This is a genomic window from Deltaproteobacteria bacterium, assembly GCA_016875395.1.
Classification (GTDB): domain Bacteria; phylum Myxococcota_A; class UBA9160; order UBA9160; family UBA6930; genus VGRF01.
In genome coordinates this window covers 1-114432 of the sequence record VGRF01000013.1, presented here as the reverse complement: position 1 = coordinate 114432, position 114432 = coordinate 1, and the positions used below count along the sequence as shown (strand labels likewise).

At 70.6% G+C, this 114432-nt stretch carries 103 protein-coding genes, 2 tRNA genes and 2 pseudogenes; 61 read left to right on the top strand and 46 right to left on the bottom strand.

Annotated features, from left to right (window positions below; all coding sequences use genetic code 11):
* Positions 1 to 53: 53 nt before the first annotated feature.
* The 5 genes and pseudogenes from FJ091_12070 to FJ091_12050 form a co-directional block, all read right to left on the bottom strand.
* Entirely contained in the window at positions 54 to 461 is a 408-nt protein-coding gene (locus FJ091_12070; GenBank protein MBM4384092.1) for a hypothetical protein, read from the bottom strand.
* Positions 395 to 2014, bottom strand: a complete 1620-nt coding sequence (pilB, locus tag FJ091_12065; GenBank protein MBM4384091.1) for a type IV-A pilus assembly ATPase PilB — start codon at positions 2012 to 2014, stop codon at positions 395 to 397. Before pilB ends, FJ091_12070 begins: the two co-directional genes overlap by 67 nt.
* Before the next feature lie 109 nt (positions 2015 to 2123).
* Positions 2124 to 2825, bottom strand: a pseudogene (locus tag FJ091_12060) (flippase-like domain-containing protein).
* Between the two features lie 9 nt (positions 2826 to 2834).
* The gene (locus FJ091_12055) at positions 2835 to 3134 is read right to left on the bottom strand and encodes a flippase-like domain-containing protein (GenBank protein ID MBM4384090.1); all 300 of its coding nucleotides are present in this window, start codon (positions 3132 to 3134) and stop codon (positions 2835 to 2837) included.
* Positions 3131 to 4072 (bottom strand): bifunctional riboflavin kinase/FAD synthetase, encoded by a 942-nt coding sequence (locus tag FJ091_12050; protein MBM4384089.1) that lies wholly within the window; start codon positions 4070 to 4072, stop codon positions 3131 to 3133. The genes FJ091_12055 and FJ091_12050 overlap by 4 nt, the downstream gene beginning before the upstream one ends.
* An 18-nt stretch (positions 4073 to 4090) precedes the next feature.
* Between FJ091_12050 and FJ091_12045 the strand changes: the two genes are divergently transcribed.
* Positions 4091 to 5164 carry an LptF/LptG family permease gene (locus tag FJ091_12045; protein ID MBM4384088.1) on the top strand — a complete coding sequence of 358 codons (1074 nt, stop codon included), beginning with the start codon at positions 4091 to 4093 and terminating at the stop codon, positions 5162 to 5164.
* Between the two features lie 21 nt (positions 5165 to 5185).
* On the opposite strand, the gene FJ091_12040 is transcribed toward FJ091_12045, so the two are convergent.
* From FJ091_12040 to rsmD, 6 genes are all read right to left on the bottom strand, one after another.
* Positions 5186 to 5947: a slipin family protein gene (locus tag FJ091_12040; GenBank protein MBM4384087.1), complete on the bottom strand. Its 762-nt coding sequence runs from the start codon at positions 5945 to 5947 to the stop codon at positions 5186 to 5188.
* 17 nt (positions 5948 to 5964) lie between these two features.
* Positions 5965 to 7368 (bottom strand): nodulation protein NfeD, encoded by a 1404-nt coding sequence (locus FJ091_12035; protein MBM4384086.1) that lies wholly within the window; start codon positions 7366 to 7368, stop codon positions 5965 to 5967.
* Positions 7365 to 8576 carry a bifunctional phosphopantothenoylcysteine decarboxylase/phosphopantothenate--cysteine ligase CoaBC gene (gene coaBC, locus FJ091_12030; GenBank protein MBM4384085.1) on the bottom strand — a complete coding sequence of 404 codons (1212 nt, stop codon included), beginning with the start codon at positions 8574 to 8576 and terminating at the stop codon, positions 7365 to 7367. The genes FJ091_12035 and coaBC overlap by 4 nt, the downstream gene beginning before the upstream one ends.
* A 40-nt stretch (positions 8577 to 8616) precedes the next feature.
* A complete protein-coding gene (locus FJ091_12025; GenBank protein MBM4384084.1) occupies positions 8617 to 9981 on the bottom strand; it encodes a phosphoglucomutase/phosphomannomutase family protein in 1365 nt (454 codons plus the stop codon).
* 64 nt (positions 9982 to 10045) lie between these two features.
* Positions 10046 to 10546, bottom strand: coding sequence for a pantetheine-phosphate adenylyltransferase (gene coaD, locus FJ091_12020; protein ID MBM4384083.1), 501 nt, complete (start codon positions 10544 to 10546; stop codon positions 10046 to 10048).
* The gene (rsmD, locus tag FJ091_12015; GenBank protein MBM4384082.1) at positions 10543 to 11127 is read right to left on the bottom strand and encodes a 16S rRNA (guanine(966)-N(2))-methyltransferase RsmD; all 585 of its coding nucleotides are present in this window, start codon (positions 11125 to 11127) and stop codon (positions 10543 to 10545) included. Before rsmD ends, coaD begins: the two co-directional genes overlap by 4 nt.
* A 377-nt stretch (positions 11128 to 11504) precedes the next feature.
* Here rsmD and FJ091_12010 point away from each other — a divergent pair, with 377 nt between their 5' ends.
* Entirely contained in the window at positions 11505 to 11708 is a 204-nt protein-coding gene (locus FJ091_12010) for a helix-turn-helix domain-containing protein (protein ID MBM4384081.1), read from the top strand.
* A gap of 128 nt (positions 11709 to 11836) precedes the next feature.
* Positions 11837 to 12205 carry a hypothetical protein gene (locus FJ091_12005; protein MBM4384080.1) on the top strand — a complete coding sequence of 123 codons (369 nt, stop codon included), beginning with the start codon at positions 11837 to 11839 and terminating at the stop codon, positions 12203 to 12205.
* Positions 12206 to 12231: 26 nt separating this feature from the next.
* Here FJ091_12005 and dacB read toward each other — a convergent pair whose 3' ends face one another.
* Positions 12232 to 13665: a D-alanyl-D-alanine carboxypeptidase/D-alanyl-D-alanine-endopeptidase gene (dacB, locus tag FJ091_12000; GenBank protein ID MBM4384079.1), complete on the bottom strand. Its 1434-nt coding sequence runs from the start codon at positions 13663 to 13665 to the stop codon at positions 12232 to 12234.
* Between the two features lie 162 nt (positions 13666 to 13827).
* On the opposite strand from dacB, the gene FJ091_11995 reads away from it, so the two are divergent.
* The 4 genes from FJ091_11995 to FJ091_11980 are packed head-to-tail and all read left to right on the top strand — an operon-like array spanning position 13828 to position 17841.
* The gene (locus tag FJ091_11995; GenBank protein ID MBM4384078.1) at positions 13828 to 15153 is read left to right on the top strand and encodes a spore maturation protein; all 1326 of its coding nucleotides are present in this window, start codon (positions 13828 to 13830) and stop codon (positions 15151 to 15153) included.
* Positions 15150 to 16172, top strand: a complete 1023-nt coding sequence (locus FJ091_11990) for a phosphotransferase (GenBank protein MBM4384077.1) — start codon at positions 15150 to 15152, stop codon at positions 16170 to 16172. Before FJ091_11995 ends, FJ091_11990 begins: the two co-directional genes overlap by 4 nt.
* Positions 16172 to 17104 (top strand): NTP transferase domain-containing protein, encoded by a 933-nt coding sequence (locus tag FJ091_11985; protein MBM4384076.1) that lies wholly within the window; start codon positions 16172 to 16174, stop codon positions 17102 to 17104. The genes FJ091_11990 and FJ091_11985 overlap by 1 nt, the downstream gene beginning before the upstream one ends.
* Positions 17101 to 17841 (top strand): MBL fold metallo-hydrolase, encoded by a 741-nt coding sequence (locus FJ091_11980; GenBank protein MBM4384075.1) that lies wholly within the window; start codon positions 17101 to 17103, stop codon positions 17839 to 17841. Before FJ091_11985 ends, FJ091_11980 begins: the two co-directional genes overlap by 4 nt.
* A gap of 94 nt (positions 17842 to 17935) precedes the next feature.
* Here FJ091_11980 and FJ091_11975 read toward each other — a convergent pair whose 3' ends face one another.
* Positions 17936 to 19111 (bottom strand): anhydro-N-acetylmuramic acid kinase, encoded by a 1176-nt coding sequence (locus FJ091_11975; GenBank protein ID MBM4384074.1) that lies wholly within the window; start codon positions 19109 to 19111, stop codon positions 17936 to 17938.
* Between the two features lie 154 nt (positions 19112 to 19265).
* Between FJ091_11975 and FJ091_11970 the strand changes: the two genes are divergently transcribed.
* The 4 genes from FJ091_11970 to FJ091_11955 all read left to right on the top strand — a co-directional run bounded on the left by FJ091_11970 (position 19266) and on the right by FJ091_11955 (position 22889).
* On the top strand, positions 19266 to 19499 hold the full coding sequence (locus FJ091_11970) for a hypothetical protein (GenBank protein ID MBM4384073.1): 234 nt from the start codon (positions 19266 to 19268) through the stop codon (positions 19497 to 19499).
* A gap of 94 nt (positions 19500 to 19593) precedes the next feature.
* Complete coding sequence (locus tag FJ091_11965) at positions 19594 to 20853, top strand: glycosyltransferase family 4 protein (protein ID MBM4384072.1); 1260 nt, start codon at positions 19594 to 19596, stop codon at positions 20851 to 20853.
* Entirely contained in the window at positions 20822 to 21526 is a 705-nt protein-coding gene (locus tag FJ091_11960; protein MBM4384071.1) for a methyltransferase domain-containing protein, read from the top strand. The genes FJ091_11965 and FJ091_11960 overlap by 32 nt, the downstream gene beginning before the upstream one ends.
* A 67-nt stretch (positions 21527 to 21593) precedes the next feature.
* Positions 21594 to 22889, top strand: coding sequence for a glycosyltransferase family 4 protein (locus FJ091_11955; protein ID MBM4384070.1), 1296 nt, complete (start codon positions 21594 to 21596; stop codon positions 22887 to 22889).
* A 91-nt stretch (positions 22890 to 22980) separates the two neighbouring features.
* Here FJ091_11955 and FJ091_11950 read toward each other — a convergent pair whose 3' ends face one another.
* Positions 22981 to 23760: an SDR family oxidoreductase gene (locus FJ091_11950; protein ID MBM4384069.1), complete on the bottom strand. Its 780-nt coding sequence runs from the start codon at positions 23758 to 23760 to the stop codon at positions 22981 to 22983.
* A 48-nt stretch (positions 23761 to 23808) separates the two neighbouring features.
* Entirely contained in the window at positions 23809 to 24558 is a 750-nt protein-coding gene (locus tag FJ091_11945) for a methyltransferase domain-containing protein (GenBank protein ID MBM4384068.1), read from the bottom strand.
* Positions 24559 to 25933: 1375 nt separating this feature from the next.
* Between FJ091_11945 and FJ091_11940 the strand changes: the two genes are divergently transcribed.
* A complete protein-coding gene (locus FJ091_11940) occupies positions 25934 to 26227 on the top strand; it encodes a sigma-70 family RNA polymerase sigma factor (GenBank protein ID MBM4384067.1) in 294 nt (97 codons plus the stop codon).
* A gap of 37 nt (positions 26228 to 26264) precedes the next feature.
* Here FJ091_11940 and FJ091_11935 read toward each other — a convergent pair whose 3' ends face one another.
* On the bottom strand, positions 26265 to 26993 hold the full coding sequence (locus FJ091_11935) for a Stp1/IreP family PP2C-type Ser/Thr phosphatase (protein MBM4384066.1): 729 nt from the start codon (positions 26991 to 26993) through the stop codon (positions 26265 to 26267).
* Positions 26994 to 27307: 314 nt separating this feature from the next.
* Here FJ091_11935 and FJ091_11930 point away from each other — a divergent pair.
* The 9 genes and pseudogenes from FJ091_11930 (at position 27308) to FJ091_11890 (ending at position 37882) form a co-directional block, all read left to right on the top strand.
* Positions 27308 to 27661: pseudogene (locus tag FJ091_11930) on the top strand (response regulator).
* A 1139-nt stretch (positions 27662 to 28800) separates the two neighbouring features.
* Complete coding sequence (gene nadC, locus FJ091_11925; protein MBM4384065.1) at positions 28801 to 29631, top strand: carboxylating nicotinate-nucleotide diphosphorylase; 831 nt, start codon at positions 28801 to 28803, stop codon at positions 29629 to 29631.
* Positions 29628 to 30503: a biotin--[acetyl-CoA-carboxylase] ligase gene (locus FJ091_11920; protein MBM4384064.1), complete on the top strand. Its 876-nt coding sequence runs from the start codon at positions 29628 to 29630 to the stop codon at positions 30501 to 30503. Before nadC ends, FJ091_11920 begins: the two co-directional genes overlap by 4 nt.
* On the top strand, positions 30500 to 31303 hold the full coding sequence (locus FJ091_11915; protein ID MBM4384063.1) for a type III pantothenate kinase: 804 nt from the start codon (positions 30500 to 30502) through the stop codon (positions 31301 to 31303). The genes FJ091_11920 and FJ091_11915 overlap by 4 nt, the downstream gene beginning before the upstream one ends.
* 18 nt (positions 31304 to 31321) lie before the next feature.
* Positions 31322 to 33391 carry an elongation factor G gene (locus tag FJ091_11910; GenBank protein ID MBM4384062.1) on the top strand — a complete coding sequence of 690 codons (2070 nt, stop codon included), beginning with the start codon at positions 31322 to 31324 and terminating at the stop codon, positions 33389 to 33391.
* A gap of 34 nt (positions 33392 to 33425) precedes the next feature.
* Positions 33426 to 34517, top strand: a complete 1092-nt coding sequence (locus FJ091_11905) for a hypothetical protein (protein MBM4384061.1) — start codon at positions 33426 to 33428, stop codon at positions 34515 to 34517.
* Positions 34517 to 35626 (top strand): hypothetical protein, encoded by a 1110-nt coding sequence (locus FJ091_11900; GenBank protein MBM4384060.1) that lies wholly within the window; start codon positions 34517 to 34519, stop codon positions 35624 to 35626. Before FJ091_11905 ends, FJ091_11900 begins: the two co-directional genes overlap by 1 nt.
* Positions 35627 to 35629: 3 nt before the next feature.
* Positions 35630 to 36436 (top strand): GAF domain-containing protein, encoded by an 807-nt coding sequence (locus FJ091_11895; protein MBM4384059.1) that lies wholly within the window; start codon positions 35630 to 35632, stop codon positions 36434 to 36436.
* Positions 36437 to 36484: 48 nt separating this feature from the next.
* Positions 36485 to 37882 carry a diguanylate cyclase gene (locus tag FJ091_11890; protein ID MBM4384058.1) on the top strand — a complete coding sequence of 466 codons (1398 nt, stop codon included), beginning with the start codon at positions 36485 to 36487 and terminating at the stop codon, positions 37880 to 37882.
* Here the strand turns inward: FJ091_11890 and FJ091_11885 are convergent.
* From FJ091_11885 to FJ091_11860, 6 genes are all read right to left on the bottom strand, one after another.
* Positions 37869 to 38276 (bottom strand): hypothetical protein, encoded by a 408-nt coding sequence (locus FJ091_11885; GenBank protein ID MBM4384057.1) that lies wholly within the window; start codon positions 38274 to 38276, stop codon positions 37869 to 37871. The two genes, FJ091_11890 and FJ091_11885, sit on opposite strands and share 14 nt — an antisense overlap.
* A 10-nt stretch (positions 38277 to 38286) precedes the next feature.
* Entirely contained in the window at positions 38287 to 39396 is a 1110-nt protein-coding gene (ald, locus tag FJ091_11880; protein ID MBM4384056.1) for an alanine dehydrogenase, read from the bottom strand.
* 29 nt (positions 39397 to 39425) lie between these two features.
* Positions 39426 to 40685, bottom strand: a complete 1260-nt coding sequence (locus FJ091_11875; protein ID MBM4384055.1) for a sulfate adenylyltransferase — start codon at positions 40683 to 40685, stop codon at positions 39426 to 39428.
* 49 nt (positions 40686 to 40734) lie between these two features.
* Complete coding sequence (locus FJ091_11870) at positions 40735 to 41784, bottom strand: PD40 domain-containing protein (GenBank protein ID MBM4384054.1); 1050 nt, start codon at positions 41782 to 41784, stop codon at positions 40735 to 40737.
* Positions 41781 to 42242 (bottom strand): M67 family metallopeptidase, encoded by a 462-nt coding sequence (locus tag FJ091_11865; protein ID MBM4384053.1) that lies wholly within the window; start codon positions 42240 to 42242, stop codon positions 41781 to 41783. Before FJ091_11865 ends, FJ091_11870 begins: the two co-directional genes overlap by 4 nt.
* A gap of 126 nt (positions 42243 to 42368) precedes the next feature.
* The gene (locus tag FJ091_11860; GenBank protein MBM4384052.1) at positions 42369 to 42821 is read right to left on the bottom strand and encodes an Rrf2 family transcriptional regulator; all 453 of its coding nucleotides are present in this window, start codon (positions 42819 to 42821) and stop codon (positions 42369 to 42371) included.
* 211 nt (positions 42822 to 43032) lie between these two features.
* Here FJ091_11860 and FJ091_11855 point away from each other — a divergent pair, with 211 nt between their 5' ends.
* Positions 43033 to 46068 carry a DEAD/DEAH box helicase gene (locus FJ091_11855; GenBank protein MBM4384051.1) on the top strand — a complete coding sequence of 1012 codons (3036 nt, stop codon included), beginning with the start codon at positions 43033 to 43035 and terminating at the stop codon, positions 46066 to 46068.
* Between the two features lie 77 nt (positions 46069 to 46145).
* Here the strand turns inward: FJ091_11855 and FJ091_11850 are convergent, their stop codons facing one another.
* A complete protein-coding gene (locus FJ091_11850) occupies positions 46146 to 46433 on the bottom strand; it encodes a hypothetical protein (protein ID MBM4384050.1) in 288 nt (95 codons plus the stop codon).
* An 88-nt stretch (positions 46434 to 46521) separates the two neighbouring features.
* Here FJ091_11850 and FJ091_11845 point away from each other — a divergent pair, with 88 nt between their 5' ends.
* Positions 46522 to 48456 (top strand): ATP-binding cassette domain-containing protein, encoded by a 1935-nt coding sequence (locus tag FJ091_11845; protein MBM4384049.1) that lies wholly within the window; start codon positions 46522 to 46524, stop codon positions 48454 to 48456.
* The gene (locus FJ091_11840; protein MBM4384048.1) at positions 48453 to 48755 is read left to right on the top strand and encodes an ASCH domain-containing protein; all 303 of its coding nucleotides are present in this window, start codon (positions 48453 to 48455) and stop codon (positions 48753 to 48755) included. The genes FJ091_11845 and FJ091_11840 overlap by 4 nt, the downstream gene beginning before the upstream one ends.
* Positions 48756 to 48840: 85 nt before the next feature.
* Here the strand turns inward: FJ091_11840 and FJ091_11835 are convergent, their stop codons facing one another.
* Together FJ091_11835 and FJ091_11830 are read right to left on the bottom strand one after the other, a co-directional pair.
* On the bottom strand, positions 48841 to 49857 hold the full coding sequence (locus tag FJ091_11835) for a glycoside hydrolase family 3 protein (protein ID MBM4384047.1): 1017 nt from the start codon (positions 49855 to 49857) through the stop codon (positions 48841 to 48843).
* 118 nt (positions 49858 to 49975) lie between these two features.
* Positions 49976 to 50062: transfer RNA gene (locus tag FJ091_11830), tRNA-Leu, on the bottom strand.
* A gap of 142 nt (positions 50063 to 50204) precedes the next feature.
* Here FJ091_11830 and lon (FJ091_11825) point away from each other — a divergent pair.
* A complete protein-coding gene (gene lon, locus FJ091_11825; GenBank protein MBM4384046.1) occupies positions 50205 to 52562 on the top strand; it encodes an endopeptidase La in 2358 nt (785 codons plus the stop codon).
* Here lon (FJ091_11825) and kdsA read toward each other — a convergent pair.
* The 5 genes from kdsA to FJ091_11800 form a co-directional block, all read right to left on the bottom strand.
* Positions 52559 to 53371, bottom strand: a complete 813-nt coding sequence (gene kdsA / locus FJ091_11820) for a 3-deoxy-8-phosphooctulonate synthase (GenBank protein MBM4384045.1) — start codon at positions 53369 to 53371, stop codon at positions 52559 to 52561. The two genes, lon (FJ091_11825) and kdsA, sit on opposite strands and share 4 nt — an antisense overlap.
* A 10-nt stretch (positions 53372 to 53381) precedes the next feature.
* Positions 53382 to 54605: a glycosyl transferase gene (locus FJ091_11815; protein MBM4384044.1), complete on the bottom strand. Its 1224-nt coding sequence runs from the start codon at positions 54603 to 54605 to the stop codon at positions 53382 to 53384.
* A 174-nt stretch (positions 54606 to 54779) separates the two neighbouring features.
* Positions 54780 to 55121, bottom strand: a complete 342-nt coding sequence (locus FJ091_11810) for a PilZ domain-containing protein (protein ID MBM4384043.1) — start codon at positions 55119 to 55121, stop codon at positions 54780 to 54782.
* Between the two features lie 35 nt (positions 55122 to 55156).
* Entirely contained in the window at positions 55157 to 56215 is a 1059-nt protein-coding gene (locus FJ091_11805) for a DNA polymerase IV (GenBank protein ID MBM4384042.1), read from the bottom strand.
* Positions 56215 to 58659, bottom strand: a complete 2445-nt coding sequence (locus FJ091_11800; protein MBM4384041.1) for a penicillin acylase family protein — start codon at positions 58657 to 58659, stop codon at positions 56215 to 56217. Before FJ091_11800 ends, FJ091_11805 begins: the two co-directional genes overlap by 1 nt.
* Positions 58660 to 58903: 244 nt before the next feature.
* On the opposite strand from FJ091_11800, the gene gap reads away from it, so the two are divergent.
* The 6 genes from gap to FJ091_11770 all read left to right on the top strand — a co-directional run bounded on the left by gap (position 58904) and on the right by FJ091_11770 (position 62872).
* Entirely contained in the window at positions 58904 to 59899 is a 996-nt protein-coding gene (gene gap / locus FJ091_11795; protein ID MBM4384040.1) for a type I glyceraldehyde-3-phosphate dehydrogenase, read from the top strand.
* Positions 59900 to 60013: 114 nt separating this feature from the next.
* Entirely contained in the window at positions 60014 to 61204 is a 1191-nt protein-coding gene (locus FJ091_11790; GenBank protein MBM4384039.1) for a phosphoglycerate kinase, read from the top strand.
* Entirely contained in the window at positions 61201 to 61962 is a 762-nt protein-coding gene (locus FJ091_11785; protein MBM4384038.1) for a triose-phosphate isomerase, read from the top strand. Before FJ091_11790 ends, FJ091_11785 begins: the two co-directional genes overlap by 4 nt.
* Positions 61959 to 62390, top strand: coding sequence for a preprotein translocase subunit SecG (gene secG / locus FJ091_11780; GenBank protein ID MBM4384037.1), 432 nt, complete (start codon positions 61959 to 61961; stop codon positions 62388 to 62390). Before FJ091_11785 ends, secG begins: the two co-directional genes overlap by 4 nt.
* Positions 62391 to 62435: 45 nt before the next feature.
* A tRNA-Leu gene (locus tag FJ091_11775) sits at positions 62436 to 62522 on the top strand.
* Positions 62523 to 62671: 149 nt separating this feature from the next.
* On the top strand, positions 62672 to 62872 hold the full coding sequence (locus FJ091_11770) for a hypothetical protein (GenBank protein MBM4384036.1): 201 nt from the start codon (positions 62672 to 62674) through the stop codon (positions 62870 to 62872).
* Positions 62873 to 63192: 320 nt separating this feature from the next.
* Here the strand turns inward: FJ091_11770 and FJ091_11765 are convergent, their stop codons facing one another.
* The 8 genes from FJ091_11765 to dnaK form a co-directional block, all read right to left on the bottom strand.
* Positions 63193 to 63969: a glucose 1-dehydrogenase gene (locus FJ091_11765; GenBank protein MBM4384035.1), complete on the bottom strand. Its 777-nt coding sequence runs from the start codon at positions 63967 to 63969 to the stop codon at positions 63193 to 63195.
* Entirely contained in the window at positions 63966 to 64592 is a 627-nt protein-coding gene (locus FJ091_11760) for a DsbA family protein (GenBank protein ID MBM4384034.1), read from the bottom strand. Before FJ091_11760 ends, FJ091_11765 begins: the two co-directional genes overlap by 4 nt.
* Before the next feature lie 4 nt (positions 64593 to 64596).
* Positions 64597 to 65076 (bottom strand): flavin reductase family protein, encoded by a 480-nt coding sequence (locus FJ091_11755; GenBank protein MBM4384033.1) that lies wholly within the window; start codon positions 65074 to 65076, stop codon positions 64597 to 64599.
* 25 nt (positions 65077 to 65101) lie between these two features.
* Positions 65102 to 66448 (bottom strand): AarF/ABC1/UbiB kinase family protein, encoded by a 1347-nt coding sequence (locus tag FJ091_11750; protein MBM4384032.1) that lies wholly within the window; start codon positions 66446 to 66448, stop codon positions 65102 to 65104.
* Between the two features lie 12 nt (positions 66449 to 66460).
* A complete protein-coding gene (locus FJ091_11745) occupies positions 66461 to 67774 on the bottom strand; it encodes a DUF4147 domain-containing protein (GenBank protein MBM4384031.1) in 1314 nt (437 codons plus the stop codon).
* On the bottom strand, positions 67771 to 68577 hold the full coding sequence (locus FJ091_11740) for an OmpA family protein (protein ID MBM4384030.1): 807 nt from the start codon (positions 68575 to 68577) through the stop codon (positions 67771 to 67773). Before FJ091_11740 ends, FJ091_11745 begins: the two co-directional genes overlap by 4 nt.
* Before the next feature lie 32 nt (positions 68578 to 68609).
* Complete coding sequence (gene lon / locus FJ091_11735) at positions 68610 to 70973, bottom strand: endopeptidase La (protein MBM4384029.1); 2364 nt, start codon at positions 70971 to 70973, stop codon at positions 68610 to 68612.
* Between the two features lie 70 nt (positions 70974 to 71043).
* Positions 71044 to 72954, bottom strand: coding sequence for a molecular chaperone DnaK (gene dnaK, locus FJ091_11730; GenBank protein ID MBM4384028.1), 1911 nt, complete (start codon positions 72952 to 72954; stop codon positions 71044 to 71046).
* Between the two features lie 414 nt (positions 72955 to 73368).
* Here dnaK and FJ091_11725 point away from each other — a divergent pair, with 414 nt between their 5' ends.
* From FJ091_11725 to FJ091_11640, 18 genes are all read left to right on the top strand, one after another.
* Positions 73369 to 74265 carry a PDZ domain-containing protein gene (locus FJ091_11725; GenBank protein ID MBM4384027.1) on the top strand — a complete coding sequence of 299 codons (897 nt, stop codon included), beginning with the start codon at positions 73369 to 73371 and terminating at the stop codon, positions 74263 to 74265.
* A gap of 38 nt (positions 74266 to 74303) precedes the next feature.
* Positions 74304 to 76775: a type II secretion system secretin GspD gene (gene gspD, locus FJ091_11720; protein ID MBM4384026.1), complete on the top strand. Its 2472-nt coding sequence runs from the start codon at positions 74304 to 74306 to the stop codon at positions 76773 to 76775.
* Positions 76772 to 78508 (top strand): type II secretion system ATPase GspE, encoded by a 1737-nt coding sequence (gene gspE / locus FJ091_11715; protein ID MBM4384025.1) that lies wholly within the window; start codon positions 76772 to 76774, stop codon positions 78506 to 78508. Before gspD ends, gspE begins: the two co-directional genes overlap by 4 nt.
* A 24-nt stretch (positions 78509 to 78532) precedes the next feature.
* On the top strand, positions 78533 to 79759 hold the full coding sequence (gene gspF / locus FJ091_11710) for a type II secretion system inner membrane protein GspF (GenBank protein MBM4384024.1): 1227 nt from the start codon (positions 78533 to 78535) through the stop codon (positions 79757 to 79759).
* A 19-nt stretch (positions 79760 to 79778) separates the two neighbouring features.
* Positions 79779 to 80243 carry a type II secretion system major pseudopilin GspG gene (gspG, locus tag FJ091_11705; GenBank protein MBM4384023.1) on the top strand — a complete coding sequence of 155 codons (465 nt, stop codon included), beginning with the start codon at positions 79779 to 79781 and terminating at the stop codon, positions 80241 to 80243.
* Positions 80244 to 80258: 15 nt separating this feature from the next.
* Positions 80259 to 80825: a type II secretion system protein gene (locus FJ091_11700; GenBank protein ID MBM4384022.1), complete on the top strand. Its 567-nt coding sequence runs from the start codon at positions 80259 to 80261 to the stop codon at positions 80823 to 80825.
* Positions 80815 to 81375 carry a prepilin-type N-terminal cleavage/methylation domain-containing protein gene (locus FJ091_11695; GenBank protein MBM4384021.1) on the top strand — a complete coding sequence of 187 codons (561 nt, stop codon included), beginning with the start codon at positions 80815 to 80817 and terminating at the stop codon, positions 81373 to 81375. Before FJ091_11700 ends, FJ091_11695 begins: the two co-directional genes overlap by 11 nt.
* Positions 81372 to 82268 (top strand): prepilin-type N-terminal cleavage/methylation domain-containing protein, encoded by an 897-nt coding sequence (locus tag FJ091_11690; GenBank protein MBM4384020.1) that lies wholly within the window; start codon positions 81372 to 81374, stop codon positions 82266 to 82268. The genes FJ091_11695 and FJ091_11690 overlap by 4 nt, the downstream gene beginning before the upstream one ends.
* Positions 82265 to 83287 (top strand): type II secretion system minor pseudopilin GspK, encoded by a 1023-nt coding sequence (gene gspK, locus FJ091_11685; protein MBM4384019.1) that lies wholly within the window; start codon positions 82265 to 82267, stop codon positions 83285 to 83287. The genes FJ091_11690 and gspK overlap by 4 nt, the downstream gene beginning before the upstream one ends.
* A 15-nt stretch (positions 83288 to 83302) precedes the next feature.
* Positions 83303 to 84850 (top strand): pilus assembly protein PilM, encoded by a 1548-nt coding sequence (gene pilM, locus FJ091_11680; protein ID MBM4384018.1) that lies wholly within the window; start codon positions 83303 to 83305, stop codon positions 84848 to 84850.
* On the top strand, positions 84847 to 85395 hold the full coding sequence (locus FJ091_11675; protein MBM4384017.1) for a type II secretion system protein M: 549 nt from the start codon (positions 84847 to 84849) through the stop codon (positions 85393 to 85395). Before pilM ends, FJ091_11675 begins: the two co-directional genes overlap by 4 nt.
* Positions 85395 to 86258 (top strand): hypothetical protein, encoded by an 864-nt coding sequence (locus FJ091_11670; protein MBM4384016.1) that lies wholly within the window; start codon positions 85395 to 85397, stop codon positions 86256 to 86258. The genes FJ091_11675 and FJ091_11670 overlap by 1 nt, the downstream gene beginning before the upstream one ends.
* Positions 86259 to 86411: 153 nt before the next feature.
* Positions 86412 to 87359 carry a metalloregulator ArsR/SmtB family transcription factor gene (locus FJ091_11665; GenBank protein ID MBM4384015.1) on the top strand — a complete coding sequence of 316 codons (948 nt, stop codon included), beginning with the start codon at positions 86412 to 86414 and terminating at the stop codon, positions 87357 to 87359.
* 29 nt (positions 87360 to 87388) lie between these two features.
* Entirely contained in the window at positions 87389 to 91045 is a 3657-nt protein-coding gene (gene metH, locus FJ091_11660; protein ID MBM4384014.1) for a methionine synthase, read from the top strand.
* Between the two features lie 86 nt (positions 91046 to 91131).
* On the top strand, positions 91132 to 91527 hold the full coding sequence (locus tag FJ091_11655; protein MBM4384013.1) for a hypothetical protein: 396 nt from the start codon (positions 91132 to 91134) through the stop codon (positions 91525 to 91527).
* A 31-nt stretch (positions 91528 to 91558) separates the two neighbouring features.
* Positions 91559 to 92257 carry an HAD-IA family hydrolase gene (locus FJ091_11650; protein ID MBM4384012.1) on the top strand — a complete coding sequence of 233 codons (699 nt, stop codon included), beginning with the start codon at positions 91559 to 91561 and terminating at the stop codon, positions 92255 to 92257.
* On the top strand, positions 92244 to 93689 hold the full coding sequence (tldD, locus tag FJ091_11645) for a metalloprotease TldD (GenBank protein ID MBM4384011.1): 1446 nt from the start codon (positions 92244 to 92246) through the stop codon (positions 93687 to 93689). Before FJ091_11650 ends, tldD begins: the two co-directional genes overlap by 14 nt.
* Positions 93686 to 95047, top strand: a complete 1362-nt coding sequence (locus FJ091_11640; protein ID MBM4384010.1) for a TldD/PmbA family protein — start codon at positions 93686 to 93688, stop codon at positions 95045 to 95047. The genes tldD and FJ091_11640 overlap by 4 nt, the downstream gene beginning before the upstream one ends.
* Positions 95048 to 95090: 43 nt before the next feature.
* Here the strand turns inward: FJ091_11640 and FJ091_11635 are convergent, their stop codons facing one another.
* Entirely contained in the window at positions 95091 to 97535 is a 2445-nt protein-coding gene (locus FJ091_11635; protein MBM4384009.1) for a VCBS repeat-containing protein, read from the bottom strand.
* 129 nt (positions 97536 to 97664) lie between these two features.
* Positions 97665 to 99260 carry a vanadium-dependent haloperoxidase gene (locus FJ091_11630; protein MBM4384008.1) on the bottom strand — a complete coding sequence of 532 codons (1596 nt, stop codon included), beginning with the start codon at positions 99258 to 99260 and terminating at the stop codon, positions 97665 to 97667.
* Between the two features lie 240 nt (positions 99261 to 99500).
* Here FJ091_11630 and FJ091_11625 point away from each other — a divergent pair, with 240 nt between their 5' ends.
* The 7 genes from FJ091_11625 to FJ091_11595 all read left to right on the top strand — a co-directional run bounded on the left by FJ091_11625 (position 99501) and on the right by FJ091_11595 (position 106178).
* Positions 99501 to 100403 carry an MBL fold metallo-hydrolase gene (locus tag FJ091_11625; protein ID MBM4384007.1) on the top strand — a complete coding sequence of 301 codons (903 nt, stop codon included), beginning with the start codon at positions 99501 to 99503 and terminating at the stop codon, positions 100401 to 100403.
* The gene (locus tag FJ091_11620) at positions 100400 to 101230 is read left to right on the top strand and encodes a HEAT repeat domain-containing protein (protein MBM4384006.1); all 831 of its coding nucleotides are present in this window, start codon (positions 100400 to 100402) and stop codon (positions 101228 to 101230) included. Before FJ091_11625 ends, FJ091_11620 begins: the two co-directional genes overlap by 4 nt.
* Positions 101231 to 101303: 73 nt before the next feature.
* Positions 101304 to 102533: a CoA transferase gene (locus tag FJ091_11615; GenBank protein ID MBM4384005.1), complete on the top strand. Its 1230-nt coding sequence runs from the start codon at positions 101304 to 101306 to the stop codon at positions 102531 to 102533.
* Between the two features lie 196 nt (positions 102534 to 102729).
* Complete coding sequence (locus FJ091_11610) at positions 102730 to 103155, top strand: rubrerythrin family protein (protein MBM4384004.1); 426 nt, start codon at positions 102730 to 102732, stop codon at positions 103153 to 103155.
* 173 nt (positions 103156 to 103328) lie between these two features.
* Positions 103329 to 104624, top strand: coding sequence for a hypothetical protein (locus tag FJ091_11605; GenBank protein ID MBM4384003.1), 1296 nt, complete (start codon positions 103329 to 103331; stop codon positions 104622 to 104624).
* Entirely contained in the window at positions 104621 to 105502 is an 882-nt protein-coding gene (locus FJ091_11600) for a DUF3501 family protein (GenBank protein MBM4384002.1), read from the top strand. Before FJ091_11605 ends, FJ091_11600 begins: the two co-directional genes overlap by 4 nt.
* Before the next feature lie 16 nt (positions 105503 to 105518).
* Positions 105519 to 106178 carry a glutathione S-transferase family protein gene (locus FJ091_11595; GenBank protein MBM4384001.1) on the top strand — a complete coding sequence of 220 codons (660 nt, stop codon included), beginning with the start codon at positions 105519 to 105521 and terminating at the stop codon, positions 106176 to 106178.
* Between the two features lie 7 nt (positions 106179 to 106185).
* Here FJ091_11595 and FJ091_11590 read toward each other — a convergent pair whose 3' ends face one another.
* From FJ091_11590 to FJ091_11565, 6 genes are all read right to left on the bottom strand, one after another.
* Positions 106186 to 106518: a DUF2203 family protein gene (locus FJ091_11590; GenBank protein MBM4384000.1), complete on the bottom strand. Its 333-nt coding sequence runs from the start codon at positions 106516 to 106518 to the stop codon at positions 106186 to 106188.
* Between the two features lie 420 nt (positions 106519 to 106938).
* Positions 106939 to 107925 (bottom strand): MCE family protein, encoded by a 987-nt coding sequence (locus FJ091_11585; GenBank protein MBM4383999.1) that lies wholly within the window; start codon positions 107923 to 107925, stop codon positions 106939 to 106941.
* Complete coding sequence (locus FJ091_11580; GenBank protein MBM4383998.1) at positions 107918 to 108709, bottom strand: ABC transporter ATP-binding protein; 792 nt, start codon at positions 108707 to 108709, stop codon at positions 107918 to 107920. Before FJ091_11580 ends, FJ091_11585 begins: the two co-directional genes overlap by 8 nt.
* The gene (locus FJ091_11575) at positions 108706 to 109533 is read right to left on the bottom strand and encodes an ABC transporter permease (GenBank protein MBM4383997.1); all 828 of its coding nucleotides are present in this window, start codon (positions 109531 to 109533) and stop codon (positions 108706 to 108708) included. The genes FJ091_11580 and FJ091_11575 overlap by 4 nt, the downstream gene beginning before the upstream one ends.
* On the bottom strand, positions 109530 to 110114 hold the full coding sequence (locus tag FJ091_11570; protein ID MBM4383996.1) for a hypothetical protein: 585 nt from the start codon (positions 110112 to 110114) through the stop codon (positions 109530 to 109532). The genes FJ091_11575 and FJ091_11570 overlap by 4 nt, the downstream gene beginning before the upstream one ends.
* A gap of 4 nt (positions 110115 to 110118) precedes the next feature.
* The gene (locus FJ091_11565; GenBank protein ID MBM4383995.1) at positions 110119 to 110784 is read right to left on the bottom strand and encodes an HAD family phosphatase; all 666 of its coding nucleotides are present in this window, start codon (positions 110782 to 110784) and stop codon (positions 110119 to 110121) included.
* 74 nt (positions 110785 to 110858) lie between these two features.
* Here FJ091_11565 and maf point away from each other — a divergent pair, with 74 nt between their 5' ends.
* The 5 genes from maf (at position 110859) to FJ091_11540 (ending at position 114213) form a co-directional block, all read left to right on the top strand.
* Entirely contained in the window at positions 110859 to 111458 is a 600-nt protein-coding gene (maf, locus tag FJ091_11560; protein ID MBM4383994.1) for a septum formation inhibitor Maf, read from the top strand.
* Entirely contained in the window at positions 111455 to 112162 is a 708-nt protein-coding gene (locus FJ091_11555) for a YggS family pyridoxal phosphate-dependent enzyme (protein MBM4383993.1), read from the top strand. Before maf ends, FJ091_11555 begins: the two co-directional genes overlap by 4 nt.
* Complete coding sequence (gene proC, locus FJ091_11550) at positions 112159 to 112989, top strand: pyrroline-5-carboxylate reductase (GenBank protein MBM4383992.1); 831 nt, start codon at positions 112159 to 112161, stop codon at positions 112987 to 112989. Before FJ091_11555 ends, proC begins: the two co-directional genes overlap by 4 nt.
* Positions 112990 to 113006: 17 nt before the next feature.
* Positions 113007 to 113708 (top strand): hypothetical protein, encoded by a 702-nt coding sequence (locus tag FJ091_11545; protein ID MBM4383991.1) that lies wholly within the window; start codon positions 113007 to 113009, stop codon positions 113706 to 113708.
* Between the two features lie 94 nt (positions 113709 to 113802).
* The gene (locus FJ091_11540) at positions 113803 to 114213 is read left to right on the top strand and encodes a DivIVA domain-containing protein (protein MBM4383990.1); all 411 of its coding nucleotides are present in this window, start codon (positions 113803 to 113805) and stop codon (positions 114211 to 114213) included.
* Positions 114214 to 114432 lie beyond the last annotated feature (219 nt).

Here is a 114432-nt window from a genome sequence, read left to right as displayed (position 1 = left end):
AGGCCCGGCATCGCAAGGCGATGCCGGGCCGCACGCTGCGAACCTCGCTGGTCTTAGGAGCCGACCTCGGGGTTCGACACGATCCGAGGCGTCACGAACACCAGCAGCTCTTGCCGGATGTCGCTGACCTCTTTGTTCTTGAAGGCGTTGCCGATCACCGGCAGCCGGTGGAAGTACGGCACGCGGCTCTCGCGGTCGGCGGTGCGCACCACGTAGATGCCGCCGATCACGAGCGTCTGGCCGTCCTTCACGAGCGTCTCGGTGGTCGCCTCGTTCTTCGCGATCGCGGGCGAACCGGTCGGCGTCGGGACGCTGTCGTCCGGCGCGTTTCGAGTCACCTCGACCTTCATGATGATCGAGCGATCCGCCGTGATGTGCGGCGTCACGTCGAGGCTCAGCACCGCGTCGATGAACTCGAGCTTGGCGTCGCCATCCTCGAAGGTCTGGAACGGGATCGACACGCCCTGCTCGGCTCCTCGCCGACGCGCATCACTTCGTAGAGCGCGACGCGGCCGCGGTAGCCGGTGTTCGAGCAGTTGTTGCAGCCGCGGCCCTTCATGGGCTTGGTCGCGCGCACCTCTTCTTCGGACAAGCCCGCCGCGGCCAGCGCTTCCTTCGTGGTGTCGGCGTCCTGCTCTTGGCACTCGCCGCAGATCCTGCGCGCGAGACGCTGGGCGAGAATCGCGTTCACCGACGACGCGACGAGGAACGGCTCGATGCCCATGTTGAGCAGGCGGTTGATCGTCGACGGCGCGTCGTTCGTGTGCAGCGTCGACAGCACCATGTGGCCGGTGAGCGCGGCCTTGACGGCGATCTCCGCCGTCTCGAAGTCGCGGATCTCGCCCACCATGATGATGTCGGGGTCTTGGCGCAGGAACGAGCGCAGCGCGGCCGCGAAGTTGAGGCCGATGTCGTCGTGCATCTGCACTTGGTTGATGCCCATCAAGTTGAACTCGACGGGGTCTTCCGCGGTGGAGATGTTCTCGCTCGTCTTGTTGAGCTCGGCGAGCGCCGAGTAGAGCGTCGTCGTCTTGCCCGAGCCGGTCGGGCCCGTCACGAGCACCATGCCGAAGGGCTGGTGGATCGCGTGCTTGAACACGTCGAGCTGCACCTGCTCGAAGCCGAGCTTGGTCATGTCGAGCTGGAGGTTCGACTTGTCGAGCAGACGCATCACCGTCTTCTCGCCGAACAGCGTCGGCAGCACCGAGACGCGGTAGTCCATCTCCTTGCCGCGGCCGAGCTTGAGCTTGATGCGGCCGTCCTGCGGCAGGCGGCGCTCGGCGATGTCGAGCTCCGACATGATCTTGATGCGCGAGGTGATCGCGTTCTTCAGCTTGAGCGGCGGCTTCATCACCTCGTACAGCACGCCGTCGATGCGGTAACGGACGCGGAACTCTTTCTCGTAGGGCTCGATGTGAATGTCCGACGCGCTTCGCTTCACGGCGTCGGTGAGGATCAAGTTCACGAGCTTGACGACGGGCGCGTCCTCGGACTCTTTCGCGAGCGCACCGATGTCGACGTCGTTGTCGTCGCTGATGACCTCCATGTCGGAGTCATCGAAGTCGCCCATGATGTCGTCGAGGGCGCTGGCCTTGTCGTAGTAGCGATCGATCGCGCGCTTGATCTGCTCTTCGGCGGCGACGACGACTTCGACGTTGTATCCGGTCAGGAACTTGATGTCGTCGATCGCGAAGATGTTCGACGGATCGGCGGTGGCGAGGATCAGCGTCGAGCCCGCGCGGTTCACCGGGATCACGCTGTGCTTTTGCGCGACCTCCTCGGGGATCAGCTGAATCACCGCGGGATCGATGTCGAACTCGTCGAGGTTGATGTCGGGCACGCCGTACTGACGCGCGACGAATTCGGAGAGCTGGTTCTCCTGCAGGAAGCCGAGCTTGGTGATCTGCGCGCCGAGGCGTTGCCCCTTGGACTTCGCCTCGTCCCTGGCCTTTCGCAGCTGCTCCGTGGTGAGCAGGTTCTGCTTGACCAGCAGCTCGCCAATCCGCTCGTTCACACGCGCTCCGCGCCGCTCGTTCGCGCGCGGAGCGCGTCGCCCCTCGGCGCGCCCTCCCCGCGAAAACTCTTCCAGCCCGCCCGGATATCGGCGCGGCGTGGAGCGCGCTTTACGGCGCCTTTTGCGTGGTGACGGATCGCACAGCTTCGCGGAGCGAGGCGCGGCTGCCGCGCAGCGCGAGCAGGCCGAGCCCGGTGATCGAGAGCCAGAACAACGCGTGCGAGAGCGTGCCCACGCCGAGCGCGGTCGTGGCCGGGACGCCGAGCGCGCTCAGCACCGAACGGCACGCGAAGTGATAGACGCCGAGGAAGCCCGGAGCCTGCGGCAACGCGACGGCAACTCCGACACCGACCATGGTCTTGAGTGCGGCGAGGTAGTCCTCGGTGAACGAGCCGAGCGAGACCGCGAAGGCGCGCTGCGCGAGATAGAACGGGAGGGTGGCCGCGGCGCCCCACAACAAGGCGGTGTGCCAGATCACGAGGGCGAGCCCGCGCGCGCTCCGGATCCCCGAGAGGCCCGCGACGATGTGCTCGACGAGCCCGAGCGCACGGCTCGCGAGGCCCGCCGGCAGCACCGCTTGCGCGACGCCGCGCGCGATGGCGACGAACGGCGCAGGCCACAGCCGCAGCGCGGCGACTCCCAGAATCGGGACGAAGCCGACGGCCCGAACCGCGAGCGGAAGATCGATGTGCTCGGCGACCAGAAAGACCGCGAGCGACATGATCGCCGCCATGTCGAACGCTCGTTCGAGCACGATCGTGCCGAACCACGCCGCCGCCGAGCCGCCCGCATCGCGCGCCGCGAACCACGCCCCCGCGAACTAACCGAGCCGGAACGGGAACAGGTTGTTGCCCATGAAGCGGATCGCGGTGGCCCGATAGGCGACGCCGAGCGGCAATTCGCCGACTGCGGCGGCGAGGTGCCGCCAGCGCAGCGCGCGAATCCAGAGCCCCGCGGCATAACAAGCGAGCGAGCCCGGCACGGCCACGCGCAGGTCGGCGCCCGCGAGCGCGGCGCCGAGCGCGCGGAAGTCGACGCCGCGCAGCGACCACCACACCGCGAGCACGGTGACCGCGAGGCCGAGGGCGAGCCGCGGATCGAGCCAGCGCGAGCGACTCATCCCGCAGCGAGCCGCGCGCGAGCGGCAGCGGAATCGCGCGCGATCTGCTCTTGCAGCGCAGCGAGGCTCGCGAAGCGCTGCTCGCCGCGCAGCCAGTGCTCGAATGCGACCTCGATGCGGCGTTCGTAGGCATCGCTCGCGAAGTCGAAGAGGTGCGCCTCGACGGCGACCGGATCGTCCTCCTTCACCGTCGGCCGGCGCCCCACGTTGGCTACGGCGCCGTACCACTTCGCTGTGTCGCCTTCGAGAAAGCGCACGCGGCACGCGTACACGCCGACGCCGGGCAGGATCTCGTTCTCCGCCGCGAGGTTCAGCGTGGGGAAGCCGATCGTGCGCCCGCGCTGGTCGCCTTTCTTCACCCTGCCGCGCACGCGATAGCTGCGCCCGAGCAGCTCGGCCGCCGCGCCCACGTCGCCCTCGGCGAGTAGCTCGCGCACGCGCGTCGAATTCACGTCGCGCTCGCCGAGCTTCACCTCGGGGATGATCGTCACCGCGAAGCCGAGATGCGGCCCGAGCTCCGTGAGCGTGCGCATCGATCCCTCGCGGTCGCGGCCGTAGTGGAAGTCGTATCCCACGTACACCTCGACCGGCCGCAGCCGCGCGTGAAGGACTTCGCGCACGAAGCGCTCGGCACCTTGCTTCGCGAACTCGAGATCGAACGGCTCGACCACCACGGCGTCCACGCCGAGCGACTCGAGCAGCTCGAGCTTCTGCTCGAGGGTCGTCAGCAGCTTCGGCGCGCGTTCCGGCGTGAGCACGCGGCGCGGGTGCGGGTCGAACGTGTATACGAGCGACGTTCCACCGAGCGCCTTCGCACGCGACGTGACCGTGGCCATGATGCGCTGGTGGCCGACGTGAACGCCGTCGAAGTTTCCGGCCGTGAGCACGCAGCGCGTCAGCGGCGCACCCAGCTCCGCGCTGCCTCGCACCACTCTCAACGGGGTAGCCTCCGCGCCGTGCTCACGATCTGGCGCCACTACTCCGCCCGCTTCCTGCGCGCGTTCTTGGCGTCGCTCGCGATTCTGGCGCTGATGCTGACCGCCGTCGACGCCATGCTGCACCTCGCGGCGCTGTTCGAAGAGGCAGATTCGCCGCGCGCGGCGCTGCGCTTCTTGTTCGAGCGCGCGGCCGGCGCGTACGCGGAGTTCTTGATCCCGATCTCTGCGTTCGCCGCGGCCTTCTGGTGCGCGGGAACCGCCGCGCTCTCGCGCGAGGTGCTCGCGCTGAAAGCCGGCGGGGTGTCGCCGCTTGCGGCGCTCGCGCCGGTCGTGGCGCTCGCGCTGCTGCTCGGCTCGGCGCACGCGGAGCTCGTCGAGCGCACCGGAGTTCCCGCGGCCGCAGCGCTCGCGGCGCGCAGGAATCCCAACGCCGGCGATGCCTTCGTACGCGCCGGCGGGGTGTGGTTCCACGCGGGCCGCGTCGTCTACTCGGCGGGGACCGTCGACGAGGCGAGCGGCGTGGTGCGCGACATCCGCGTGTACGAGCGCGATGCCGCGGGCCGCCTCGTGCGCACGATTCACGCGCGGCGCGGCGCACGCCTCGCGCCGCAGCGCTGGGAGTTCGAGGACGCGTGGGTGCGCGAGCTCGAGCCCGGCGCGCCCGCGCAGCCGCCGCGCGAGCGCCGCGAAGCGCGCGTCGTGCTCGAGCTCGCGAGCGATCGCAGCCCACAGCTGCGCAAGAGCGAGCTGCCGGGGCTCGCGCGCGACGAGCTGCGCGCGTACGCGGCGCAGCGCGGCGACGAGAGCTCCGGCGACGCGCGCGTGGCGCTCGCGAATCGCGAGAGCGGGCCGTGGGCGGTGCCGCTGTTCGCCGCCGTCGCGATTCCGCTCGCACTGCGCAGCGAGGAGCGCCGCAGCCTCGCGCGCGCCGCGGCGCAAGGCGCCGCGCTCGTCGTCGCGTACCTGATCGCACGCGACGTCGGCTCGAGCTTCGCCGCGAGCGACGCCGCGCTCGCGAGCGCGTTTCCGTGGCTCACGCTCGCTGCGGTCGCCGCGTTCGGACTCTTGAAGCTGGCGCGAATCTCGCGCTGAGCGGAGAGCGCGCTCCGCTCGCTAGGACTTCGACGCCTCGCTGCGCTCGAAGAACGGCTTCAGCAGCTCCATCGGCAGCGGGAACACGATCGTGCTCGAGCTCGCGGTCGACATCTCCGCAAGGGTCTGCAGGTAACGGAGCTGCAGCGCCGACGGCTCCTGCGAGAGCGTGCGCGAGGCTTCCGCGAGCCGCTGCGCAGCCTGTGCTTCGCCCTCGGCGCGAATGATCTTCGAGCGCTTCTCGCGCTCGGCCTCGGCCTGCTTCGCCATCGCGCGCTGCATGTCCGGCGGCAAGTCGATCTGCTTCACCTCGACGTTGCGCACCTTCACGCCCCACGGCTCGGTCTGCTGGTCGATGATCTCCTGCAGCTTCTGATTGATCTGCTCGCGATCGGCGAGCAGCTGATCGAGCTCGGCCTGCCCGCACACGCTGCGCAGCGTCGTCTGCGAAAGCTGCGAGGTGCCGTAGAGGAAGTTCTCGACTTGCAGCAGCGCCCGCTCGGGCTGCAGCACGCGGAAGTAGATCACCGCGTTCACCTTCACCGAAACGTTGTCGCGCGTGATCACTTCTTGCGGCGGAACGTCCATCACGATCTCGCGCAGCGACACGCGCGTGAGCGAGTCGACGAAGGGAATGATCCAGATGAAGCCGGGGCCCTTCACGCCGGAGAGCCGACCGAGCCGCAGCACGACGCCGCGCTCGTACTCGGGCAGGACCTTCGCGCCCATCAGCAAGAGCGCGACCACGACCACGAGCAGAATCAGGACTCCCGAGATCTCCATTTCCCCTCCCCGAGTTGTTATTGGCGCGGGCGCGCGCGCTTGACGCGCAGGCGCATGCCTTCGATCGCGATCACCTCGATCGCCTCACCCTTCTCGATGCGGCCGTCGGCGTCCGCCGTCCACAGCTCGCCGCGCAGCGCGACGGTGCCGCTCGGCGCGAGCGCGGTGCTCGCGACGCCGCGCATGCCGATCAGCTCGTCTTCGCCGCCGAGCTTGGCCGGGCGGCGATGCGCGCGCGCCACCATGAACATGGCGAACACGCCGAACACGCCGAAGGCGCCGACCGCGGGCACGACGACCTGCCAGAAGGGAAGGTCGAGATCGCTCACGTCGGGCCGCTCGAAGATCATCGAGCCGCCAAGCAGCATGCACACGATGCCCGCCGCGAGCAGCAGGCCGTAGCTGCTCACGAACAGCTCGGCCGCGACCAGCACGACGCCGCCGACGAAGAGCCCGAGGCCGAGCCACGAGAACGGCACGAGCTGGAACGAGACGGCTGCGACGATCAGGCACGCAGCGCCGAGCACGCCGGGCACGCCCACACCGGGGGTGTTCAGCTCGAGCCAGATCAGCGCCGCACCCGCGAACATGAACAGGAACGCGAAGGTCGGATCCGCGATCGCGTGCAGGAAGCGCGCGAGCAGGCCCATCTCGAGCTCGCGCGGCACCGCCCCCTTCACCGCGAGCCGCACGCTCGCGGCGCCGAGCTTCACGGCGCGGCCGTCGATCGCTTCGAGCAGCGCCTCGCGATCCGCCGCGACGAGGTCCACCACGTTCTGTGCGGCCGCTTCGTCGGCCGCGATCGCCACCGACTCGCGCACGGCCTTCGCCGCCCACTCGGCGTTGCGCCCACGCTCCTTCGCGATCGACTCGATGAACGAGGCGGTGAAGTTCTCCGCCTTCTCGAGCCCGATGTCGATCGGCGGCGCCGGCTCTTCGCTCCCGGGGTCCTGCGGCTTGCGGTCGTTGTTGCCGCCGACCTGAATCGGGTGCGCCGCCCCGATGCTCGAGCCGGGCGCCATCGCCGCGACGTGCGCCGCCAGCGTGATGAACGTGCCCGCCGAAGCCGCCCAGGCGCCGCGCGGCACGTACACCGCGATCGGCGCCTTCGCCTCGAGCATCGCGCGCACGATCTCCTGCGTGGATGCGAGATCGCCGCCGGGCGTATCGAGCTCGACCAGCAGCAGCGCGGCGTGCGTCTCTTCCGCCTCCCGAATCGCCGAGATCAGGAAGTCGGCGGACGCGGGGTTGATCGTGCCCACGAGGCGCGCGACGAGCAGCGGCCCCTCGCGCAGCGGAGCATCCGGCTCCGCGGGTGCCGTCGGCTGCGCTGCAGCGGGCGCCGGCTGCACCGGCGTCTCCTGCGCGCTCGCGACCAGGCTCGACGCCGCAAGCAGCGCGGCGAGCAGCGCGCGCTTCACGCTCGGCGTCCATCGCGCAGCTTCTCGATGCGATCGAAGATGCGCGCCGCCACTTCGCTCTTCGGAAGCAGCGGCAGCTCCTCCACCTCGCCGTCTGGCGTCAGCAGCATCACCGCATTGTGATCCGTCTCGAAGCCGGCGTCACTGCGCGAGATGTCGTTCGCGACGAGCAGATCGCAGCCCTTGCGCGCGAGCTTGCGGCGCGCAGCGGCGAGCACGTCGTGGCTCTCCGCCGCGAACCCGACGACGACGCGCGCGCCACGCGCACGGCTGATCTCGGCGAGGATGTCCGGGTTCGCGACGAGCTCGAGCGTGAGCCCCGCGCTCTCGCCAAGCTCCTCCTTCTTGATCTTGCGCTCGCTGGCGCGCGCCGGCCGGAAATCCGCCACTGCCGCTGCCATCACCACGATCCCGGCGCTCGCCTGCTCGCGCAGTACCGCCTCGCGCATGTCGAACGCAGACTCGACGTCGATGCGCGTCACTCCGGCGGGTGTCGGGAGCGAGGTCTGCCCGGCGATGAGCACGCTCTCGGCGCCGCGCAGCGCCGCTTCCGCCGCGAGCGCGAAGCCCATCTTGCCCGACGAGCGGTTCGTGATCGCGCGCACGGGATCGAGCGGCTCGCGCGTGCCGCCCGCGGTCACGACGACGCGTACGCCCGCGAGGCTCTTCGGCGCGAGGGCGAGGTCCACCTGCGCGGCGATCGCGGCGGGCTCGCTCATGCGGCCCATGCCCTCCCAGCCGCATGCGAGCTCGCCCGCTTCGGGGCCCACGAAGCGCACGCCGCGCGCCCGCAGCGTCGCGAGATTCGCCTGCGTCGCGGCGTGGCTCCACATGTTCACGTTCATTGCGGGCGCGGCGAGCACCGGGGCGCGCGTCGCGAGCAGCAGCGTGCTCGCGAGATCGTCCGCCAGGCCGTGGGCCATCTTCGCGAGCAGGTCGGCCGTGGCAGGCGCGACGAGCACGAGGTCCGCCCAGTCCGCCAGCTCGATGTGCCCGATGCGGCTCTCCTCGCCGAGGTCGAAGAGCGCGCTGCGCACCGGCTCGCCCGAGACCGCCTGCAGCGCGAGCGGCGCCACGAACTGCTTCGCGGCCTCGGTCATCACGCAGCGCACCGCGTGCCCATTCTTAGAGAGGGCCCGCACCAGCTCTGGCGTCTTGTAGCCCGCGATGCCGCCGCTCACGACCAACAGAACTCGCCGCTTGCTCATCGCCGCCTCGGAAAACCTGAGAAGTCGCGCGAAGGCCAAGCTAGCGGAGCCGCGCGAGCCCGGCTGAGAGACGGCGCGCGAGGGCCCCGCGACTCGGCGCCTCGGCGTACACGCGAATGACCGGCTCGGTGCCCGACGCACGCCAGTAGACGAAGCCGTCGTCGAGCACGAGCCGCACGCCGTCTGCGAGATCCGCCGCGAGCACGCGCGCTCGCCCGATCCGCTCGGGGGGCGCCGCGGCGATTCGGCTGAGCGTGCGGCGCGCGGCCGCAGTCGCGCCGATCGCCGCGCGCCCGCACGCGGCCGCGCCGACCTCGCGTGCGAGGCGAGCGGTCCGCGCGTGAAGCGGCTCGGCTGCGGCGGCCTCGAGCGCGAGCGCGGCGGCGAGCATTCCGTCCTTGTCGAGCCCGAGCGCGCGCCACGCGAAGCCGCCGCTCTCTTCGCCTGCGAGGTCCGCGTCCCCCGAGCGCAGCGCGCGGGCGAGCGGGGAGAATCCGAGGCCGGTGCGCACCACGCCCAGCCAGCGCGCGCGAGCTACCCGCTCGACGAGCGAGCCCGTGGCGTGAGAGATCGCGAGGCCGCGCCGAAGCCTGCGCGTCGCGGCGACGTGGTCGACCAGCAGCGCGAGAGATTCGCTCTCGCTCAGCACGCGCCCGCGCGCGTCGACGAGCGCGAAGCGGTCGGCATCGCCGTCGCTCGCGACCCCGAACGCGAAGCGACCCCGCTTCACGGCCGCGGCGAGGCCCCGAAGGCGGCGCGGTGTCGGGTCCGGAGCGCCGCCGCCGAAGCGCGGATCCGGCGCACCGCGCATCACCTCGACGCGGGCGCCGAGCTCGCGCAGCGCGCGGTCGAGCACGCCCGCCCCGGCTCCGTGCATCGCGTCGTAGAGCACGCGCGGCCGAGCCCGCGCGATTTCGCGCCGGTCGACGAGCGCGAGCAACGCTTCGACGTAGCGATCCGCTGCGTCGTGCACGGCTCGCGGCGCGCCGAGAGTGCGCCGCGGCTGGCGCTTCGCGTTCGCGCGCTGCGCAAGCGCGGTCAGCAGCGCGCGCGGTGCGCCTTCGCCGCCGCGCGCGAGCACCTTCAGCCCGAGATACTCGGGCGGGTTGTGGCTGGCGGTGATCACGACTCCCGCATCCGCGCGCAGCGCGCGCACGAGGCGCGCCGCGACGGGCGTCGGCGTCGGTGTGCTGCAAAGCCGCGCGTCGACGCCCGCGCCCGCGAGCACGGCAGCGACGCGCGCCGCGATCACGTCCGCCTGTGCGCGCGTGTCGAACGCGACCACGACCCGCGCACCCGCGCTCTCGCGCGCGAGCGCGTGCGCCACGCGCTCCGCTCCGTCCGCGTCGAAGTCGCGGCCGAGCACGCCGCGCCAACCGTTCGTGCCGAAGCGGATCTCGCTCACGGTGGGCCCATCGGCACAGCGAACGCGGCGCTTGCGCGCGCGGCAGTAGCCGCGCTGGGCTAGCTCAGCCCGCCTGCGCTCCGAACTTCTTCTTGAGATAGGCCTCGACGATCGGCGGCACCCACTCCGACACGGCGGTGCCGAAGCTCACCAGCTCCTTCAGCCGCGACGAGCTCACGTAGAAATATTCCTGGCTGGTCATGAGGAAGAGCGTCTCGATCTCCGGCTTCATGTGCCGGTTCATCAGCGCCATCTCGAACTCGTACTCGAAGTCCGCGTTGGCGCGCAGGCCGCGGACGATCGTGCGAGCGCCCACCTTCTCGGCGTAGTCGACGACCAGGCCCTGAAACTCGGTCACCTCGACGCCCTTCATGCCGCCCAGCGCGGTGCGCAGCATGTCGAGGCGCTCCTCGACGGTGAACGTGCCTTTCTTATTCACGTTGTGCGCGATCGCGACGATCAGGCGCGGGAAGACGCGGCTCGCGCGAAGCACCAAGTCGAGGTGGCCGTTCGTAAGCGGGTCAAAGCTCGCGGGGAACAGCGCCAGTCCGGGCTCGTGGCTCATGCGGGCGTCTCTCCATCCTCGTCGGTTGCGGAATTCTCGAAGCCGTACAACGAGATGAGGGTGTCGCCGTAACGCCGTTCCAGCGCAAGCGCGACGCCCTCGATCGCGCCGGGAGCATGCCGGCGATCGGTTTCGGCCACCAGCACGGCGCGTGCCGAAAGCGCACCGCTCGCGACCAGCGCGCGCAGCGTGGGCGAGGCCAGAGCGCTCGCGTAGGGCGGATCGACGAAGCACAGGTCGAAGCGTTCGTGCGCGAGCGACGTCCGCAGCGCTGACTGCGCGTCGCGCTGCAGGATTCGCGCGCGCGCGCCCACTCCGAGCGCGGCGACGTTGGCCGCGAGCACGCCCGCGACGCTGCGCGACTTCTCGACGAACACCGCACTCGCTGCGCCGCGCGAGAGCGCTTCGAGTCCGAGCGCGCCGCTGCCCGCGAATGCGTCCAGCACGCGCGCGCCTTCGAGCGCGCCGCGGTGCGCGAGCATCGAGAACAGCGCCTCGCGCACGCGCTCCGCCGTTGGACGCACCTCGCTGGGCGGCACGCGCAGCACGCGCCCCGCGAACTCTCCGCCGGTGATTCGCATCGCGCGATCATCTTCGCGCACGCCGAGACGATCGCGTCACGAATCGCGTTCCCGGCGGGGCTAAAAAAAATTCTTCGTGCGGGCGGGCTGATTTTTAGTTGATCGCGCAAACCTGCTTGCATAGAATGCGCTCGCCGTTCGTCACTTATTAGGGACGTGCGGCGATTTTTTTCGATGGCGACGAAATCACGGGTCGGTTGAACGAACGATTGCTCTCGGCGAGTCCCCCCTCTCCTCGCCCCACCGCGATCACTCGATCGCACGGCGTTGGCAGGCGGCCTCTCGCAGGCGCGGCGCGCGTCAGGCGATTCGAGCCGAACGATTGATCCAGGTGGGGAGGTGAGATGTCTGCGGCGCTGGAGCGACAACGAAGGCGCGTGGCGGAACGGCTGGTGCAGGTGCGCGGAGTGCGCTCGCAGCGCCAATTCGCGCGCGAGCTCGGCGTGTTCCAGCAGAACGTGAATCGCTACGAGAGCGGCACGACTCCGCACGCCGAGTTCCTGATCCAGCTCGCGATGAAGGAAGACATCTCGATCGATTGGCTGCTGCTCGGCCGCGGGCGCATGCGCCGCGAGCGCTGAGCAGCGCGCAGCTTCCTCGGTTGGGAACGCGACTACCCCAAGCTGCCGGTGCAGCTGCGCCTCTCGCGCACGCAGCCGCGGATCCCAAGCTCGCGCGGTGCCGCCCGGAATCGCCGGTTCGCGCGCTCGTGGCACGCGAGTTGCTCGCTGGACGCCGCATGGTGCAGGCATTCGCAGCACTGGCGTTCTTGTTTTCGCTCGCGGACCACTGGACGACGTACGTGTGCCTGCGGGCGCAAGTCGTGGGCTGGGAGGTCACCGAGGCAAATCCGCTCGCCGCGTGGCTGTTCGAGCGCTTTGGGCTCGCCGAGGGGCTCGTGATCGACACGGCGATCACCCTGGCGGTGCTCGCCTTCGTCGTGCGCACGCCGCGGATCGCGCGCCCGTGGAAGCTCGCCGCACTGGGCGTGCTGCTCGCAACGACCGGCTGGGCGGTCGCGAACAACCTCCTCGCCGTCCAGCAGCTCGGGCTCTCGATCACCGGCGCGGTGAGCTAGCGCGCCCCGCGAACGTCGGCGCGCGCTCAGTTCGCGTCGCGCACCAGCGCCGCGGCGAAATCGTCGGCCGCGGCGATCGCCTCGACGTCGCCGTGTCGATGCGCGTTCGAGATCAGCGCGAACACGAGCTCGCGCCCGCGCGCGGTGCGCGCCCAGCCGGCGAGCGCCGTCACGCCGTCGAGCGTGCCGGTCTTCGCGCGCACGAGGCCGCGCGCATTCTCGGCGCGTTTGCGCAGCGTGCCGTCCTCGGCCGCGATCGGGAGGCCCGCGAGCAGATCTGGGCCCACCGCGAAGGACTGATCCGCGTGGCGCAGCGCGGCCACGAGTAGGCGCGCGCTCACGCGGTTGTCGCGCGAGAGGCCGGAGCCGTCGACGATCTTGATGCCGTCCATCGGGAGGCCGAGCGCCGTGAGTCGTGCGTGGAGTGCAGTCGCGCCATTCGCCCAGCTGCCGGGCGCGCCCGTGTCGAGGCGACCGAGGTGCTTCAGCAACGCTTCGGCGATGTAGTTGTTGCTGTACTTGAGCAGCAGGTCCGCCACGGTGCGCAGCGGCAAGCCGTCGAACTCGTAGAGCACGCGAGCGTCCACGGGCGCGACGCCGGCGGCGATGCTCCCGCGCACGGCGATGCCGGCGGCCTCGAGTTGTTGGCGGAAAACCGCGCCGGCGTAGCCGATCGGGTCGATCACCGAGCGCCATACCTCTTGGCGGTCGGTCCCGAGCGCGATCGCGCCGCTCACCGTCACGCGCTCGCCGCCGCCCGGCTCGAGCGAGCGCTCCACTGCGAGCGGCGGACCGCCGCCGGGCTTCCTCGTGCGCGCCGCGTTCGTGAGCTTGAAGTACGGCACGGGCGGATCGATCTGCACGCGCGCCGGCGCGCCGAGGCTCTCGCCCGGCATCACGACCACGCGAAAGGCGCCGTAGTTCGCCGAGATGCCCGCAATCGGCGCGTGATACGCGCGCGCGGACACCGGCTGCCAGCTCGGGTGCCAGCGCTCGGCGTCGAGCTGCGAGCCGTCGAGCACCACGTCGCCCGCGATCTCGCGCACGCCCAGCGCGCGCAGGTCGAAGGCGAGGCGCCACCACTGCTCGCCCGTCAGCGAAGGATCCGCGCTGCGAATCGCGAGCGAGGTAACGACGCCGTCCGCGTTCGGCGGCGCGGGCACGAGCGCCTCGGTCACGAACTGATTGCCCGCGCCGAACGCTTCGAGCGCGGCCAGCGCGGTGAGAATCTTCTGCGTCGAAGCCGGCACGAGCCCGCGCTCGGCGTTCTTCGCGAACAGCTCGGCGCCGCTCGCGCGATCCACCACGAGAATCGATTGCGCGCCGCCCTGGAAGCCGCGCGCGTTCGCCGCCGCGCGCACGCGCGCGAGCCACGCGGCATCCGCATCGCTCGCGTACAGCGCGCCAGCCGCGAGCAGCGCAATCGCGCACACCGTGAGCCGCATCACCGCTCGCCGCATCGACCCCACCTCGCTGTCTGCATCGGACGATTCGCGCGAACGCTTCGTTCGAATCGCGTGGCGTGGGGGACGCCGTTGACCCTTCCCACCTTATCGGGGAGGTTGCGCGCGCGCCGCGCTCACGGGGATGCGCGCGCGCGCCGATGCAGCGCGAGCCGGGGGGTGAGCGTGCTCAATTGGATCTGGGCCGTGCTGATGCTCGCGTCGGTCGCGACCGCGGCCTGGACGGGCAGGCTGGCCGACGTGAGCGGTGCATCGATCGCGAGCGCGAAGAGCGTGATCGACCTCGTGGTCGGCCTGGTCGGCCCGATGATCCTCTTTCTCGGCGTGGTGAAGATCGCGAGCGAGGCGGGGCTCTTGAACGTCGTGGTCGGTGCGGTGCGCCCGCTGCTGCAGCGCGCCTTCCCCGAGGTGCCACGCGATCACCCGGCGCTCGGCGCGATGGTGATGAACCTCTCGGCGAACGTGCTCGGCCTCGGCAACGCCGCGACACCGCTCGGCCTCAAGGCGATGGTCGAGCTGAACAAGCTGAACCGCTTCCCCGGCGTCGCCACCGACGCGATGGCGCTGTTCCTCGCGATCAATGCCACGTCGGTCACGCTGATGATCCCGTCCGGCGTGATCGCGATCCGCGCTTCGTTCGCGGGCGAGGGCGGAGACGCGATGGCGGGCCAAGTCTGGATCGCAACGCTGATCGCGACGACGTGCTCCACGGCGACGGCCGTGATCGCCGCGCTGTTCTTTCGCCGCCTGCCCTTCTTCGCGCCGCGCGCGATAGACGACGCCGAAGTCCCGCCGCCGCCGAGCGATCTGCCGGATGCCTCGCTCCCGAGCGCCGCGGCGAGCGAAGCGGCGCCGCTTCCGCAGCAGTTGTTGCTGGGAGCCCTCTGCCTCGCGCTGTTCGGCGGGCTCGCGCACGAGATCTGGACGGGCTGGGACGATCCGCAGAGTCTCGGCGAGCGCGTGATGTCAGGCTGGCCGCTGCCCCTGCTGCTGTTCTCGCTCGTCGCCTACGGCGTCGCGAAGAATGCGCGCGTGTACGAGATCGCGGTCGAGGGTGGCAAGGAGGCGCTCGCCGTCGCTGCACGCATTGCGCCCTACATGGTGATGATGATCGTCGCGATCGAGATGTTCCGCGCGTCGGGCGCGCTCGATGCGCTGATCGGATTGCTCGACCCGCTGACGTCGCTCATCGGCGTGCCGGGCTCCGTGCTGCCGCTCATGCTGATGAAGCCGCTCTCGGGCTCCGGCGCGCTCGCGGTGCTGACCGACACGCTGAAGACCGAGGGCCCCTACAGCTACGCGGGCTTCCTCGCTTCCGCGGTGAACGGCTCGACCGAGACGACCTTCTACGTGCTCACGCTCTACCTCGGCGTGATCGGCGTGAAGAACTCCCGCTACATCCTGCCCGCGTGCTTGTTGGGCGACGTCGCCGGCTACACCGGCGCCGTGCTCGCGACGCAGTGGCTCTACACGGGCCCGGTGTGAGCGCTGCGGACGAGGCGCAGCGCGTGCGCGCGCTGGCGGAGGAGTCGCTCGGCGAAGCCGTCGCCGATGTCGCGCCGCTCTCGGCCGCGCTCGGCTTGCGCCGCTTCCACCGCGTGCGCACCGCGAGCGGCCGCAGCGCGATCGCGCGCGTCGAGACCGAGGAAGATCCCGCCGGCCGCCCGCCCGGGATCCCGCCGGAGCCCGCGCTGGGTCCGATCCGCGCGCTCTACGAACGCGCGGGGCTGCCGGTGCCGAAGCGTTACGGAAGCGCGCCCGGCATCGAGCTTCTCGAGGACTTCGGCGACGAGTCGCTCTACGCGCACTCGCAGAAATGCAGCGCCGCCGAGACCGAGGCGCTCGTGGCGCGCGCGCTCGACTTGCTGCCGCGTCTTCAGCGCATCGCCGACAACGGCAGCGGTGTCGAGGCGTTCGCGCGCAAGCTCGACGCGCCCTACTTCGCGTACAAGGCGGACTTGTTCGTGCGCCACAGCCTCGCCGCGGCGCTCGGGCGAGGGCCGACCGCGGCCGAGGAGGCCGCGCTGCGCGACGCGTTCGCCTGGATCGGCGCCGAGTGCGCGCGCGCACCGCTGCGCCTCGCGCACCGCGACTTCCAGAGCCAGAACTTGCTCTTGCGCGCGGATGGATCGCTCGGCTTGATCGACCTGCAGGGCGCCTTCCTCGCCCCGCCCGAGTACGACGCGGTGTGCTTGCTGCGGGACTCGTACCTCGAGCTGGCCGAGCGCTTCGTCGACGCGCAGCTCGCGCGGCTGCGCCCGCTGCTTCCGGGCGCTCCAGACGCCGCCTCGTTCCACGCGCGCTTCGACCTGCTGACTGTCACGCGCAAGGGCAAGGACCACGCGCGCTTCCTCTACGCCGCGAAGGAGCGCGGCGACACGCGCTTCCTCGCGTTCGCGCCGCGCACGCAGCGCATGCTCGCTCGCGCGGCGCGGCGTGCCGCGGGCCTCGATGCGCGCATCGCGCGCGCGGCGGAGCTGCTCTCGCGCTGGGACGAACGCTGATGCGCGGCATGATCGTTGCGGCGGGGCTCGGCACGCGTCTGCGGCCGCTCACCGAATGGCTCCCCAAGCCCGCGGTTCCGGTGCGGGGCGTCCCGCTGATCGCCTACGGCCTCGAGCTGCTCGCGGCGGCGGGCGTGACGGAGGCCGTGATCAACGCCCACCATCTGCCCGAACGCCTGCGGGAGGCAGCCGAACGCTTCTGCCCACCCCGACTGCGAACTCGCTTCTCGTTCGAGCGTGACTTGCTTCACACTGGCGGCGGCATTCGCCGCGTAGCTTCTTTCCTCCGCGAAAGCGAGCGCTGCGTGATCTTGGGCGGAGACATGATCGTCGACCTCGACCTGGCCGCGTTGATTCGCGCGCACGACGCCTCGGGCCGCGCCGTCACGGCGGCTCTCGCGGACGACCACCGCGTCGCGAGCTTCGGCTCGATCGGCCTCGACGCCGCGGGCCGCCTGCGCCGGATCGGGCGCCGCTTCGACCTCGGCGGGGAGACGCAGCGCGGCCTCTACACGTGGGTGAACGTGCTCTCCGCACGCGCCTTCGACTCGATGCCGGACCGCGACGTGTTCAATCACCTCGAAGATTGGTGGGGACCGCTCGCCGCGAGCGACGCCGGCGCGGTGGGCGGCGAAGTGCTCGGCCGCGGCGCGTGCGCCTGGGAGCCGGTGGGCACGCCCGCGGAGTACTTGGCGGCGAACTTCGAGCCCATCGCGCTGCGCTACTTCGACGCAGACCGCGCCGCGCGCGCGCGTGGCGCACGCCTCGAGCCGAACCTGATCGCGGGAGCCGGCGCACAGATCGGCGCGGACTGCGCGCTCGAGCGCGTCGTGGTGTGGCCCGACGAACGCGTACCGGCTGGCACGCGCGCGGCTCAGGGCGTGTTCGCCTGCGGTCGATTCATCTCGTGCGCGGAGGGCGGCGAGGCATGAGCGAGCTGCTCATGATCGGCACGAGCGACCACTTCTGCTCCGGGGGCCGGAGGCAGGCGGCGTACCTCTTGCGCGGTGCGTCGGGGCTCGCGCTGATCGACTGCGGGCAGACCACGCTCGCCGGGCTCGGAGCGACCGGCGTCTCGCGCAACGAGATCGACGCGATCGTCGTCTCGCACTTTCACGCCGACCACTTCGGCGGCGTGCCCTCGTTCCTGCTCGCGACGCTCGACTTCGAGGATCGTCGCCGCCGACCGCTCGTGATCGCGGGCCCGCGCGGCATCGAGGAGCGCGTGCGCGCCGCGGCGCGCGCCACCGGCCACGGGCTCGACCACTACCGCTTCGCGTATCCGCTGCGCTTCCTCGAGCTGCACCCAGGCGGCCCGCAGCAAGTAGGCCCCGTGCGCGTGGAGCTGTTCGAGGTGAACCACGCGCCGGAGTCGTGCCCGCACGGCATGCGCATCGACGACGGCGCGCGCCGTGTCGCCTACTCGGGCGACACGGGCTGGTTCGAGGGTCTGCCGCGCGCGGTCAGCGGCGCCGATCTCTTTCTGTGCGACTGCACCCACGTGCGCCCCGAGTACGCCTACCACCTGAGCCTCGAAGAGCTCTCCGCGAAGCGCGCGCAGCTCGACGTGGGCCAAATCGTGCTCACGCACCTCGGCCGAGACATGCGCGAGCACGGCCCCGCGGAAGGCTTCTCGATCGCGGACGACGGGCTCACGTACAAGCTGTAGGGACGCGCAGGCTCGAAGTGCCGGCGGATACGCCTTCGCTCGCGCGCCTCGTCAGCCGGCGAGTTTCGCGCGCCGGGCTCGGTCGAGATGGGCTCTAGCGGAGGCGCACCGCCGCTCGCGCCCGCGGCGAGCTGCCGAGCGCGATCTCGCCGAGCACGCGCGCGCCGCGCGAGCCGGTGCACTGCGGCAGGTGATTCGCGAGCCCGAGCAGCGCGTTGCGCGCGAGCAGCGAGAAGGCCATCGCCTCCGCTGCCGCGGACGAAACGCCCGCCGCCTCCATCGGCTCGACCCGCACCCCGGGGAGCTGGCGCGCGAGCGCGGCCATCACCGCGGGGTTCTTCGCTCCGCCGCCGCCGACGAGCAGGCGCTGCGGGGTGCCGGCGAGAAAGTCGCGCGCGGCACGCGCGACCGCTGCGGCGGTGAACTCGACGAGCGTCGCGACGAGATCGTCGGGCGCGTCGGTAAAGCGCTTCGCGAGCTGCTCGGCCTCCGCGATTCCGTAACGCTCGCGGCCCGTCGACTTCGGCGGACGCCGCGCGAGAAACGGGTCCGCGAGCAGCTCGTCGAGGAGCGCGGGGATCACGCGCCCGCCGCGCGCGCGCGCGCCGTCGCGATCGAAGCGCTCGGCCCCGCTCGTCAGGGTCGCGACCACGCCGTCGCACAGCGAGTTCGCGGGACCGACGTCGAACGCGATCACGTCCTCGCCGCGCCCGCCGCGCGGCAGCCAGGTCACGTTCGCGATGCCGCCGAGGTTCAGCACGAGGCGCGCCTCGTTCGCATCGCGCATCGAGGCCCAGTGAAAGAACGGCGCGAGGGGTGCGCCCTCGCCGCCCGCGGCGACATCGCGCGGCCGGAAGTCTGCGACGACGGTGCAGCCCGTGCGCTCCGCGATGACCGAGGGATCGCCGATCTGCAGCGTCGCGCGCAGCTCGGGGTGATGCGCGACGGTCTGCCCGTGCGAGCCGATCGCATCGACCTCGGCGAGCGAGAGGCTCGCGGCCTCCGCGCAGCGCGCCGCCGCAGCCGCAAAGTGCTCGCCGATCTCGACGTCGAGCGCGGCGAGCTCGCGCAGCGCCTCGGCGCCCGGCACGCGACCCGCAGCGAGGCGATGGATGCGCGCCTGGAACGCGGGCTGGTAGGGCGACTCGGTGTGCGCGACGAGGCGAAACGGCTGCGCGTCCTCGCCGTCCGGCCACTCGACGAGCGCCGCGTCGATGCCATCCGCCGAAGTGCCCGACATGAGTCCGATCACGCGCATGCTGCGCAGCATGACGGCTCGATCGGAGCGTTGCTTGAGCTTTCGCGGCGGGATCCGCGCAGCGCTGCGTTGACACTGCTTGGTGTCGTCCGGATACTGCGCCGCCCGCCGGACACCACCGACTTCGGTAGCGGACTCGCGGACTTAGCGAAGCAAGGAGAAGGCGATGGATGCCGGCCGCATGCAAGGCGTCTTGATCTGCGCGCTCGCCGCCGGGCTCGGCGTGCTGTTCCTCGCGGGCATGGTCTCGGGCGCATACTGGGCCGTCGCGATTCCGGTCGCCGTGCTGCTCGCGGTCGTGCTCGGGCTCACCTTCTGGGTCGGCTACACGATCGCGACGATCCGCGTCGAGCCCGAGCCGCCGCCGGACGCGCCGATCGAGAGCGCGCAGAAGCGCTAGCGAGCGGCAGCGACGCAACGAACTCGAAGCGAGCAACGGTGCAAGCGGCGCCTGGCCGCGCGCAGCGAGACGAAGCCGAGCGGAGTCCAACAGGATGCGGATCGCGCTGCTGACCTACCGCGGCAACATGTACTGCGGCGGCCAAGGCATCTACGCCTCGTACCTCGCGCGCGAGTGGCAGAAGGCGGGACACGACGTGCACGTGTTCGCGGGGCCGCCCTTCCCCACGCTCGAGCCGGGCATTCCGCTGCACAAGATCGAGAACGAGAACGTCTTCGGGACGCCGCTGCGCGAGTGGGCGCGCGGGCGCGATCCGCGCCGGCTACTGACGCCGCTGAACCTCTGGGAGCTCGGCTCGTCGCGCATCGGCGTGTTCCCGGAGATGCAGACCTTCGGCTTCCGCTTGTTGCGGCGGTGGCCCGAGCTGCAGCGGCGCTACGGCTTCGATGTCGTGTTCGACAACCAGTGCCTGGCGTGGGGGTTGTTAGGACTCCAGAAGCTCGGCACGCCCGTCGTGTCGGTGATCCACCACCCGCTGCACCTCGATCGCGAGGCGGACTTCGCAGTCGACCCGCGCTTCATCAAGAAGGTGCGCCGCACGCTCTACTTCCCGCTCTTCATGCAGCAGCAGGTCGCGCCGCGGCTCGCGAAGATCGTCACGGTCAGCGAGGCCTCGCGCGCCGAGATCGAGAAGTGCTTCCGCATCCCGGAGAAGGACATCGCGGTCGTCTACAACGGCACCGACGCCGAGCTGTTTCGTCCGCATCCCGAGGTCGCGAAGGAGACGGACCTCATCTTCATCGGGCGCACCGAGGATCGGAAGAAGGGCATCGGCACTCTGCTCGAGGCGCTCTCGCTGCTGCCCGAGCACGTCACGCTGAAGATCGTCGACGGCCGCATTCCGCCCGACGGGCTCGTGCCGCGGCTCGTCGAGAAGTTCGGCCTTCAGCGGCGCGTGCGCTTCCAGCCGAAGTTCCTCGAGATCGCCGACCTCGTGCGCGAGTACTCGACCGGCCGCATCGCGGTCGTGCCGTCGTTCTTCGAAGGCTTCGGCTTCCCCGCGAGCGAGGCGATGGCGTGCGGAGTTCCGGTGATCGCGAACGCGGCAGGCGCGCTTCCGGAGGTGGTCGGCACGGACGGCAACGCCGGCGTGATCGTGCCGCCGCGCAATCCGCCGGCGCTCGCCGCGGCGATCGCGGACGTGCTCGCGGACCCCGCGCGCGCCGAGCGCATGGGCCGCGCGGCGCGCGAGCGCGTGCTGCGCCTCTTCCGCTGGGAGCAAGCCGCGCGCGAGCTCGTGCAAGTGTTCGAGGACGTGACGCGTGCTGCTCACAGTCGATCTCGCGCGGCTTAGGGTCGGCCCCGGCGACTTGTTACTGGACGCCGGCTGCGGCGAGGGCCGCCACTGCTTCGGCGCGCTCGAGCGCGGCGCGCGCGTGGTCGGCCTCGACCTCGACCTCGGCTCGCTGAAGCGCGCCAACCATGCGCTCCGTGAGCGAGCGCGCGAGAAGCGCTCGTTCGGCGGCATGCTGCAAGGCGACGCGTTCAAGCTGCCGTTCGCCAGCGCCACCTTCGACCGCGTGATCTGCGCCGAAGTGATGGAGCACGTGCACGACTACCCCGCCGCCGCGCGCGAGCTCGCGCGCGTGACGAAGCCCGGCGGCCGCATCGCGGTGACGATTCCCACGACGACGAGCGAGCTGCTCTACCTGCGTCTCGGCGACGACTACTTCGAGAGCCCCGGCGGCCACATCCGCATCTTTACGCCGCGCGATCTCGCCAAGGCACTGGGCAGCGCCGGGCTGCGCACCGAGGGCTGCTCCTTCGCGCACGGGCTGCACACGCCCTACTGGGCGCTGCGCTCGATCGCGGGATTGCCGCGCGCCGACGAGAGCGCACTCGTGCGCGCGTACCGTTTGGGCTTGATTCGCGCGACGGCATCACGATTTGCCGCGCTGATCGAGAAGTACGCGTTGAACTACATCTGTCCGAAGAGCGTCGTGCTGTACGCCGAGAAACCAGCGTGAGCGGGGCATCCCGCGTTTCGTCGCCATCGGCTTCGAGGCGCTGTGTGGCACCGCTTCTCTTCAGCGCGTGCGAGTCGTGACGTCACTGCCGCAGCCGGGTCGACCTCTGCGCATCCTCTTCGTCTGTTATCGCGGCAACATGCAGTCGGGCGGGCAAGGGATCTATCTCTGGTTCCTCGCACGTGAGCTCACGCGACTTGGGCACTCCGTAGATGTCCTCGTGGGCCCGCCCTACCCCGATCCCATGCCATTCGCGCGCAGCGTCAGCGAGCTGCCGAACGAGCGGTTTTGGGGGAAGTGGTTCTTTCGCGACTGGAAGAATCTGCTCCCGAAGCCGAATCCGCTGCGCGTGTTCGAGCCGCTCAACTTCTGGGAATTCGGCGCGTCGGCGTTCGGCTTCCTGCCGGAGCCGTTCGCGTTCAGCGTGCGGGCCTTTCGCGAAGTGGCGACGCGGCTGCGCGCGGGCCGGCGCTACGACCTCGTGCACGACGTGCAATGCCTCGGCTACGGCTTGTTAGGGCTGCGCGCGCTGGGGCTGCCCGTGGTGACGACCGTGCACCACCCGCTGAGCGTCGACCGCCGCATGTCGTTCAAACGCGACAAGACACTTCGCGAGCGGCTCGGCACGTGGGAGTTCTACCCGGTCGAGATGCAGAGCTTCGTCGCGCGCCGGCTCGATCGCGTGTTCACGAGCAGCGTCGCGAGCGCGCAGCAGATCGCTGCCGACTTCGGCGTGCGGCGCGAGCGCCTCGCGATGGTCGCGAACGGCATCGACACCGAGCTGTTCTCGCCCGACGCGAGCGAGCCGCGCCGCGAGAACGAGCTGCTGTGCGTCGCGCGAGCGAGCGACCCGAACAAGGGCGTGCGCAAGCTGCTCGAAGCGCTCACGCTGCTGCCGCGCGAAGTGCGCGTGACGCTCGTGGACGACGCGAAGAGCGAGGCGCTCGCGTGGGCCGCGAAGCTCGGCGTCGCGGATCGCCTCGACGTGACGGGCCGACTCGAGACCCCCGATCTCGTGCGCCGCTATCGCCGCGCGACACTCGTGGTGGTGCCCTCGCGCTACGAGGGCTTCGGTCTTCCCGCGGCGGAGGCGATGGCGTGCGGCACGCCGGTGCTCGCGACGCGCGCCGGCTCGCTCCCGGAAGTCGTCAAGACCGGGGGCGGCGGCGTGCTCACACCCGTCGACGACGAGCCCGCGCTCGCCCGCGCGATCTCGGAGCTGCTCGCCGCACCGCGGCTACGCGAGGAGCTAGGCGCGAAGGGGCGCGCGGGCGTCGAGGCCGCATACGGCTGGCCGAGCATCGCGGCGCGGACGGCGCAGGAGTACGTGCGGGTGATGGAGGAGCGAAGGCCGCAAGCCTGATGCCTCGAGCAGCAGCGCGCCGCGCCATTCAGCGCTCGGTTCGCCGGCGTTCGCGAGCGACCAGAAGCAGCGCCGCCCGCATTGCGACTCGCTATGCGTTCCTGATCGTCAGCCCACCATCCACCGGCAGCACCGCGCCCGTCATGTACCGCGACGCCGGCAGGCAGAAGTTCAGCGTGCCGTGCGCGACTTCTTCCGGATCGCCGTAGCGGAGCAGCGCGGTGCGGCGCTTCGCGAAGATCTTCTTGTGCTCGTCCTGGATCGCCGCGGTCATGCCCGTGTTGATCGGACCGGGGCAGATGCAGTTCACCGTGATGCCTTCGGGTCCGAGCTCCACCGCGAGCGACCTCGTCAGGCCGATCACGCCCGTCTTCGCCGCGGTGTAGGGCGAGCCGTACTTCGTCGCGCCGAGCGCCTCGGTCGAGGCGATGTTGACGATGCGGCCGGCGTCGCTCTTGCGCAGGAACGGGAGCGCCGCGCGAATCACGCGCGTGTGCGCCGTGAGCAGCACGCTGATCGAGTCGTTCCAGTTCTTCACGAAGTCCGCGTGGTCGATCGGCGCGAAGCGCGAGATGCCCGCGTTGTTCACCACGATGTCGAGCCGCCCGAACGCCGCCGCGATCTCGGGCACGACCCGCGCGACCTCGGCGTCGTCGCCGACGTTCAGCACCCAGCCGCGCGCATTGCCGCCCGCGCGCGTGATCTCGTCGACGACGCGCTGCACGCCTTCCGCGCCCACGTCGGTGACCGCGACGAGCGCGCCCTCGTCCGCGAACAGGTGCGCGGTGGCGCGGCCCATGCCGCTCGCGGCGCCCGTAACGAGTGCGCCGCGGCCGACGATCGAGCGCGAGAGCTGAGAGAGGCGAGGCATCGAGGGCTCCTTCGTGAAGGAGCGCATCGTATCCCGCCTCCGAGCAGGTCAGCGCTTCGGCCTCCCCACCATCACGATCACGTCCGCGAGCCGCGGCGCGACGCGCGCACCGAGATCCGCAGCCCGCAGCGCAGCATTCGCGATGAACGCGGGCACCGCCTCCACGAAGCGCGTCCAGCTCGGGAGGCCCCACGCGAGCGAGAGGCCGACGACCCGCTCGATCGCGACGAAGCGCGCGCAGTGTTCCCGTAACAACGCCAGCTCGTAGCGCGTGAAGTGGTCGGCGGGCACGTCGTAGTGACGGCGGCCGCGCTTCGGCGCGCGCCCGAGCGTGCCCTCGCGGAAGCGATCCTGTGCGCGCGCAGCTCTGCACGCGAGCGAATCGAAGTTCGCGACGGCGAGCACGACGCGACCGTCCGGCCTCGTCACGCGCGCCATCTCGGAGATCGCGAGCTCGGGCCGATCGAAGTGGTCGAGCGCGCCCTTGCAGTAGGCTGCGTCGAACGTGGCGTCGGCGAACGGCAGCGCGTCGCTCCAGCCGCGCACCCAGTGCGGGACGGAGCCTTCGGCCTTCTCACTCATCAGGCGCGCCCACGCCGTCATGCGCGCGGACGGCTCGGCCCCGACCACTTCGGCGCCGCGCGCGCGCAGAGCGATCGCGTCCTGCCCGAAGCCGCTCGCGACGTCGAGAATGAGCTTGCCAGGCGCGGCGAGCGTCGCGTCCAGCGTGGCGCGGGTCATCCGCTCGAACAGGAAGTTCGAGTCGCGCGTGGTTCCGGTGGGAATCACGTCGGTCATGTCTCGGTCTAGGTCGACGACTCGCATGGTCGAGGTGCTCGAGTCTCTTGGGCTTCGGCGGGGCGGCTTCAGCCTTGTTTACTTCGCATCGGGCTCGAAGACTCGCCCGCTGCTGCGCGCTTCGCTTGCGGCCTCGGCCGACCTGCTTGGGAGGAGCGTTCGACTGCGAGGTCGTTCCTGCCTTCTGCCTGTGCGTTTCGCATCTCGCTGGGGCGGGCATCCGTTGCGGCGCGGGCGGTGTCTTTGGCGGGCGAGGCGCTTTGCTAATTGGGGGGTCGGGTGGGAGTCGGCGTGGCTGAGGTCGAAGAGAGGGGAGTCGGCACCGCGGGCGAGAGGCCGGCGTCGGCGCTGGAGCGGCTGGCGAGCTTTCGGTTTGCGTACGCGGCGATCGTCGTGTTCGTCGTGGCGTACGTGTTCACGCTGCGCGGGCTCGAGCGCGGGCTCACCATGCACTTCGCGGCCGAGGTGACCGAGGCCACGCGCGTCGACGCGAGCGCGGGGCCGGTCGCCGCGCAGGTCGAGAAGAGGCTGCGCGCGTTGCTGCGCGAGTCGGCGTGGGTTCGGCTCGGGCAGGTGCGCGTGCAGCCCGTCGTGATCGCGGCGGACGGGCGCACGCTGCTCTTTGCCGGCGCGGGCGCATTGCCTGCCCTGCCGGATGCTGCCGACCGCGGCGCAGCGCTGCTGCCCGCGAGCGCCGACGTGCAGGTCGCCATCCCGTACAACTCGGCGCTCGCCAACGGCGTGCTGATCACGTACGCGGGCCTGCTCGTGGTGACGCTCGCCCTCCACACGCGGCGGCTCGCGGGCAAGGAGCTCGCCGCGCTGCGCACGCTCACCGCGGCGCGCGATGCCAGCGCCGATCGCGCGAGTGGCATCGAGCGCGAGCTCTCCGCCGTGCGCGCGCGGCTCGCGAGCGTCGAGCCCGAGAGCGAGGCGCAAGCGCGCGAGATCGCTTCGCTCGCGGAAGAACGCGAGGCGCTGTGGTCGCGCCTCGGCGAGCTCGAGGCGCGCGAGGGCGAGCTGCGCCGCGGCTCCGCGCGCGCGGGCGAGCTGGAGGAAGAGCGCCGCACGCTCGAGCAGCTGCTCGACGAGGCGTCGCGCGATCTCGAGACCAAGGACGGCGAGCTCGCCGAGCTGCGCGCACAGGTGAAGCAGGCGGGCAAGATCGCTGCGCGCAATGCGAAGGACTTCGAGCTGTTAGGGCGCCGCTTCACCACGCTCTACAAGGAGCTCGAAGTCGACGAGCGCGCCCTGCGCGACATCGCCGAGCTCGGCGACGAGAGCCTGCGCCTGCGCGCGGAGGAAGCGCTGAAGCGCCTCCACGACGAGCCCGAGAGCACCATCGTGCGCCGCAAAGTCGGCGGCCTGCCGCCGCATCTCGCGATCTTCGAGCTCGGCTTCGCGGGCAAGGGCCGCATCTACTACACGCAAGGCGGAGAACCCGTTCGCGTCGCTGAAGGTGCAGGAGATGCGCTCGGTGGTGGCGGACACGATCGCGACGCTGCCCGAGAAGGAGCGCCTCGTGATCTCGCTCTACTACTACGAAGACCTCAACATGAAAGAGATCGGGAACATCCTCGGCATCACCGAGTCGCGCGTGTGCCAGATCCACACGAAGTCGGTGCTGCGGCTGCGCTCGAAGCTGAAGAACACGATCGAGCGCATGTAGCACCCGGGCCGTCGCTCGCGACGGCTCGGCATTCGCCTCATTCGGCGTCGACGCGCGCGAGCACGACGGTGACGTTGTCCTCGCCGCCGCGGCCGTTGGCGAGGTCGACGAGGTCCTCGCACGCTTCCTGCAGGTCGCTCGTCTCGCTGACGAACTTCGCGAGCTCGCCATCTTCGACGTGATTCGTGAGGCCGTCGGAGCACAGCACGAACACGTCGCCGGGCGCCGGCGTGAGCTCCGCGAGATCGGGCTCGACGCTCTCGCGCACGCCGAGCGCGCGCGTCAGCACGTGGCGGTGCGGATGCTCGCGCGCGGCGTCGGCGGAGATCTCGTGGCGGCGCAGCAGCTCGCCCACGATCGAGTGGTCGTCGGTGAGCTGACGGATGCGGCCGCGGCGCACGAGGTAGGCGCGGCTGTCGCCCACGTGCGCGAGCGCACAGCGCTCCCCGGCCGCGAGCACCGCCACGATCGTGGTGCCCATGCCGGCGTACTCGGGCTGGCGCTGCGCCGCGAGGTAGATCGCGCGGTTCGCGGCGGTCACGACCATGCGCAGCTTTTCGCTGGGCGCGGCCGAGGCGCCTTCGAGCGCGTTGATGGCGCGAGCAGCCGCTTCGGCGGCGAGCTGGCTCGCGATCTGGCCCGCGGTGTGTCCGCCCATGCCGTCCGCGACGAGATAGAGCCCCTGCTCGGGCACGAGCGCAAAGCGGTCCTCGTTCCCTCGCCGGCGCATCCCGACATCGCTGCGTGCGGCCGCTCTCAGAATCATCTCGCGCTCCGGCCTCCGGTCGCTGCCTTCCCCTATCGGGCCACGCTCGGAGGGACTTGACGGGCCGGCGTGCTGCGGGCGCCGAGCCGTCCGTCGCGTTTTTCGCGTGCGCGAACCCGAGTTCGCCTTCACTCTTGCATACGCGAGGTCGATACGAAAAACCGTGGGACCGAGCCCCGACCGATGCGGCTCGGGATCCGCAAGCATTGTCGCGATCGAACGCGGCTCGGGAGGCCGCAGCGATCCGCGCCGTGCAGCGGCGCAGATCGTGTGCAGTGAGCCGAAGGAAGAGCGGAGCTCGGAAAGGACGGGAGATGCCGAAGACCCTGCTTCTCGCGGACGACAGCGTCACGATCCAGAAAGTCGTCGGAATCAGTCTCGCGAGCGAGGACATCGCGCTCGTCGCAGTCGACAACGGCGCCGCCGCCGTCGCGAAGGCGAAAGAGCTTCGCCCGGACTTGATCCTCGCCGATGTCGTGATGCCGCAGCTCAGCGGCTACGAAGTGTGCCGCCAGGTGAAGGCCGACCCGAGCCTGCGCCACATCCCGGTGCTGCTCCTCACGGGCACCTTCGAAGCGTTCGACGAGAACAAGGCGCGCGACGTCGGTTCCGACGGGCACATCACGAAGCCGTTCGAAGCGCAGTCGCTCGTGGAGATGGTGAACGCACGTCTCGCCGCGGCCTCTCCGCCGCCCGCGCCGAGTGCGGCGGCGAGTGCGCCGGCGCCGGTGCTCGCCGCGCCCGATCCGATCTTCGGCGAGGACGAGCCCTTCGACTTCATGTCCGAAGAAGTCACCGAGCCGAATCCGTCGCGTCGCGCGAGTGCCGACGACGCGCTCTCGTTCGGCAGCGCCGAGGATCTCGAGCTCAGTGCCAGCGACGAGATCGAAAGCGACCCGCTCGGCGACGACGCGATGACGCGCGTCGAGCTCGCCGCGGAAGATTCCGGCGTGGTGATGGCCGACGAAGAGGACGACGAGAACGCGGACACGCTCCAGCCCGTCGCCGCCGAAGCGCTCGATGACGACGACAGCCCCGCCGCGACGCAGGTGTTGTTCGGCGAGGAGCCGGAGGCCGCAGCCCCGGAGACGAACGCGGCGACTCGCGTGCACTTCGGCGAGCCGGAGGATGCGCCCGCGACGCCGGCCTTCGAAGCGAAGGAAGACCTGTTCGCGGACATGATCGGCGACGCCCGCGCAAGGTCGGACGTGACGCCGACCGACCTCGGCGATCCGTTCGCCGACGACCCGGAGATCGCGGCGCCCGCGGCGTTGCCTCCGGCCAGCGCGACCGTCGTGCTCAGCGCGAGCGACGACGACGCCTGGCCGGCAGAAGACGAGGCGGAAGCCGAGCCGGAGCCGCGCCAACCGCTGCGCGCCGCGAGCCCTGCTTCGGGTGCGCTCGCAGGCGATGCGCCGTCGCGCGAGGAGCTGCGCGCGATGCTCGAGAAGATCGCGTGGGAGGCGTTCGGCGACGTGACCGATCGCATCGTGCGCGAGACCGTGCAGAAGGTCGAGCAGATCGCGTGGGAAGTGATCCCGAAGATGACCGAGGCGCTCCTGCGCGAGGAGATCCGCAAGCTCAAGGATGAGTAGCGGCTGCGTGGCTCGCATTTTTCCGGCGAGCGTTCGCCTTCGAGGGTCCTCCCGTCCTCCTCGGCGCGTCAGCCATCGAGCCGAGCCGCGCTTCGTGGGTTTGCGCATCCGTTGCCGGGCGGAGAACGCGTGACTTCGGCGCGCCGATTGGCGCGGGCGTGACTTAGACTCGGCGCGTGGCGCACGCGAATCCTCCGCATCCTTCGAGCTGGTTGCCGCTCGTCGAGCGCGCGCTCGCGGAGGATCTCGGCAGCGGCGACGTCACGAGCAACGCGTGCTTGCCTGACACGCTGCGCGTCGAAGCGGTGCTCGAGGCACGGGCGCCGCTCGTGGTGTGCGGGCTCGAGGTGGCCGCGGCGTGCTTCGCGGCGGTCGATGCGGGCATCGCCTTCACGGCGCTGCGGCGCGACGGCGAGTTCGTGACGGGGCCGGCCCCGCTGGCGCGCGTCGAAGGCAGCGCGCGCGCGGTGTTCGCGGGCGAGCGCATCGCGCTGAACTTTCTCGGGCGCATGTGCGGCGTCGCTTCGCTGACGCGCCGCTACGTCGAGGCGGTCTCGGGCACCGGCGCGAAGATCCTCGACACGCGCAAGACGCTCCCGGGCTGGCGGGCGCTCGACAAGTACGCGGTCGCCTGCGGCGGCGGCACGAATCACCGCTTCGGGCTCTACGACGCGGTGCTGATCAAGGACAACCACATCGCAGCGGCGGGCGGCGTCGGCGCCGCGGTCAAGGCGGCGCGAGCGAGCGCGGCGCCGCATCTCGCGATCCAAGTCGAGGTGGAGAGCCTCGCGCAGGCGGATGAAGCGCTCGACGCGGGCGCGACCCTGTTGTTGCTGGACAACCGCACGCCCGCGGAGCTGCGCGAGTACGTCGCCCGCTACGGCGAGCGCACCTCGCTCGAGGCCTCGGGCGGCGTGAACCTCGCGAACGTGCGCGCGTTCGCGGAGAGCGGTGTGCACCGCATCTCGATCGGCGCGCTCACGCACTCGGCCGTCGCAGCCGACGTTGCGCTCGAGGTGAGCGCCAGGAAAGCCGGCGCATGACGGCGGGCGCATCCAGGCGACACCCGGATGCGCACGCTGCGCGATCGCCGCGCACAGAGAGCCCCGCGCAGCCGAACGCGCTCACGGCAGACGCGATCGCCGCGCGCACGCGCTGGCTCGCACGCACGCTGCACTGGTTCGACGAGATCGACTCGACCAACAAGCACGCCCTCGCGATCGCCGCGGCCGGCGCGGCGCACGGCGAAGCGGTGATCGCCGAGGCGCAGAGCGCGGGCCGCGGCCGGCTCGGCCGCGGCTTCTACTCGCCGCCGCGCACGAACCTCTACGTGAGCTTCGTGTTGCGCCCGGGCGGCAGCGCCGCCGCGCTCGGCACGCTCCCGCTCACGGCGGGCGTCGCGCTCGCGGAGGTCGTCGCCGACGAGCTCGGCGACCCCACGCGCGTTCAGCTGAAGTGGCCGAACGACGTTCTCGCGGACGAGAAGAAAGTCTCGGGCATTCTGCTCGAGCGCGCGGGCGCGAGCGCCGACAGCGCGGTGATTCTCGGCATCGGCGTGAACCTCAACGTCGATCCCGCCACGTTCCCCGACGAGTTCCGCGCGCGCGCATCGAGCCTCAGCGCGCTCGCGGGCCGCGCGATCGAGCGCGCGCGCTTCGCCGCCGCGCTGTTCGAGCGCCTCGAAGCCGCGCTCGACGCGCACGCCGAGCGCGGATTCGCCGCGCTGCGCCCGCGCTTCGACGCCCTGTTCCGCATGAACGACCGCCGCGTGCGCGTGGCGGACGCCGCGGGCCGGGTCACGGAGGGGGTTGTGCTCGGCGTCGGGGCCGATGGATCGTTGCGTCTCGGGACGTACGCTGGCGAGGAACGCCTTCTCGCCGGCGACGTCACCTTGCTGAAGGAACCGCTCTCGTGAACGACCTTCTCGCCGTCGACATCGGCAACACCAACGTGACGCTCGGCGTCTTCGATCTCAGCGACCCCGCGAAGCCCGTGCTCGCGCACCACTGGCGCATGGCCACGCACCGCGAGCTCACCAGCGACGAGATCCTCGTGACGCTGCGCGGCCTCACCGATCTCGCCGGCTGCAAGATGGAGTCGTTCCGCGACGCGATCATCTCGAGCGTGGTGCCGCCGCTGCTGCCGATCTGGGAGCGCGTGTGCAACAAGCTGCTCGGGAAGGCGCCCCTCGTCGTCGGCCCCGGCATCAAGACCGGCATGCCCGTGCGCTACGAGAATCCGCGCGAGGTCGGCGCGGACCGCATCGTGAACGCGGTCGCGGCGTTCGAGCTGATGGGCGGCCCGGTGATCGCGGTCGACTTCGGCACCGCGACGACTTGGGACTGCGTGAGCGACAAAGGCGAGTACCTCGGCGGCGCGATCTTCCCCGGCATCGTGATCTCGATGGAGGCGCTGTTCGAGCGCACCTCGATGCTGCATCGCGTGGAGCTCGCGCGGCCGCGCTCGGTGATCGGCCGCACGACCACGCAGTCGATTCAGTCCGGCTTGTTGTTCGGCTACGCCGGCCTCGTCGACGCGATGGTGCGCCGCATCAAGGGCGAGCTCGGAGAGCACGCCCGCGTGATCGCGACGGGCGGGCTCGCGCAGCGCATCGCCGCCGAGACCGAGACGATCGAGCGCGTCGAGCCGTACCTGACGCTCGAAGGCCTGCGCCTCTTGTTCGAGAAGAACCGTTCGCCGGAGAAGTCTCATTAACACCTAGGAGTCCGAGTCATGCAGAACACCGACGCTGCGCATACCCGCAACTTCGCCCTGATCGGCCACGCGGGAGACGGCAAGACGACGCTCGGCGAAGCGCTTCTGCACACCACCGGCGCGGTGAAGGATCTCGGCTCGGTCGACGGCGGCACCTCGCACCTCGACTCGACGCCCGAGGAGAAGGAGCGCCACCACACGCTCGTCGCGCACGTCTACGGCTTCGACTGGAACGGGCTGCATCTCACGCTCGTCGACACGCCCGGCGATCCCAACTTCCAAGGCGACGCGCAGATCGCGCTGAAGGCTCTCGACGGCGCGATCCTGGTCGTGTCCGCGGTGGGCGGCGCGAAGGTCGGCACCGAGAGCATGTACCGCGCGGCCGAGGTGACGGGCGTGCCGCTGGTCGCGTTCGTCAGCTGCATCGACAAGGACCGCGCGGACTTCGCGGCCGCCGTCGAGTCTCTGCGCGGCCTCGACGCGAATCCGGTCCCGCTCGCGATTCCGATGGGCGCGGGCCCGGCGCTGAAGGGCGTGATCGACCTCGTCTCGATGCGCGCACTGCTGAACGGCAGCGACGCGGCGATCCCGAAGGAGCTGATGGCCGAAGCCGCGGCGGCGCGCGCGATGCTCGCCGAGGCAGTCGCCGAGTGCGACGACGCACTCACCGAGAAGTACCTCGAGGACGGCGACCTCTCGGACGAGGAGCTGCAGCGCGGACTCGTGACGGCGACGCGCTCGAAGAAGCTGCTGCCCGTGCTGTGCGGCGCCTCGACGAGCGAGCTCGGCATGCCCGCGCTGCTGTGGGCGACGACGCATCTGCTGCCGTCTGCCGCCGAGCGCGGCGCGTGGCACGCGGAGCGCATCGCGGATCACGCCGAGCTCGCCGTCGAGCCCGCGCCCGACGCGCCCTTCTCCGCCGCCGTCTTCAAGACCGTGATCGACCGCTACGCCGGCACGCTCTCGGTGATGCGCGTGGTCTCCGGGACCGTGCACCACGACGAGACGATCGTGAACGCCACGCGCGGCGAGAAGGAGCGGCTCGGGAAGCTCCTGCTGCTGCACGGAAGCGAGCTCGTCGAAGTCGCCGAGGCGGGCCCGGGCGACGTGATCGCGGTGGCGAAGCTCAAGGACGTGCACACGGGCAACACGCTCACGTCCGAGAAGAACGGGCTTCACCTGCCCGAGATCCCGATTCCGCAGGGCGTGATCTCTTACGCGATCTCGGCGAAGTCGAAGGCGGACGAGGACAAGCTCTTCCTCTCGCTCGCGCGCCTGGTCGAAGAGGATCCGACGCTGCACGTCTCGCGCGACGTGAGCACGGGCGAGTTCCTGCTCACCGGCATGGGCGAGCTGCACATCCGCATCGCGGTGCAGAAGCTGCGGCGCGCCTACGAGGTCGAGGTCGAGCTGCACACGCCGAAGGTCCCGTACCGCGAGACGATCAAGGGCCGCGCCGAGAACGTGGAGGGCAAGCTCAAGAAGCAAACCGGGGGCAAGGGCATGTACGGCGTGGCCTACATCTCGGTCGAGCCTCTGCCGCGCGGCTCGGGCGTCGTGTTCTCGGACGAGATCGTGGGCGGCGCGATCCCGCGCAACTTGATCCCCGCGGTCGAGAAGGGCGTCCAGGAGGCCGCCCTGCACGGGCCGCTGGCAGGCTTCCCCGTGGTGGACGTGAAGGCGCGCTGCATTGACGGCAAGTTCCATACAGTCGATTCGAACGAAATGGCCTTCAAGCTCGCGGGATCGTTCGGCTTTCGGTCGGCGCTCGAGCAGGCGAAGCCGACCCTGCTCGAGCCGATCATGCACGTCGAGGTGACCGCCCCGGCCGATCAGCTCGGCGACATCATGGGCGATCTCGCCCATCGCCGCGGGCGGGTCTCCGGAACGGAAAGCCGAGGCCACGGGCTGATCGTCAAGGCCGAGGTGCCTATGGCCGAAATGCTGGAGTACGCGAGCGCGCTGACCAGCCTCACTGGAGGCAAGGGCGCTTTCCACATGGAGTTTTCGCACTACGACGAGATGCCCGCGCTGCAGCGGGAACGAGTGATCGCCGAAGCCAAAGCCAAGGCCGCCGCGAGGACCTGATCGCGGCGCCCCTCGGCTTGGCGCGAGGGGTTTGGTGAGTCAGCCGCAAGCGAAGATCCAGCTCACGCTTTCGCCGCAGGCGGGGCGCTACGTCCAGCGCGACGCGCCGGTCGAGGTGCGCCGGCTGGCCGCGCGCGGCGCACTGCCGCTAGAGCCGATCGAGCTCGCCACGGTGCTGTTCGTGCTCGCGAACGACGCCGATGCGCAGGTGAAGGAGACCGCGCACGAGAGCCTGCGCGCGCTGCCCGAGTCGATCGCGAAGACCGTGCTGTCGGGCGCGGCGCACCCAGCGGTGCTCAGCTTCCTCGCGCAGCTGTTCCGCGACGACGCCAGCAAGTCGGAGTGGATCGCGCTCAACGCGCACGCCGACGACGAGACGATCGCGTTCCTCGCATCGCTCCCGCACCGCCGCGTGATCGACATCGTCGCGAACAACCAGACGCGCTTGTTACGGGCGCCGCAGATCGTCGATGCGCTCGGCGAGAACCCGCTCACGGGTCGCGCCACGATCGACCGCATCCTCTCCTTCCTCGGGCTCGAACGCCCCGCGACGGAGGAGCTGCCCGAAGGCGAGAGCGCGACCGATCTCGCGCGCGAGGAGATCACCGACGAGAGCGCGCTCGCCGCGCTGCGTGCGATCCTCGGCGACGACTGCTCGGAGTTCGCCAAGGAGCTGCTCGAGGACAAGGACGGCGAGCTCAGCGAAGAAGAGCAAGGCAGCCTGTTCGCGCTGGTGCAGAAGATGAGCGTGATGCAGAAGGTGAAGCTCGCGCGCATGGGCAACAAAGAGGCGCGCGGCCTGCTGATCCGCGATCGCAACAAGATCGTGTCGACCGCGGCGATTCGTTCGCCGCGCATGACCTCCGAGGAGGTGGCGGGCTTCGCGAAGTCCCGCAACCTCTCCGACGAAGTCATGCGCATCATCGCGAGCAATCGCGAGTGGACGAAGGAATACGCAGTCAAGCTCGCGCTCGTGATGAATCCGAAATGCCCGATCTCGTTCTCGATCCGCTTCATGAACTTTCTACAAGAACGCGATCTGCTGAAGCTGATGAAGAGCAAGGACGTGCCGGCGGTGATCGCGACCCACGCGCGTCGCAACCTGTCGAAGAAGGGGAAAGCGTGATGGAGGACGTGCAGGACAGCGGCGCCGTGAACGCGCGCATCGTGTACTGGGGCGCCGAGGGCGCCGGCAAGCGCACCAACCTCCGCGTGATCCACGCCAAGCTGCGCCCGGACCATCGCGGCGACCTGCGCTTCCTGCCCACGCGCCTCGATCCCACGATCACGTACGGCGCGCTGCCGATCGAGCTCGGCGAAGTGAGCGGCGTGCGCACGCGCATCCAGGTCATCGCGATGCCCGGCGACCGCGAGGCCGCGCAGAGCCGCAAGCAGCTGCTCGATCGCGCCGACGGCGTCGTGCTCGTGCTCGACGCGCGCCGCGAACGGCTCGGCGACAACCTCGCGAGCTTCGAGGAGCTGAAGAGCGCCCTCGCCGCTTACGGCCGCAATGCGTCCGAGATGCCGCTCGTGATGCAGTACAACAAGCGCGACCTCGCCGATCCGTACGCGCTCGAGGAGCTGCACCGCAAGCTCTCGATTCGCGGCGTCGCCGCCTTCGAGGCCGTCGCGAAGGACGGCACGGGCGTGCTGCAGACGCTCACCACGATCTCGAAGCGCGTGATCCGGCACCTGCGCGAGAAGCCCGCGGCACCCGAGGCGCCGGCCGCCAAGCTCGCAGCCAGCAACGCCGCGACGCAGGTGCGCCTCGCGACGCCACCCGCGCCCCAGGCTGCGCGCCCCGTGCCGCCGCCCGGCGTGACGCAGCTCATCGATCGCGCCGCGTTCGAGGCAACGCTCGCCAAGCCCGCGCCGCCGCCCGGTACGACGCAGCTGCTCGAACGCGTCGTTTCGCTCGAAGACTCGCAGCCGGGCATCGAGGTCGCGCCTGCGAACTACGAAGATCCGGTGGCCGAGGCCGAGGCGCTGTTCGACGACGAATTCGAGGCGACGAAGCGCGCGGCTGCGCCGATCTCCGCGCCGTCGGCGAAGCGGGCGCCCATGCCGGCCGTCTCGCTCGACGCAGGCGAAGGCGACCTCGCGCTCGCGATCGAGCCCGCGGGCCCGGCGCTGCCGGCGCCGGGCGGCCTGCGCATCCCGCTCTGGCTGCGCGACGCGAGCGGCAAGCGCCGCAAGCTCACGCTCTCGCTGCGCTTCGAGAGCGAGGACGCCTAACCCGTGCGCAAGGCGCTCGCGATCTACGGCGCGACCGAGGAGACGCTGGCACTCGTGCCTGCGCTGCTCGAGAACGCCGAGGTCGAGGTCGTCGGCATCTTCGCCGACGACGTCGCCGCCGCGCGCGCCCGCGCCTCAGCCCTCCGGATCTTCGTGCCGATCGATTCCGACGCGCGCCTCTTCTCGCGTGCGCTCTACGGCGTGATCGACTCCGGCGCGGGCCGCCCGTTCGGCGAGCGCTTCCCCGACGCCGCTGGGGCGCTGCAAGTCGTGCCGCCGCTGACGGCGCGCTTGTTATGGGCGCACGGCGTGTCCAGCGCGGACCGCCGCACGGAGCTGCTGCACGCGCTCCGAGAAGTCGTCGAGAGCGTGAACCTCACGATCGACCCCGACGAGCTGTTCGCGCGCATGCTCGAGATTGCGCAAGGCGTAACCGGCGCCGACGCCGGCTCGCTCATGCTGCTCGACGCCGCGAAGGGCGAGCTCGCGATTCGCGTCGCCACGGGAGTCGAGCCCGAGCTGTGGCCGAAGATTCGTGTGCGCCTCGGCGAAGGCGTCGCGGGTCGCGCGGCGGCGGAGGCGCGCCCGATCAAGGTGCGCGGGCGCGCCGACCGCGAGCAGTTCCGCGTACTGCGCGAGCGCGGCGACGTCGCCAGCGCGCTGTGCGTGCCCCTCGTCCACGAGGGCAAGGTGCTCGGCGTGCTGAATCTGCATCACTCGTCGCGCGAGGATGCGTTCGACGACGAGGACCTCGCGTTCGCGGAGCAGCTCGGCCGCCTCGACGCGCAAATCATCGCGCGCGCGCAGTAGCACGAGTGCCTGCGCAAGCAGGCCTCGCGATACGCAGCGGTGCGCGCCGTGCGCGAGGCGCTCGGCGCTGCGGGTGCGATCGAGGCGCGCCTCGAAGCGCTCTGCCAGCGCGTGGCCGCGCTGCACGAGGGCGGCATCGCGCCGCTCTACCTCGCCGGCGAGGACGAGCTGCGCCTCGCGGCGACCTCGCTGCCCGGCGGCGGCCTCGGCGGCGACTACCGCGTCGCGCTCGGCGCCGGCGTCGACGGCCGCGCGGCGAAAGAGCGCGCCCCGATCTTTCTCGAAACCTCGCCGGGCGTGCTCGCGCTCGCGTCGCTGCCGCTGATCGCGGGCGACGCGTGCCTCGGCGTGCTCTCGGTGCAGACGAGCGGCGCCGCAGGACCGCGCGCGCGGGCGCTGCGCGAGACCCTGCTCGAGATCGCCGCGGCCGCCGCGGAAGAGATCGCGAAGGCGGAGCGCGAGGCGCGCACCGCGAGCCGCGCGACCAAGGTGAGCGCGATCAACGAGACGGGGATCCGCCTGCTTTCGCTGCGCGATCCGGCCGAAGTCGCGCGCGAGACGACGAGCTCCGGCGCGCTGATCCTGGAAGCCGATCACGTCGTGCTCCGCCTCCAGGATCCCGAGAGCAAGCGCTTCGTGATCAAGAGCTATTACGGCTCCGCCGACGCGCGCGCGCAGCAGACGTTGTTCAAGCTCGACAAGGCGCTCGCGGTCGAAACGCTGAAGACGCGACAGCCGCGCCTGCACAAGTCGCTCGCGAAAGACGCAGCGCTCGGTGCGCTTGCCGGGGGCGTCCGCTCCGCACTCGCCGCGCCGCTGAAGCGCGAGGGCCGCCCGATCGGCACGCTCGCCTTCTACGACAAGATCGCCGCGGACCAGTTCTTCGCGGGCGCCTTCTCGGACGACGATCTCGCCGTGTTCGCGCGCTACGTGAGCTACGTCGAGCGCGCGCTCGAGAACGCCGCCTTCCACGTCGCGACCGCACGGCACCGCAACTTCGACGAAGAGACGGGCCTCCCGAACGCCGACTACTGGGGCCGCCGCCTCGACCAAGAGCTCGCGCGCGCCACGGGCCGCGAGAACGCGCTCACCGTGGTGGTGTGCCGGATCGAGAACCTCGGCGAGATCCGCCGCGCCGACACACGCCGCGCCGACCGCGTGCTGCAGCGCACCGCCGAGGCGCTCCGTAACAACTCCCGCGAGTTCGACGTGGTCGCTCGCGGCGGCGACGCCGAGCTGCTCGTGCTGCTCCCCGACCCCGGCGCGCGCCCCGAGGAGCGCGTCGCCACGCTCGCGCGCCAAGTCGCCGAAGAAGTCGGCCGCGAGGAGACGAACGGCGCGCTGCTGCCCGCGCTCGCGTTCGGCTACGCCGCGTACCCGAGCGAAGGCGCGGACAAGAGCGCGCTGATGCAACGGACGAAGACGGCGCGCATCAGGATGGTGTGAGGCTCGCTCCCGCTCCCCACCGTGGATTCTCGCGGACATCAGCAAAGCGCGATCGCACGAGACTGGCGACCGAGTCCTCGGCAGCTCCGACCACCCACAACGACGAGTCGACCGCCTTCAGCTGAAGGAGGAGGCGCCCGCTGCGGTCGCGCCCGATGAAGTCTCCGTCGATGACCTGCGTAATGCCGGCCGCAATCGCTCGAAGATGTGCGCCGCCCACGCAAGCGCGCACATCCGAGAGCTGGTGAAGCTCCTCTGCGCGGGGACCACTCGCGTCGACGAATCCGAGTGACCACTCGCACGCGTCCACGATGTCTCGCAGAAGTTCGACGAGGTCCGCGAGATCGAACGCGAGCACGCCGTCCTGAACGTCGTGCACCTCGAGCCAACGCATTGCCGTTTCTCTACAACACCTTCTCCACCGGCACGTACGCCATGGCGAGGCTCTCCGCGACGCCTTGGCACACCACCTTGCCCTCCCACACGTTGCTGCCTTGGCGCAGCGCGGGGTCGCGGCGCACGGCTTCGGCAGTGCCGAGCTCGGCGAGCGCCTCGATGTAGTGGAACGTCGTGTTGGTCAGGGCGAAGGTGCTCGTGCGCGGCACGGCGCCGGGCATGTTCGCGACGCCGTAGTGGATCACGTCGTGCACCACGTAGGTCGGGTTCGAGTGCGTGGTCGGGCGGATCGTCTCGATGCAGCCGCCTTGGTCGACGGCGACATCGACGACGACCGAGCCGGGCGCCATCGACTTCACCATCGCTTCCGTCACGAGTGTCGGAGCGCGGCGGCCGTGCACGTAGACCGCGCCAACGACGAGGTCGCTCGTGCGCACGGAGCGCTCGATGGTCGAGCGGTTCGAGTAGAGCGTGTTGAGCTCGCCGTGAAAGATGTCGTAGAGATACGAGAGGCGTTTCAGGTCGATGTCGATCACGTCGACCTCGGCGCCGAGCGCGTGGGCGAGGCGTACGGCGTTGATGCCGACGATGCCGGCGCCGATCACCGTGACCTTGCCGCGCATCACGCCGGGCACGCCGCCCAACAGGAGCCCCGCGCCGCCGCGGTCCTTCTGCAGCAGGTTCGCGCCGATCTGCGTGGCGAGGCGGCCCGCCACTTCGCTCATCGGCGCGAGCACTGGGAACGAGCCATCGGGGTTGCGGATCGTCTCGTACGCGATGCCGATCACGCCGCTGTCGCACAGCGACTGCGCGAGCTGGCCCGCCGCGGCGAGATGGAGGTACGTGAACAGCGTCTGCCCCTGATGCAGGCGCTTCACCTCCGACGGATTCGGCTCTTTCACCTTCACCACGAGATCGGGCTTCGACCACGCGTCTTCAGTCGAGACGATCTTCGCGCCGGCGGCCTGATAAGCCGCGTCCGCGAAGCCGCTGCCGACTCCCGCGTTGTGCTCGATCGAGACCTCGTGCCCGTCCTCGACGAGAATCTTCGCGCCGTCCGGCGTCATGCCGACGCGGAACTCCATGTCCTTCGTTTCCCGCGGAACACCAATTCGCATGGAGTCTCCTCTCGGCGCGCGCGCCGATCCTACGCCTGCCGGTACGCCGTGATCAGAATCTCCGAGATCTCCGGGCGGATGATGCGCGCATCCGGGTGCTCGCCCGCCTTCAGCTGCTCGCGCAGCTTGGTCCCGCTGATCGAGTACGGCTTCTCGTTCGGGTGATTCTCGGTGAGGTCGACGCGGCCGAGCGATTCGTAATAAGCCGCGAAGCCGATCTTCACGGGCTTCGTGTGCAGCTCGCCGGGCAGCTTGTCGAAGATCTCCTGGGCATCGAAGTCGCCCCAGATCGCGCTGCCGTCGTCGTAGGGCGCGTCCGCGTGCTTGCGGCCGATCACCAGATCGCTGAAGCCGTAGTTCTGGCGGTAGACGGCGTGCATCAGCGCCTCGCTCGGGCCGCCGTAGAACATCTTGATGTCGAGTCCGATCAGCTCGAACACCTCGCTGATGTCGTAGCCCGCCCGTGCCCAGATCGCGGGATCCTTGTCGCCCTGCCCGAGCAGCTTCTTCCCGTGCAGCTCGCGATAGCAGCGCATGCGCATCACCGCGGGCACGTCGTCGCCCTTGAGCTCGCCCACGAGGGGATTCAGCACGACGCCGGTGTAGTGGCCCGCCGCGGTGAGGCGCTCGGCGCCGCACACGAGCGCGTACTCGTGCGCGCGGTGCAGCGGGTTGCGCGTCTGGAAGGCGAGCGCGCGCTGCCACTTCTTGTCGCGGATGAAGGCGCGCGTCATGCGCGGCGACAGCATGAACTCCGCGTACTCGGGGTGCTTCACCTGCGGCAGCACGCGCAGCTCGCCGCCCAACAACTGCGTGCGAGGGTCGTCGGTCGCGATGCGCGCGCCGGGGTGGTCGGTGCGCTTCGTCAGGTACACGCGCTCCACGTACTGCGCCTTGTCCCACGCGAACACGTCGGGCGCGCTCACGATGCCGACGAGCTCGCCCGCCTCGTTGCGCGCCGCCACGGCCTTCGCGCCCTTCGCAGCGCTCGCCTCGGCATCGGTGACCGGCAGCGCGAGCGGAATGCCCCATGCGTACTTCTTGCCGCGCGAGAGCACGCACTTCTCGTCGAGCACGCGCTGATAGACGTCGCGGCGCATCGGGCCCTCGAGCGGCGAGAGCGCGCCGTCGCCCACGCGATACAGCGTCGCGAGGTCGGCCTTCGCCACCGTGATCGAGGGCAGCTCCTTCGCCTCGCGCTCGAGCTCCTTGCGCTGCGTCAGCGGCACGGTGCGGTCCACGAGCTCTTCGAGCCCGCCGTGCACCGGAACGAGATCCTTCTGCGTCATCTGCGTGTCGCCTTTCTCTTCGCTGAGAAGTGTTCGTGGCCGCGAGGGGTCACCAGGTGGTGCGGTGGGGCTTGTCGTCGAAGTCGAGCTTGCGCTCTTTGCCGCCCGAGAACGGGCGCACCATCAGGTCGGTCTCGAAGGGCTTGCCTTCGTAGTAACCGGTGAAGAGCAGCCACTTGCCGTCGCGCGAGATCGCCGGCTCGACTTCCTGCATCGCGCCTGCGCCGAGCACGCCCTTGCCGCCGCCATCGGGGCGAACCTTGAAGATCTTCCAGCCCTTGTTCGTGCGCGAGCTGTAGACGACCCACTTGCCGTCGGGCGAGAACACCGGCGAGCGCCCGTTCGCGATGAAGCGCGGCGCCGCCGGCGCGAACGGGTTCACCGCGAGAATCTCGTCCGTGCCGGACCTGCCGCGCGCCTGGTAGACGAGCAGCGGCTCCGTGGGCGACCACGCGCACGCCGTATCGAACGGCCCGGGCGTCGCGCTGCGGACTTCGCCGCCGGGAATGCGCACGCGCAGCTGAACGCCGCCCGTGGGTCCCTGCGGACCCTGCTGAAGCTGGCTGCCCACCGCGAACGCGAGCTCGCCCTTCGGCCCGTAACAACCATCCAGTACCGGGTCAGTCTCGTTCGTGAGCGGAATCGTCGCGTCGGTCTGGCGATTCCACTCGTAAAGCTGCGACGTGCCCTGGCGCTCGGAGAGGAACAGCAGCCGCTGATGATCCGCCGACCAGCCGAGCGGCTTGTCGCCCTTCGTCGCGAACTCGGCATCGACCGTGCGTTCGTCGGGAATCGTGTAGATCGCCATGCGCGCCTGCAGGTCGACGCCGGCGTTCTCCAGCGCGCGATCGGAGAAGGCCTCCCGAATCGCTTCGACCGAGTTAGGCGCCGGCCGCGCGCGCTTCACCTGCTTCGCCTCTTCGCGCGCCTTCTCCTCGGCGCGCGCCTGCAGCTGCTTCTCGACCTTCTCGATCTCGTCAGTCTTGCGATACGTGAGCGCCACGGGATCCGCGGGCAGGTCCTCGGGCCGGAACGAGCGCGCGAGCGCGGCGCTCGCGAGCGCCACGCACGCGAGCGTGACGATTGCCCTCGCCTTCATTGCACTTCCTCCGCCACCAGCAGCCGGCCCGTGAAGCCGGCTGGCGAATCGTCCGACGCGAACGCAGCGACTTCCTTCACGAGGCCTTCGAGCACCGAGATCACGATGTGCTGCGCGTCCGGAAACGGGAAGCCAGGCTGTGACGCGAACTCCTGGTCGACGGTCGAGAAGTAGGGGCCGGCGTCGGCGTGCGAGTGGTAGACGCCCGTGATCGCCCAGCCTTCGGCGTCCGCGAACTTCTGCGCCTGCAGCACGTCGGCCTCGTTCATGTGGAAGCCCTCGCGGCCGTCGCGCGGGTACTGCGCCTCGTCCTGCTGATGTAGCCGCGTCATCTCGTTCCTACAGCGCACCACGCGCTCGAGCCGCCCGCGCTCACGCCCGAGCACGAGGCCGCAGCATTCCTCGGGGTGCGTCTCGCGCGCGTGCTCGTGGAGCTCGTGGAGCACTCGCGCGGACACGGGAATCGCTGGCTGATCCCGGTCAACGTGAATCCTCTCGCGCACGCCCCGAACGAACCTCGCCCCTGGGTGGAAGGCGGCGCACTGTAGGCGCGGGGCGCGGCGGGAGCACCCCTCGCGCGCGGGTCAGATCACGTAGTCGGGGCCGTCCGCCTCTGCGCGCTTGATGCCACTCGCTGCCGCCCGCCTGCACAAATCCTCGAGCGTGCGCGCGTCGAAGACCTGCTCGACGCCGGCGCTGAGCTCGCGCCACAGGAAATTGGGGCGATGCGGGCTGCGGCGCTCGCGCGGCGGCGGCCCGTGCGCGATGCCGTCTGCGAGCGGCCCCTCCACCGCCTCCAGGATGTCGCGCAGCGTGATCTCGCTCGCCGCCCGCGCGAGCACGTAGCCGCCGCCCGGTCCGCGCTTGCCGTGCACCAGCTCGGCTTTGCGCAGGCGCTGGAAGATCTGCTCGAGGAAGCGCGCGGGAATGCGCTGCCGCTCGCCGATCACGCGCACCTGCACCGGCGCGCGCCCGCCGCCGTAGGCGAGGTCGAACATCCCGCAGATCGCGTACTGGGCTTGGAGCGAGAGGCGCATTGCGCAGGAGGATGCGTCAGTTCGCGTGGCTCGCGAGCGCGGGGTGACGCATTCCGGCCGGGCCGGTTTGTCGCACCCGCCGCGCTCCGCCCCGAACTTTCATGCTTCTCCCCGTCGCTCGGCGCGGGCAAGTCCCATAGGCTGTGCCACCCCCAGGCCGACATCCCCGCGACTCCGTGGCATCGCGCCCTCCCGCGATGCGGGAGCACACATGGCCGCGAGCTTCGCGGGTGCGCCGAGCGCGCACGGGATCGCTGTGTTCCTCGCCGCCGTGCGCGCGGACGAGGAGCTCGCGCGCGCGCTGCGCTTCGCCTCGGCGCTGCCCGCCGAGCCGCCGGGGCGCGTCGCACTCGACGCGCTGCCCGAGCCTTCGCGCGAGGTCGCGCGCACGCGCGGGATCACCGCGCTCTACCCGCATCAAGCCCGCGCTCTCGCCGAGCTGCGCGCGGGGCGCGACGTCGTGCTCGCGACCCCGACCGCGAGCGGCAAGTCCCTCGTGTACGCGCTGCCCGCGCTCGAAGCCGCACTGGCGGACCCGCACTCGCACGCGCTGTTCCTGTTTCCGCTGAAGGCGCTCGAGCAGGATCAGGCGAAGAAGCTCGCCGCCGACGCGGAGGCGCTCGGACTCGCGGCGGAGCGCACGGTCGCGGTGTACGACGGCGACACGAAGCCGGGCCAGCGCACGAAGATCCGTAACAACCCGCCGAACGTGATCGTGACGACGCCGGACATGCTGCACCTCGGCCTGCTCCCGCATCACATGAGCTGGGAGCGCTTCTTCCGCGGGCTCTCGCTCGTGGTGGTGGACGAGCTGCACGCCTACCGCGGCATCTTCGGCTCGCACGTGGCGCAGGTGCTGCGCCGGCTCGATCGCGTGGCGGCGTTCCACGGCGCGCGCCCGCGCTTCGTGTGCGCCTCGGCGACCGTCGCGAATCCCGGTGAGCTCGCGCAGCTCGTCACGGGCCGCGCGCCGGTCGTCGTGCACGCCGAGGGCGCGCCGCGCAGCAAGCGCGACGTGCTGTTCCTGAATCCCGTCGGCACGTCCCCGTACACCGCCGCCGCCCGCCTCTTCCGCATCGCGCTGAAGTGCGGCTTACGCACGATCGCGTTCACCAAGGCGCGGCGCGTCACCGAGCTGATGCACCAATGGATCGCCGCGGCTGAGCCACAGCTGGCGCCGCGGATCAGCTCGTACCGCGCGGGCTTTCTCCCCGAGGAACGCCGCGAGATCGAGCAGCGCCTCTTCACGGGCGAGCTCGCGGGAGTGATCTCCACCTCCGCGCTCGAGCTCGGCATCGACGTGGGCGGGCTCGATGTGTGCATTCTCGTGGGGTACCCGGGCAGCCAGATCGCGACGTGGCAGCGCGCGGGTCGCGTCGGCCGCGCGGGCGACGCCGCGATCGCGCTGGTCGCGCAGCCGGACGCGCTCGATCAGTACATGGTCGCGCACCCCGAGCAGCTGTTAGGCGGCGCCTTCGAGCACGCGGTGCTCGATCCGCTGAACGCGGATCTGCTCGCCGCGCATCTGCCCTGCGCCGCTGCCGAGGTTCCGCTGCGCGACGCCGAGCCGTGGCTCGCGGAGCCTGCGGTGCGCGCTGCGGCGAGCGCCGCGGAGCAGGCGGGCGAGTTGTTACGGAGCGAGTCGGGCCGCGAGTGGTTCGCCGCGCGCCGGAATCCGCATCGCCTGCTGAGCCTGCGCGCCACGGGCGCGAGCTACGCGATCCAGCTCGCGGGCAGCGGCGGGCTCGAACGGAGCGCGAAGGTCGACGACGACTTTCTCAGCGAGCGCGCGCCCGCGAGGCGCAAGGTGCGCGTGCAGAAGCCGAAGATCATCGGCTCGATCGGCGCGGGCAGCGTGATGAGCGAGTGCCACCCCGGCGCGATCTATCTGCATCACGGGCGCCAGTTCAAGGTCGTGAGCCTCGACCTCGAGCTGCGCAAGGTCGAGGTGGAGCACGTCGAGGTGGCCTACTTCACGAAGCCGCTCGGAGAGCGCGAGACCGAGGTGCTCTCGCGCACGCGCCAGCGCCCGGCGGGCTCGTTCCTGCTCGCCGAGGGACGCGTGAAGGTCACCTCGCGCATCGTCGGCTACGAGCGCCGCCGCGTGCGGGGGCAGGAGCTGTTAGGGACGGAGGCGCTCGATCTGCCGCCGAGCCAGTACGAGACGAACGCGCTCTGGCTCGAGCTGCCCGACGAAATCTCCGCCGCGCTTGCGGCGAACGGGCGCAACCCGATGGGCTCGCTGCACGCCGTCGAGCACGCCTCGCTCGCGCTCTTGCCGCTGTTCGCGCTGTGCGATCGCTTCGACCTCGCGGGCATCACCTACAAGCTCCACCCGCAGCTCGGCCGCGCCGCGATCTTCCTGTACGACGCGGCGGAAGGCGGCGTCGGTCTCGTACGCAGCGTCTACGACAAGCTCGAGACGCTGCTCGAGACGACGCTCGCGCGCCTGCGCGAGTGCGAGTGCGAAGCCGGCTGCCCCGCGTGCGTGCACAGCCCGCGCTGCAGCAACGGCAACCGCCCGATCGACAAGGCCGGCGCGCAGGAGGCGCTCGCCATGATGCTCGGGCGCGAGATCCTGCCGCCCGCGCCGGCGCCGCTGCGGCTCGAAGCAGTGGTCACGGAGGAGGAGGCGATCGCTGAGATCCAGCAGCCCGAGCTGCGCGTCGTGAGCTTCGACCTCGAAACGCAACGCAGCGCCGATGAAGTGGGCGGCTGGCACAACGCGCACTTGATGCGCCTCGCCTGCGCCGTCGCGTGGGACAGCGCGGAACAGGAGTTCTTCACGTATCGCGAGCACCAGGTGGACGCACTGCTCGAGAAGCTCGGCCAGGCCGATCTCGTGATCGGCTTCAACGCGCACCGCTTCGACTACCGCGTGCTGCGCGGCTACGCGGCGCGCGATCTCTCGCTGCTGCCCACGTTCGATCTCCTCGACGCGATCCACGAGCGCCTCGGCTTCCGCCTACCGCTCGGCCACCTCGGCGAAGAGACGCTCGGCGTCCCCAAGTCCGCCGACGGCCTGCAGTCGCTGCAGTGGTTCAAGGAAGGTCGCCACGACGAGATCGCGCGCTACTGCCAGCAAGACGTCGCGATCCTGCGCGACCTGTTCGCCTTCGCGTGCCGCCACGGCCACCTGCTCTTCCGCGCGAAGAACGGCGAGCGCGTGCGGCTCCCGCTGAAGCTGTCGGCGCCGGAGCTGGTCGACCGCGAGCGCAAACGCGAGGCGCGGCGGCGCATGCACTGACGGCCAATTGGGGTCTGGCACGGATTGGCTACCTGCGTCACTCCGTGCCAGACCCCAATTGGCCGGTCGGCCGCGGGTCATTGCAGCGTCGCGCCCCGGCGCACGTGCGAGTCGAGCAGGTCGAAGTAGATCAGCACCAGCACGTGGCGGATGCCGTCATCGAGCGAGTCGATCAGCGCGCGGCCTTCGTCCACGTCGTCCAGCTCCATCAGCGCCGCGATGGCGCCCTGCACTTCGGCGTGCCGGCCCGCGATCTCCTCGCGCAGCGCCGCGGCGTCGCGCTCGAAGGCGGCCTCGATCTCGGCGTTGTCGAAGAGCAGATGCACGCCGCGCGCGCCCAGGGCGAGGAGCTCTTCGGTGTTCATGGCTGCGCCTCCAGCGCGCGCACTTGCTGCGCACTTCGCCGGCTTATCGGCGCTGGCGGAGTTCGCGCTGAGCGGAAACTCTTCGCGAATGACCTTGCGGCTCAGCAGCGTGATGCGGCGTTTCGGCGCGCGCGTCGTCTTCGACGGCGTCGACCTCGAGCTGCGCGCGGGGGACCGCGTCGGGCTCGTCGGCCCGAACGGCGCGGGCAAGACCTCGCTGCTGCGCATCGCGGCCGGCGTGGATCCGGCGGACGGGGGCGAGCGCGCGCTCGGACGCGGCGAGCGCGTCGGCTACTTGCGGCAAGAGATCGACCTCGCGACGCACGCGACGGTGCGTGAAGAGGCGCTCAGCGCGTTCGCTGCGATCGATGCGCTCGAGCGCGAGATGCGCGAGCTCGACGCACGCATGGCGGAGCACGGCGAGCTGCCCGCGCACCTGGCCGAGCGCTACGACCAGCTGCACACGCGCTTCGACCGCGCGGGCGGCTTCTCGCGCGAGGCGCGCGCGGACGCGGTGCTCGAGGGCCTCGGCTTTGGCGAGGACGCGCGCGCGCGCAAGCTCGCGACGTTCAGCGGCGGCTGGGTGATGCGCGTCGAGCTCGCGAAGCTGCTGCTCGCCGAGCCCGACGTGCTGTTGTTGGACGAGCCCACGAACCACCTCGACCTGCCCTCGCTCGAATGGTTCGACGAGACGCTCGCCGCGTTTCCTGGCGGCGTGATCCTGATCTCTCACGACCGCGCGTTTCTGCACCGACACACCACGCGCATCGCCGAGCTGCGCGACGCGAAGTTCGCGCTCTACCCGTGCGGCTACGACGCCTACCTCGAGCGCAAGCAGCAACGCCTGCTCGAGCTGGAAGCCGCGGCGGCGAACCAGCAGCGCCAGATCGCTCACGTGGAGCAGTTCATCGACCGCTTCCGGTACAAGGCCTCCAAGGCGAAGCAGGTGCAGAGCCGCGTGAAGGCGCTCGACAAGATCGAGCGCGTCGAGGTGCCCGAGGAGAAGAAGCGTCGCATGCGGCTGCGCATCCCCGAGCCCGCGCGCTCGGGCGCGATCCCGGTGGCGCTGAAGGGCGTGCACAAGAGCTACGGCGAGACGCTCGTGTACGCGGGCGTCGACTTCGCGCTGAAGCGCGGCGAGAAGCTCGCGCTCGTCGGCCCGAACGGCGCGGGCAAGTCGACGCTGCTGCGCATGCTCGCGGGCGTGCTCCCGTTCGAGCGCGGCGCGCGCGAGCTCGGCCACAACGCGCAGGTCGCGTTCTACGCGCAGCACCAGCTCGAGACGCTCTCGCCGGAGCGCACGCTGCTCGCGGAGCTGGAGTCGGTCGCGAGCTTCGACGACATCCCGCGCCTGCGCAGCCATCTCGGCGCGTTCCTGTTCTCGGGCGACGACGTGCAGAAGAAAGTCTCGGTGCTCTCGGGCGGCGAGAAGGCGCGCCTCGCGCTCGCGAAGATGTTGTTACGGCCGAGCAACACGCTCGTGCTCGACGAGCCGACGAACCACCTCGATGTCGAAGCGTGCGAAGTGCTGGAGAGCGCGCTCGCGGACTACGGCGGCACGCTCGTCTTCATCTCGCACGACCGCGATTTCGTGAACGCGCTGGCGACGCGCGTCGTGGAAGTGCGCGGCGGCAAGCTGCGCGAATTCCTCGGCAACTACGACGCCTACCTCACCAAGCTGCGCGAAGACGCCGAGCGCGCAGCCGCCACCGCGGCACCGAGCGCGGCGGGGACGAACGGAACCACGGCGCCCCCAGCGAGCGATGCGCAGCGCACGCGCGAGGAGCGCAAAGCGCGCGAGCGCACGGAGCGAAAGATCGCGCGCCTCGAGGAGCAGATCGGCGAGAAGGAGGCGCAGGTCGAGGAGTTGGGTGCGCGTCTCGGCGACGCCGACATCTACAGCGACTACGAGCGCGTGCGCGAGATCGAGGCCGAGCGCGATGCGCTGAAGTACGAAGTCGCCGGGCTCTACGCGCAGTGGGAGGCGCTCGCGGCCGAGCTCGAAGCGGCGGACGCTCGGTGATCTTCACGAAGCGGCTACGCGACGGTGTCCGCAGCGGCGAGATCACCTGCAGCGTGCGCATCTGGATCCAGCCGCGCGTGAAAGTCGGCGGGCGCTACGCGATGGAAGAAGGTCAGATCGAGGTCGACTCGATCCTGCCGATCACCCTCGCCGACATCACGCCCGAGCTCGCGCGCGCTTCGGGCTTCAAGGGCGTGGTGGACTTGCTGAAAGTCGCCAAGCACGGCCGCGGCGAGAACATCTACCTCGTGCGCTTCCACTACCTGCCGCCGGCGCGCGCCAGGAGTGCGCGTCGCTGAGCGCGACGCCGCTCGGACGTGCAACGGGGACGTACGTGCAACGCGCTTGAACGTGTGAAGTTGCACGTACGTCCCCGTTGCACGTTCATGGACCTGCCGCGAAGCGCTTCCGGTCCGCGATGCGCGCGCGCGAGGCGGCGAGCTGCTGCGCGAACGCGGCGTCGCGCTCGGCGCGGGCGCGCACCTGGCGCGCGGCTGCGAGGCACTCGTCGGCCTGCGCGAGCAGGTTGTTGCCGATGCACAGCAGGTCGAGACCCGCGGCGAGCGCCTGCATCACGGCGTCGACGGTGTTCGCGGCGCCTTGCAAGCCCTGCATCTGGAGATCGTCCGTCACGAGTAGGGCGTGCGGCTGCGCGGCGCGGAAGCGCGCGACGGCGACGGGCGAGATCGACGCGGGGCGCTCGGCGTCCCACTCGCGCACGAAGCCGTGCGAGAAGAGCGCCGCTCGTCCGGGCAGCTCGCCGGCGAGCGCGGTGAAGAGCTGCTCCTGCTCGCGCGAGATCAGCCCTGATAAGTCGGTGAGCGCGAGATGGCTGTCGGTGCGCGCCCCGCCTAGGCCGGGGAAGTGCTTCACGCACAGGCCGAGGCCCGCCGCGCGCGCAGCGTCGCCGTAGATGCGCGCACAGCGCGCGACCTCGCGAGGGTCCGCCGAGAACGCGCGCTCGATCTTGCCGATGTTCGGGTTGTCGGGGTTCGTGTCGAGATCGACGACGGGCGCGAGGTCGAAGTCGATGCCGAGCGCCTTCATCTCCGCACAGCTCGCACTCGCACACGCGCGCGCCTCCGCATCGCCGAGTCGCGCGAACGCCTTCGCGCTCGGCAGCTCGCAGAAGCCCGCCGCCGCCTTGAGGCGCCGCACCTTCCCGCCCTCTTGGTCGACGAACACCAGCGGCCGGCCCGGCAGCGCGTGCACCTCCGCGCACAGCGCCCTCACCTGCGCCGGCGACTCCACGTTGCGAATGCCGCCCAGCTGCACGTCGCGATCGAACAGAATCACGCCGCCGAGCCCGAACTCGCCCGCGAACTCGCGCAGCCACGCCGGCACCGAGAGCCCGCGAAACCCGAGCATGAAGTGCTCGCCGACGAGCGTTCGGTCGGTCATGCGCCCTCTAGGCGACGTAACGCCAGATCGCGGCTCGAGAAGCCGCAAGCGACCAAGCGGCGCAAAGCGCCGCAGGGCGCGCGCAGCGAGGCGAAGCCGAGCGGAGAGTCGTAAAAGCTGGTGCCCGGGACTGGAGTCGAACCAGCACCTCATTGCTGAGACAGGCTTCTGAGACCTGCGCGTCTGCCAATTCCGCCACCCGGGCACGGGTAAAAACGGGACGCGCAAGCTAACGCGGCGCTCCCGAATCGCGAGATGTTCCGGGCACTTTTCTTGACCGAGTGCAGGCTTGGGCCTAGGCCTCGAGGATTCGCGCGAGCGCGCACGCGCGCGAGACAGGAGTCCCCGTGGCCGAGCAACAGCGCATCGTGATCGGAACCGAGCAGGTGGAGGTGCCGAGCACCCTGCCCGTTCTGCCGGTGCGCGACGCCGTCGTGTTCCCCGGCATGACCGTGCCGCTCTCGATCGGCCGCGCGCGCTCGCTCGCCGCCCTCGACGAAGCCGGCGACGCCGGCCTGCTGCTCGTCGCGACGCAGCGCAATCCCAAGGACGAGGAGCCCGCGCTCGAGGCGCTGCATCCGGTCGCGACGATCGCGCGCGTGGTGCGCACCACCGAAGCGCCCCAAGGCGCGAAGCAAGCGATCGTGATCGGCATCATCCGCGCGCGCTTCGTCACCGCGCCGTCAACCGGGCGCGCCCAGCGGGCGGCGGTCACGCCGATCCTCGACTCGCGCGAGCCGAGCGCGGAGCTCTCCGCCGCGAACGCGCGGGTCGTCGAGCTGTCGCACCGCCTGATCGATCTGCGCGACGACTACCCCGACGAGTGGAAGCAGATCGTCACGAACATCCCAGCGCCCGGGCTGCTGGCGGACATGGTCGCTGCGAGCCAGCAGATGACGGGAGAGCAGCGCATCGGGCTGCTCACCGAGGTCGACCCTGCGAAGCGCCTCTGGACCGTGGCGCGCGTGCTCGAGCGCGAGATCACGATCGCCGAGACGCAGAAGACGCTGCGCTCCCAAGAGGAAGAAGAGCCGGTCGACCCGAAGCGCCGCGAGCGTCTCCTGCGCCGGCGGATGCGCGACATCCAAGAAGAGCTCGGCGAGGCTGCGGGCGGCGAGCGCGAGGCCGACGAGCTCGCCGAGAAGCTGGAGGCCGCTCAGCTGCCCGAGCACGCGCGCGCGCACGCGGAGCGCGAGCTGAAGCGCTTCCGCGCGCTGCAGCAGAACGCGCCGGACCGGCACTTGTTACGGACCTACCTCGAGTGGCTCGCCGACCTGCCGTGGTCGAAGGAGACCGAGGATCACCTCGACATCGGCGACGCGCGCAGAGTGCTCGATGAAGACCACCACGGCCTCGCGAAGGTGAAGGACCGCATCCTCGAGTACCTCGCGGTGCGCAAGCTCGCGCCGGGCGCGAAGGCGCCGATCCTGTGCTTCGTCGGCCCGCCCGGCGTGGGCAAGACCTCGCTCGGCAAGTCGATCGCGCGCGCGATGGCGCGCAAGCTCACGCGCGCCTCGCTCGGCGGCGTGCGCGACGAAGCCGAGATCCGCGGCCATCGCCGCACCTACGTCGGCGCGATGCCGGGCCGCGTTCTGCAGAGCCTGCGCCGCGCGGGCTCGCGCAACCCCGTGTTCCTACTCGACGAGGTCGACAAGCTCGGCGCCGACTTCCGCGGCGACCCGTCGTCCGCGCTGCTCGAAGTGCTCGACCCCGAGCAGAACGCGACCTTCAGCGATCACTACCTCGAGATTCCGTTCGACCTCTCGCGCGTGATGTTCATCGCGACGGCGAACACGCTCTCGACCATTCCGCCCGCGCTGCTCGACCGCATGGAGGTGATCGAGCTCGCGGGTTACACGGAGCGCGAGAAGCTCGCGATCGCGGCGCAGCACCTGATCCCGAAGCAGCGCGACGCGCACGGCCTGAAGGCCGAGCAGGTCGACGTGAGCGAGGACGCCGTCGCGCGCGTGGTGCACGAGTACACGCGCGAGGCCGGCGTGCGAAACCTCGATCGCCTGATCGCGACGCTGTTCCGCAAAGTCGCCGCGAAGATCGCGGGCGATCCCGCACTGGTCCCGCTGCGCGTCGACGCCGAATTTGCGGCCGAGGCATTAGGGGCGCCGCCCCACCTGCCCGACATCGCGGAGCGCGCCGAGCAGGCGGGCGTCGTGGTCGGCCTCGCTGCCACGAACGCGGGCGGCGACATCCTGTTCATCGAGGCGAACGTGACGCCCGGCGGCGAGGGCGTGCGACTGCGCCTCACCGGCCAGCTCGGCGACGTGATGAAGGAGTCCGCCGAGGCCGCGCTCTCGTGGGTGCGCGCGAACGCGGACGCGCTGGGGATCATCTCCAGCGCTCTCGCCGGCTGCGAGATCCACCTCCACGTGCCCGCGGGCGCGGTGCCCAAGGACGGCCCGAGCGCGGGCGTTGCACTTGTTACGGCGATCGTGTCCGCGCTCTCGGGCCGCCGCGCGAATGGCCACGTCGCGATGACGGGAGAGATCTCGCTGCGCGGCAATGTGCTGCCCGTCGGCGGCATCAAGCAGAAGCTGCTCGCTGCGCAGCGCGCCGGCGTGACCACCGTGCTGATCCCGCGCCGCAACACGAAGGACCTCGTCGAGGTACCGGCGGAGGTGCTGGAGAAGCTCGAGGTCGTTCCGATCGACGAGATCGGGGAGGCGCTCGCGCGGGCGCTCGAGCGCTAGCCGCGCGCGGACTCGAGGCGCCGCAGCTGCGCGAGCAGCGCCTCGAGCGCCTCGAATCCGAGCTGACTCGCGCCGTCGCACGGCGCGCGCTCGGGGTCGGGGTGCACCTCGAGGAACAGCGCGTCGATACCCACCGCCACCGCGCCGCGCGCGAGCGGCGCGACCATCTCGCGCTCGCCGCCCGTGGCGTCGCCTGCAGCCCCGGGGCGCTGCACCGCGTGCGTCGCGTCGAAGCACACCGGCGCGAAGGCGCGCAGGCGCACGAGGCTGCGCATGTCCACGACGAGATCGCCGTAGCCGAAGCTCGTGCCGCGCTCCGTCACCAGCGCTGCACCGCCGCCCGCCTCGATCTTTGCGACGGCGAGGCGCATGTCGTCGGGCGCCATGAACTGGCCCTTCTTCACGTTCACCGGCAGGCCCGTGGCGGCGCACGCCAATAACAAGTCGGTCTGGCGGCACAGGAACGCGGGCACCTGCAGCGCGTCGCACACCGCGGCGGCTTGCTTCGCCTGCGGCGGCTCGTGCACGTCCGTCAACACGGGCACGCCGAGCTCGCGCTTCACGCGCGCGAGGATGCGCAGCCCCTCGTCGAAGCCCGGGCCGCGGTAGCTCGCGAGCGACGAGCGGTTCGCCTTGTCGCACGAGGCTTTGAACACGAAGGGGAAGCCGTGGCGCGCGGCGGCGTCGCGCACGCGGCGCGCGACGTCGAGCGTCTCGTCCTCGGCCTCGATCACGTTCAGGCCAGCGATCAGAGCGAGCGGCCAGCCGCCGCCAATCTCGATCGCGCCGATGCGAGCTGTCCGCGCCATGGGCCGCTCTTTAGCGAGCGTCCGCCTCGATGGCTTCGCGCAGCGCTGGCAAAAACTCCGGCAGCGCGGAGGTGACGCGATTCCAGTTCGGGATCTGCGGCGCGCCCATCGGGTCCCGCACGAAGGTGAGGCCCGCGGCGCGCAGGGCGGAGGAGAACGTCTCGACCGCGATCTCCTCCTCGTGCCGATCGAAACCGATGCCGTTCAGCGCCGCGACGTCCGAGTAGCGCGCGACGGCGTCCTGCGCGGTGCGCACGTAGGCGGTCGAGATCGTGTTGAGGAAGCCCGCGTCGAACTCGACGCCGTAGGACGCGAGATTGCGGATCAGTGAGGCGCCGATGTCGGCCACCATGCGGTGCAGCCCTCGCGTGCCGTCGAGGGCCGAGAGATCGCGGTGCTTGTGGTCGTAGTTGTCGGCGAGCTCGACCTGGCAGATCCGCTTCAGCGAGGAGTTCCGGTAGACCTCGGTCAGCATGCCGATCTCGAGGCCCCAGTCGCTCGGGATGCGGATCGACCTCGCCAGGTCGGTCGTCATCGCGCACTCGCCCGAGAGCGGGAAGCGGAACGAGTCGAGGTACTCGAGCAGCGGGTTCGGACCGAGCACGGCCTTCATCGCGCGCAGGACCGGCGTCATGAAGAGGCGCGTCACGCGACCGTAGAGGCGGTCGGAGACGCGCGCGTAGTACCCCTTCGCGAACTCGTAGTTCATGTTGCGGTTGGCGATGGGGTACGCGAGGCGCGCGACGAGCTCGCGGTCGTAGTCGCGAATGTCGCAGTCGTGGATCGCGATCACGCGCGCGCGATCGCTCGCGAGCACCGCCCCGAACGCGAGCCACACACCGCGGCCCTTGCCTTCGGGCCCCGCGTGCAGGCCCTCCTCCGCGAGCGCACCGTAGAGCTGCTGTAGGCGCGGTCCGTCGTTCCACAGCAGCGTGGCGGGCCGGCCATCGGCGGCGCGCACAGGCTCGAAGGCGCGCTTCATCTCGTCGAACTGCTCGCGCTCGGGCGCGCCCGCGACGCTCACCACGATCTCCGCGAGGTAAGGCACGCGCTGCAGCTGATCGATGATGCCCTTCAGCGCGATGTCGTGGAGCTCGCTGTGCAGGCACGGCAGCACGAGCGCCACCGAGCGCGAGCGCGCGGGATCGCCGAGCTCGCGCTCGAGCCGCATGAGGTCGCGGCGGCCGAGGCGATGGAGGGTCGAGACGACGCCGGTTTGGTGAAAGTCGGCCACGGGGCGACCCTGCCCGAATCGCGCGCCCGCGGCAACAGCTGTTTGGGAGCGCAGTGCGAACCGGAGTCAGGGCGATGACTTCCGCGTGAACCCGCCCCGCTTGGCCTCGCTGTGCGCCCCGCTCCAGCGTTCGACTCCGCTCGGCTCCGCCTCGCCGCCCGCTCCGCTTGCGGCTTACTCCTCGCCGATCTCGTCGAGCAGGCGCGCGACTTCGGGATCGAGCGACTCGAACTCGAGGCCGACGTCGAGAGTCACGGCATCGAGCTCGGTGGACCACGCGACCAGCCCGTCGGCCGCGATCGTGCGTCGGCCCACGTTGAACGTGACCCGAATGCGCTCGCCCGCGTTGATCTCGCAGCCGATCGCATGGAAGCGAATGCCGCCGCTCGACACGTCCTTGCCGACGGCCAGCTGATCGCGCGACTCGAGCATCGAGAACGAGATCACCTGATCCGTCGCGATCCGCGCGTATTTGCGTCGCTCTTTGCGCATGCCCGCCCCCGATTCGGGGCTCATCGGAGCGCCTGCGCGGCCCCTTGAGGGGCGAAGGCCTAGAGACGACGCCCGAACAGATCGAGCTGGCGGTCGTCGCGGCGCGCGCGCGTGAGCTCGCCCGCGACCAGCGCGAGGCCGCGGACGGCGCGCGTCCCAACCTGGGTGCGGTTCAGCAGCGGCGCGGCCTGGGCGAGCAGCTCGCGTGCGCTGCTGAGGGCGTGCACGACGGTGTGACTCCGCGTGACGACCTCGTCGTCCGCGTACCGAATCTTCACGGCCACGCGCTTCGCGGCGAGCCGCTCGCGGGCGAGCGCCTCTTCGAGCCGCGTCGCGAGGCTCGCAAGCCTCTCCTCGAGGGCGGCGCGATCGGTCTCGGGCGCAGGGAACGTCGCCTCTTGGCTCACGCTGCGCGGGTGCGGCGCGGCCCGAAGCCCAGCGGGATCCCGGCCCTGGGCGTAGGAGAGAATCGCGAGGCCGTGGTTCCCGAGCCGCTCTTCGAGCCAGCGCCGGTCGACCCGCACGAGGTCGCCCGCGGTCGCGACGCCGAGCTCGGCGAAGGTCGCCTCGGTCTTCGGCCCGACGCCCGGCAGCCGCCCCACCGGAAGCGGGTCGAGGAAGGCGCGCGCCGCATCGGGCGCGATCTCGAAGACGCCTTCGCGGTCGAGCGTCTCCGCGGCGAGCTTGGCCAGGAACTTCACGCCCGAGATGCCGACGCGGAGCGGCAGCCCAAGCTCATCGCGCACCGCATCGCGAAGACGCGCCGCGATTTCGCTCGGCGGCTCGCTGCGCGCGGACACGTCGAGGTACGCGGCCGCGACGCCCGCCGGCTCCACGCGATCGGTGGCGCGCCGGAACTGCGTGCGCAGCTCCGCGCCAGCCTCGCGATAGCGGCGCATGTTCGTCACGAACGCGCGCGCGCGCGGGCAGCGCTCGAGCGCCTCGAGCACGAGCATTCCTTCCGCGACGCCAGACGCGCGCGCGTCCGCCGTCGCCGCCTGCACCGCGCCGCGCTTGCGCGCATCGCCTCCGACTATCACGGGTCGCCCGGCCAGCGCGGGATCCGCCGCGCGCTCAAACTCCGCATAGAAGCCCGGCACCTCGGCGTAGATCAGCATCAGCGCGCGGGCTCCAGCTGCAGCGCCTGCACCGGGCCGTCCTCGATCACCGGGTCGCTCGTCGACAACAGACTCGGCTTGCCTTGGCGCCAGCGCTCCACCGCGTCGAACGCATGCGGATGACCCGCGTGCTCGGACTGCCCCGGCGCGAAGGCCGTGAGCGCTTGATCGAGATTGCCCGCGTCCACGAGCAGCCGATAGCTCGCGATCACGCGCGCGTCGAAGTCGCCCTGCGCGAGCGCGAACTCCGAAGCCGAGATCGCGTCGCTCGCACCGCCGACCGCGAACGGCCCGAGCGCGGGATCGCGCTCGGCGAATGCGCCCGGCCAGAGCGGCGCGAAGCGCACGCCGTGCAGGCGCCCCCACGTCCACTGCGCGGGGTTCGCGCCGAGCTCGGCGCCAAGCGCGAGCGAGGTCTCGCGCAGTGCGCGCAGCAGCGCCGAGCGCGCGAGCTCCGGCGAGGTCCAGGGCGCATTCTCGTCGCCGCCGGTCGCGGCGCTCGCGAGCGCATCCGAGAGCAGCGCGTGCGCCGGGACGCGCGGCAGCGCGAGGTAGGCGCGCGCGAGCTCGGCGCCGAGCGCGGGCTCGAGCAGCGCGGGCAGCGTGCGGGAGCTCAGCACGTGGAAGGCGGCTGCAGCGCGACTCGCCTCGCCGCTCGCGCCGTCCCACTCCCGTAACAAGTCGAGCAGCTCGCGCTCGCGGCTGCCGAGCGCGCTCGCATCAGCGGTCAGCGCGAGCATCGATGCGACGGTGCGCAGCGCGAGCTGCGAGCCGGTGTCGCTCTGCAGCGCGACGAGCTGCGCGAGACCGGGGCGCCCCGCGCGGGTGAGCTCGCCGAGCCGCGCGCGCAGCTGCGCATCGCGCGCGCCGGGGCGCCACAAGTACTCGATGCGGCTCGCGCCTCCGGCCAGCGGCGCATCGGCGGCGATCAGCCACGGCGTGCCCGCGGCGAGCGAATCCACAGGCAGCTCGTCGAGCGCGAGGCGCGAGCTCCAGTCGTAGGCCGCGTTCGACGCGGGCACGGGCTGGAGGCCGCTCGGGTACGCGCGCCGCGGAATCGCGCCCGCGAGCTGCACGAGCCCCGCACCGCGCGCGTCGACGAGCAGCGCCGCCACGACGGGCTCCACGTGCGCGCGCAGCGCTTCGCGTGCGCCCGCGATGTCGCGCGCGTGCGCCAGCCCCAACAACGCGTCGACGCCGCCGCCGAGTTGACCCGCGAAGCGAACCGCGAGCGGCCGGCCGACCTCGGGAAAGAGCGCGTCGATGAGCGGCCCGCGGCTGGTCGCGCGCACCTCGAGCACGCGTTCTTCGGCGCCGCGCACGCGGATGCGCTCCTCGCGATGCTTCAGCTCGCGCCACTTGCCCGCGTCGAAGAAACGATTGGGATCCTTCGCGTAGAGCGTCTCCTCGAACAAGTCGACGACGACGGCCGGCGTGTGCACGAGCGCCCACGCCACGTCGGGATTGAAGCCCGCCCAGACGCCGGGCACGCCGGGCAGCGTCGCCCCCGCGACTTCGAGCGCGCCCCCTCGCACGTGCGCCTCGTACATCCGCGCAGGCGCGGTTGGCGCGAAGTGCAGGTCAGCGCCGAGCAGCGCACGCCCGCGCCGCGCGCTCTCGCCCGCCACGATGAAGCCCGCGCTGCCGACCGACTCACCCGCGAGACCGAGTGCGCGCCGCGCCGCTGCGAGGCGCCGTACTGCGCTCGCATCGAAGCGCGCAGCGCGGCGAGCCGGCGCCGCGCCGGCGGCGGTTCCGACGCCGTCCGGGAACAGCCCGCGCGCGGGCCCGGCGCCTAATGACCGGACGACCTGCTCGAGCACAAGGATCTCCGCGATCGGATCCGCGAGCGCAAACGCGTGCTGCTTCGCGATCGCGAGCGAGTGCACCGGCGCCCACGCCTCGAGCGAGTCGAGGGGCTCCGCGAGGCCGAGCGGTGGCGCCGCCACTTCGTCTCGCAGCTGCGCGATCCACGCGTTGACGCCGGCGGCATACGCCTCGAGCGCAGCGCGGGAAGCGGGCCGCGCGCTCGCGAGGTCGCGCGCAGCGAGGCCCGCGAAATCGAGTGTGCGCGCGAGCACGTCGCTCGCGAAGCCGTCCTCGCCGATCACCTCGGCGCTCGTTCCCAGCGCGAGGCGTCGCTGCCACGCGAGTTGGCCGAGCCGATCCTGCGCGTGCGCGTACCCGAGCCCGAACCACGCGTCGCGCTCGCTAGCGGCGCGCACGTGGGGCACGCCGCGCTTGTCGCGCACGATCTCGAGCCGCGCGCTGAGGCCTGTCGTCGCGAGCGTTCCGGTCGCGGGCGGGTGCGCGCTGCGCCGCTCGCGCCGGGTCTCTCGCCACAACGTGATCCCCGCGAGCCCGAGCGCGACGGCGACGATCAGCGCCGTGAAGCGCGCGCGCGTCGACCAGCCGGCCCCGGGCATGCCTGAAGCGTCCGCCACGCCCCCTCCTCGCGGGTCAGTATCGGAAGGCGACACCGGCAGGAGAAGAGCAGAAAGGCGCGAATTGCCTCGGGCCCCGACCCTCGCGGCAGCCACTGTCGTCGTTAAAGTGCCCCCGCTTTTGCGACGGCCCGCGCGGCTCTCGCGAGCGCGCGCCCGAGGCCCGCAATTCCGCGTTTCCCGAGCGGTTGGCATGGGCACTCACGCCGCATCCTTTCAACGGACATCACAGGAGCATCGAGCGATGGCAGTCAAGGTCGGCATCAATGGATTCGGTCGCATCGGACGCAACGCCTTCCGCGCCATGCAGACGCGCGACATCGAGATCGTGGGCGTGAACGACTTGGTCGACGCCAAGACCCTCGCGCACCTCCTCAAGTACGACTCGGTGCACGGCCGCTTCAAGGGCGACGTCGCGGCCGATGGCAACGCGCTCGTGGTGAACGGCAAGAAGATCCCGGTGTTCGCCGAGCGCGACCCGGCGAAGATTCCGTGGAAGAGCGTCGGCGCGAAGATTGTGGTGGAGTCGACGGGCCTGTTCACCGCGAAGGAGAAGGCCGAGGCGCACATCGCCGGCGGCGCCGAGCGCGTGATCATCAGCGCGCCCGCGAGCGGCGAAGACGCCACGTTCGTGATCGGCGTCAACGACAGGAGCTACGACCCGGCCAAGCACAAGGTCGTCTCGAACGCGTCGTGCACGACGAACTGCCTCGCGCCCGTCGCGAAAGTGCTGAACGACACCTTCGGCATCGAGAAGGGCCTGATGATCACGGTGCACGCGTACACGAACGATCAGGCGATCGTGGACACGCCGCACAAGGACCTGCGCCGCGCGCGCGCCGCGGCGATGTCGATGATCCCGACCAGCACCGGCGCTGCGAAGGCGATCGGCCTCGTGCTGCCCGAGCTCAAGGGCAAGCTCGACGGCTACGCGATGCGCGTGCCGACCCCCGACGTCTCGGCGGTCGACCTCACCGTGACGCTGAAGAAGGCGACGAGCGCCGCGGAGATCAACGCGGCGATCAAGGCCGCCGCGGACGGCCCGCTGAAGGGCATCCTGCAGTACTGCGACGAGCCGCTCGTCTCGATCGACTTCACCGGCAACCAGCACTCCTCGATCTTCGACGCCGAGTCGACCAAGGTCATCGACGGCACCTTTGCGAAGGTGCTGGCCTGGTACGACAACGAGATGGGCTACGCGACGCGCGTCGCGGACCTGTGCGTGCTGATGGGTCGCTGAGGCAAGCCCGCGCGCTTCGTGAGGCGCGCGGCGAGGCGGAGTCCTCGGAGTCGAGCGGAGATCGAACGGTGACCTCCGCGGAACGCAACACCCAAGGGTGAGAGCTCGCGCCCCATGCCCGTAACAACTCTCGACTACCTGCTCGCCGCACCCGGCGGCGTGCGCGGTCGGCGCGTGTTCGTGCGCGCCGATCTCAACGTGCCGCTGAAGAAGGGCGCGATCGGCGACGACACGCGCATCCGCGCCTCGCTCGGCACGCTGCGCCGCCTCCTCGCCGGCGGCGCGCGCGTCGTGCTGACGTCGCACCTCGGGCGCCCCAAAGGCGTCACGCCGGAGCTCTCGCTGGCTCCGGTCGCCGCGAGGCTCGCCGAGCTGTTGGGCCGCGCCGTCGCGTTCTGTCCCGCGACGATCGGCGCCGACGCCGCCGCCGCGGTCGGCAAGCTCGGCGACGGCGAAGTCGTCGTGCTCGAGAATCTGCGCTTCGACCCGCGCGAGGAGAAGAACGACGCGGGCTTCGCGCGTGCGCTCGCGGACCTCGCGGACGACTACGTGAACGACGCGTTCGGCACCGCACACCGCGCGCACGCCTCGACCGCGGGCATCGTGCCGTTCGTGAAGCGCGCCGCGGCGGGCGACTTGTTACGCGACGAGGTGAAGCACCTGCAGGTCGTTCGCGAGCCGGCGCGCCCCCTGCTCTGCTTCCTCGGCGGCGCCAAGGTGAGCGACAAGCTCGCGGTCCTCGAGGCGCTCGCGCCGCACGCGGACGTGCTCGCGATCGGCGGCGCGATGGCATACACGTTCCTGCGCGCGCTCGGGCAGCCGACCGGCACGTCGCTGGTCGAGGCGGATCGCGCCCTGGACGCGAGACGCGTGCTGGCCGCCGCCGAGAAGGCGGGGCGCAAGTTGTTGCTGCCCGTCGATCACGTCGTGGCCGAGAAGCTCGACGCGGCCTCGCCCGCGAGGGTCGTCGACACGATTCCCGAGGGCTGGATGGGCCTCGACATCGGACCGCGCAGCGCGGCGCTCTACGCCGCCGAAGCAGCCCGCGCTCGCACGATCTTCTGGAACGGACCGATGGGGGTGTTCGAAATGGACGCCTTCGCGAAGGGCACCGAGGCGGTGGCGAAAGCAGTCGCCGCGTCGAGCGCACACAGCGTCGTCGGCGGGGGCGACTCGCTCGCGGCCATCAACAAGCTCGCGCTCGGCGACCGGATCGGTCACCTCTCCACCGGCGGCGGCGCCTCGCTCGAGTTCGTGCAGGGCCTCGTGCTGCCCGGCGTCGCGGCGCTGGAGGGAAAACGATGACGCGCAGGCCTCTCATCGCTGCGAACTGGAAGATGCACAAGACGCTCACCGAGGCGGAGGCCTTCGCGCGCGAGCTCGTGCCGCTCGCGGCGGGCGCGCGCGCCGAGATCGCGGTGGCGCCGAGCTTCGTCGCGCTGGCGGCGCTCGGCCGCGCGCTGGCGGGCTCGAACGTCGCGCTCGCAGCGCAGAACGTGAACCCGAACGAGCAAGGCGCCTTCACGGGCGAGATCTCGCCGGGGATGCTCGTCGATGCCGGCTGCACGTACGGCATCGTCGGCCACAGCGAGCGGCGCGCGCTTTTCGGAGAGTCGAGCGCGTTCGTGGCGCAGAAGACGAACGCGCTGCTCGCAAAGAACGTCCGACCGATCGTGTGCGTGGGCGAATCGCTCGCGGAGCGCGAGGCGGGCCAGACGCTCGCGGTGGTTGGCGCGCAGCTGCGGGAGAGCCTCGCGGGCGTGGCCCGCGAGCGTGCGGCCGAGGTCGTGGTCGCCTACGAGCCAGTCTGGGCCATCGGGACCGGGCGCACGGCCACGCCCGCGATCGCGCAGGAGGTCCACGCTGCGCTGCGCCGCGAGCTCGCACAGCTCTTCGGCGCGGGCGCGGGCGAGATTCGAATCCTCTACGGAGGCTCGGTCAAACCCGACAACACGGCGGACCTAATGGCTCAGCCGGACATCGATGGCGCGCTGGTCGGCGGCGCGAGTCTCGAAGCGAAGAGCTTCGCCGCGATCGTGCGTGCGGCGGGAGGGGTGGCATGACCATTTTCGTGACGATCCTGCACGCGGTCGCGTGCATCGTGCTGATCTTCGTCGTGTTGTTACAGCGCGGGAAGGGTGCCGAGATCGGCGCAGTCTTCGGCGGCAGCGCCGCATCGACGCTCTTCGGCAGCCGCGGCGCCGGGAACTTCCTCACGAAGCTCACGACCGCGTCGGCGGCGGTCTTCATGGCGACGAGCTTCTATCTCGCATACGTCGCGCTCAGCGCCGAGCGCAGCAGCGTCTACGACACGCCGCCGCCCGCGGCGGCGTCGACGACACCGTCGGCCGCGGCTGGCGCTGCTCCCGCGCCCGCGAACGACTTCGTCGAAGTGATGAGCGAGGCGCCGGCGCGAGCGGACGCGACGCCCGAAGAAAACCCCGCCGCGAGTGCGAACAGCGACGCGGACGCGAGCGCGCCACCTCAATAAATCTGTTTTCGCACCTGATGACTTCAGTTAGATTGACTTTTGCGTGCGGCAGTGGCGAAACTGGCAGACGCACCAGCTTGAGGGGCTGGCGGGAGCAATCTCGTGGAGGTTCGAATCCTCTCTGCCGCACCAGGCATTCCCGAACCCAATCCCTAATCACCCCGTCCCGATCCCTAGCGGCTGCGCCGCTGGCGGCTCGGGGCTCAAGAGCGCGAGCCGGCCGTAACGAGGGGCCCCGTCGAACGGCGAACGAAGTCGCGGCGCCCGCGCCCGAGGAAACCATGCAGAATCTTCCCAACGTGTATTGGATCGAGACGAGCGACACCAAGGGCTGGTACGTGAACATCCAGCGCGGCGGCAAGAAGTATCAGAAGTTCTTCGCCATCCGGCTCCACGGCGGGAAGGGTCAGGCCCGCACCGCCGCCTCGCGCTGGCGCGACTCGGTGCTCGCGAAGATCAAGCCGAAGAGAAAGAAGAAGTAGCGCGCGAGCGGTACATGCGAAGCCGCCCGATGCCGTTGGCATCGGGCGGCTTCGTCGTTTCAGCGAGGTGCGCGTTTCGCCGACGCGCACCGATGCATCGGGGTTCGGTCAGGCTCGGGTGCGCGTCGGCGAATCTTCCCGGTTGACTTCGCTCGCCTGCGGCTCGCTGCGCGCTTCGCTTGCGGTCTCGGCCGACGCGCAGGGTCGGAGCGTTCGTCAGCGAGGATTTTCTGACGTCTTCTTGGCGCGTCAGGTGTTTCCTCTGCGCAGCCAGTCTGGCAGTTGCGAGGCGTCGAGGTTGTTGGGCGCTTGCGCCGTCTTCAGACGATGGTCCAGCCGCCGTCGACGACGAGGACTTGGCCGGTGACGAAGGAGGAGGCGTCGCTGGCGAGGAAAAGGAGTGGGCCGACGAGCTCGTCGAGCTTGCCGCCGCGGCCCATCGGCGTGCGATTGCGGAGCCACTTCATCGAGCGCTCGTCGTGGAACATGTCGTCGGTCATCTCGGTGGGGAACCAGCCGGGCGCGAGCGCGTTGACGCGCACCCCGCGGCGCGCCCACTGGGCGGCGAGCTCGCGCGTGAGGTTCACCTGCCCGCCCTTCGCCGCGGCGTAGGCGGCTTGCCGGACTTGGCCGGAGCCCACCACGCCGAGCATCGACGCGACGTTGACGATGCTGCCGCGACCGGCGGCGAGCATGTGGCGGCCGAAGCGCTGCGCGGTCAAGAACGAGCCGCTGAGCATCACGTCGATGTGCGCGCGCCAGTCCGCGAGCGACTGCGTCTCCGCGGGCACGATCGTGGTGAAGCCCGCGTTGTTCACGAGCACGTCGCAAGCGCCGAACGCCCCGAGCGTCGCGGCGACGAGCGCGTCGATGTCGCTCTCGCGCGCGACGTCGCAGCGCACGACCAACGCATCGCCGCTCTGCGCGCGAATCGCGGCGGCGACTTCGTGGAGGCGCTCCTCGCGGCGCGCCGCGATCACGACCCGCGCGCCCGCGGCGGCGAGGCCGTGCGCGAATGCGACGCCCATGCCGGACGACGCGCCCGTGACGACCGCGACCTTGCCGTCGAGGCGAAACTGCTGCGCCGGATCCTTCACGCGCCCTGCTCTTCCCGCGCGATCAGCTTCGTCACCCAGCGCCGATAGACGTCGAGCGGTTGCGCGCCCATCACGAACGCGTCCGTGCCCGCGATGCGCACCGCCGGCACGCCGGTCATGCCGAGCTCGACGGCCTCGTTGTGATCGTCGACCACGCGGCGCGCGAGGTTCTGGTCGTAGCAAGTGGCGAAGGTGTCGTCCGCGAGGCCCACGTCGCGCCACAGCTCGCGCAGCACGGGCTCGCGGCTGATGTCGCGGTTCTCCTCGAAGTAGGCGCGCAGCAGACGCTCGTGCATCGCGCGCCCCGCGTCGGCGCTCTGCGCACGCGCTGCCTTCGCGGCGACGTGGGCGGGAATGCTGTGCGTCGGCGGGCCCTCCGTGGTCTCCCACACGCGGAAGCGCGGCGCATCGGGCTCCGCGGCGGGCCGCAGCCAACCCTGCGTGTACCGCACGAACTTGTGCAGGTCGCGCCCCTCCTCGGCGTACGGCCGTAACAAGTAGGCGCGCCAACTGAGCTCGATCGCGTCGCCGAACTCGGCCTCGAGCAGCTTCATGCGATGCGCCGCGAGGTGGCACCACGGGCACAAGAAGTCCGAGAAGACTTCGAGCTGGACTCTCGCCACGACGTCAGACCAGCGCCTTGTAGGCGCCGCCGAAGTAGAGCAGCGGCTCGGCGCCGCCGCCGCGCACGACGGCCTCGATCTGGCCGACCACGACGACGTGGTCGCCCGCGTCGTGCTGCGCGGTCACGACGCAGTCGAGGCTCGCGAGGGCGCCGGGGATCAGCGGCGCCCCGGTGACCGCGCTGGCGCAGGCGAGGCCTTGGAAGCGCGTCCACTCCTCCTTCTTCGACGCGAACTTGTTACTGAGCGCGTCCTGCCCGCGCGCGAGCAGGTTGATCGCGAAGTTGCCGCCCTTTTGGATCACCTTCAGCGTGTTCGCGTTCTTGTCCGCGCAGATCAGCGCGAGCGGCGGGCTCAGCGAGACGCCGGCGAAGTCCGTCATCGTCATGCCGTGGATCTCGTCGCCCGCGCGCGACGTCACGATCGACACGCCGCTCGCGCGCAGACCGAGGGCGGTCTTGAACTCGTCGGCGCTGATCGGCATCGCGGTCTCCTCGAAGGCGCCGATTCTATCCAGCCCGCGCAGCCTTCGCGGGGGGTGCTCCGAGGAAACGGATCACGTAGGGGCCGACGACGTCCATCGGCCGCACGCCCGGCGCCAGCTCGGAAGCGAGTCCCAATAACAAGCTGAACCCGCGCGCCCACAGCACGAGGCCAGCCGGGATCTGGAAGCTGCGCACCTTCTTCATCTGCGCGCGCATGCGCAGCACGTAGGCGCCCACGTCGATCTGCGCGAGCTCCTTCGGCGTGAGATTGAAGTACTTCGGGTCGAACGAGATGCGCCCGATCTCCTCCACCGTCGCGAGATCGTCGCCGCGGATCATTCCCGCGTTCAAGAACGCGCGCGCGTAGCGCACGGGATCGCGGGCGATCGTCGCGAGCAGGTTCTCGCGCAGCATCGCGAGCACGCGAGGGTCGAGCCGCTGGTGCATGCCGAAATCGAGGATGCCGATGCGGCCCTCGTCGTCGACGACGAGGTTGCCCGGGTGCGGATCGCAGTGGAAGAACCCGTCGCGAAACATCTGATGAAGGAACGCGCGCGCAGTCCACGTCGCCACCTCGCGCAGGTCGACGCCGCGCGCTGCGAGCGCCGCGCGGTCGTTGATCTTCACGCCCTCCACGAACTCCATCGTGAGCACGCGGCGGCGCGTCGTCTGCCAATGGATGCGCGGCACGCGCGTGCGCTTCGCGAGCTCGGGGTCCGCCGCGAGATTGCGCGCGACCTCTTCCGCGGCGCGCCCCTCGGCCACGTAATCCATCTCGCCGCGGATGGAGTCGCGCACCTGCGCGTAGACCTGATCGAGATCGGCGACGGTCACGAAGTCGAACAGCCAGAGACCGACGCGCGCCGCCGCGAGATCGACCGCGACGGACTTGTGCACGCCCGGGTAGAGCACCTTCACCGCCACGCGCTCCCCGCTCGGGAGGCGCGCCTCGTGCACTTGCCCGAGGCTCGCCGCGGCGATCGCATGCTCCGAGAACGACGCGAAGTGCTGCTCGAGCTTGCCGCCGAGCTCGCGCTCGATCTGCTCGCGGATCTCGGCGAGCGGATGCGCGTCCACGCGATCCTGCAGCTTCGCGAGCTCCGCGCTCACCTCTTCGGGCAGCACGTCGACGCGCAGGCTCGCGACTTGGCCGAGCTTGATCAGACCGCCCTTGTACGCGACGGCGATGCGCACGAAGCGCACCGCGAAGCGGCGCATCGCGTCCGCGATCGCGCCATCGCGCGCGCGCAAGACGCCACGGTCGTCGACCCAGTAGCGCGCGTAGATCCACGCGGCCTGCGCGACGAGCCCGAGCAGCACGGCGAAGCGGAGAGCGCGCGTGTGCAGCGCGGGGGAGCGGGCTTCCGACATGGGCGCGCGAGCTTAAGCTCCCGAGTCGGGTTCCACGAGCGCGAGGACGATGTCGAGCGCGTTCGTGCCGGTCGCGCCCGTGCGAAAGAGACCGCCTTCCCGCGCGAAGAAGTCGTACGCGTCGTTGCGCGCGAGCGCGCCTCGCGCTTCGACACCGGCGGCGCGACCGCGCGCGACGGTTCCGCCGTCCGCGAACGCACCCGCCGCATCGGTCGGGCCATCGCTGCCATCGGTGCCCGCCGCGAGCAGCGTCACGCCGCGGGCGCCGTCGAGCGCGAGCGCTGCGCCGAGCGCGAGCTCTTGGCAGCGGCCGCCGCGGCCTGCGCCGCGCACGGTGACGGTCGTCTCGCCGCCCGCCAGTAACAACTGCGGCTGCGCGCCGCGCAGGGCGAGCGCACGGCGGGCAATCGCCGCACCGACAGCGCGCGCCTCGCCGCGAAGCGGCTCGCTCTCGCGGCGCACCTCGGTTCCACGCGCGCGGGCGCGGACCTCGGCTGCCGCGAGCGCGTCACGATTCGACGCCAGGATGTGGTGGTGTACGCGCGCGAACGTCGCGTCGCCTGGCTTCGGCGACTCGGGCACTTCGCCGCGCGCGCCACGCTCGAGATGCAGCCGAACGCTCGGCGGCGCCGCATCCCAGACCCCCCGCTCACGCAGCACCGAGGTCGCGTCCGCGAACGTCGTGGGATCCGGCGCGCACGGTCCGGAGCCGATCGTGGCGAGGTCGTCGCCGATCACGTCGGAGATCGCGAGCACGATCACCTCGCGCGCGCGCGTCGCCGCGGCGATGCGTCCGCCGCTCGCGGCGGTGAGGTGCTTGCGCACGCAGTTCAGCTCGCCGATCTCGGCGCCGCTGCGCAGCAGCAGCTGCGTCGTCGCGATCAAGTCCGCCAGCGCGAGACCGGGGAGCGGCGCACTGAGCAGCGCGGACGCCCCGCCCGAGAGCAGCACCACGAGGGTCTCGTCCGCGCGCGTGCTGGCGGCGAGCTCGAGTGCGGCGCGGCCGGCGAGCGCGCTCGCCTCGTTCGGGAGCGGATGCGCCCCCGCGATCACGCGCCACGGGGCCGGCAGCTCGCTCGCCTCGCGCGGGACTGCGAGACCCACGCGCGGCGGCCCGGCCTGCGCGTGCCAGGCGCGCGCCATCGCGAGCGAGGCCTTGCCGGCCGCGAGCACGCAGCAGTGCTCGGGCGCGAGCTCGCGACCCGCGACGCGCAGCGAGTGCGGACCGTGCTCGATCACGCGTGCGACCGCGGTTCCCGGCGCGACCGCCGCGAGCGCGGCGTCGAACAGCTCGCGGAGCAGCGCGCGGGCCGCGTCGCCGCTCACGCGGCGGGTGCGTCTTCCGGCTCCGCCGGCGCGGGAGCCTTTTTCTCGAGCGGGATCAAGCGAATGTCGATGCGGCGATTGTGCGCGCGGCCTTCCGCGGTCTTGTTCGACTCGATCGGCTTCGTCTCGCCGAACGACGCAGCCACGAGCCGCTCCGCGGGTACGCCCTGCTTCACGAGCAGGCGCACCACGATTGCGGCGCGCGCGCCAGCCAGCTCCCAGTTCGTCGGGTAACGCTGCGCGAGCGGCCCGCTGATCTGCACGTTGTCGGTGTGGCCCGCGACCTCGATCTGGTGCTCGATGTCGACGAGCCGGCCCGCGACTTTCTTGAGCACGCCTTGCCCCTCGCGCGAGAGATCCGCGGAGCCCGACGCGAACAGAATCTCCTGGGCGAGCTTCACGTGCAGACCGTCGCGCATCTGCTCGATCTGCACGCGGCCCGCAGCCACCTCGCTCTGCAGATCCTGCACGAGCCCGTCGTAGGTCGAGCGCAGCTCGTCCACCTCGTGCGTGCGCTCCGCGAGCGCCTTCGACGTCTTCGCGAGGTCGATCTCGAGCTCTTCCTTGCGCGCCGCCAGCTCGGCCACGCTCGCGTCGAGGGACTCCTTGTTCTGGCGCAGCACCTCCAGCTGCTCGATCAGCGCGACGCGCTCGTTGTCGAGGTTCTCGTTGCTCTGCTCGAGCTGCGCCGCGCGCGTCTTCAAGAGATCGCGCTCCTCGACGACGGCGCTGTGCGTGTCCATGCCGACGCAGCCGAGCAGCGGCGCGAGGGCGAGTGCGGCGAGAGCGTGGCGGGCAGTCATCACGGGGCGTCTCCGCTCGAGACTCGCCCTTGTTAGGTCCGGGCCGGCTCGAGAATGTGCGCGAGGGCTTCTTCGATGCGCGCAACGTACTCGAAGCGCAGGCCTTCGAGGAGAGGCGCCGCGATCTCCTCGACGTCGCGCCGGTTCTTCTCGGGCAGCACCACGCGCGTGATGCCCGCGCGCTTCGCGGCGAGCACCTTCTCCTTGATCCCGCCGACCGGCAGCACCTTCCCGCGCAGCGTGATCTCGCCCGTCATCGCGACGTCCGCCGCCGGCGCGCGGCCCGTCAGCAGCGAGGCGAGCGACGTGACCATCGCCACACCCGCGCTCGGGCCGTCCTTCGGCACGGCGCCCTGCGGCACGTGCACGTGCAGATCGCGCGACTCGAACGACGCGGGCTCGATCCCGTAATCACTCGCGTGGCTGCGCAGCCACGTGCGCGCCGCCTCGGTCGACTCGCGCATCACGTCGCCGAGCGAGCCGGTGAGCTTCAGCCCGCCCTTCCCCGGCATGTGCGTGCTCTCGATGAACAGGATGTCGCCGCCCGCAGGCGTGTACGCGAGCCCGACCGCGACGCCGGCGCGGCCCGCGCGCTCTGCGAGCTCCGGCTCGAAGCGCACCGGCCCGAGCAGCTCGGGCAAGTCCTCGTCGCGAATCTGTGCGGGCTCGTCGCACAGCCCGCCCTCGGCGACGCGCCGCGCGATCTTGCGGCACACGGCGCCGATCTCGCGCTCGAGATTGCGCACACCCGCCTCGCGCGTGTAGCGCCGCACGATCCCGCGCAGCGCCGAGTCGTCGATCGCGAAGTTCGCGCTGGTGAGCCCGTTCGCTGCGAGCTGACGCGGCACGAGGAAGCGCTTCGCGATCTCGAGCTTGTCCTCCTCGGTGTATCCGGGCAGCTCGATGATCTCCATGCGGTCGCGCAGCGCGGGGTGAATCGGGTCGGCTTGATTCGCGGTCGCGATGAACAGCACGCTCGAGAGATCGAACGGAACTTCGAGATAGTGGTCGCTGAACGTGGCGTTCTGCTCCGGGTCGAGCACTTCGAGCAGCGCCGACGACGGATCGCCGCTGAAATCGGCGCCCACTTTGTCGATCTCGTCGAGCAGGAACACGGGATTGCGCGTGCCCGCGCGGCGCATGCCCTGCACGATGCGCCCGGGCAGCGCGCCCACGTACGTGCGGCGGTGCCCGCGAATCTCCGCCTCGTCGCGCACGCCGCCGAGCGAGATGCGCTCGAACGAGCGGCCGAGCGCGCGCGCGATCGACTTGCCGAGCGAGGTCTTGCCCGTGCCGGGCGGGCCCATGAAGCACAGGATCGGGCCGCGCAGATCGCGCTTCAGCGACAGCACCGCGATGTACTCGACGATGCGGTCCTTCACCTTCTCGAGCCCGTAGTGATCCTCGTCGAGCACGCGGCGTGCAGCGGCGACGTCGAGGCGGTCCTCGCTGGTCTTGCTCCACGGCAGATCCGCGATCCAGTCGAGGTAGTTGCGGATCACGCCGTGCTCGGCGCTAGCAGTCGGAGTCTGCTCGAGGCGCTCCAGCTCGCGCAGCGCCTGCTCCTTCGCCTCGGCGGGCAGGCCCGCCGCTTCGATCTTGCGGCGCAGTCCGGCGGCCTCTTCCTCTTCGTCCTCCGCTTCCCCCAGCTCCTTGCGGATCTGATCGAGCTGCTGGCGCAGCATGTACTCGCGCTGCGTGCGGCCCATCTCGGACTGCACCTTTTCGCGAATCTCGCTCGCGACCTTCAGCTCCTCGCTCGCGCGATTCACCTCGGCGCGCGCGCGGCGCAGGCGCGCCACCACGTCGAGGTCCTCGAGGAACACCTGCTTCGCCGCGATGTCGAGCTCGAAGTTCGACGCGACGAGATCCGCGAGGCGCCCGGGCTCCTCGACGTTCATCGCGAGCACCTGCAGCTCGTTGCTCAGCTTCGGGTGCTCGGCCACCAGCGAGACGAAGCCGTCGCGCACGTCGCGCGCGAGCGCGAGCGCCTCCACCGAGCCGGCGTCGCCGTGATCCGCGAGCACTGCGATGCGCCCGCGGAAGAACTCCTCGCGCTGCGTGAACTCCTCGATGCGCGCGCGCGCGATGCCCTGCACGAGCAGGCGATACGAGCCATCGGGGAAGCGCAGCATCTTCGCAACGCGCAGCACCGTGCCGATGCGGTGAAGGTCGTCCTCGGCGGGGCTGCCCTCGACCGGGCCGCGCACGGACACGCTCAGCAAGTAGCGGTCGGCGCTCGTCATCACCGCGTCGATCAGCTTGCGGCTGCGATCGGTGTTCACCAGCAGCGGCGCGAGCAGGTGCGGGAAGATCACCGTGTTCTTCAGCGGGAGAACCGGCAGCGTCTCCGGCAGGGCAGCCTGCGTGAGTGACGGCGCCTCCGCCGGCTTCACGACCTCGCGCTGCTCGTCGCCTCCGCTCGCTTCTTCTTCCGTCACGATGATTTGTTGGGCCCAGCCTCCGCTAGTTGGCGCCCTTCTCCTCCGTGTACTCGGCGTCGATCACGTCGTCGCCACCCTTCTTCTCGCCGCCGCTCGCCTGCGCGCCGCCGGGCTGAGCGCCCTCGGCGGCCTGCGCCTTGTAGAGCACCTCGGCGACCTTGTGCATCGCGGCCTCGATCTTCTGCTTCGCGGCGTCCATGCGCGCGGCGTCTTCGCTCTCGAGGTCGGCGCGGCCCGCCGTGATCGCGTCCTCGGCTTCCTTCTTCAGGTCGGCCCCGACCTTTTCGCCGTTCTCCTTGAGCGTCTTGTCCGCCTGATAGATCAGCGAGTCGAGCTGATTCTTCTTCTCGATCGCCTCGCGGCGCGCCTTGTCTTCGCTCGCGTGCGCCTCGGCGTCGCGCACCATGCGCTCGATCTCGCCCTTCGCGAGGCCGCCGGAGCCTTCGATCTTGATCGACTGCTCCTTGTTCGAGGCCTTATCCTTGGCGGAGACGGCGAGGATGCCGTTCACGTCGATGTCGAAGCTGACTTCGATCTGCGGCATGCCGCGCGGCGCCGGCGGAATGCCGTCGAGCACGAACTTGCCGATCTCGCGGTTGGCGGCGGCCATCTCGCGCTCGCCCTGCAGCACGCGGATCTCCACCTGCGGCTGATTGTCGGCCGCCGTCGAGAACACTTGGCTGCGCCGCGTCGGGATCGTGGTGTTGCGTTCGATCAGCTTCGTCATCACGCCGCCGAGCGTCTCGATGCCGAGCGAGAGCGGCGTCACGTCGAGCAGCAGCACGTCCTTCACGTCACCCGCGAGCACGCCGCCCTGCACGGCGGCGCCGAGCGCAACGACCTCGTCGGGGTTCACGCTGCGGTTGGGCTCCTTGCCGAACAGATCCTTCACGCGCTTCTGCACGAGCGGCACGCGCGTCGAGCCGCCCACGAGCACGACCTCGTCGATCTCGCTCGCGCTGAGACCCGCGTCCGAGAGTGCCTGCTTGCACGGGCCGAGGCTCTTCTCGACGAGATCCTCGATCAGCTGCTCGAACTTCGCGCGCGAGAGCTTGATGTTCAGGTGCTTCGGGCCGGACTGATCCGCCGTGATGTACGGCAGGTTCACGTCCGTGCTCTGCGAAGTGCTGAGCTCGATCTTCGCCTTCTCCGCGGCCTCGCGGAGCCGCTGCATCGCCATCACGTCCTTGGTGAGGTCGATGCCCTGGTCCTTCTTGAACTCGGCGACCAGGAACTCGATCACGCGCTGATCGAGGTTGTCGCCGCCGAGGTGCGTGTCGCCGTTGGTCGACTTCACCTCGACCACGTTCTCGCCCACTTCGAGGATCGAGATGTCGAAGGTGCCGCCGCCGAAGTCGTAGACGGCGATCTTCTCGTCCTTCTTCTTGTCCATGCCGTAGGCGAGCGCCGCGGCCGTGGGCTCGTTGATGATCCGCTTCACGTCGAGGCCGGCGATCTTGCCGGCGTCCTTCGTGGCCTGGCGCTGCGCGTCGTTGAAGTACGCGGGCACCGTGATGACGGCTCCGGTCACGGTCGTGCCGAGGTAGTCCTCCGCCGCCTTCTTCAGCTTCTGCAGGATCATCGCGCTGATCTCGGGCGGGCTGAACGAGCGCCCGTCGATGTCGACCGCAGCCGTGCCTTCCTTGCCCTGCGCGACCTTGTACGGCACGAGGCGAATCTCTTCGGGCACCTCGGCCACGCGCCGGCCCATGAAGCGCTTGATCGAGTAGACCGTGCGCTTCGGGTTGGTGACGGCCTGACGCTTCGCGACCGCGCCGACGAGGCGCTCGCCGTCGTCCGTGAAGCCCACGACGGACGGGGTCGTCCGCCCGCCCTCCTCGTTCGTGATGACGACGGGCTGCCCGCCTTCCATCACGGCCACGCACGAATTCGTGGTGCCGAGGTCGATGCCGATGATCTTGCCTTCCGCCATGGCTCTGGCGCCCTCCAGTGGTTCGATTCATCGAAGGCTTGGGCGCGAGCGCGGCGTGTCAAAGAAAAAGCCCGCGGAAGCTCGCGGCCCACCTGCGAAAGAGTGCGGACTCCGTCCTCGGGGTCGTGCCCAGCGAGTCGAATCAGCGCTCCATCCCCCGAAGCGTGCCGCCGATGAGGCTCAGCGCGCGGCAAGCGATCCCCCAACGCGAGGCCGCGGCTCGGAAAACGAAGCGACCCCGATCGGGTTCGGATCGGGATTCGTGGGGGCGTGGATGGCGACCGCAGAGCGCAGGCAAAGTCCGCGGAAGCGCACGCAGATGCACGGTTTGGCTGCGCTTTCCACGGGTATAGTGCCCGGCTTCCACGCACTGCTTGGGCCTCGCGGCCCGCGTCGTCCCCGCCGAGAGCCCGCATGAAGCGCCCCTGGATCACTGCCACCAACGTGCTGCTCGCGATCGCTGCGGTGGTGTGTCTGGGCTGGGCGGTCTCGCAGGTCGTGGCGGCGATCGTGGCTCCGCCGATCGACACCGCCGGAGCGAAGGCGCCGGCGCCGCCGCCACAGGCGCGGCCGTGGTCCGAGATCGCGCAGATCATCGATCGCAACCTGTTCAACGCCTCGACGCTCGCGCCGGCCGAAGTCACGGCCTCGGAGCAGTACGAGCAGACGCGCCTTCCGCTCGAGCTGCGCGCCACGCTCGCCGCGGGCGACCAGTCGTGGGCCGTGTTCGAGGACCAAGCGAGCCGCAAGCACCTCGTCGCGCGTGTGAACCAGGAGCTGTGCCGCGACTGCCAGTTCTCGAGCGTGACCCTCCAGCGCGTCGAGCGCTGCCGCGTGGTCGTGCTGAACCAGGGCCGGCGCGAGGAGCTACGGCTCGACACGCTCGCGGCCTGCGCGGCGGGCGGAGTCGCGCGCGCGGCGCGTAGCAGCGCGCCGCCCGTGCAGGCGCGCGGGCGCGCCGTGAACAGCGCGGTGCAGCGGCTCGCGGAGAACCGCTTCGCGGTCGAGCGCGGGCAGATGGAAGCGGCCGCGGCGAACCCCGCGGCGCTGTTCTCGCAGGCGCGGATTCTGCCCCGCTACGACCAAGGCAAGATGGTCGGCGTGCAGCTGAACGCGATCCGCCCGGGCAGCATTTTCGCGCAAGCGGGGATTCAGGACGGCGACACGGTCACGGAAGTGAACCGCGTCACAGTCGCGACGCCGGAAGACAGCCAACGACTGCTGCAGGAGTTCGCGCAGGGCGGGCAGCTCAACGTCACGGTCACGGGGCGCGACGGCGCGGTGCGCCAGCTCGAGTACGTCGCTCAATGAACGCGCGGGGAAACGCAGTGCGAAGAGGAATCACGACCATGCTCACGCCGACGCGCGCGCTCGCGGCGCTCCTCGCCCTCGCCTTCTGTGCGCCCGCGCTCGCGCAGGAGGAGTGCCCGCCCGGCAAGGTCCAGCTGAACTTCCCCGACCGCGAGATCAACGAAGTCGTCGACGCGATGTCGAACTTCACCGGCAAGAACTTCATCTACGACGACCGCGTGCGCGGGCGCGTCACGATCGTCTCGCCGACCTGCGTGACGATCGACGAGGCCTACGAGGTCTTTCAGTCCGTGCTGCAGGTGAAGGGCTTCACGACCGTCGCGGCGCCCGGCGGCGCGATCAAGGTGATCCCGCTGCGCGAGGCGAAGGAGACGAACGTCGAGACGGTGCGCGGCACCACGCCGAGCAGCGACCGCTTCATCACGCGCCTGATCCCGCTGCGGTACATCGACGCCGAGCAAATCTCGAACACGCTGAAGCCGCTCGTCTCCAAAGACGCCTCGATGGTCGCCTACCCGCCGACCAACACGATCATCCTCACCGACAGCGGCACCAACATCCGGCGCATTCTCGACATCCTGCGCGACATCGACATCGAGACGTACAAGGAAGAGCTGACGGTCGTGCACCTGAAGCACGCCGACGCGACGACCCTCGCGCAGCAGCTCTCCGAGATTTTCTTCGCCGAAGTCTCGACACCCGGCGGCGGGGTCGGCTTGCCGGCGAGCGCACGCCAGCGCCGCGCCCTTCAGCCCCAGCCCGGCATTCCGCAGCAGCCCGGCGACGCGGGCCCCGGCGCGAGCGTTCGCATCATCACCGACGCGCGCACGAACTCGCTGCTGATTCTCTCCTCGCGGCAGAAGACCGCGGAGATCAAGGAGGCGATCGCGCGGCTCGACGTGAAGGCCGAAGGCGGTGGCCGCATTCACGTGTACCGCCTCAAGCACGCCGATGCCGAGGAGCTCGGCACCACGCTGAACACGCTGCTCGGCGGCGCGAGCGCGGCTCCGAGCGGCGGCGGCGTCGCGATCGCCGGGGGCGCGGCGATCGGAGCCCCCTTGCGCGCCGCGGTCACCGAGCTCGCGGAAGGCGGCCTCTCGGTCACGCCCGATCCGCCCACGAACTCGCTCGTGATCCAGGGCAGCGTCGAAGGCTTCAACGCGCTCTCCGAGGTGATCGCGAAGCTCGACACGCCGCGCCCTCAGGTGCTGGTCGAGGCGCTGATCCTCGAGGTCGACGTGAGCGATGGCATCGACCTCGGCTTCAGCGGCCTCGCGACGATCACCGATGGCAACGACAGCTTCGGCGTCGGCTCGCTCTCCGGCGGCAACATCGGAACCGCGGGAAACCTCTCGCAGCTCCTCGCAGCCGCAGCGGGCAAGTCGTTCGCGGGCGGCGCCCAGATCGAGACGGGCAAGACCGTGATCCAGGCGCTGCTCACGGCGAGCGCGAAGACGACCGGCACCAACGTGCTGTCGGCGCCTCACATCCTGACGCTCGACAACGAGCAGGCCGAGATCAAGGTCGGCTCGAACATCCCGATCATCACGAGCCGCATCGAGTCGGCGCAGGGCCAGAGCAATCCCGGCCTCGCTTCGAGCGTGAACGTCGAGCGCCTCGACATCGGCGTGACCCTGCGCGTGACGCCGCAGATCTCGGAGGGCGAGACGCTTCGGCTCAAGCTGTTCCAGGAGATCACAGGCGTCACCTCTTCGCAGTTCGGCAGCGCCACGATCGAAAACGAAGTCGGCCCAACGCTCACGAACCGCAAGGTCGAGAACTCGGTGGTGGTCTCAGACGGCGAGACGGTCGTGATCGGCGGCCTGATCGACGAGACCAACACGCAGGACGAGAGCAAGGTCCCGTGGCTCGGCGACATCCCGCTGCTCGGTTGGCTCTTCAAGTCGACGAGCGATGACATCGTCAAGACGAACCTGCTGATCTTCCTCACGCCGCACATCATCCGAACTCACGGCGACCACGCCGGCGAAACGATCCGCAAGCGCGAGGAGTTCTGGCAGAGCTCGGAAGACAACCTCCAGCTCTCGCGACGCGAGCGGAAGGAAGCGGACCGGCTCGCGGAGGAGGCCACTCGGCAAGGCAAGCCCGTGCCGGACTACTCAGGCTCGAATCCGGTGCGAAGCGCGCTGCGCTCGCACCGCGAGGCCTACCCCGTCGAGCAGCTGAGCGAGCTGGACGCGAAGTCGCGCGAAGAACGCGCGGCTGCGGAGGGCATGGATGCGGCGAACGGGGCGAAGCCGAGCACGCGCTACGAAGTGCTCGCCGCCACCTACGGTGACGAAGTCGCGGCGATGTCGAAGCTGCAGCAGCTGATCGACGCCGGGCACGACGGCACGCTGCGAACGGAAGGCAAGTCCGGCACGGTGCTCTACGAGATCTACGTTGGGCCCTTCGACGACGTCGACGCCGCCGAGGACAAGGCCGCCGCGCTCGCCGAGCCGTTCGAGCTCTCGCCGAAGGTGATGCTCGTGCGCGAGAACGCGCCGTGAGCGCCGCCGGCACGGGCGGCGAGCGGCTCGCGCTGCGCGAGACGCTGCTGCGCTCGACGCGGCTGCGCCTCGAGCAGCTCGAGGAGGCGGCGCGCCACCAGCGCGAGAAAGGCGGCCGCCTCACCGACGCGATCCTCGAGCTCGGGCACCTGCGCGAGGACGAGGTGCTGCAGGTGTTAGGGGCGCAGTTCGGCATGGGCGTGCACGCCGAGCTGCGCGCGAGCGAGGTCGACAGCGAGCTGGTCGCCCGCGTCCCGATCGCGTTCGCGAAGGCGCACTGGCTCGTGCCGCTCGCGCGCACCGAAACCGGCGTGCGCGTCGCCATCTCCGACCCCTTCGACACGGGTTCGCTCGACGATCTGCGCCTGCTCTTCGACGGCGCCGAGGTCGAGGCCGAGCTCGCGCCCAAGAGCAAAGTGCTCGCCACGATCAACCAGGTCTACGACCGCGGCACCGGCTCGATCGACGCGATCGTCGACGAAGCGCACGAAGACTTCGCCGCCGTCGCGAGCGAGCTCGCCGCCGAGCCGCAGGACCTGCTCGAGTCCGAGGACGACGCGCCGATCGTGCGTCTCGTCGACTCGCTCTTGCAGCAGGCCGTGAAGGAGCGCGCGAGCGACATCCACATCGAGCCGTTCGAGCGCGCGCTGCGCGTGCGCTTCCGCTGCGACAACGTGCTGTACGAGCCGGTCAGCGCGCTGCCGAAGGCGCTGATGCCGTCGATCGTGTCGCGCATCAAGATCCTCGGCGGCGTCGACATCGCCGAGAAGCGCATCCCGCAGGACGGCCGCATCCGCCTCAAGATCGCGGGGCGCGACTACGACGTGCGCCTCAGCACGGTGCCCGTCACGCACGGCGAGCGCGTCGTGCTGCGCCTCTTGCCGCGCACCTCCGAGATGCTCGACCTCGGGCGCCTCGGCTTCAGCGAGAAGCAACTCGCGGTGTGGGAGAAGCTGATCAAGCGGCCCAACGGGATCGTGCTCGTCACGGGCCCGACCGGCTCGGGCAAGACCACGACGCTCTACGGCGCACTCGCGCGCGTGAACACGGACGACCGCGCGATCATCACGATCGACGATCCCGTCGAGATTCAGCTGCCGGGCGTCGGCCAGATCGAGGTCAACAACAAGGTCGGCCTCACTTTCGCGAACGCGCTGCGCGCGGTGCTGCGCCAAAACCCGAACATCGTGCTGGTGGGCGAGATTCGCGATCTCGAGACCGCCGAGATCGCGATTCAGGCCTCGCTCACGGGCCACCTCGTGTTCTCCACGCTGCACACCAACGACGCACCCAGCTCGATCACGCGCCTGGTCGACATGGGCGTCGAGCCGTACCTCGTGGCGTCGTCGCTCGTCGCGGTGCTCGCGCAGCGCCTCGTGCGCGTGCTGTGCACGCACTGCCGCGAGCCGTACACGCCCACCGCCGAGTCGCTCGCCGAGATCGGCGTGCGCGCGACGCGCCCCGTCACCGCGTACAAGGCGGTCGGCTGCGCGCACTGCCATCAGACCGGCTACCACGGCCGCGTCGGCATCTTCGAGCTGATGATCATCGACGACGCGATTCGTGCGCACGTCACACAGTCGACCGACGCCAAGACGATCAAGAAGGTCGCCGTCGAGCACGGCATGCAGCCGCTGCGCATCGACGGCGCACGCAAGGTGCTGGACGGCGTCACCTCCATCGACGAAGTGCTGCGCGCAACCGAAGAAGAGGGAGTCCTCGCGCAGGTGTGACCCCTGCGCGCGGCCTAATCACCGATGCCCGTCTTCACTTACAAAGGCGTCAACGCGGCGGGCAAGAACCTGCGCGGCTTCGTCGACGCCGAGAGCGCGGCCACGGCGCGCTCCAAGCTGCGCCGCGACGGCGTGTTCCCCACCGAGATCTCCGCGAGCGATGGCGCGGCGCCCGAGGGCGCAGCGGGACGGCGCGACGCGCCGCGCTTCGGGCGCAGCGTGTCCGACACCGATCTCGCGATCGCGACGCGACAGCTCGCAACGCTGGTCGGCGCCGCCGTGCCGCTCGTGGAGGCGCTCGGCGCGCTCACCGAGCAGGTCGAGAGCGCGCGCCTCAAGGCCGCGATCGGCGGCGTGCGCGATCGCGTGAACGAAGGCTCGAGCCTCGCCGACGCGCTCGCCGCGGCGGGGCCGTTCTCGGATCTCTACGTGAACCTCGTGCGCGCCGGCGAAGCCAGCGGCGCGCTCGACGTGGTGTTGTTACGGCTCGCCGACTACCTCGAGAACCAGGTGCGCACGCGAAACCGCGTGCTCGGCATTGTGCTCTACCCGATCATCGTGCTGACCGTCGCGGTGATCGTCGCGATCGCGCTGGTGACCGTGGTGCTGCCGAAGATTCGCTCCTTGCTCGAAGGCTTCGGCAGCGAGCTTCCGCTGATCACGCGCGTGATCATGGGCGCGTCGGACTTCCTGACCTCGTACTGGTGGGCGCTGCTCGCACTCGTGATCGGCGCGGTCGTGTTCGTGAGCTCGCTCGGCCGCACCGAGCGCGGACGCTGGGCGATCGACGGCGCGAAGCTGCGCGCGCCCTACTTCGGGAAGCTCGTGCGCACCGTCGCGATCGCACGCTGGGCGCGCACGCTGGCGACGCTGCTCGCGGGCGGCATCCCGATCGTGCGCGCACTGGAGACCGCGGGACGCGTCGCGGGCAACGTGGTGATCGCAGACGCGGTAGACCGCGCGCGCGAGTCGATCACGGGCGGCGCCAGCATCGCGACGCCGCTGCGCACGAGCGGGCAGTTCCCGCCGCTGGTCACGCACATGGTCGCCGTCGGCGAGCGCTCCGGGCAGCTGGAGGCGATGCTCGCGAAGGTCGCCGACACCTACGACGAGCAGGTGGAGACCGCGGTGACTCGTTTCACCGCCGTGCTCCAGCCCGTTCTGATTCTCTTCATGGTCGGCATCGTGGCCGTGATCATCCTCGCGGTGCTCCTACCGCTCATGAACATCACTCAGCAGATGCAACGCTGAGCGAGCTCGGGAGAACGACATGCACGCGATCCCCAACAAGCGACGAAGCGCGTTCACGCTGATCGAGATCATGGCCGTGGTGGTGATCATCGGCCTGCTGATGGCGATCGTCGGGCCGCGCGTGCTCGCGGTGTTCGACCAGGGCAACGTGACGACGACGGGCCTCCAGCTGAACTCGATCAAGACCGCGCTCTCCACGTACTACATGGACAACGGGCGCTTCCCGTCCACCGAGCAGGGTCTGCGCGCGCTGATCGAGAAGCCGACCACGCCGCCCGAAGCGCGCGGCTGGCGGCCCGGCGGCTACCTCGACGGCAAGACGATTCCCCAGGACGCATGGAAGCAGGACTTCCAGTACGCCTACCCCGGCGAGCGCAACCCGGACTCCTACGACCTGTGGTCGGTCGGCGCCGACGGCCAGGCGGGCGGCAGCGGCACGGCCGCGGACATCGGGAACTGGGCGGCCGAAGACACGGCCGAGTAGCTCGGAGCCCGCGCAGTGCGCGCCCGCCGCTCCCGCGCCTTCACGTTGATCGAGATCCTCGCGGTGATCCTGATCTTCGCGCTGATCGCGGGCGTGATGCTGCCGCGCCTCGGCCTGGTCGGGACGCAGGCGCTGCGCGACAGCGGCGCGGCGCTCGCGGCGACCCTCGACTTCGCGCGCGAGCGCGGGCAGGCGACCGGCCGCGCGCACCGCGTGGTGATCGACTTCGCGGGCGCGAGCTTCTGGATCGAGGAGCGTCCCCCCAGGCCGCCGCTCGATCCCACGCTCGCCTGGGCGGAGCTCGACGAGCTGCCCCTCGTCGCGCCGCGCAGCGAGGGTCCGGAGTTCGTGCGCCTGCCGGGCGAGGCAGGCCCCGGGCAGCGCCTGGACAGCGGCTGCTCCTTCGTCTCGATCGAGAGCGAGCGCGAGTCGCTCACGGACGGCCTCGGCGCGATCGCGTTCGAGCCCGACGGCTCGGCCGCCGCCGCCACGATCCGCCTCGCGCGCGGCGAAGAAGCGAGCGTCACGGTCGAGGTGGCGCCGTTCGCCGACCCGACGCTGGTGAGCTTCGATGCGCCCTAGTCACGCGCGCGGCTTCACGCTGATCGAGGTGATGGCCGCCGCGATCATCCTGCTGCTCGTGGTCGCGGCGCTCTCGGAGATGCTCGCCTCGCAGGCGCGCCGCGAAGGCGACGCGCGCGGCGAAGCATTGGCGGCGCTGTTCGCGGACCGCGCGATCGCCGAGATCGAGGAGAGCATCGCGCGCGGCGCGGCGCCGCAGCTCGGGCGCACGGAGCGCAGCGAGGACGACCTGCGCGCCACGATCGAGGTGCGCGCGTTCGACTCCGCCGCCGCCGCGAGCGCGCTGCTCGGCGCCGCGCGGGACGCGGGCCCCGAGGCCGCCGCTGCGGCCGGCGCGCAGCCGAGCGGCGGCTGGCTCGCATCGCCCGCCGCGCAGAACACGCCGCCCGTGCTAGAGATCTCGGTGCGCGTGAGCCGCAGCGACGCGGCGCCGGATGCCGAGGCGCCGCCGCTCGCCGAGCGCACCACCTTCGCGCTCAACCCCGCCGCGCTCGCGACGCTCGAGGGGAAAGGCGACGAGAACGAGGACGACGGCGAGGGCGACGGATGACCCGCCGCACGCGCGCATTCACGCTGCTCGAGGTGATGGCCGTCGTGCTGATCCTCGGCGGGTTGTTCGTCGTGATGGCGAGCGTGTTCAGCGGGATCGCCGACGTGACGACGACCGCGGACCACTCGGTCGTGACGCGGCGCGGGTTGTTGTTGCTCGACCGCGTCGCCGACGACCTCGCGGGCGCCACCCTCGTCGAGAAGCCCGAGGAGGTCGACCCGCTCGAGCATCCGTGGCTCTTCCTCGCCGAATCGCGCGGCGGTCGCGGCGGCTCGAACCGCCTCAAGTTCGACTCGCGCAGCGCGCGGCCCGCGGGCGAGCACGCGAGTGATCTCGGCGTCGTCGCGTACTGGACCGAACCCGGCGACGCGGACGACTTGCAGCTCTTGCGCTGGACCTCGCCGGCCCTGCCCGAGGGCCTCGATCGCGACTTCCCGCGCAGCAGCGATGGCGCTGCGCAGGTGCTCGCGCGCGGCGTGACGCGCTTCGCGGTGAGCTTCGTCGACGACGAGGGCCAGGTCGCGCAGAGCTGGGACTCGTCCACGCTCGAACGCTCGGGGCAGCTCCCGATCGCGGCCGAGATCACGCTCGCGCTCGCCGATGCCAGCGCACCCGACGGCGAGCGCGAGTTCTCGCGGCGGGTCGTGCTGCCGATCCGGCCGATCGACCTCGCGAAGGCCCTCAGCGGCGAGAGCGGCGACGAGGACGAGGACGACGAAGACGACGAGGGGGACGAAGAATGCGTGACGATCGCACAGTGCCGCGCGGACAACGCGCCGGCCTTCGCGGCGTGGATCGCGCAGCAGCCCGACCCGGCGGCGGCGCAGGCGATGCTCGACGCGAACGCGAACGCGTGCGCCGAAGACATCGACGGCCTGGAGTTCTGCGAATGACGCCGCGGCGAGGCGAGCGAGGCGTTGCGCTGATCGCCGTGCTGGTGTTCGTCGCGGTCGCGATCAGCGCCGTGGTGCTGTTCGTGCAGCGCAGTACGTACAACGTGCTCGCGATCAACAATCACGATGCGAGCGCCCGCGCCGAGGCTCTCGCGCGCGGCGGGGTGCGGCTCGCGCAGGCGCTCCTGATCGACGATCGCGTGCGCGAAGACGAGGCCGACTTCCGCGCCGACTCGCTCGCGGACGACTGGGCGCGCGCGCGCGCGGCACCGATCACGCTGCCGAACGGCGACGCGCTCGTGCTCGCGATCGAGGACAGCGGCTCGCGGCTCAACCTGAACGCGCTTTTCGCGGACGGCGCCGCCAAGGACGCCGCGACCGAGACCTATCTGCTCGCGCTCATGGAAAAGGCGATCGACGAGCTGCCCGAGGCGGCCGAAAAGCACGCCTACGACCCCGAGGAGCTCGCGCACGCCTTGATGGACTACATCGATCAGGACGAGGAGCGCACGAAGGGCGGCACCGAGGACGACACCTACCTCGCGCGGCGTCCGCCGTCGCGCGCCGCGAACCGCGCACTGCTCTCGGTCGACGAGCTCGGCGCCGTGGAGGGCTTCGACGCGGCGCTGGTCGAGGTGCTGCGCCCGTACATCACGGTGTTCCCGTATCAGGGCGAGAACGCCGGAATCAACCCGAACACGGCGCCGCCGTGGGTGCTCGCCCTGCTCTACACCGGCACGAGCGGGCACTTCCGACTCGTGGACGAGAGCGAAGTGCGGCGCATCCTCGAAGTGCGCGAGGGCGGCGCCCTGCTGTGCGCGGACGAAGCGAACGCGCCGGGCTGCACGCCGCTGCGCAGCGTGCTCCCCGACGGCGTGTTTCCCGCGCCCAGCTTCGAGTCGGACGTGTTCATGGTGACCGCAGAGGCGCAGTCGGGGGCGACGGTGCGCACGGTGACCGCGGTGGTCGATCGCAGCGAGCTCGGCGACCCGAAGCTGCTCGCGATCCAAACCTATTGAGGCTAAGGACCCGCCATGGCCAGACGCGTGCTCGGGCTCGACATCGGCAGCCACTCCGTGAAGGCGGTCGAGCTGCGCCAGCCGCTCGGACGCGACATCGAGGTGGTGCAGCTGCGCACCTTCGAGCTCGACGATCCGGCGCCCGCGCTCGCGACCGAGCTGCGCCAGCTGATCACGGCCCACGACCTGCCGCTGCAGCACGTGGTGGTGAGCGTCGCCGGTGACCGGCTCTCGACGCGGCGACTCAGCTTCCCGTTCCAGGATCGCCGCAAGGTCGCCGCCGCGGTGCCGTTCGAGGTCGAGGAGCAAGTGCCCTTCGACCTCAAGGACTACGTGGTCGACTGGGAATTCGCGGGCGAGAGCGCTGCGGGCGTTGACGTCGCGGCGTGCGTGGTGCCGCGCGCCGAGGTGTCGCTGCTGCTCGAGACGCTGCGCGAAGCGGAGGTGACGCCGCGCGTGATCGAGGCCGAGGGGCTGGTGCTCTCGAACCTCGGGACGCTGGTGGAGCTGCCGGGCCTGCGCCTGCTCGCCGACGTCGGGCACCGCAAGACGACTCTCGCGCTGTGCCGCGACGGCCGCGTGCTCGCGACGCGCACGATCCCGATCGCGGGCAAGGCGATCACGCTCGCGATCGCGCAGGAGCGCGGTATCGGCGAGGTCGAGGCGGAGCGCGCGAAGCGGGAAGAAGGCGTGATCGGCAACCGCCGCGCGCTCGCCGCCGCAGCGGTGCTCGACCGCCTCGCGCGTGAGCTCGCGCGCACGATCGCGAGCTTCGAGCCGCTTCTCGCCGGCGCGCCCGCCATCGAGCGCGCGCACTTGCTCGGCGGATCGGCCAAGCTCGCGGGCTTCGACCAGCTGCTGACGGAGCGCTCGGGCACGACCTTCGAGCGCCTGCCGCTGCCGCGCGGGCCGCTCGGCACCGCCTTCGTCGCGAAGGGCGACACGCTCACGTTCGCGCCCGCGATGGCGCTCGCGCTGCGCGGCACGACGCGCAGCGCCACGCGCGTGAACCTGCGCCAGGGCGAGTTCGCCGAGCGCATCGATCTGCGCGGCATCGCGCGCGACCTGCGCCCCACTGCATTGTTGGGGGCGGGCTTCCTCGGGGCGGCCCTGATCGCCGGCGCCGCCGACATCTGGAAGAGCTCGAGCAGCGCGGGCGCGTACGAGGACGCCGCGCGCGAGATCGTGGCCGAGACGGGCGCCGCTCCGGGCGACGACCCGCTCGCCGCGATGGAGAGCGCCGTGCGCGACGCACAGCGCCGCGCCGAGATGCTCGGCGTCTACCGAGGCAACTTGTCGGCCCTCGACATCCTCACCGAGATTTCGAAGAACGTGCCGAAGGATCTCCAAGTCGTGTTCGAGGAGTTCTCGATCGAGCGCGACACCGTGCAGATTCGCGGCCACACGCCGGACTACAAAGCCGTGGACCGCCTCGTCGCCGAAGTGAAGAAATTCCCCGCGTTCTCCGACGTGACGATCGGAGAGAGCGGCTCCGACGCGCGGCGCGGCGGCGTGAACTTCGACCTGCGCATCCGCGTGGCCGCGGGAGGAGAGGCGTCGTGAGCGAGTGGCTGAACCGCTTTCGCGCCTGGTTCGAGGGGCTCGGGCGCCGCGAGAAGCTGCTCGTCTCGGCGGCCGGCGGGCTCACGCTGCTCTCGCTCGTGTGGGTGTTCGGCGTTCAGACGCTGATCGATGCACGCGCGAGCTCTCGGCTGCGCGCGTCGAACGCGGAGCAGCAGCTCGCGGCGGTGCGTGAGCTGAAGCTGCGCTTCGACGAGGTGAACGGCCGGCTCGCGGGGGTCGAGCAGCGCATCGCGGGCGGGCCGCAGGGCAACCTGCTCGCCACGCTGCAGGACCTCGCTCAGCAGAGCGCGGTGAAGGTGGACTCGATCGAGCCGCGCACGTCGCCGGCAACGCCGCCCTATCGCGAGACGAAGCTGCAGGTGACCCTCGCGAACGCGTCGCTGCCGCAGGTGATCAGCTTCCTGCACAAGATCGAGTCCGCGCCGCAGGTGCTGTCGGTGAAGAGCCTCAAGATCCGCACGCGCGCCGACCAGCCCGGCATGCTCGAGGTGAGCTTCACCGTCTCGTCCTTCGAGCGCGCCTGATGCCTCGGCGCGGCGAGCGCGGCATCGCAGCGCGCCTCGCGCGCGGGCTCGGCTTCGCGCTGCTCACGCTGCTCGCGATCGCGCTCGTCGCAATCGCCTTCTTTCCCTTCGAGCGCCTCGCCCCCGCGCTGGCTGCGCGCATCGAAGCCGAGACGCGCATCGCCACGACGATCGACGCGCTCGAGGTGGGGCTCGGCTGGCGCGGCCCCGAGCTCGAGGCGCGCGGCGTGTCGCTGCGCTGGCCCGCAGGCGAGACGCTCGCGCTCGACTCGGTGCGGCTGCGCGCGGCGCGCCCGCTCAGCTGGCTGCGCGGCATCCCGGCCGCCCACGTCGCCGCGCGCGCCGCGTTCGGGGCCTGCGAAGCCACCGTCTCCCGCGAGTCGATGGCGGCGACGCTCTTGGGCTTCGACCTCGCCGCACTCCCCGCATCGTGGTTCGGGGAGCAGGGCTCGCCGCTCGCGGGGCCGGTCGACGCGAAGCTCGTGGTCGCGCGCCTCGCGGACCCGAGGACCGGCGAGGTGCAGATCACGGGCCGCGACGGATCGCTGCAGCCGCCCGGCTCGCCGCTCGCGATTCCGTACGAGTCGCTCGCCAGCGCGCTGCGCCTCGACGAGCTCGGCACGCTGCACGTCGACTCGTTTTCGCTCCAGGGCCCGATGGTCTCGGCGACGGCGCAGGGCGAGGTCGCGGCGGGCTTTGCAGGCCCGGCCACCGGGGCGATCTCGATCGACGCCGAGATCGCGCACTTCGACCCCGCGCTGCAGCCAGCCCTGGCGGCGTACGGCATCGCCCTCGACGCGAGCGGTGCGGGCCGTGTGCAGGTGACCGGCACGCCGGACGCGATCCTGGCGCGGCCCCGTTGATCGGGGCAGCCGGCGCGGGCCCCGGAAAGTTCAGAAGTCGCGTTCGAGCGCGTTGCCCCGGCGTGACCTGAACCGTTAGGCTGGCCACATTCCTTCATCCGCATTCAGTGATCCAGCCTGCCCGGCCGATCACTTGGCACGTTCGGGGACGGCATGGCCAGCTCGCTTCAGAAGATCTTCCGCACGCTCGGCGACCCGACGCGCCTGCGCATCCTCGCGCTGCTCGAACGCGAGGAGCTGGCGGTGCAGGAGCTGATGGAGGTGCTCGGCATGGCGCAATCGCGCGTGTCGCGGCACCTCGGCGTGCTGCGGGAGGCGCGCCTGCTCCGCGATCGCCGCGAGGGCACCTTCGTGCTCTACCGCTTCGCGCCGCCCGACGACGCCGCGTGGCGCGACGCCCTCGCGCTCACGCGCCGCAGCTTCGCGAGCGACCCCGCCGCGAGGCGCGATCAAGCTGCGCTCGCGCGCGTGCTCGAGGCGCGCAGCGCGAAGAGCCGCAGCTTCTTCGACGAGGTCGGCCCCGAGTGGGACGCGATCCGCAAGGTGTGGGGCGACGAGTTGTTACGGGCGCGCGCGCTCCACGCGCTGATTCCGCGCGGGCTGCGCGTGCTCGACCTCGGCACGGGCACCGGCGCGCTCGCCGCCGAGCTCGCGAGCGCGGGCTGCAGCGTGATCGCCGTGGACCACTCGCAGCGCATGCTCGACGCCGCGCGCGAGAAGCTCGCCGCCGCTGGCATCGCGAACGTCGAGCTGCGCGCGGGCGACGCCGCGGCGCTCCCGCTCGCCGACGCCGAGGTCGACGCCGCGTTCGCGCACATGGTGCTTCAGTACCTGCCCTCGCCTTCGGAGGCGATCGCGGAGATGGCGCGCGCGACGAAGCCCGGCGGCGCGGTCGTCGCGATCGACTTCGTCGCGCACGAGCGCGAGTGGATGCGCGAAGAGCTCGGCGTGGTGTGGATGGGCTTTGCGCCGGACGAGATCGCGCGCGTGTTCGCGAGCGCCGGCCTGCGCGACGTTCGCGTCGCTGCGCAGCCCCCCGCGGCGCGCGGCGCCGATTTGCCGGCGACCTTCATTGCCAGCGGACGCAAGGAGAAGTCGTGAGCGCGGTCGAGTCGCAGCTTCGCGCCCTGATGAGCCAGCGCATCCTGATCAAGGACGGCGCGATGGGCACGATGTTCCAGGCGGAGGGCCTCACGGAGGCCGACTTCCGCGGCGAGCGCTTCCGCGACCACGCCCACCCGCTGAAGGGCGACAACGACCTGCTCGTGCTGACGCGCCCGCAGCTCGTGGTCGACGTACACGAGCGCTTCCTCTCCGCCGGCGCCGACTTGCTCGGGACGACGAGCTTCAACGGCAACGCGATCTCGCAAGCCGACTACGGCCTCGCGCACCTGGCGCGCGAGATCAGCCGCGAATCGGCACGGCTCGCGCGCATCGCCGCGGACAAGTGGAGCGACAGGACGCCGGACCGCCCGCGCTTCGTGGCGGGCTCGATCGGGCCGACCAATCGCACGCTCTCGCTCTCGCCGGACGTGAACAACCCCGGCTTCCGCGCCGTGACGTGGGCCGAGCTGGAAGATGCCTACGCCGATCAAATCCACGGCCTGCTCGAAGGCGGCGTCCATCTCCTCGTGATCGAGACGATCTTCGACACGCTGAACGCGAAGGCCGCGCTGATCGCCGCCGAGCGCGTGTTCGCGGAGCGCGGCGAGCGCGTGCCGATCATGATCAGTGGCACGATGACCGACGCGAGCGGGCGCACGCTGTCGGGTCAGACGCTCGAGGCGTTCTATCGCTCGATCCGCCACGCGAGCCCGATCCTGGTCGGCCTCAACTGCTCGCTCGGCGCGCGCCAGATGCGCCCGCACATCGCCGAGATCGCGCAGCTCGCCGACGTCGCGATCAGCGCGTACCCCAACGCCGGGCTGCCCAACGCGATGGGCGCGTACGACGAGACGCCCGCGGAGATGTCGGGGCTCATCTCGGATTGGGCGCAGAGCGGCTTCCTCAACGTCGTCGGCGGCTGCTGCGGCACGAAGCCCGAGCACATCGCCGCGATCGCGCGTGTGGTGCGCGACGTCGCGCCGCGCGCGCTCGCGCAGCCGCGCGAGAGGCTCACGCACTTCTCGGGCATGGACGCGATCACGGTTCGCTCCGACTCGAACTTCCAGATGATCGGCGAGCGCACGAACGTCACCGGCTCCGCGAAGTTCCGGAAGCTCGTGAAGGCGGGCGACTGGGAAGCCGCGACGCACGTCGCGCTCGAGCAGGTGCGCAGCGGCGCGAACCTGCTCGACGTGAACATGGACGAGGGCCTGCTCGATTCCGCCGCGTGCATGCGCACGTTCCTCGCGTGGATCGGCTCGGAGCCCGAGATCGCACGCGTCCCGATCGTGATCGACTCCTCGAAGTGGGAGGTGCTCGAAGCCGGGCTGCAGAGCTGCCAGGGCAAGAGCGTCGTGAACTCCATCTCGCTGAAGGAAGGCGAGGCCGACTTCCTCGCGAAGGCGCGGCGCATCCGGCAGTACGGCGCGGCGGTCGTGGTGATGGCGTTCGACGAAACTGGGCAAGCCGACACCACCGCGCGCAAGGTGGAGATCTGCGAGCGCGCGTATCGCCTGCTCACGGAGCAAGCCGGCTTCCCGCCCGAGGACATCCTCTTCGACCCCAACATCTTGGCGATCGGCACCGGCATCGAGGAGCACGCGGAGTACGCGAAGGCGTTCATCGAGGCCGCGCGTGAGATCAAGCGGCGCTGCCCCGGCGCGCACATCTCGGGCGGCGTCTCGAATCTCTCGTTCTCGTTCCGCGGCAACGACGCCGTGCGCGAGGCGATCCACTCCGCGTTCCTCTACCACGCGATCCGCGCGGGCATGGACTTCGGCATCGTGAACGCGGGCCAGCTGCAGGTGTACGAAGACATCGCGCCCGACTTGCTCGAGCGCGTCGAGGATCTGCTCTTCAACCGCCGCGCGGACGCGACCGAGCGCATGCTCGAGACTGCGGCCACGCTCGCGAGCGGCGGCAAGAAGCGCGAGGTCGACCTCGCCTGGCGCGAGGCGAGCGTCGAGCAGCGCCTCTCGCACGCGCTCGTGCACGGCATCACCGACTTCATCGAAGCCGACGCGGAAGAGGCGCGCGTGAAGCTCGGGCGTCCCCTCGCCGTGATCGAGGGCCCGCTGATGAGCGGGATGAACCACGTCGGCGACCTGTTCGGCGCGGGCAAGATGTTCCTGCCGCAGGTCGTGAAGAGCGCGCGCGCGATGAAGAAGGCGGTCGCCTACCTCGAACCCTTCATGGAGCGGGAGCGCGCGACGACGGGCGCTGCCGCGGCCAAGGGCAAAGTCGTGATGGCGACCGTGAAGGGCGACGTTCACGACATCGGGAAGAACATCGTCGGCGTGGTGCTGCGCTGTAACAGCTACGAGGTGCTCGACCTCGGCGTGATGGTGCCCGCGGACAAGATCCTCGACACCGCGATCGCCGAGAAGTGCGACCTGGTCGGGTTGTCGGGGCTGATCACGCCCTCGCTCGACGAGATGGTGCACGTCGCGAAGGAGATGGAGCGGCGCGGCATGCAGCAGCCGCTGCTCATCGGCGGCGCGACGACGAGCCGGCAGCACACCGCGGTCAAGATCGCGCCCACCTACGCGCAGACCGTCGTGCACGTGAACGACGCATCGCGCGCGGTGGGCGTCGCGGCCGCGCTGCTCGACGCCGCGCAGCGCGCCGAGCTCGACGCGAAGAACCGCGCCGCGCAGGAGCGGCTGCGCCTCGTCTACGCGAGCAAGCAGGAGAAGCCGCTGCTCGCGCTCGCCGACGCGCGCGCGAAGCGGACGCAGGTCGCGTGGCGCAAAGACGATCTCGCGCAGCCGGCGTTCTTCGGTCGCCGCGAGCTGAAGAACGTGCCGCTCGCCGAGATTCGCCCGTACATCGACTGGACTTTCTTCTTCTCGGCGTGGGAGTTGTCAGGGAAGTTCCCGAGGATCTTCGAGCACGTGCAGTACGGCGCCGAAGCGAAGCGCCTCTACGACGACGCCAACGCGCTGCTCGACGAGCTGGAGAAGAGCCGCGCGATCCACGCGAACGCCGTCTACGGCTTCTGGCGCGCGCGCGCCGACGGCGACGACGTCGTGCTGTACGACGACGAGGCTCTCACGCGCGAGGTCGCGCGCTTCCCGATGCTGCGCCAGCAGCGCCCGCACGACGACGCTGCGCCGCAGCGCTCGCTCGCAGACTTCGTGGCGCCGCGCGAGAGCGGCCTCGCGGACTCGGTCGCCGCCTTCGCCGTCACGGCGGGGCTCGGCGCCGACGAGCTCGCGAAGAAAGCCGAGGCCGCGAATGACGACTACCGCGCGATCCTGGTGAAGGCCGTCGCCGATCGCCTCGCGGAGGCCTTCGCCGAGATGCTGCACGCGCGCGTGCGCCGCGAGTGGGGCTACGGCGCGGGTGAGCGCCTCTCGAACGAGGAGCTGATCGACGAGAAGTACCGCGGCATCCGCCCCGCGTTCGGCTACCCGGCCTGCCCCGACCACAGCGAGAAGCGCACGCTGTTCCGCTTGTTAGGCGCCGAGCAGGTGGGCATCACGCTCACCGAGAGCTGCGCGATGTGGCCCGCCGCGAGCGTCTCGGGCCTCTACTTCGCGCACCCGCAGGCGCGCTACTTCAACGTGGGCGCGATCGGGCGCGACCAGGCGAGCGACTACGCCGCGCGCAAAGGCGTGCCGCTCGCGGAAGTGGAGCGCTGGCTGGCGCCGAACTTGGGATACGACCCCGACGAGCGCTGAGCTTCATCGCAGCTTCATGTTCGAGGTGGCGAGAGGCGGCGTTCGCGGGCGATCTCTCCGTCATGCGCCCACGCGTACTTCGCTCTGTGACTCTCGCGCTCGCACTCTCCCTGCTCGCCGCTCCCATCCACGCGGAGCAAGTGATCGAGCTCGGCGACCTCCTGCTCGTGCACGGCCGAGTGCTCCGCTGTCCCGATCGGCTCCGCCTGGTCGAGGTGATTCGGATCGAGAGCGCCTCACATCCGATGCTCGCGCTCGGTGAGTTTGGCGTCCTCGGACGCGAGCCACGCGCACTCCTCGCCGAGATTCGGGCACGCCTCGCGCGAGAGCTTGGCGGCGTGCCCCCGGTCGAAGTCGAGTTGCTGAAGGACGCGAGCATCCAATACGAGCTGGTGCTCCTGAACATCGCTCGCACCGAGCGCGCCTGCGACGGGTACAAGCGCCGCGACCTGGGCGACCCGGCGCGAGTCGCAGCTCGCTGACGCCTCGCCCCGCTCCTACGCTGCGCCGCCCATGCGCATCGCCGCCGTTCTGTTCGACGCCGCCGGCACCCTAATCACTCCCGCCGAGCCGGTCGGCGCCACTTACGCCCGCCTCGCCGCGCAGCACGGCGTCGCGCTCTCGCCCGCGCGCATCGAGGACGCCTTCCGCCGCGTGTTCGCGGCGGCGCCGGCGAACGTGCATCCGGGCGAGCCGCCCGCGCGTGCCGCCGAGCTCGAGCGCGCGTGGTGGCGCGCGCGCGTGCGCGAGACCTTTCTCGCCGCGGACGGCACCGCGCGCTTTCGCGACTTCGACGCCTACTTCGCGGCGCTCTGGGATCACTTCGCGCGCGGCGCTGCCTGGCGCGCGCGCGAAGGTGCGTACGCAGCGCTCACCGTACTGCGCGATTCGGGCCGCGCGCTCGCGATCGTCTCGAACTTCGACCAACGCCTGCACCCGATCCTGCGCGAGCTCGGTCTGCACGACGCCTTCGCGGAGATCGTGCTGCCCGTAGACTGCGGCGCGGCGAAGCCTGCGCGGCTCATCTTCGACGCGTGCCTCGCGCGCCTCGGCGTCGCGGCGAGCGCGTGTGTTTACGTGGGCGACCACGCGCAGCTCGATGTCGAGGCCTCGCACGAGGCGGGCATGACACCGATCGATGTCACGGAGCTTGCTAGCTTGGCCGACCTTCCCGCCCGCCTCGAAGCATTGGAGAGCGATGTCCAGCCCTAACAGTTCGGCGCCCGCATTCGGCGCACGCTTTGGCATCGGCACACGCGAGCTCGAGCGCGCGCTCGGCACGGCGCTCGATGGCAAGATCGACCACGCGGATCTGTTCTTCGAAGCCTCGACGATGGACTCCGTCTCGCTCGAAGACGGCATCGTGAAGAGCGGCGACCGCCACCTAGTACAAGGCGTCGGCGTGCGCGCGATCTCGGGCGAGAAGCAGGGCTACGCGCACGCCGACGACATCACGGTAGAGGCGCTGCAGGTCGCCGCGGGCACCGCGCGCGAGATCGCGGCCGGCGCGCCGCAGGGCGGCGTCGTGGCGGTGCGCGCGGGAAAGCCCGCGCTCGACCTCTATCCCGTCGCGCTCGCACCGACCGAGGTGCCGATCGCGACGAAGGTGGCGCTGCTCGACGCGATCGACCGCTACGCGCGCGCCAAGGACCCGCGCATCGTGCAGGTGATGGCGAGCGTCATCACGCAGCACCGCAACGTGATGGTCGCCGCGAGCGACGGCGGGTGGGTGGCGGACGCGCAGCCGCTCGTGCGCCTCAACGTGCAGGTGATCGCGCACGGCGCGGGTGGACGGCGCGAGGTGGGTTATCAGGGCGCGGGCGGGCGCCGCGAGCTCGCGGAGTTCCTGCTGCCTGAGAACTGGCAGCCGCTCGCCGACGAAGCGATCCGCCTCGCGCTCGTGAATCTCGACGCGCGCCCGTGCCCCGCCGGCGCATTCGACGTGGTGTTGGGACCCGGCTGGCCGGGCGTGCTGCTGCACGAAGCGGTCGGCCACGGCCTCGAGGGCGACTTCAATCGCAAGGGAGTGTCCGCGTTCTCGGGCCGCATCGGCCAGCGCGTCGCCGCGCCGGGCGTCACGGTGATCGACGACGGCACGATCCCTGGCCGGCGCGGCTCGCTGAACGTCGACGACGAAGGCACGCCCACGTCGCGCACGGTGCTGATCGAGGACGGCATTCTCGTGGGCTACTTGCACGACCGCCTGAACGCGCGCCTGATGGGCCACACGCCCACGGGCAACGGCCGCCGCCAGAGCTACGCGCACCTCCCGATGCCGCGCATGACGAACACGTTCATGCTCGCCGGGAGCGACGACCCCGAGGACGTGCTGCGCTCGGTGAAGAACGGCCTCTACGCGAAGACGTTCGGCGGCGGCCAAGTCGACATCACGAGCGGCAAGTTCGTGTTCTCGGCGAGCGAGGCCTATCGCATCGTCGACGGCAAGCTCGCCGAGCCGCTGCGCGGCGCGTCCCTGATCGGCAACGGCCCCGACGTGCTCACGCGCGTCTCGCGCATCGGGAACGATCTCGCGCTGGACCTCGGCGTCGGCACGTGCGGCAAGGACGGGCAGTCGGTGCCCGTCGGCGTCGGGCTCCCGACGATTCGCGTGGACGGCCTCACGGTCGGCGGCACCGAGCGATGACCAAGCTGTCGGGGCTCGATGCGGTGCAGTTCGCGCTCGAGCGCGCGAAAGCCGCGGGCGCGCACTCGTGCGACGCGGTGCTCGCGGACAGCGATGCGCTGGAAGTGCGCGTGCGCGGCAAGGAAGTGGACACAGTTCAGCAGTCGCGCGAGCGCACGCTCGGCATTCGCGTGTTCGCGGACGGCGCTGGCGGCCTGCGCAGTGCGGTCACTTCGTCGAGCGACCTCGCGCGCGATGCGATCGCGCGGCTCGCGGAGGACACGGTCGCGCTCGCGCGCGCGACGGCGCCGGATCACACGGCGGGGCTGCCGAGCGACGGCTTCGCGAGCGCCCTGCCCGATCTCGAGCTCTTCGACCCCGCCGATCGCGCGCTCACGACCGCGGACTGGATCGCGCGCGCTCAGCGGGCGGAGGACGCGGCGCGAGGCTTCGACGCTCGCATCACCAACTCCGAGGGCTCGAGCGCGAACGCTGCGCGCACGAGCATTTGTTACGGATCGAGCGCCGGCTTCGCAGGCGGCTACGAGACGGCCTCACACTCGATGTTCTCCCAGCCCGTCGCCGCGGAGAACGGTGAGATGCAGACCTCGTGGTGGATGACCGCGAGCCGGCACGCCTCGAAGCTCGACGCGCCGGAGGAAGTGGGCCGCATCGCGGCGCAGCGCACACTCGCGCGGCTGGGCGCGAGGCGCGTCCCCACCTGTGAAGTGCCGGTGATCTTCGATGCGCCCTCCGCGCGCGACCTGCTCGGCAACCTCGTCGGTTGCCTCTCGGGATACGGCGTCTACCGCGGCAGCTCGTTCCTGCGCGAGAAGATGCGAGCGCGCGTCGCGAGCGAGCGCGTCACGATCGTCGACGACGGCCGCGTGCGCGCCGGACTCGGCAGCAAGCCCTTCGACGGCGAGGGCCAGCCGACGCGCCGCAACGTGCTCGTCGAGAACGGCGTGCTGCGCAGCTGGCTACTCGACTCCTACTCCGCGCGCAAGCTCGGCCTGACGACCACGGGCAACGCCGCGCGCTCCGCCGCCAGCGCGCCGACCGCGGCGCCCACGAACCTCTGGCTCGAGCCCGGCGCGGGCGATCTCGACACGCTGATCCGCGGCATGGAACGCGGGCTGCTCGTGACAGGCATGTTCGGCCACGGCTTCAACGCGGTGACCGGCGACTTCTCGCGCGGCGCCCACGGCTTCTGGATCGAGCGCGGTGAGCGCGCGTTTCCGGTTCAGGAGATCACGATCGCGGGGAATCTCGGCACGATGTTCGAGCAGATCGAGGCCATCGCCGCGGACACGCGCTTCCTCGGATCCCTCGGTGCGCCGAGCCTACGCATCGCGCGGATGACGATCGCGGGCGAGTGAGCGTGCCGCGCGCGATGCGTCGCGCGCGGCACGCTGACCGTCGTCAGTAAATCTTCACGAACTCGTACTTTGCCGTCATGCCCGACGAGACGCGCATTCCGACATCGCCCGCCACGAGCGGCTGGGTCGGTATGAGGGTCAACCGCAGGACTCCGTTGATGTACACGCGGACTGCGGCGCCGGTGTGCTCCACGCGCAGGTTGTAGGCGACGTTCGGAAGGATCGTCTGATTGAAGCGGCGGCTCTGCACCGTCACGCCGTTCCTCACCTCCAGGAGCTCCCAACGCTTCCTCTGGGCGTTCGCGGTCACCGAGATGAAGTTGGTCCACCCGGTTCTCCACGCCGCGATGTCGGCCTGTTTCGCTTGCCCGCCGAGCGTCATCTGAGTCTCCACCGTGCAGACCAAGCAGGCGGACAGTCCGGAAGGCGACCAAGTTGCCGGGGAGGAGATTCGCGCCAAGCCCGATGCCGCGGAGCCGTTCAGCGCGCCGCCAATCTCTGTCCACGTCCCGGAGGTCGCGATCCAGGATTGAACGCCGTCATCGAACTCTTCGTGCAGCAGCGTCCCGTCGTCGTCGACGATCGTGCCGGTGGCAGTCCCGTCGAGGACCGCGGTGCCAGGCGCTGCAGTGATCTGCACCTGGAACGTCTCCGTCAGCTCCGGGGTGACGTCTCCGAGGATGCCGACGTCGATCGACGCGGTCGTAGCTCCCATGGGAATCGTCGCCTGAGCGATCGCCGGCACGTAGTCGTTGCCGGCCGCGGTCGCAGTCCCATCGAGAGTCGCGTAGTCGACGACCACGTCCGACCCGACCGCAGCGGAGAGGGTCAACGCGAAGCCTGCGTTGGTCGTGCCCGCGTTTCCTTCTGAGAGCGACGCGTCCGCGACCCTGAGCGCGGGCGTGAAGGTGGCGGGCGGAGTCACGAGCACGCGCTGATTCGCGGCGACGTTGGTGAGCACGGTCGTCGTACCGCTCGGCCACATCACGGCGATCTCGTCGACGTTCGTGGCGGAGCCAAGACCGAAGTGAGCGATCAGCTCGCCTTGGCCAAGGAAGTTCGAACCGCCGGCGAGATTGAAGTACTGGAAAGCGCCGCCCGCGGAGATGCGAATGATGCTCCCCTCGCCGTTCGCCGCGATCCCCGGATGACCGGCCGCAGAGAGCGAGAGCTCGAGCCAGTTCGCGTTCGAGCCAGACAGCTCGCTGCGGTACAGGAAGATTGGCCCGCCGACCGTGTTGTCGTTCGTCGACATCACGAGGTCGAGGTCCCCGTCGAGGTCGTAGTCGAACGTGACGAGCGCGCGGCCGCCAGAAGTGTTCACGAAGCCGGAGCTAGCTGCGACATCCGTGAAGGTCATGTTGCCGTTGTTGCGGAACAGATACGCCGGGTCATTCGAGTAGATCCCGTTGAACCAGCCGTTGGTCTCCGCAATGTCGACGAAGCCATCGTGATCCGCGTCGAGTGCGGTCGCGCCCCAGCCCCAGCCTCCGTTCTTCGCGCCGTTCGCTGCCGGCAGCGCCGAGAACGTGTGGTTGCCTTGGTTGACGTAGAGGAAGTTTCCTTGGGCGTTTTCGATCGACGTGACGTACCAGTCGAAGCGACCGTCGCGGTTGAAGTCGCCGATCGTGCTGCCCATGCCGTTCTGATCGAGCGCGGTTCCGTTCCCCGGTGCGAGGTTGGAGAAGGTTCCGTCGCCGTTGTTGCGGAAGTACTTACTTCCCACCCAATCGGCGGCGATGATCAACTCCGGGTAGCGATCGCCGTTCATGTCGGCGAAGCGCGGTGAGAAGCCGGCGAAGTCCGCGAGCACGCCCGCGGCAACCGTCACATCGGTGAAGGTGCCGTCGCCGTTGTTTCGGAACAGCCGGTTCCCGTCCTGGAACTGGTAGGTCGGGGGGCGCCAGTTGCAGGCGAACAGATCGAGATCGCCGTCGAGGTCGTAGTCGCCGAAGGCAACGCCGAACGGAAACACCGTCGCGTCCGTGGGCGCCGTGAGGGCGACCCCGGCTGCGGCGGCGACTTCCGTGAACGTCGCCGAGCCCTGCGCGAAGTTGTTCTGGTAGAGGCGGTTTGCGCCAGCCACGACCGGTCCGCTCATCGGGCCCGCGCTCGATACGTACAAGTCGAGGTCGCCGTCGCCGTCGTAGTCGCCGACAGCGGTGCCGTTTCCGCGGTGGAGGTCGGTGAGTCCCCAGGCCGCCGCTTCGTCGACGAAGGTGCCATCTCCCTGGTTGATGAACAGTGCATCGGCGCTGCCGCCGCCCGACGCGACGAACAAGTCCGGGAAGCCGTCGTTGTTGAAGTCTCCGACCGAGAGGCCGCCCCACATGGGAACGCCGGGCGCGTCTGATGCCGTGGCAACCGAGTAAACCAAGCCGGCGGCGGCGGTCTGGTCCGTGAATGCGGCCTGCGCGGTCGCATCCGTCCATCCAAGAAGCGCGGTGAGCAGTCCGCCGCAGAGCGCCGGAGCCGACGTGCGTCGCATGGGATCCCTTTCTGAAGTTGCTTCGTGGCTGTGTGGGTGGCCCCTCGGCCTCACTTGGGTCGCACGCTCTGCCACAAAACGAGCGACCGGCGAGCGACCGTTCGCTCGCCGGTCGCCGCGAACGTCACCTCACAGGATCGAAACGGCACCGTTTCGAATCTGGATCCTCACGCCGTCGAAGCGCGTGAAGCGGAACCCTGCGAACTCCTCGCTGTGGGTCACCGAGTAGTCCTGCAGGATTCCGATCGCGATCTGTTCACCGAGCGCCATGCCATCGACGCCGTCCGCCCGGTAGTGCACGCCCGCCGCGTCGCGTCCGATCGCGATGTTCGCCGCGAGCTTGTTGAACTCGTTCCCGAGCGTGAGCGTGCCCGCGTACGGGTCGAGCGTGCTGCCGTCCGCGCTCGCTTCCACCGGATTCGGAATCACGAAGTTCTCGTCGAAGAGCGCCTTCAGCATCGTCGAGCCCGCGCCAGCGATCGCGGCGTGGCCCGCCGGGAACGAAGGATGCGTCGGCGAGCCCTCCGGGAACGCGAGCGGCAGCAGCGCCGTGCCGTTCGCCGACAGCAGCCGGAGGACAGCCTCCGAGCTCGTGGCGTCGGGGTGGATGCCGTAGTCCTTCACGCCGGTCACCTGGTTGTGGACGCGGCCCGCGAAGGCTTCCGGGCGCAGCCAGCGATGGCACGACCACTTCTGGAACCACGCGCCGACGAGCGCAGCGCGCGCCGACATCGTCACGAGGTGCAGAATCTCCGGGCCGCCGAAGTTCGCGAACGCAGCTTGCTTCGCGAGCGAGCGGTACGGGTTGGTCGGCGACAGCGCCGCGCCACCGAAGCCGAGGCAGATCAACGCCGCATTCAGGGGGCCCTGGAAGGAGACGTCGACCCGTACCCACTCGCCGAGGGTGCGATTGTCGTGGATGTAGACGCCCGGCCCGAAGGTGAGCGTCCGCGTCGGGTTGACCCCGTTTTGGATGGCGAGCCACTCGCCGTAGCTCGTCATGAAGTCTTCGGGATTCGGCTGGGCGTAGCGCTGATCGATTCGGGTCGGCCCGTAAGGCACGGGCAACCAGAGGAACTGGCTGATGTACGGCCCGATCAGGTCGCCGGGCGTCTCGCCTCGGAAGAGATTTCCGGGCGTGACCGTGGCGCCGGTGCCGATGCGTACGCTGACCGCGTTGAGCTCGTCCACCGCATCCGCGACGGTCGAGTCGAGGTCGTACACGCGGTAGGGCACGTCGCGGGTGAGCGCCTGCCAGTAGACCTCGAGCATTTCAGTGGCTTGGTCCGCGCTCGCGAACGTCGGCGGCGGCGCAATGCGCGTGTCCTGCCCGTCGATGCCCGAAAGCTCGTACGAGAGACAAGCCTGCGGGCTGACCTGCTTGCGCGCTCCGCCCAGGGGAATCAGCTCGTATCCCGCGCCATTCGTCGCGTTGCCAGCGACCTGAAGCGCGGCGAACGCTGCCGGGTCGACCTCGCCGAGCGCGTTGTGCGGGAGCCCCTTGGAGTAGCTCGCGCGGAAGTCGCCGTAGCGGGCTTCGTCGCCGTTCGTGGCCTGCACGGTCAGCGGCGCGAGCAGATGTCTGCGCGCCGCGCTCACGCGCAGCGAGTTCGCGCGCCGGCGTCGCGCCGCCACGTTCGCGAGCGGTGTGCCGGGTCCCGCTGCGCCAGCGTCGGCGGCTGCGCTCGGCCCCACCACCGCGGCCGCGGCTGCGATCGCGCTCACGCCGCCCAAGAACCCTCGTCGTGAAATGATTCCCGCTTCAGCCTGATCGGATTCCCTGCGCTCGCTCACGTCAGCTTCCTCGATTGGTGACGTGGCATTAACGCCACGTCGGAGCAAGCTACTCCGGCTCGATGGGCAACAGACACGCACTTGCATGAATTGACGGAGATGCGAGCAGTTGGGCTCCCCCGTTTGGGCGAGATCGAGCCTTCCGTCGGCTCTCCACATAGAATCGCCGCCATGTCGAATGCCGCCGCGCCGCAGGCTCCCGCTCCGCAGGTGATGCTCGGGATGAAAATGCCCGACGTGGGCGTCTGGTCGCCGCGCGTGACCGTCGCGCTCGGGCAGAACCCGAGCATGTTCACCGGCCCGGGCACGAACGCGTACCTCGTGGGCACGGGGAAAGCGCGGCTGCTGATCGACCCCGGGCAAGGCGAAGAGAAGTTCCTGCCGGTGCTCGAGCAGGCGATGCAGCGCAGCGGCTGCGAGCGCATCGCCGAGATCGTGTGCACGCACGGCCACCCCGATCACATCGGCGGCGTGCGCTCGGTGATGTCACGCTTCGGGAAGTTGCGCGTGCGCAAGATGCCTAGCGCTCTCTTCGATGGGCCCTACGGCGACCTCGCGCTCGAGCCGCTCGCTCCGGGCGACATCGTGCGCGCCGAGGGCGCCACGCTGCGCGCGATTCACGCGCCGGGCCACGCTCCGGACCACCTCAACTTCATCCTCGAAGAAGAGCGCGCGCTGTTCAGCGGCGACAATGTGTTAGGGGTCGGAACGACCGTCATCCCCGCCGAGAGCGGCGACCTCGGCGACTACATGCGCTCGCTCGACCGCCTGCTCGCGGAAGAGCCGCGCCGCATCTACCCGGCGCACGGGCCGGTGATCGAGCACGGCGCCGCGAAGCTGCGCGAGTACATCGCGCATCGCGGCGAGCGCGAGGGGCAGATTCTCGACGCGCTGGAGCGCGGGCCGTCGCGCGCTATGGAGATCGTGCAGGTCGTGTACGCGGCGTATCCGGCGGCGCTGCACGCAGCGGCGGCGCAGTCGGTGATCCAGCATCTGCGCAAGCTCGTGCGCGAGAAGCGCGCCTCGCGCGACGGCGCCGCGAGCGACCTCGACGCGAAGTGGCAGCGGGTGTGACGCACCCGGTCTTGTTAGGGCTCGCCAGCGCGGATCCGAACGAGCGGCGCGCGGCCTGCATCGCGGCCGCGAGCGACCCGGCGGCGACGCTCTTCACCGAGGCGCTGTGCGCGGCGCTCGGCGATCCCGTGAAGGCGGTCTCGCGCGCGGCCTCGGACGCGCTCGTCGAGATCGGCCGCAAGCACGGCGACGTCGACCCCGGCCTGCGCGCCGCGCTGCACGGCAACGAGCCCGCGCGCCGCTTCGCCGCGGCGTTCACGCTCGCGCGCATCGCGCCTCCCGGACCTCGGCTTCTGCCCGCGCTGGTGGAAGCGCTCGGCAGCCCCGACGGCGACGTGCGCTGGGCAGCGGCGCGCCTCTTGGTCGATGCGGGCCGCGTGCACGGCGAAGTCTTCCCGCTCCTCACGGGCCTCGCGCGCACGGGCGAGAGCCCGCTCGTGCGCCGCATGGCGACCTTCGCGCTGCGGGAGCTCGCGCCCGAGCGCCCCGAGGCCGCCGACGCGCTGCTCGAAGCGGCGCGCGACCGCGACGTGCACGTGCGCCGCGCCGCGCTCACCGCGATGGCTGCGCTCTGGAGCCCGCCCGCGCGAGTGGGCGGGCAGCTCGTGCGCGTGCTCGCGAGCGATGCCGACGCGGCCTCGCGGCGCCTCGCGGCGCTGGCGCTCGGTGAGCTCGGCGCGCGTGACCCGCGGTGCATCCCGCCCGATGCGCGCGACCAACTCGAAGCCGCGGCCGCTGCCAAGAACGCCGACGCGGACCTGCGCCGCGCGGCGGAGCGCGCGCTCGCGCGGCTCGCTGCGGGAGACCGAGGCGCGGGGCGCACGTAGGCGAACGGCACGCGGGGCCTCGCGTGCGTGCGCCTTCGTCCGCTATCGCCCGCTCACGCCGAACGAGGTGCACATGCAGAAGTCCGAGTTCTACCGCGAAGCCCGCAGCGACATCGCGGGGCCGCTCGCTGGGGTGCGCATCGTCGAGTTCACGACGACTTGGGCCGGGCCGATGGCGGGCTGCATCCTCGCCGACTTCGGCGCCGACGTGATCAAGGTCGAGCATCCCGCAGGTGAAGTCGCGCGGCGCTCGCCGCCGCTGCTCCCGGGCACGAACCCGCCCGTGTCGTTCATGCAGGCCACGCTGAACCGTAACAAGCGCAGCCTCACGCTCGATCTGCACGCACCGCGCGGGCGCGAGATCTTCCTCGACCTGTGCGGGCGCTCCGACATCGTGATCGAGAACTTCCGCCCCGGTGCGCTCGATGGCTGGGGCGTGGGCTACCGCGAGCTGCGCGCGCGCAAGCACGACCTGATCCTCGTCTCGATCAGCGGCTTCGGGCAGTACGGCCGCGATCACGACCGCGCCGGCTACGACCCACTCGCGCAGGCGGCGAGCGGCTTCATCTCGCTGAACGGCTCGCCCGACGGCGAGCCGGTGAAGGCTCCGACGTTCATCGGCGACGACTTGTCAGGGCTCCACGCCGCACTCGGCGCGATGGCCGCGCTGCGCCACCGCGATCGCACCGGCGAGGGACAGCACGTCGACATCTCGCTGCTCGACTCGATCCTCTTCCAGAGCACGGGCTACTTGACGCTCGGTGCGATGGACGTGGAGCTGCCGCGGCTCGGCAACCAGTTCCGCATCGCCGCGCCTGCGAACGTCTACAAGTGCCGCGACGGCAGCGCGATGGTGGGCGTGCTCGTCGACGCGCACTGGAAGCGTCTCGCGCGCGTACTCGGTCGCCCCGAGCTCGCGGACGACCCGGGCTACGCGACCACGGCGGCGCGTCTCGCGCGGCGCGCGCAGGTCGACGCGCTCGTGGCGGACTGGATGGCAGAGCGCACCGTCGCCGAGGCCGAAGCTGCGCTGCTCGCCGAGGGCCTGCCGATCGCGCCGGTGCGCACCTACGCGGAAGCGGCGCGCGACCCGCACGTCGCGGACCGCGAGATGCTCCAGGCCACGACGGTCGAGGGGAACCCGCGCATCCCCGTCGTCGGCCCCGCCGCGAAGTTCTCGCGCACGCCGGTGCGCGTGCGCAGCGGCGCGCCAGCCATCGGCGCGCACAACGAGGAGATTCTCGCGGAGCTCGGCGTCGATGCGAGCGAGCGCGCAGAGCTGAAGAAGAGCGGCGTGGTTTGAGCGCGCACCGCAGCCGAGGTGTCTGACGCCCGCGCTGCGGCTTCTCGCAGCGAAGGTCTCCGACTCCGGCGCTGCGATCTTCCGTAGCGCCGGCATCAGACACCTTCGTGACGATTCGCGCCGCGCCTCTAGGCCCCTTTCGCGCCCTGCCATATGCTGCGCGCCTTCGCTTTCTCACACGCCACAGGAGGGTTTCATGGCGCAGCTGAAGGGCAGCAAGACGCACGACAATCTCAAGCACGCATTCGCGGGCGAGTCGCAGGCCAACCGCCGCTACCTCTACTTCGCGAAGCAGGCGGACATCGAGGGTTACCCCGACGTCGGCGGTCTGTTCCGCGACACCGCCGAGGCCGAGACGGGCCACGCGCACGGCCACCTCGACTACCTGAAGCAGGCGGGCGACCCGGCCACGGACAAGCCGATCGGCTCGACCGACAAGAACCTCGTCGCGGCCGTCGCGGGCGAAACCTACGAGTACACCGAGATGTACCCGGGCTTCGCCAAGACCGCGCGCGGCGAAGGCTTTGGCGATGTCGCGGACTGGTTCGAGACGCTCGCGAAGGCCGAGAAGTCCCACGCGGGCCGCTTCCAGAAGGCGCTCGACGGACTCGAGAAGCTCTAGCAAGCGAAGCTCGCACAGCTGCCTCGATGTGCTCGGACCTTCGCTGTGCGGTGATCGCGCACTCGAGGTTGGGCTGCTCGAGGCGGCCTCGTTCCAAGCAGGGGTGAGGTTCCTGGTGAGCCTCACCCCTGCTTTTCTCTCGCTGTCGTTCTCCTAACAACCCGGAGCCGCCGTTGAAAGTCGATCTCCCCGAACGCCCGAGCACCTCGCTTTCCTACGACGACCCCGACTTCGCCGATCTGGCGAAGGTCGAGAAGGAGCTGCGCCGCGCGGGCGAGGTGTGCCACCAGTGCCGCCGCTGTCTGCCGCTTTGCCCCTCGTTTCCGAAGCTTTTCGACCTGATCGACGCGACCGAGCACGAGATCGCCGGCGTCACGATGGCCGGCTTCGATGCGGTGAACGAGCTCTGTTACCACTGCAAGCTCTGTTACAACCACTGCCCCTACACGCCGACCACGCCGCACGAGTGGGACATCGACTTCCCCTTGCTGATGCGCCGCCACCAGCAGGCCCGCGCGAAGCGCGACGGCGTACCGCTCGCGCGCAAGCTCACGACGCAGACTGACCTGTTAGGGAAAGTCGCCTCGCTCGCGCCGCCGCTGATGAACTTCGCCAACACGAACCGGCTCTCGCGCATCGCGATGGAGAAGACCGTCGGCATCCACCGCGACTGGGTGCAGCCGAGCTACTACTTCGAGACCGCCGACCGCTGGTGGAAGCGCCGCGGCGGCGCGAAGGGCTCGGGCGAGAACGGGCGCGCCGTGTTGTTCACGACCTGCTTCGTGAACTACAGCGACCCGGTCGCCGCGCGCAGCGCGGTCGCCGTGCTCGAGCACTCGGGCGTACGCGTCGACGTCGCCTACGAGCGCTGCTGCGGCATGCCGTTCACCGACGTGGGCGACCTCGACAGCGCGCGGCGCAACGCGGCGCAGAACGTCGCGGACTTGCTGCCGCTCGTGGAGGCGGGCGCCACGATCGTCGCGCCTGGCCCTTCCTGCTCGCTGATGCTCAAGCACGAGTACCCGAAGCTCGTTCCGGGCGACGCCGCGCAGAGAGTCGCGGCCGCGACGCGCGATCTGATGGAGTACGTGGTCGAGCTCGCGCGCGCGAAGAAGCTGAAGCGCGACTTCCAGCACAAGCTCGGCCACGTCGCCTACCACGCGCCGTGCCATCTGCGCGCGCAGAACATCGGCTTCCGTTCGCGCGACGTGCTGAGGCTCGTCGCCGACGAGGTCACGCTGATCGACGCCTGCTCGGGCGTGGACGGAACGTGGGGCATGCAGGCGAAGTTCCACGACGCCTCGCTGCAGGTGGCGAAGAAGCTGCTCGACACGCTCGGCGCGAGCGGTGCCGAGCACTTCGCGACGGATTGCCCCCTCTCCGGCCTGCGCATCGAGGAAGGCCTGCACAAGAAGGCCGTGCATCCGATCGTGTTGTTACGACACGCCTACGGGATCGCCGCCGAATGAACCCGCTCACGCCCGCCGACATCCCGCCGCTCGACGCGTTCGAGGCGATCCGCGACGAGCTGCGCGCGCGCGTGATCGCGCACAAGCAGCCACGCCGCGTTGCGGTGGGCGATCGCGTCACGCTTCTGTTCGAGGACCGCGAGACGCTGCGCTGGCAGATCCTCGAGATGTGCCGCGTCGAGCGCACGCGCGACGCGACTGCGATCGCGCAGGAAGTGGCGGTCTACAACGAGCTGATCCCCGCCGCGGGCGAGCTCAGCGCGACGATGTTCATCGAGATCACCGAGCAGGCGAAGATCCGCAGCGAGCTCGACAAGCTGGTCGGCATCGACGAGTGCGTCGCGCTGCGCGTCGGCGCCCACGACGTGCGCGGCGAGTTCGACACGCGCCAGCTCGACGAGGACCGCATCTCGGCCGTGCACTACCTGCGCTTCCGCCTCGCGCCCGAAGCCGTCGCAGCGTTCCGCGATGCAGCGACACCCGTGAGCTTGCGCGTCGACCACCGCGCGTGTCAGGCCGACACACCGCTCTCGCCCGAGACGCGCGCGAGCTTGCTCGTCGACCTCACGGGCGACCCTGCCCCGCTGCTCGACTTCGCGCGCGCCGCAGCCTCGGCGCCCCGCGACCGCGTGCTCGAGGAGCGCACGCACTTCCGCGTGGTCGCGCCCGCGCGCCCGCAGGCGCCCGGCAGCCTGCGCGTCGAAGCGCGCGATGCGAACGCGCCCGGCTTCGCCGCGACGCCACCTGCGCAGCTCGCCGAGGCGATGGCCCTCGCGCAGAAGTGCGCGAGCGAGATCGCGCGCGCAGGAGGCGCCGCGCGCATCGTGATCGACGCGAGCGCCGCGCCGCTGCGCATCGAGGTCGTGCGCCTCGCGTGAGCGCGGAGGCGTCGCCGTGATCGAGCTCTTCGGCAGCTCGCTCTCCCCTTACGTGCGCAAAGTCGTGCTCGTGCTCGAGCACAAGCGCATCCCGTACGAGCAGGATCCGCTCTCGCCCGTGGTGAACCCGAGCGAGGAGTTCCTGCGCATCAGCCCGCTGCGCAAGATCCCGGTGCTGCGCGACGGCGACTTCGTGCTGCCCGATTCGAGCGTGATCTGCCGCTACCTCGAGGACGCCCACCCCGAGCCCGCGCTGTATCCACACGACGTTCGGAAGCGCGCGTTCGCGTGCTGGCTGGAAGAGCTCTCGGACTCGAAGCTCGCGCTATCGCTCGCTGCCATCGCCGGCGAGCGGCTGTTCAAGCCCGTGTTCATGAAGCAGCCGACGGACGAAGCCAACGTCGCGCGCGTCGTGCGCGAAGAGCTCCCCGAGCCGCTCGCGTACCTCGAATCCGTCGCGCCGCGCGACGGCTACTTCTGCGGCGAGCTCTCGATTGCCGACCTGTCGCTCGCCGCCGCCTTCACGAACGCGCGCTACGCCGGCTACGCGCCCGACGCGAGCGCGCATCCGAAGCTGCGCGCCCTGCTCGAGCACGTGTGGGCGACGCCACTCTTCTCCGCGCAACTCGCGCGCGAGCGCGCCGCGTATCCGGCGCTGTTCCCGAGCGCGGGCTGACACCGCACTACTGAATCCGCGCGCGCCCGCCGAAGCCTTCCTCGTAGGTGTGGAAGAAGGCGAGCTCTTCCTCGGGCCAGGTCCAGCAGTAATAACCCGCGCCAGAATCGAAATCGACGAGCCAAAGCCCCTTCACGTCCGCCCCGAGCGCCTCAATCTCGCGCGCCCAGCGCTGCACCGCCTCCTGCACGCGCTCCTCGGCCTCCGCGCGCGTCGCGCCCGGTCGCAGCGCATCCCGCTCCGCCTCGAGTCGCTCCACTTCCTCGACCGCACGCGCCGTGCGCGAACGCACGTCCGGAATCATCTCCCGCGCCGCCTCGAGGCTCCATTGCTTCTTCATAGGCATTCCCCAACAACACGATCAAAGAGCCAACGACTCGCAGGCTACGAGAAGAAGAGTGAAGCAGCCGCGGCTCAATGCCGCGGCTGCTTCATCCGCCTCCCAACCCACGATCGAGGCTGACCCGAGCAAGGAGCGAGGGGTGGGACGGCGGGGTCTGAGGCGAGGAGCCGGCTACCGGCAGAAGCAGCCGCACGGCTCGCAGCAGGGACACACGTCGGGCGCCCGCGGGCGCCCAAGTCTCCAGCCAACCGGCGACGCACCTCGCTGCATCACCCACTCGAACGCCCGCAGCCCTCCTGCCCGCACGGCACAGTGATTAGGCCCGCAGCCGAACGGCCCCCCTCCCACCCCGAGCGGAGCCGGTGCAAGAGAGCTTCCTCCGGCTCTGCGGCGGAGAGTCTTCGATTCCGCCGCCTCCTACTCAGAGGACGACGTATTTTTTTTCGCCCCCGACTCCGCCGCCCGCTGCACCATCCACGTCAGCACGCGATTCCCCTTCGCGCCCCCGAGCACCGCCTTCAGGTCCGCGTAGGCCGTCGGATCGTTCACGAGCAGCCCGAGCGTGCCCTCGCCCTCGTCCACCTTCGCGAGCACCGACTCGAGCCGAACCCCCGCCTTCTCCACGCTCGCCGCCGCCGACAGCGCATCCTCGATCACGCCGCGATCGCCGACCGGCTCGTAGATCAGGCCGTGCAGAATCCCGTCGCCCGTCTCCACCTGCTCGATCACTTTGCGCAGGCTCGCGATCGAAGCCTCCGCGTCGGAAAGCGCGCTGCCCTGGTACGGGTCGTAGATCAGCGTGTGCAGCATCCCGTCGCCCGACTGGATCTCCCGAACGATCTCGCTGAGCCCCGCAGCCGAGTCCGCGAGCTTGGCGCCGCCCGTGCCCTTGTCGAAGTCGGTCACGACCTTGTTCAAGTTCTGCGCGAGCGTCGCGATGTTGTCGATGGCCTCGGTGCCGCGCACCACCGCCATGTTCAGATCGAGCGGGCTGACGCTTGCGATCTCGGCGCCGTCGGGCAGCACCTTGCCGGAGTCGGTGCCGATCGAGAGAGAGACGTACTTGTCCCCTAACAAGCCCACCGTGCCGATGCCCGCGACGGAATCGCTGCGGATCAGCGGCTGCACCTCGGTCGTGAGCTGCATGATCACGCGCACCGGCGGGCGCCCTTCCTTCGCCGGCGCGAACGAGACCGACTCGATCGTGCCCACGTCCTTGCCCGCGAGCCGCACCGCGCCGCCGGAGACGAGGCCCTGCACGTCCTCGAAGTAGGTCGTGAGGCGGTAGCGCTCCGCGAGCAGGCCTTGGTCCGCGCCGAGGTTCCAGAGCGCGAAGCCCGCGAACGCGAGCGCGCCGAGCACGAACAGGCCGACGACGAGGCTGAGGCGGCCGCGATCATCCATGGTGTCTTCCTCCGGACGTGGCGGGCGCGGGCGGATCCGCGCCCTCGATGAATTCGCGCAGGTCGGCGTTGCCCGACCCGCGCACGGATTGCGCCGGGCCGTCCACGACGATGCGGCCCAGCTTCAGCAGCGCCACGCGATCCGCGATCGCGAAGGCGAGCTCGAGATCGTGCGTGACGACGACGCTCGTGACCGAGAGCTCGCGCTGGAGGCGCTGGATCAGCTCGCCGACGCGGCGCGAGTTCGCGGGATCGAGGCCCGTGGTCGGCTCGTCGTAGAGGATGATCTTCGGCGCCAGCGCGATCGCGCGCGCGACGCCGACGCGCTTGCGCATCCCGCCTGATAACTCCGCGGGCAGCAGCTTCTCGGCGCCCGTGAGGCCGACGTTGTCGAGGCACCACGCGACGCGCTCGCCCACGCGCTCCTCGTCCCAGCGCTCGTGCTCGCGGATCGTGTACGCGACGTTCTCGTAGACCGAGAGCGAGTCGAACAACGCGGCGCTCTGGAACACCATGCCGAAGTCGCGTCGCACCTCGACCCAGGCGCGCTCCGAGATGCGCGTCACGTCGCGCCCGAGCACGCGGATCACCCCCGCGTCGGCCCGTAACAACCCGATCATGTGCTTCATGCACACGCTCTTGCCCGAGCCCGAGCCGCCGAGGATCACGGTGGTTTCGCCCGCGCCGATCGAGAGATCGACGCCGCGCAGCACGGGCTTCCCGGCGAACGCCTTCGTCACGCCGCGCAGCTCGATCGCGGGAGCTCGCGGCTCGCCCGCGCTCATCGCAGCGCCTCGATCGCGCGCATGAACAGGCGCTCGGTCGGCACGAGCATGAACAGCTTGGTGAGGAAGAAGTCGCTGATCAGCACGCCGATCGAGGAGATCACGACGGCCTGCGTGGTCGCGCGGCCGACACCCGCGGTGCCGCCCGTCGTGCGCAGGCCGACGAAGGCGCCCACCATGCCGATCCACCAGCCGAAGAAGAACGTCTTCAGCACGCCCGAGAAGAAGTCGCCGAGCTCGACGCTGCTGACGACGGTTTGGCGGTAGAAGCTCGGCGCGATCGCGAACTGCAGATCGGCCACGAGCATGCCGCCGGCGATGCCGAGCACGATCGCCATGCACGTGAGGAGCGGGAGCCCGAGCGTCGTCGCGATCACGCGCGGTAGCGCGAGCTTCTGCGCGGGGTCGGCGCCCATCGCGCGAATCGCGTCGACCTGCTCCGTCACCGCCATCGAGCCGAGCTCGGAGGCGATGCCCGCGCCGACGCGCCCGCCGACCATGAGCGCGGCGAGCACGGGTCCGAGCTCGCGCACGATCGAGAGCCCGACGATCGAGCCGACGTACGGCTTCGCGCCGAAGCGCGTGAGCGCGAAGGCCGCCTGCAGCGCGAGCACCATGCCGGTGAAGATCGCGGTGATGATCACGATCGGCGTCGAGCGCACCGCGATCGCGTCGAACTGCGCGAGCGTGTCGCGGAACGGGAAGCGCGGGCGCAGGAACGCGCGCGCGGTCTCGAGTCCCAACAAGAGGAAGTCGCCCGCCGCCGCGACGGCACCGAGCACGCGCGCGCCGAGCTTCCCGACCGGCACGAGCGGCGTGTTCATTGCGAAGGCTCCGTCTCCGCGAAGCCGTGCACCCACGCCTCGAACGCTTCGAGGTGATGCAGCTCGCCGTGCGGCACGACGAGCATCCAGTAGTCCTCGCAGCGCTCCGCCACGCGCGCGATCGTCGCGACGCGCAGGCTCGTCGCACCTTCTTGTGCGCGCCCGAGGTGCCGGTGCGCCGGCTCGCCCGCCACCTCGAGGGCGGCGTTCTCTTCGACTTGCGCGCCCGGCAGCGCGATCCAGAGCGCGCGCCCCAATGCCTTCGGGTTCGCACGGGCGCGGCGGCAGTCGCGCAGCCACGACGCGTGCGAGCCGTCCACGTGGCGATACGCGAGCGACGCGTCGGGCGCGCTCTCCGCGCGCCAGCCCGGCTCGAGCGCCGCGAGGTCGCCGATCGATCCGCCCAGCTCACCGTGCACGAAGCGCCCGTCCGGCCACTTCGGCCCCGAGGCGCACGCTGCGAACACGAGCGCCCCCAGCGCGAACCCCACGCGCGCCCAGCTCTGCCAGCGCCCCGTTCCCCCTCGGTACGCCATCTCGCGCACCGTACTCGCAGCGCGCGGCGCGTGCGAGGTAGGCACGCGCCTAAGCGATCTGCTCGATGAGCATCGCGGCCTCGCCCCAGCTTGCGACCACGCGCTCCGCGCCATGCGCGAGTAAGTCGCTCGCGATCGCGGGCGTCATGTGGCCGCCGCCCGCGAAGCCCCACACGCGCATGCCGGCCGCGCGCGCGGCGCGCACGCCGTTCACGCTGTCCTCGAACACGACGCAGCGTGCGGGCGCGACGCCGAGCGAGCGCGCCGTGTGCGCGAACAGATCGGGCCAGGGCTTCCCGCGCGCGACGAGGTCCGCGGAGTACACGTGCGGATCGAACAGCGCGAGCAGGCCCGTGCGATCGAGCTTCCCGCGCAGGCTCGCAGAAGAGCTCGAGCTCGCGACGGCGCGCTGGCCGCGAACGGCGGACACGGCGCGCTGGGCGCCGTCGATCGCGCGCAGGCGGTCGCTCTCCATGGCGGCGCGATAGCGCGCGTTGCTGACCGCCCGGAACTCAGTCATGCGCTCCCGCAGCGAAGGCGCTGCGCGTCCGACCGCCGCGAACCAGTCCACCTCGTTCAGCCCCAAGCAGAGCTGCGCGTACTCCGCCGGGTCGATCGCGACGCCGAACTCGCGCAGCGTCGCGTGCTCGATCTCGAGCGCGAGCACCTCGGAATCGACCAGCACGCCGTCGCAATCGAAGATCACCGCGTCCATCCGCGCACCTTAATCGCTCGCACCACCGCCGGCATTCCTTGACGCCCCGCGCGCCGCCGCCTACCTCGCGCGCGATGTCGTCCTCATCGCCCGAGCTGGTGCTGGCGAGCGCGTCGCCGCGGCGGCGCATGCTGCTCGCGGAGGCGGGCGTTCGCTTCACCGTGCTGCCCGCGGACATCGACGAGACGGCGCGCGCCGGCGAGCACCCGCGCGAGCTCGTGCTGCGCCTCGCGCGCGAGAAGGCGCAAGCAGTCGCCGCGAAGCTCGGCCCCACCCCGCGCCGGCTCGTGCTCGGCTCGGACACCATCGTGGTGATCGGCGAGGACGTGCTCGGCAAGCCGCGTGACCCGGAGCACGCAGTCGAGCTGTTGGGGCGGATCCTCGGCCGCACGCACACCGTCTTCACCGGCGTCGCGCTGGTCGACACCGCGGACGCGACGGCGCGCAGCGCTTGCGTGGCGAGCGACGTCGTGATGCGCGCCGCGAGCGAGACCGAGGTGCGCGCCTACGTCGCGGGCGGCGAGCCGCTCGACAAGGCGGGCGCCTACGCGCTGCAGGGCGAGGGGCGCAAGTTCGTGACGCGCGTGATCGGCAGCGAGACGTGTGTGATCGGCCTGCCGATGGACGAGACGCTCGCGCTGCTGCGCGAGGCCGGCTTCGCGGTGCGCGCGTGAGCGAGATCGCCGCACGACTCGCGGCGCTGCGCGAGCGTATCGAGACCGCAGCCAAGCGCGCGGGCCGCGATCCGCGCGAGCTGACACTCATCGGTGTCGCGAAGAAGCACGGCGCGGAGGCCGTCGCCGAAGCCGTCGCCGCGGGCGTGCACGACATCGGCGAGAACTTCGCGCAGGAGGCGCGCGAGAAGATCCCCCTCGTGCACGAGCTGCTCGCCGCGCGCGGCATCGAGCCGCCGCGCTGGCACTTCCTCGGCCAGCTGCAGCGCAACAAGGCGCGCCTCGTCGTGCCGCTGTTCGACTGCGTGCAGACCGTGGATCGCCTCGACCTCGCGCAGGAGCTCTCGCGACGAGCGCAGGCCGCGGGGAAGAGGCTCGCGGTGACGCTGCAAGTGAACGTCGACGCCGAGCCGCAGAAAGGCGGCTGCGAGCCGGGCGAGCTGCGCGCGCTGCTCGATGCCGTGCGCGCCCTGCCCTCGCTCGAAGTGCGCGGCCTGATGGCGATCCCGGAGCCGGTCGCCGACATGCGCCCCGCGTTCGCGCGGCTGCGCACGCTGCGCGACGAGCTCTCGCGCGTGAGCGGCGCCGAGTGTTCCATGCTCTCGATGGGCATGTCCGACGACTTCGAGAGCGCGATCGCCGAGGGCGCGACGCACGTGCGCATCGGCACCGCCCTGTTCGGATCCCGAGGAGCTACGCAATGACTGCTTCCGCACTCGCCTCCGCCTCGATCGGCCTGCTCGGCGGCGGCGCCATGGGCGAGGCGCTCGCCGCGGGCGTGCTCGCCGCCGGCGTCCCCGCGAGCCGCGTGTGCGCCGCCGACCCCGAAGCCGCGCGCCGCGACCACCTCGCGCGCGCGCTCGGCGTCCGCGTGAGCGCGAGCAACGCCGACGCCGCCGCGAGCGACCTGGTCGTGATCGCCGTGAAGCCCGGCCTCGTGAAGAGCGTGCTCGCCGCGCTCGGCGGCCCTAACAACACCGCGCTCGCGAAGCCGCTCTGGGTCTCGATCGCCGCCGGCGTCTCCATCGCCGCGATCGAGAGCGCGCTCCCCGCCGGCACGCGCGTCGTGCGCGCCATGCCGAACACGCCCGCGCTCGTGCGCGCCGGCGCCACCGCCTACACGCCGAACGCCGCGTGCAGCGCCTCTGACCGCGCGCTCGCGCACGCGCTCTTCGCCGGCGTCGGCCTCGCCTGGGAGTGCCCGAGCGAATCGCTCCTCGACGCCGTCACGGGTCTCAGCGGCAGCGGCCCCGCCTACGTCTTCGTGCTCCTCGAAGCCCTCAGCGACGCCGGCGTGCGCATGGGTCTCCCCCGCGACGCTGCAAGCGCGCTCGCAACGCAGACGGTGTTAGGCAGCGCCAAGCTCGCGCAGGAGACGAAGCGCCACCCCGCCTCGCTGAAAGACCAAGTCACGTCGCCGGGCGGCACCACGATCGCGGGGCTGGAGCGACTAGAGGCCGGAGGGTTCCGGGCAGCGGTGCACGAGGCGGTGGCGGCGGCGACGAGGAGAAGTCGGGAGTTGGGGGCGTGAGTCACGGGAGCAGAGGAGTGGAACTCGGCACGCGGCTCGCTGGCATCCGAGCGATCCTGATGGCTCATTGGGAGGCCGGCCGGACCCTGCCCTCAGCTGTCGTTGGTTCTGAGCGCGAAGTTCTCGTGCGGGAATTTCTTTCCCAGGTCTTCCCGACGCCCTATCGATTCGGAACCGGGGCGGTGGTCGACGGCTTCGGCGCAAGCTCAGGTCAGGTGGACATTGTCGTTGAGTTCCCGTTCCTCCCGAGCTTTCCCGCTCCCGGTACGCCCGATCGGTTGTATCTCGTCGAATCGGTAGCCCTAGTGATTGAAGTGAAGTCGGACATCGCCAAGCAGTGGGACCAAGTCCGGAAGACCACCGCCGGAGTGAAGCTTCTCAAGCGCGTTTGGCATGGACACGAAGCCATCGGACCGAGCGGAGCCAAGGAGGCCGTTGCGTCTTCGCTCTCGCGGACTCCAGTTCTGGCAGTCGGTTACCGCGGACCGTCCGACGAAAATGACATCTGTCGACGGCTGGCAGAGACACCCGGCACCGACCGCCCAGATGGGGTGCTCGTGATCGACTCGTGTGCGTACTCGGGGTGCGAACTAAACCCAAGTAGCGTCGCCGCACGTGGCGCGGCCGGACTGCTTTCGTTCGCAAATGACGTCGCATGGCTTGCTCGGAACGTCCAGTGGGCGGCCCCCGACACGTCTACGTACCTCGAACGGTTGTGAAGCTGGCCAAGGGACGCCCTCAAGCCCCCTCCCTTCCGCGCCGACAAGTTGCCCATTCCTGAGTGCGCACGTCGCGCGCAGGTTGGAGGCACCGGTGCGTCTCACGTCGCTCGACACTCGCAGCCAGCGCTTCGCGTCGCGGCTGCGCGGCGTGGATGGCGGCGAGGTGGAGAACTTCCTGCACCTCGTGAGCGAGGACTACGCGGCGCTGTCGAAGGAGCGCGACCAGCTCGCGGAGCGGGTGCGCGAGCTCGAGGAGCGCGTCGAGGAGCTGCAGGGGACGGAGCGGCTGATGCGCGACACGCTGGTGACGGCGCAGTCGCTCGCGGCGGACTTGAAGCAGACCGCGATTCGCGAGAGCGAGGTGCGCGTGTCCGAGGCCGAGGTGATGGCGGAGAAGCTGCTCGACGCCGCGCATCGCCGGGCCGCGAAGCTCGCCGACGACGTGCGTGAGCTGCGCGCGCTGCGCAGCCGCCTCGCGCAGGCGCTGCGGCAGACGGTCTAGACGCACCTCGCGCTGATCGACACGATCCAGGAAGCGGCGGACGACGATGCGGGCGAGAAGGCTGAGGACACGCACCCGCTCCTGCGCCCTAAGAGCCTATCCGAAAACCGCCCAGGGTGTTAATGATTGACAAGCCGTGACCCTCCGACTGGCGACCGGGGGTGAAGTGTCTGCACGAGGGAAGGCTCACCGGGGCTGGCGGATTCCCGACGAGCTGTG

Excerpts from the sequence above, each read along its gene's own strand:
- FJ091_11695 (MBM4384021.1), top strand. The coding sequence starts at position 80,815 with ATGCGCCCTAGTCACGCGCGCGGCTTCACGCTGATCGAGGTGATGGCC.
- FJ091_11635 (MBM4384009.1), bottom strand. The coding sequence starts at position 97,535 with ATGCGACGCACGTCGGCTCCGGCGCTCTGCGGCGGACTGCTCACCGCG.
- FJ091_11625 (MBM4384007.1), top strand. The coding sequence starts at position 99,501 with ATGTCGAATGCCGCCGCGCCGCAGGCTCCCGCTCCGCAGGTGATGCTC.
- FJ091_11985 (MBM4384076.1), top strand. The coding sequence starts at position 16,172 with ATGCGCGGCATGATCGTTGCGGCGGGGCTCGGCACGCGTCTGCGGCCG.
- FJ091_11580 (MBM4383998.1), bottom strand. The coding sequence starts at position 108,709 with ATGAGCGCGGGCGAGCCGCGAGCTCCCGCGATCGAGCTGCGCGGCGTG.
- coaD (MBM4384083.1), bottom strand. The coding sequence starts at position 10,546 with ATGAGCCACGAGCCCGGACTGGCGCTGTTCCCCGCGAGCTTTGACCCG.
- FJ091_11945 (MBM4384068.1), bottom strand. The coding sequence starts at position 24,558 with ATGACCGACGTGATTCCCACCGGAACCACGCGCGACTCGAACTTCCTG.
- dacB (MBM4384079.1), bottom strand. The coding sequence starts at position 13,665 with ATGCGGCGAGCGGTGATGCGGCTCACGGTGTGCGCGATTGCGCTGCTC.
- FJ091_11665 (MBM4384015.1), top strand. The coding sequence starts at position 86,412 with ATGGCCAGCTCGCTTCAGAAGATCTTCCGCACGCTCGGCGACCCGACG.
- ald (MBM4384056.1), bottom strand. The coding sequence starts at position 39,396 with ATGCGAATTGGTGTTCCGCGGGAAACGAAGGACATGGAGTTCCGCGTC.
- FJ091_11575 (MBM4383997.1), bottom strand. The coding sequence starts at position 109,533 with ATGAACACGCCGCTCGTGCCGGTCGGGAAGCTCGGCGCGCGCGTGCTC.
- FJ091_11845 (MBM4384049.1), top strand. The coding sequence starts at position 46,522 with ATGACCTTGCGGCTCAGCAGCGTGATGCGGCGTTTCGGCGCGCGCGTC.
- FJ091_11770 (MBM4384036.1), top strand. The coding sequence starts at position 62,672 with ATGCAGAATCTTCCCAACGTGTATTGGATCGAGACGAGCGACACCAAG.
- tldD (MBM4384011.1), top strand. The coding sequence starts at position 92,244 with ATGTCCAGCCCTAACAGTTCGGCGCCCGCATTCGGCGCACGCTTTGGC.
- FJ091_11610 (MBM4384004.1), top strand. The coding sequence starts at position 102,730 with ATGGCGCAGCTGAAGGGCAGCAAGACGCACGACAATCTCAAGCACGCA.
- FJ091_11590 (MBM4384000.1), bottom strand. The coding sequence starts at position 106,518 with ATGAAGAAGCAATGGAGCCTCGAGGCGGCGCGGGAGATGATTCCGGAC.
- FJ091_11965 (MBM4384072.1), top strand. The coding sequence starts at position 19,594 with ATGCGGATCGCGCTGCTGACCTACCGCGGCAACATGTACTGCGGCGGC.
- FJ091_11860 (MBM4384052.1), bottom strand. The coding sequence starts at position 42,821 with ATGCGCCTCTCGCTCCAAGCCCAGTACGCGATCTGCGGGATGTTCGAC.
- FJ091_11835 (MBM4384047.1), bottom strand. The coding sequence starts at position 49,857 with ATGACCGACCGAACGCTCGTCGGCGAGCACTTCATGCTCGGGTTTCGC.
- FJ091_12055 (MBM4384090.1), bottom strand. The coding sequence starts at position 3,134 with ATGAGTCGCTCGCGCTGGCTCGATCCGCGGCTCGCCCTCGGCCTCGCG.
- FJ091_11690 (MBM4384020.1), top strand. The coding sequence starts at position 81,372 with ATGACCCGCCGCACGCGCGCATTCACGCTGCTCGAGGTGATGGCCGTC.
- secG (MBM4384037.1), top strand. The coding sequence starts at position 61,959 with ATGACCATTTTCGTGACGATCCTGCACGCGGTCGCGTGCATCGTGCTG.
- FJ091_11875 (MBM4384055.1), bottom strand. The coding sequence starts at position 40,685 with ATGACGCAGAAGGATCTCGTTCCGGTGCACGGCGGGCTCGAAGAGCTC.
- gspG (MBM4384023.1), top strand. The coding sequence starts at position 79,779 with ATGCACGCGATCCCCAACAAGCGACGAAGCGCGTTCACGCTGATCGAG.
- gspK (MBM4384019.1), top strand. The coding sequence starts at position 82,265 with ATGACGCCGCGGCGAGGCGAGCGAGGCGTTGCGCTGATCGCCGTGCTG.
- gap (MBM4384040.1), top strand. The coding sequence starts at position 58,904 with ATGGCAGTCAAGGTCGGCATCAATGGATTCGGTCGCATCGGACGCAAC.
- FJ091_11950 (MBM4384069.1), bottom strand. The coding sequence starts at position 23,760 with ATGCCTCGCCTCTCTCAGCTCTCGCGCTCGATCGTCGGCCGCGGCGCA.
- FJ091_11615 (MBM4384005.1), top strand. The coding sequence starts at position 101,304 with ATGCAGAAGTCCGAGTTCTACCGCGAAGCCCGCAGCGACATCGCGGGG.
- FJ091_11970 (MBM4384073.1), top strand. The coding sequence starts at position 19,266 with ATGGATGCCGGCCGCATGCAAGGCGTCTTGATCTGCGCGCTCGCCGCC.
- pilM (MBM4384018.1), top strand. The coding sequence starts at position 83,303 with ATGGCCAGACGCGTGCTCGGGCTCGACATCGGCAGCCACTCCGTGAAG.
- FJ091_11640 (MBM4384010.1), top strand. The coding sequence starts at position 93,686 with ATGACCAAGCTGTCGGGGCTCGATGCGGTGCAGTTCGCGCTCGAGCGC.
- FJ091_11740 (MBM4384030.1), bottom strand. The coding sequence starts at position 68,577 with ATGACTGCCCGCCACGCTCTCGCCGCACTCGCCCTCGCGCCGCTGCTC.
- FJ091_11750 (MBM4384032.1), bottom strand. The coding sequence starts at position 66,448 with ATGTCGGAAGCCCGCTCCCCCGCGCTGCACACGCGCGCTCTCCGCTTC.
- metH (MBM4384014.1), top strand. The coding sequence starts at position 87,389 with ATGAGCCAGCGCATCCTGATCAAGGACGGCGCGATGGGCACGATGTTC.
- FJ091_11600 (MBM4384002.1), top strand. The coding sequence starts at position 104,621 with ATGAACCCGCTCACGCCCGCCGACATCCCGCCGCTCGACGCGTTCGAG.
- FJ091_11785 (MBM4384038.1), top strand. The coding sequence starts at position 61,201 with ATGACGCGCAGGCCTCTCATCGCTGCGAACTGGAAGATGCACAAGACG.
- FJ091_11810 (MBM4384043.1), bottom strand. The coding sequence starts at position 55,121 with ATGAGCCCCGAATCGGGGGCGGGCATGCGCAAAGAGCGACGCAAATAC.
- FJ091_11855 (MBM4384051.1), top strand. The coding sequence starts at position 43,033 with ATGGCCGCGAGCTTCGCGGGTGCGCCGAGCGCGCACGGGATCGCTGTG.
- FJ091_11920 (MBM4384064.1), top strand. The coding sequence starts at position 29,628 with ATGACGGCGGGCGCATCCAGGCGACACCCGGATGCGCACGCTGCGCGA.
- FJ091_11975 (MBM4384074.1), bottom strand. The coding sequence starts at position 19,111 with ATGCTGCGCAGCATGCGCGTGATCGGACTCATGTCGGGCACTTCGGCG.
- FJ091_11850 (MBM4384050.1), bottom strand. The coding sequence starts at position 46,433 with ATGAACACCGAAGAGCTCCTCGCCCTGGGCGCGCGCGGCGTGCATCTG.
- FJ091_11650 (MBM4384012.1), top strand. The coding sequence starts at position 91,559 with ATGCGCATCGCCGCCGTTCTGTTCGACGCCGCCGGCACCCTAATCACT.
- maf (MBM4383994.1), top strand. The coding sequence starts at position 110,859 with ATGTCGTCCTCATCGCCCGAGCTGGTGCTGGCGAGCGCGTCGCCGCGG.
- dnaK (MBM4384028.1), bottom strand. The coding sequence starts at position 72,954 with ATGGCGGAAGGCAAGATCATCGGCATCGACCTCGGCACCACGAATTCG.
- coaBC (MBM4384085.1), bottom strand. The coding sequence starts at position 8,576 with ATGAGCAAGCGGCGAGTTCTGTTGGTCGTGAGCGGCGGCATCGCGGGC.
- rsmD (MBM4384082.1), bottom strand. The coding sequence starts at position 11,127 with ATGCGAATCACCGGCGGAGAGTTCGCGGGGCGCGTGCTGCGCGTGCCG.
- FJ091_11885 (MBM4384057.1), bottom strand. The coding sequence starts at position 38,276 with ATGCGTTGGCTCGAGGTGCACGACGTTCAGGACGGCGTGCTCGCGTTC.
- proC (MBM4383992.1), top strand. The coding sequence starts at position 112,159 with ATGACTGCTTCCGCACTCGCCTCCGCCTCGATCGGCCTGCTCGGCGGC.
- FJ091_11980 (MBM4384075.1), top strand. The coding sequence starts at position 17,101 with ATGAGCGAGCTGCTCATGATCGGCACGAGCGACCACTTCTGCTCCGGG.
- FJ091_11805 (MBM4384042.1), bottom strand. The coding sequence starts at position 56,215 with ATGCTGATCTACGCCGAGGTGCCGGGCTTCTATGCGGAGTTTGAGCGC.
- gspD (MBM4384026.1), top strand. The coding sequence starts at position 74,304 with ATGCTCACGCCGACGCGCGCGCTCGCGGCGCTCCTCGCCCTCGCCTTC.
- kdsA (MBM4384045.1), bottom strand. The coding sequence starts at position 53,371 with ATGGCGCGGACAGCTCGCATCGGCGCGATCGAGATTGGCGGCGGCTGG.
- FJ091_11900 (MBM4384060.1), top strand. The coding sequence starts at position 34,517 with ATGGAGGACGTGCAGGACAGCGGCGCCGTGAACGCGCGCATCGTGTAC.
- FJ091_11565 (MBM4383995.1), bottom strand. The coding sequence starts at position 110,784 with ATGGACGCGGTGATCTTCGATTGCGACGGCGTGCTGGTCGATTCCGAG.
- FJ091_11870 (MBM4384054.1), bottom strand. The coding sequence starts at position 41,784 with ATGAAGGCGAGGGCAATCGTCACGCTCGCGTGCGTGGCGCTCGCGAGC.
- FJ091_11790 (MBM4384039.1), top strand. The coding sequence starts at position 60,014 with ATGCCCGTAACAACTCTCGACTACCTGCTCGCCGCACCCGGCGGCGTG.
- FJ091_12040 (MBM4384087.1), bottom strand. The coding sequence starts at position 5,947 with ATGGAGATCTCGGGAGTCCTGATTCTGCTCGTGGTCGTGGTCGCGCTC.
- gspF (MBM4384024.1), top strand. The coding sequence starts at position 78,533 with ATGCCCGTCTTCACTTACAAAGGCGTCAACGCGGCGGGCAAGAACCTG.
- FJ091_11670 (MBM4384016.1), top strand. The coding sequence starts at position 85,395 with ATGCCTCGGCGCGGCGAGCGCGGCATCGCAGCGCGCCTCGCGCGCGGG.
- FJ091_11725 (MBM4384027.1), top strand. The coding sequence starts at position 73,369 with ATGAAGCGCCCCTGGATCACTGCCACCAACGTGCTGCTCGCGATCGCT.
- FJ091_11910 (MBM4384062.1), top strand. The coding sequence starts at position 31,322 with ATGCAGAACACCGACGCTGCGCATACCCGCAACTTCGCCCTGATCGGC.
- FJ091_11585 (MBM4383999.1), bottom strand. The coding sequence starts at position 107,925 with ATGGATGATCGCGGCCGCCTCAGCCTCGTCGTCGGCCTGTTCGTGCTC.
- FJ091_11755 (MBM4384033.1), bottom strand. The coding sequence starts at position 65,076 with ATGCCGATCAGCGCCGACGAGTTCAAGACCGCCCTCGGTCTGCGCGCG.
- FJ091_11935 (MBM4384066.1), bottom strand. The coding sequence starts at position 26,993 with ATGATTCTGAGAGCGGCCGCACGCAGCGATGTCGGGATGCGCCGGCGA.